Genomic DNA, 115343 nt, shown 5'->3' on the forward strand with positions numbered 1-115343 from the left:
CAGGACCTCAAGGAACCAGCCCAGGAAGCCATGGAAAACGTCAAGGCCACCGCCACCGACGCCGCCCAGAACGTCAAAACCGAAGGCCAGCACGCCGCCACCGACGTCAAAGACCACGCCACCGACGCCGCAGGCCACGTCAAAAACACCTAGGAGCACCTAGGAATATCCAGGCAACAGGCCGGCTCCGTTTGGAGCCGGCCTGTTGCCGTTAACGCTGTTATTCCTGCTTGTGCGGCACGCGCTGGCTTTAGCCGCCATAAAGCATGGGAACTAAGCCGACAGCACCAAGCGTCCGGCACTAAATGTCCGGGCACGAACCAGCTAGCGTTTGCCCTTCTTCCGTGAGCCCTTGCCCCGCCCCTTGTCCGGGTTCGGGGCGTACCGTTGGGCAACCTTGGGCGCCTTCTTGGCTCCGGTGCCCCGGCGGTCCGGTTTGGGTTCCTTTTTGGTTTTCACCGGCTGGGCCGAGGGCTGCCGGGAGCTCTGCGCCGTCCGTCCGCGGACAATCCCGATGAACTCCTCAATTACTTCATCAGTTGAATCCGAGGCCCACGCCACGGCGATTTCCGTGCCCGGAGCGCCGGTGAGCCGCCGCGCCACCGTGTCCTTGACGTTGAAGTGCCGGGCAACGGACATGGGGAGGATGGCCAGCCCGGCGCCCGTGGCCACCACCTGCAGGGCGGCCTCCGGGCCTCCGAGTGCAGCCACGTCGAGGAAGGATTCCTGTTCCAGGTCCGCCAGGGCCACCTCCTCGAATACGGAAATCTCGTGCCCCTTGGGTGCCACCACCACCGGCTGCTCGTCGTACAGCGGAATGACGCTGAGGCCTTCGCGCTCCACGGGGAGCCGGACGAAGCTGAGGTCCGCGGAACCCTCGCGGAGCACCGCAACCTGGGCGCCGTCGTCGGACATGAACGCCTGCAACGGAACGTCCGGCATCCGCTCTTCCCACCGCCGGATCCATTTGCCCGGGGTTACCCCGGCCACATACGCGATGCGGAGCGTGCGGGGCGCGGCGTCGTCCGCCTGCCCGGCAGGCTGGTCCTGGTCACCGGGACTGGTTGTCTGGGGGATGTCGTGGGAGGGCACGTCTTCACAGTACCGTCCGCCCGGATACCCTTGAAGCATGACCTCTGCAAACTCCCAGTCCATGAAGCCGGCCACTGTTGCCAAGAAACTTGGCATCTACCTGCCCGCAACACCCCAGGAGTTCCAGGATTCAACCATCACCCGCGCCGAGTTCGCCGAACTGCAGGCCAACCCGCCGGAGTGGCTTGCCGAGCTCCGCCACAACGGCCCGCACCCCCGCCCGGTGGTGGCCCAGAAACTGAACGTTTCCATCAGCGGCCTGGCGCGCGGCGGCGTGGAGGAAGCGCTGACGACGGCGGAGATCACCGCGCTGCTGCAGGCGCCCCCGCAGTGGCTGGTCACTGAGCGGGCAACGCACGCCGCCGTCCGGGCCGAGGCGCAGCGCGTCAAGGAAGAATCCGCGAAGAAGGACGCCAAGAAGGCCCGCGCCAAAGCCGAGTAGGCCCGACCCGGTCTCATCAGGGGCTTGTTCGCGGACCCCTCAGTCCTGGTGCAGCTGGATGAAGTTGCCGCAGCCGTCGTCGAACACCGCGCTGATCCCGGACGGGTCCTCAGCCGGTTCGCCCTTGAAACTGACCCCCGCCGCTACCAGCCGCTCGTACTCCGCGCGCACGTCCGGCACGCCGAAGACGATAGCCGGGAGGCCGGCGTCGTGCACGGCGTTCATGTAGGCGGCGCCGATCGGGTTGTCGCTGGGCTCCAGGAGCAGCCCCACTGAACCGGCGTCCGAGCCCGGGTCCTTGATGATGTACAGGTTGTGCTCGGGCATGGCCATCAGCGTCTCGAAGCCCAGGGTTCCTGTGTAGAAGGCGTGGGCGGCGGCGGGGTCCTTGACGTGGATGCTGCACATTTTGAGTCTCATGGACCCCAACATACCCCCCTCAACTCACCAGGACCTGGGTTGCGGATTCCTTGAGCTTCCCGTTGGCCCACTTCATCTGCCGGAGGTTCTGCGGATGGCAGCGCTGGGCCACCTCCAGCAGGTCCGTGTGCTTGATCCCCTGAGCCGCCTGCGCCAGCAGTTCCCAGTCCGCGGACACTCCGCAGGCTTTGATGTACACCTCGCGCAGGTCCCGCAGGAGTACCAGCCCGGCCTCGCCTTCCCGGCCGATCAGTCGGCTGCCCTTTTCCCGGAGCCGCTCCGTCAACGTGTTTTCGCTCCGCGGCTCGGGGTCAAGATCCTGGCCATACCGGGTGGCGATGGCGGCGATCTCACGGACGTGCTGCTGAGACCACTTCGCCAGGTCGCGGCCCAGGTGGTAGATCTCGTGGTCCACCTTGTGCCGTTCGGAGATGTGGAAGAGCTCCTGCGCCAGGTCGTTTTCGTCCCGGTGCAGCTGTCCGAGTACCAGTCCGATCTTCATCGCGGTTCCTCCCCTGCGGTGGTGTCTTCCTCGGCAAACGCTGTCGGGATGCCCCTGGTCCCTGCGCCGGGAAGTTCGACGGCGGGTGCGGACGCCGTGTTCGTCGGCGCCGGCGCCGGTCCCTTGCCTGCGCCCACGCGGCGGATGCGGGCTGCGGCGGTCTTGAAGATGGGCTGCTTGGACGCGGCGTCCCAGTCGGTCATGGTCAACTCGTTGGCGGCGCGGCCCATGTCACTTGGTTCGTGCCCGGCGCCGGTGTCCCAGTACCCGTAGTGGAAGGGCAGGAACAGCACACCCTCGAGGATGCCGCCGACACGCACCTGCGCGCGTACCGACCCCCGTGGAGTCTCCACCTCCGCAACGTCACCTTCGGCAATCCCGTACGTGCCGGCGTCGTGCGCCGACATCTCAACCCACACCTCCGGGGCCGCCGCCTGCAGTTCCGGCGCGCGAGCGGTCTTGGTGCGGGTATGGAAGTGGAAGAGGGTGCGGCCGGTGATGAGCTGCAGCGGGAACTTCTGGCTGGGCAGCTCGTGGGGCGGGACATACTCAGCGGCCTTGATGATGGCCCGCCCGTCCGGGTTCAGGGCCTTGTACTCCTCCGGTTCCACGGGAGCGCCGGTGACCAGGTCGCGGCCGTACGTTTCGCAATACTCGGGATGCGCCCAGAACTTCCCGTCCACATAGATGCGTTCCGTGCCGTCCGGGTTTTCGTCGTTGCACGGCCACTGGATGCCGGAACCGCCGCGGAGCTTGGCGTAGGTGATGCCGGTGTAGTCGCAGGGGCGGCCGCGGCTGCATTCCTTCCAGGCCTCGAAGGCGGACTCGGCGTCGTGCCACTTGATCAGCGGCTGGCCGTCCTTGTCCTTCAGGTCCATCCGGTGGGCGTAATCGAGAAAGATGTCCAGGTCCGGGCGGGCTTCGCCGGGCGGCTCCACCGCCTTTTCGGACAGGTGCACCGTGCGGTCCACGTTGGTGAACGTCCCCGTTTTCTCGCCCCAGGTGGCGGCGGGCAGGACGACGTCGGCCAGCTGGGCGGTCTCGGACAGGAAGATGTCCTGCACCACCAGGAAGAGGCGGTCCTGCTTCAGGATGGAGCGCACGCGGGCCAGTTCCGGCAGCGATACAGCCGGGTTGGTGCCGCTGACCCACAGCATCCTGATGGAACCCTCCTCCACATACCGGATCATCTGCATGACGTGGGTGGGCGGCGAGTAGTGCGGGATGGACATGGGATCGATGTTCCACACCCGGGCCAGGTCCTGGACGTGGGCGTCGTTGGACCAGTTCCGGAAAGCCGCGAGGTCCCCGTCGGCGCCGCACTCCCGCGTGTTCTCCGCCGTCGGCTGGCCGTTCATCTGCAGGATCCCGCAGCCGGGCTTGCCCAGCATGCCCCGGATGATGTTGATGTTGTTGACCTGCACCGCGGCGGCCGTGGCCTGGTTCGACTGGTAGAAGCCCTGCAGAACGGTGGACAGCAGCCGCTCGGCCTGGCCGATGATCCGGGCTGCCTCCTGGATCTTCTCTGCCGGGACCCCACAGATTTCGGCGACGAGCGCCGGCGGGTACTTCTTGACTTCCTTCTCCAGCTCCTCGAGCCCCACCGTGTGGGCCTTGACGTAGTCTTGGTCCACCCAGCCGTTGGCGATGATCTCGTGCAGGAGCGCATTCATCAGGGCAACGTTCGTACCTGGCCGCGGGGCGAGGTGGACCGTTGCAGCCTTGGCCACCGGAGTAAGTCTCGGGTCCACGCAGATGAGCCTGGGCGGGTTGGGCCCGGCCAGCCGGTCCAGCATGCGGCTCCAGAGGACGGTCTGGGTTTCGGCGACATTGTGCCCGTAGAGTGCGATCACGTCGGCGTGGTCCACGTCCGTGTAGGAGCCGGGCTGACCGTCGCAGCCAAAGGATTCTTTGAGGGCCTCCGCCGCGGTGGCGGTGCACAACCGCGTGTTGCCATCCACGTGGTTGGTGCCGATACCGCCGTGGGCGATGGTGCCCAGCGTGTAGTACTCCTCGGCGAACAGCTGTCCCGTGGTGTAGAAGCCGATGCCGCTGGCGCCTTGCTTCGCCAGCACCGCCCTGGACTGCGCCACAACCCTGCCCATGGCGGTATCCCAGTCGGTCTCGACCAGTTTCCCGTTTTCGCGGACCAGGGGCCTGGTCAGCCGGTCCGGGGAGGCATTGGCCTGCCAGCCGTAAAGGTCCTTGGGCCCCAGCCGGCCGTGGTTGACGCGGTCTTCCGCCCGCCCGCGTACACCCACAATCCGGTTGTCCTTCACGGCGATATCCATGGCATCGCCGTTGGAGTGGAGGATGGAGGCCGTTTGCACCCATCGGTCAACATCATCCGGCACGACGCCTTCGGCCAGATGCGAGTCAACCCGCACCGGCCACATTCCTCCGCTGGGATACGGGGTCCTGCTGCCCCAGGGTTCGGCGATCCGGTCTATCCGAGCCATCAGTCCATCTCCTGTCCCGAAATCGGGCACGGCAGCGGCGCCGGTCCCCGTACGGCAAACCTACCCGCCTGCCACCTGCCGAAACAGGACCTGACCGGGAGTTACTGTCCCCCACCGCGGCGGAGCCATTGACCCGCTCCCGGGAACGGGGTGGAATGGAATGACCAGCCCGGGATTCCGCGGCCCGGGCATGCGCTGGAAGTAGGGTGTCCGCCATGGGGGAAGGATTCTTCGAAGGACTGGTCCAGGGAGCCTGGGCCCTGCTGCTCTGCGGCCCGGTGCTGGTTGCCAGCGTTGCGGCCACCATCTTCGTGGTCCGGCGGCGCGCGCTTGCCGGCGGGAGCGGCCCGACAGGGCGTTCAGACCAGCTGTTCTGGGACCTGTTCCTGGGGTCAGCCGTTGCTGTTCCCGCCCTGCTCATTCCCACCCTGATCTCGCCGTGGACGGGCCTGTTCCTGGGAGGCGCGGGCGTTGCCGCCGGCATGGCCGCCTACCTCTGGACGCCGAAATATCTCGCGCGGCGTACTGCGCGGCATGACTTCCGGGCGCTGGAGTCCGCCCACCTTGCAGCGCAGGCGCGGCATGACGAACTGATCGCCCGGTGGCGGCGCTATGAGCTGGATCCGGCCTGCTCCATTGACTATCCGGCGCTGACGGATGTCCGGACCCCCGAAACCTCAGCCCTCATCAAGGCCATGAGGCAGGCTGACGAGCTGCGTGGCGCGCCCCACCAGGGATATCCCGACGCCGTCACCAGCCTGGGTACCACCCTTGCCGCTGCCGAGCGGGCAGCAGGCGTCCCGGCGGAGCAGGCCTAGACGTTACCCGCTGTTTCGCCTGCCATGGAAAAGGGAACCCTGCGGAGATAGCATCCAACGATGGATCCCCAGGAGTTGCCAACCCATGACCAGTTCGGCCGGAGGCTTGAGGACCGCGGCGTCTGGCGGCAGGCCACCACCCTGGCTGCGGCCGGAGAACTGACCGCCCGCTGGCTGGAAGGGGCGAGCCAGTACCAGCCTGGAACCTTCGCCCCCGGCTTTGACAGTGAAACCAGGCCACTCGCGGCCTCCCTAGCGGAGTTGAACCGTCACGGTCTCTTCACCAAGGAGTCCCAGCCCGGCCTCCGCCTGGGCCCGGCGGCACAACGGCAGTACGTGACGGGGTTTTGCTCCGCGGCCGCTGCCTCAGCCCTTATCGGCTTGTCCGCCCGCACGGAACTGGTCACGGTGGTCCACGCCCCCGGCGAGGCCAGCAGCGCCGCAATCCCGGTGACGCTGGCAGGAACCGAAGTCACCACGGTGCTGGGCTCCAGCGAAAACCCGGTGGATGAGGAACAGATCCGCGATTGGGCGGACGAAACCAACGAGTCCCTGGCGCTGCTGCTCGCCGACTCCTGGTATGTGGAGGTCTTCGACCCCGTCTGGGGCCGGAACGAGATGCTGCTGCCGGAGGTCCTGGCCGCCCTCTCAGCGGTGGAACCCGGATAACGGCACAACGCCAAGGGCGGGGCGGCCTCAGCCGCCCCGCCCCTGCACTTCCATCCGGCCGGCAGACCCTACAGGTCCACCGTGCCGCTCTCGCCGACGCTCATCCGGCTGTTGGTGACCTTGGACTTGACCCACTGGAGCACCGTGGCAGCGGTACCGCCGGGGCTGGTCCAGTATTCCGCCGAGTCCGAGTCGATGCGGAGCAGGCACACCTCGGGGGTATCCGGCCCATCCGGGAACCAGGCTTCAACCGCCTGGTTCCACATCTCGCGGATCTTGTCCCGGTCCGTGACAACCTGCGCCGTTCCAGCGACGGAAACCCATTCGGTGTTCTTGCCGAAGGAGACGTTCACGCGGGGGTCCGCCCGGACATGGGCCACCTGTGAGGTGCCAAGGCCCGTGAAGAACCACATGTCGCCGTCGTCCTTTACCTCCTGGACAGCCAGCGGCCGGCTCACGAGGGCGCCTTCTTCGTTGATGGTGGTCAACATTCCGATGCGGGAATCATTGATGATGTCCGTAACCTTGCTGATGCTCTCAGTGTCAGTCATATCTCACCTCGTTGGTCTGCTTGCGGGGAAACTCCCCTCCGGCCAGCCTATTGGTAAGCATGCTTATTTTCCAGCCCGAGACGTCCTGTCCGCCGTGCGCTGAAACCCGCTCAGGCTCCGGCAGGGACAGCAACACGCGCCACTTCCATGATCCGGGCCGCGGTGTGCCGGCCCATCCGGATGGCGCCGTCAACGTGCTGGTAGCCTTCGGCGGCCAGATCCGATGAGGACCAGTAGATGGGGCCCACCGGGGCGTGCTGGTCCTTGCCGTAGCGGTGCAGGCCGCCGAGGTCGTAACTGGAGGCATACGCACCGCGGGTCCATTCCTCCGAACCCCAGTCCGACTCGTAGTAGACCTCGGGCTCCAGTGCCTCGGCACCCAGGAACCCGGCGATGGACTCCAGGATGGCGCGCTTGCGTTCCTCGGCACCCAACTCGAAGACGGCGTCGGCCTTTTCATCCGAGACGAACCCCACCAGGGTGCCCCTGGCGTCCCCGAAGTTGGTGTTGTCGTACACCTCCTGGACCAGGGATCCGGCACCGAAGCAGGTGCCGGACAGTCCGGAGTTCCGCCAGAACGGGCGGCTGTAGACGGCGTGGACCTTAATGACCAGGCCCAGTGACTGGTGCTGGTGCATCTGGTGCTGGCGGCGCGGCAGCGGCGGGTTGAAGGAGACGCGTGAGTAGAGGTTGGGAGGCACGGCCATAATCACGTAGCGTGCGTTGACGGTTGCCCCGTCCGAGACCACGGTGACGCGGTGCCCTTCGGCATCCGGCTCCCAGTTGATGGTGCGCACCGGGGAATTAAGGACGACGTCGTCGCCCAGCTCCTGCGCGAGCAGCAGGGACACCTGCTGCATTCCGCCCACCACGCGCCGGTCCAGGATGAAGTCCTCGTCCGTGAGGTGGGTGAAGGACCCCGCCGAGGCCGCCATCAGCACGGCCTGCAGGGCGGAAAAAGCGTGGGCCGGCTTGGTGAGCATGCCGCCGGCAATGAAGAGGCCGATGTTGTTGCACGCTTCCTCGTTGGACGAGTACTGCCGCAGCCAGTGGTGGAAGGAGATAGTGTCCAGCTCACGCGCCTTCGGGTGCGCCCACGGCTCGGTGGCGCCGATTTCTGCTGCCAGCCCGTCCAGCAGTGCGGTCAGCTTATCCATTTCGGCCTGCGTATCAGGGTCCACGGGGAACGAATCTCCGGCGTAGCGCACAGGGACCCCGTCCGCGCCGATGTACATAGACTCACCCTCGCGGTACCTGGGGTACGTCTGGAGGCCCAATTCGTCCAGGAGTTCCAGGAGCACGGTTTGATCCGGCGAGACCCACTGGCCGCCGATCTCCAGCATTGCACCGTCAACCGTGCCGGTCCAGGTGCGGCCGCCCACGCGGTCCCGCGCCTCAAGCACGGCAACGGTGAGGCCGGCCTTCTTCAGTTCACGGGCTGCGGTGAGCCCGGACGGCCCGGCTCCGACGACCACGACGTCGCGGTTCAGGTTCTGCATGATGTCCTCTCTTTGGTCCTGCCAAGTGACGGGACCACTAAATGAACGGCATTCATTTATTAGAACTATAGCCGGTCCTGGCAGGGACGGGAAGGCCCCGGTGGAATAATGCTGGAGACCACCAACGAAAGGGCAGGCATGCCGGCAGTATCAGCCACTCAGGGGCGCCCCTCGGGGAGTGCCGGCACCCAGAGGCGGAGGGCCGGCAGGCCGTCCGCCGCCGTCCTGGACAAGGCCGGCATCACGGCGGCGGCACTGGAGCTGATCAACCGCAAGGGGTATGACGGCCTCACCATGGCCGCGCTGGCCAGGGAACTGGACGTGGCGCCGTCGGCCCTTTACAACCACGTAGCCTCCAAGCAGGATGTGCTGCTCCTGGTGGAGGACCACCTGATGTCCCTGGTTGACGTCTCAGGATTCGGCTCCGGAGCCTGGGAAGCCGGGGTCCGCACGTGGGCCTGGAGCTACCGGGACGTCTTTGCCGCCCACACGCCACTGATTCCAGTCATCGCTGTCCTGCCCGTCACTGATGCGCCCCAGACCCTGGCCATGTACGAGACCGTAAGCAAGGGATTCGCCGACGCCGGGTTCCCGCAGGAGCACATCATTCCCGCCATCGTGGCGCTGGAGTCCTTCATCTTCGGCTCCGCTTACGACGTCACCGCCCCGGAGGACATCTTCGAATCCGGATCAATGGCGGAGTCCACCCCCTACTTCACGGCTGCCGTGCGGAGCTCGGCGTCGCGCCGGGACGCGCCGGCCGGGCAGGAACGGGGCCGCCCGGCCGATACCGCGTTCCATCGCGGACTCGAGGCCCTGATCACGGGATTCGGGGCGATCAGGAAGTAGCGTCCGCCCCAGGAATCAGGCGGACTGGTCCACTGCCACAACAATCTTGCCGCGGGTATGCCCCTCCATGTTGAGCCGGAATGCATCCGCCGCCTGGGCCAGGGGGAACACCTTGGCAACCTCCACCCGCATCTTCCTCTCGTCCACCAAGTCGGCAAGCTCCTGCAGCTGGGCGCCGACGGGGCTTACCCACATCCAGGCGCCGCCATGTTCCTCAACGTCACTGTCGGCAATGGAGGCATGCCTGCCGCCTTCTGCAAGGACCGCCAGGGTGGCCTCAAGGTTCCCGCCAACAAAATCGGCAACCACCTCCACCCCGCCCGGGCGGAGCGACCTGACCCGGCCGGCAAGGCCCTCGCCGTAGGCGATGGGATGCGCGCCCAGGGAGCGAAGGAATTCGTGGTTCTTTTCCGACGCCGTCGCAATGACGTCGGCGCCCAGGGCCATGGCAATCTGGATGCCCAGGGATCCCACACCGCCGGCTCCGCCGTGGATCAGCACGGTTTCGCCGGACGCGAGGCCCAGGCGGTTCAGGACCTGGTAGGCGGTCAAACCCGCCAAGGGAAGCCCCGCCGACTCGTGCCATTCAAGGGTTGCCGGCTTTCGCGCCAGGAGCCTCTCCGGAAGGGCAATGTATTCGGCAAAGCTGCCGCCATGGACATAATCTTTGCGTCCGTAGGAGATCACTTCGTCTCCGGGCTTGAACTGCCGGGAATCAATTCCCACGGATTCCACCACGCCAGCCACATCCCACCCCGGGATCGCCGGGAACTGCAGGTCCATTGCCGCATCCAGGTAGCCCGCCATGATTTTCCAGTCGACCGGGTTGACCGACGCCGCCTTCACCTTGACCAGGACCATTCCAGGCCCCACTTTCGGCATGGGTTGCTCGGTAAGCCCAAGAACGTCGGGGCTGCCATATTCGCTGTAAGTGATTGCCTTCATTCCTGCGTCAACAGCGTCCCGGCCCGCCGCTATTCCTGCCGCGTGCCGGGAGTGGCCGATCACACGGAGACAGTATGGCACTTGTAATACAAGTGCCATACTTATATCCTAAGAGGGCGGGCGAAGGAGCCCGGCCCCGCCCGAAGGAGAACCCGTGAGTACCGTCGACCTGATCCGGCACGTCAAGCTGTCCACCGCCCGCCTGCCCCTCCCTGTTCCCATCAGCGACGCGAAAGTCTTCACGGGACGCCAGAGGCCCATGACCGAGGTCATCTTCCTCTTCGCTGAAATCACCACGGAACTTGGGCACACGGGCGTCGGCTTCAGCTACTCCAAGCGCGCCGGCGGTCCGGCGCAGTACGCACACGCCAAGGAAGTCGCCGCGGGCATCATTGGCGAGGATCCCAACGACATCGCGAAGATCTACACCAAACTGCTGTGGGCAGGCGCGTCGGTGGGCCGCTCCGGAGTGGCCACCCAGGCCTTGGCGGCGATTGATATTGCCCTCTACGACCTCAAAGCCAAGCGTGCCGGCCTGCCGCTGGCCAAGTTCCTGGGCACGTACCGCGACTCCGTGCAGACCTATAACACCTCGGGCGGTTTCCTCAACGCCAGCCTTGAGGAGGTCAAGGCCCGCGCCACGCAGTCGCTTGAGGAGGGCATCGGCGGCATTAAGATCAAGGTCGGCCTGCCGGACAGCAAGGAGGACCTCCGCCGTGTCGCCGGGGTTCGCGAGCATATTGGCTGGGACGTTCCGCTGATGGTGGACGCCAACCAGCAATGGGACCGGGCCACCGCCCTTCGGATGGGACGCCAGCTCGAAGAGTTCAACCTGATCTGGATTGAAGAACCCCTCGACGCCTACGACTTCGAGGGCCACGCGCACCTGGCGCAGGTCCTGGACACTCCCATTGCCACCGGCGAAATGCTCGCCTCCGTCGCTGAACACAAGGGCCTGATCAACGCCAACAGCTGCGACATCATCCAGCCGGACGCGCCCCGGGTGGGCGGCATTACCCAGTTCCTCCGCCTCGCCGCCCTGGCGGACGAGCGCGGGCTGGGCCTGGCCCCGCATTTCGCCATGGAGATCCACCTGCACCTGGCCGCTGCCTACCCGCGCGAACCCTGGGTTGAGCACTTCGACTGGCTGGATCCGCTGTTCAACGAACGCCTCGAGACCAAAAACGGCCGGATGATCGTGCCGGACCGCCCCGGCCTCGGCATCACCCTGAGCGACCAGGCGCGCGCGTGGACCACCGAATCAGTGGAGTTCGGCGCGTAACCTAGTTGCCATGACCCGGAACCTCACCGCGGACCTCGCCGCCGACCTTCGCACGCGCATTGTGGACGGCGTCATCCAGCCGGGCGAGAAGCTTCCCAGTGAAAACACCCTGATCAGCGACTTTGGCGTCAGCCGTACCGTCGTGCGGGCCGCACTGACCCGGCTCCAGGCCGAGGGACTGGTGGAAACCGAACGGGGGCGGGGAAGCTTTGCCCTGACACCGCCGTCGGACGGGCCCTCCCCCGGGCCGGGGGCGCGCCCGGTAGCCACGATGGAGGACCGGCTGCATCTGCTGGAGTTCCGCATGGGCGTGGAGACGGAAGCCGCTGCGCTGGCAGCGCGCAACCACACTGAGCGGCAACTGCGGGCCGTCACCACAGCCCTTGAGGAGTTCACCGCCAGTGCGGGGCACCCGGCGCACGCCATGAAGTCGGACTTTGAGTTCCACCGGGCTGTGGCCGCCGCCTCCGGCAACCCCTATTACTCCGACTGCCTTGCAGCGCTGGGCCAGACGATGATCGCGATGCCGCGCACCCGGCTGATGACCGGCGTCGAACACTACGCCCGGGACCACTTTGACCAGGTGGTGCAGGAGCACCGGTCCATCTCGGAGGCGATCGCGGACGGGGACGAGGCCGCCGCCGCGGCCGCAATGCGCAGCCACCTGGCAAATTCACGACGCCGGTTCAAGGCTTCCGCGCGCCCCTAGCGGGCGGGAATATCGCCGCCGCATTGGCACCAACCGGCTCCCGTCGTCGAACCAGGCCTTGAGGCACCCGGGTTTGGACATAACACCCGGAAACCCCGGGGTGAAAAGTCCAAACAGCGGTGCAATCGGCTTTACGTAAACCCAGTGAACGCAGAAGAGCCCCGGTCCTAAGACCGGGGCTCTTCCAATTGCGTGCGCGAGGGGGGATTTGAACCCCCACACCCTTTCGGATACTGGCACCTGAAGCCAGCGCGTCTGCCGTTCCGCCACTCGCGCGCAACTTCTTCCACTCAGCAGGGCCCCGTTTCCAGGATCCGCAACCTTGTAAAAGCAGCGAGATCAAGCATAACGGACACTGCACGGAAATTACCAATTGGGGTCCGCACGCCTGCCCGGGCCCGGCGGAACCAGCACATTCGCGCCCCCGTCCAGGCAGGGAACTGCTGCCGGATCCGGCCTTCCCGCGGCAGGGAAGCGAACTTTTGCAGGCGGCGGGCCGTTGTGGATTAAGGTCATTCACAGGCCTGCCCAGTAGTATCGGATGTAGGAGTGGCTGCCGCACGCGCGCACGCTCCTGAGTTGTGAACTGCACGGCGGGTGAAGTTCCGGAACGGAAGCAGCCCCGCAGCCGGGGGGAAAGGAGAAGGATCATGGGTCTGCTGGACAAGGTTGAACGCGGCATTGAAAAGGCTGTCCGAGGCGTCTTCTCCACCGGCTCACGGGCCCAGGTTGAACCCGTGGAAATCGCCAGTAGGCTCCGCCGCGAGGTGGACCACAAGGCCCTGACAGTATCGGCCGGCCGCACCCTGGCACCCAATGTTTTCGACGTCCAGCTCAGTGACGACGACTTCAAGAGGGCCCAGGAATGGGGCACTCCGCTGGCGGAAGAATTGTGCGATGTGGTGATCAACCACGTTCGCAGCCAGGGCTATACGCTTCAGGGTTCAGTGCGGATTTCCTTCCGCCGGGACAGCGAATTGCGGGCCGGCGACTTTGAAATCATCTCCTCCACCGAGAAGTCCCAGGGTTCCCCCACCGGCGCCCCGGCGCGGTCCAACGTGCCGGCCGCTCCCAGCCGCCAGCCGGTCCGGCTCCAGCCCGTCCTGGACATCGACGGGCAGCGGTACTCCCTGAACGCGCCCTCGATTGTGCTGGGCAGGTCGTCGGATGCCGACATCCATGTCGAGGACACCGGGGTTTCGCGCCGCCACCTGGAAATCCGCACGGCCAACGGAGTCACCAGCGCCGTGGACATGGGTTCCACCAACGGCAGCTACGTCAACGGGCAGAAGGTGTCAGGGAGCACCGAACTCACTGACGGCTCCACCATCACTATGGGACGGACAAAAATCATCTTCCGCCTTCTGCCTGCCGGCCCTGGCGGCCGCGCATGAGCGACCTGACCATCACGGCCCTGCGCTTTGGCTTCCTCCTGCTCCTTTGGGTGCTGATTTTCAGCATCGTCTCGGCGATGAGGCGGGACCTCATGGTGGGACGCAAGGCAGCTTCCGGAGCCCCGACCCAGCGCCAGGTCCGCAAGAATCCTGATCTGGCGGAAGCCGCACCGCAGCCGGTGAAGCAGCAGGCCCACCAGCTTGTTGTCATCGAGGGGCCGCTCAAGGGAACCACCCTTCCGCTGGCCGCCAGCCCCATCCTCCTGGGTCGGGCCCAGGAGGCCACGCTGGTCCTGGAGGACGACTACGCCTCGGGCCGCCATGCCAGGCTTTTCCCCCAAGGAAGCCGCTGGTTCATCGAGGATCTCGGCTCAACGAACGGAACGTACCTGGCGGACCAGCAACTTACCCGTGCCCTGCCGGTTGAGCCAGGGGTACCCGTGAGAATCGGCAAGACGGTCATCGAATTGAGGCCATAGCCGTGGCCGCAATGCAGTCCCCCGCAAACGGGCACCAGCCCCCGCAGCGGCCCCTCATCATGCGCTTTGCCGCGCGCTCCGACGTCGGCCGCATCCGCTCCAAGAATGACGATTCCGCCTACGCGGGCCGGCACCTAGCCGTTGTCGCGGACGGTATGGGCGGCCATGCCGGCGGCGATGTCGCCTCCGCCGCCACCGTCCTGGACATGATCCACCTGGACCGCGGCGGCTACGACGGTGACGCAGGCACTGTCCTTGCCGACGAAATCCAGACTGCCAACTCGCTGCTGTCCGAACTGGTACACCAGAACCCCAAGCTGGCGGGAATGGGCACCACGGTCACGGCACTCCTGCTGGCGGAGGGAAAGCTCCACTTCGCACACATCGGTGATTCCCGGGCCTACCGCCTGCGCAAGGGCGAATTCAAGCAGGTGAGCGTGGACCACACGTTCGTCCAGCGGCTCATTGACGAAGGCAGGCTCCGCCCGGAAGAGGCGGAAAGCCACCCGCACAAGAATGTCCTGATGCGGGTCCTGGGAGACGTCGACGCCAGTCCCGAACTTGATCTCGACACCCTGGACGTACTGCCGGGAGACCGCTGGCTGCTTTGCTCCGACGGGCTGAACTACGTTGCCGGCCACGCCGTGGAACGGACAGTGCGGGAAACCAAGGACCTCCGCGAATGCGTGGAAACCCTGGTGGACCTGACCCTGGAAGCCGGTTCCCCGGACAACGTCACGGTCATCATGGTGGAAATCGTCGAAGAAACGCCCGACGACGTCAGTACAGCCGCCGTCGAAGTCATTCCTTCCACAGGTGCAGCCTTGGCCGCTGCCGCGGCAGCGCGGAAAAGCACCCCACCGGAGGGCAGCACCACCCCCGCCGGGAACGGGGACCCTGACTCCGAGGAAGCGAAAGACGCGGCGGGCGGCAAGGACACCAGCGCTGCGCCGTCCGTGCAGGAGGGCTCCACCGATCCGCACCTGGGCGAGCACCTTTCAGCAGAAGTACTCAGGGAGGAACTTGCCTCCCGGCCTCACGAACTTGTGGGTGCTGCAGCTGCGGCGGCGGAGTCCGGCTCCATCCCAACTATTGCCGGACGTACTGTGGCGCGCCGGGCAGCGACCCTCCTCACCCACAGGGCCGAACAGCCGGGCAACGACCCGGAGGACAACCTGGTCCCGCTCAAGCCGCGCCGGTGGGTTACGTGGGCGGTTTCCGCCGTGGTGCTGGTTGCCCTGACCGCAGGGCTGTGGCTGGGTTATGCCTGGACACAGACCCGGTATTACGTAGGTGAGCATGATTCCCGGGTTGCGATCTTCAACGGGGTTTCGCAGCGCCTTGGACCCATCGGACTGTCCAGCCTGGAGACCGTTACGGAGATCCGGATGGATTCGCTGCCGCCCTTTTCACAGCAGCGCGTCCGCCAGACCGTGCCCGCCAATGACCTCTACGACGCGCAGCGGATCGTGAAGAACCTTGAGCTCACCGGGACAACGTCTCCTGAGCAGGACTGCGTACCGCCCTCACCTTCGCCGGCTGCGACCAGCCCGTCCCCGGCTCCCACGGAGTCTCCAACTCCAGCCCCGGAGGCAGCTCCCGCGCCAGCCGGCCCGTCGCCGTCACCCAGCCCCTCCGTCACCTGTGAGGCGGTCCAATGAGCCAGCCCAGCACCATGCCCAAACCACGCCGCAACGTCGAACTGGTGCTGCTCCTGCTCGCCCTCGCCGTGGGCATCGGTGCCAGCATGCTGGTGGGGATCGACCGGGAAAACGCCTTCGATTCTGACTTCTGGTTCCAGTCCGGGCTCCTGGCCGTCGCTGCCCTGGTGTTCCACGGGGTCCTGCGCTTCCGCGCAAAGTATGCTGATCCAGTAATACTTCCTCTCGTGGTGGCACTAAACGGGCTCGGGCTCGCCATGATCCACCGGCTGGACGCACCCGGTGATGACACCGGAAACAACCAGCTGCGCTGGACCCTGATCGCCATGGCTGTTGCCATTGCGGTCATCTGGTTCCTCAAGGACCACCGGGTCCTTCGCCGTTTCACCTTCATCTCCCTGGCTGCCAGCGCGCTGCTCCTCATCCTGCCCCTGGTTCCGGGCATCACGGCCGGCGAGATCCTTGGTGCGAGGGTCTGGATCCGCCTTGGCCCCATGACCTTCCAGCCTGGTGAGGTCGCCAAGATCACCCTGGCCATATTCTTCGCTGGTTATCTTTCCTCCAACCGCGACCTGATCCTGCTGGCGGGCCGGAAGGTGGGGCCGCTGCAGTTCCCGCGGTTCAAGGACATGGGCCCGATGATCACCGCCTGGCTGGTCAGCATCGGCGTCTTGATTTTCCAGCGGGACCTTGGATCCTCGATCCTGTTCTTCGGCCTGTTCATTGTGATGATCTACGTGGCCACCAGCCGGATCAGCTGGGTAGTCATAGGCCTGGCGCTCATCGCCGGCGGCGGATTCCTGGCGGCCCAGGTGTTCTCCCACGTGCAGCTCCGCATCGACGGCTGGCTCAATGCCTTCACACCCGAGGTCTACGACCGGTTTCCTGGTGGAAGCCGGCAAATCATCCAGGGGCTCTTCGGCATGGCCAATGGCGGCCTGGTGGGCACCGGACTTGGCCAGGGGCGCCCCGACCTGGTTCCCTTCGCCAACAGCGACATGATCATCGCTTCCCTGGGCGAGGAGTTGGGGCTCATTGGCCTGTTCGCCATCGTCCTGATGTACCTGCTGCTGTTCACCCGTGGCTTCCGCGCCGCCCTGGGCACACGTGACGCTTTCGGAAAGCTGCTTGCCTGCGGTTTGTCCTTCGCCGTGGCACTGCAGTGCTTTGTGGTGATCGGTGGCGTGACCCGCCTGATCCCGCTGACGGGCCTGACCACGCCTTTCCTGGCGGCCGGCGGCTCGTCCCTGCTGGCTAACTGGATCATTGTTGGCCTGCTCCTGATGATCTCGCATACGGCACGCGGCCCCGTAGACACCACTCCCCTGCCGCCGGGCAAAGGCTCGGAAGCACCCGGCATTGATACTCCTACCGAGGCGGTGAAGCACCTGTGAACCAGGCAATACGGCATTCATGGGTGGCGGCCATCGCCATGTTCGCTCTGATCTTCGGTGCCATCAGCTACGTCCAGGTGATCGGGGCGGACGAACTCAAGGCCAACCCCTGGAACCAGCGCGCTGTCCTGCAAAGCTTCTGCAACGATCGTGGCGCCATCATCGTGGACGGAACACCCGTGGCGGAGTCCGTGGAGACCGGTTCGGAGACCTGTGCCTTCCAGCGCACGTACCCGCAGCCGGAACTCTATGCAGGAATTACCGGCTACTTCTCACAGAACTTTGGCGCCACCGCCCTGGAGCAGTCCATGGGAGCCGAGCTGGCCGGCAACTCGGACCAGCTGTTCCTGGACCGGGTGGGCCAGCTGTTCCTCGGCAACCAGCCCAAGGGGGCGTCCGTGGAACTCACCATCGATCCTGAAATCCAGCAGCTTGCCTACAGCCTGATCCCAGACGGCCAGCGTGGCTCCATTGTGGTTACCAACCCCAAGACGGGAGCCATCCTGGCCATGGTCTCCAAACCCTCCTATGACCCGAACCTGGTAGCTACCCAGGACCTCGCCGCGGCAGATGCCAGCATGAACGAGCTGGTCAAGGTGCCCGGGATCAACCTGAACCCCAACGTGAGCGGACCCACCGGGGAGCTCCTGGCCCCTGGCTCCGTGTTCAAGCTGGTGGATACCGCAGCGGCTCTGGCATCCGGGAAGTACAACAAGGACAGTGAACTCCCCAACCCCGCGGAGCTGCCGTTCGAGGGCATCCAGTACCGCCTGCCCAACTACGCGGGCGGCAACTGCTACACGCGGGACACAGCCAGCTTCGCCTTCGCGCTCCAGCAGTCCTGCAACACCCCCTTCGCCAGCATCGCCCTTGACCTTGGCCGCGACGCCATTGCCGAACAGGCCAATAAGTTTGGTTTCGGCCAGGACATGGGCGACCAGCTCAAGCTTGACTACGCCAGCGGAAACACCTTCCCTGACGACCTCGACGGCCCCGGCCTGGCGCAGTCCGTCATCGGGCAGAAGGACGTCAGGGCCACGCCCTTGCAGGTGGCGCTGATGACCGCCGCAATCGCGAATGACGGCGTCCAGATGCAGCCCACGCTCATCAAAACCCTGCGCTCCCCGGACCTCAGGGTGATTGATGAACCGCAGCCAAAGCCGCTGCGGACCTCCACCACCCCGGAGATCGCCAACCAGATTACGGAGTGGATGGTGAGTGCGGTCAGCGAGGGCATCGCCAATCGGGCGGCGGTTCCCGGCGTCCAGGTGGCAGGAAAAACAGGAACGGCCGAGCTCGGCAACGGAGCCAACAACTCGTGGTTCACCGGTTTTGCCCCCGCAAACAACCCGCAGGTTGGTGTCACGATCGTCATGGAAGGCGTGGACATCACCACCGGAGCACAGCTGACCAGTCCGAACGCGAAGAGAATTTTTGAGGCGGTGTTGAATAAGTGAGGCCTACAACCGGAATCACCCTCGGCGGGCGGTTCCAGCTGACCACGCGGATCGCGATTGGTGGCATGGGCGAGGTGTGGAAGGCCAAAGACCTCGTCCTGGGCCGCATCGTCGCGATCAAGGTGCTGAAAGAGGAGTACACGGGCGATCCCGGATTCCTCCAGCGTTTCCGCGCTGAGGCCCGCCACACCGCGCTCCTGAACCACGTGGGCATCGCCAACGTCTTCGACTACGGCGAGGAGGAAGGTTCCGCCTACCTGGTCATGGAACTGGTGCCAGGCCAGCCGCTGAGCAGCATCATCGAACACGAGCAGGTCCTCTCGCCGGACCGTACGCTGTCCATCATCGCCCAGACCGCCCGTGCCCTCTCCGTTGCCCACACCCAGGGCCTGGTGCACCGCGACGTGAAACCGGGCAACCTCCTGATCACCCCTGACGGACGGGTCAAAGTCACGGACTTCGGCATTGCCCGCCTCGCCAACCAGGTGCCGCTCACCCAGACCGGCCAGGTGATGGGCACCGCGCAATACCTGGCACCCGAGCAGGCCACGGGCCAGACGGCCACCGGGTCGTCGGACATCTACGCTCTCGGCGTCATCGGCTATGAGTGCCTGACCGGCCACCGCCCCTTCTCCGGCGAATCCCAGATCGCGATTGCCCTCGCCCAGGTCAATGATGCTCCGCCGCCCCTTCCGGAATCACTGCCCACCCCGGTACGCGCCCTCCTGATGTCCATGCTGGCCAAGGACCCCAAGGACCGGCCGGAGAACGCCATCAAGCTGGCCGAGGCAGCCGAAGCCATCCGCAACGGTGACATCAGCGCCGCCCGCGCAGCCGTCCCTGGGATGCTCCTCTTTGACGCTGACACCGGTCCCATCACGGCTCCGGTGGACACCGCCACGGCGCCCACCGGGGTCATCGGCGCGCAGCGGGATGATTCCCCAAGCCGGACGTCCGCATTGCCGGTGCTCGGCGCGGGTGCTGCGGGTGCAGCCGCGGGAGCGGCCGCCGGCGCCGCCGGTGCAGCCGCCGATGCCGACGCCCCCCAGGGGACGCTGGCCCGGGCCAACGCCCTCGCCGCGGAGCGCAAGTGGGTTCCGGAAGAGACAACGTACGACGACGAGCCCGCCGATGAGCCCCAGCGCAAGGGCCGCAGCCCCTGGACCTGGCCCCTGATCGCCCTGATCCTTCTGCTTCTGTTTGCCCTTGTTGGGTTCTTCCTCAGCCAGCGGGGAATCCTCTTCCCCTCCGAGGACCCCACGTCCGCGGTGACCACAAGCAGCGCGGCGCCGAGCAGCGCCAGCCCCACCCGGACAAGCCAGTCCGCCACCCCCACGCAGACCCGCTCGACGCCCACGGCGACTCAAGAACCCACGCCGGAACTGGTCAACGTGATACCGGCCGCTTATCTTGGCAAGGACTACCGGCAGGTGCAGGCGGATCTTGCTGCCTTGGGCCTCGCAGTAACCGTTGTGCCGCAGGAAAGCACCGACGACGCCCCGGGGAGGGTCATCGAACTGAACCCGACGGGAGCAGTGCCGGAGGGCACCGCAATCACCGTCGTCTACGCCGTGGCACCCGAGCCGGAACCCACAACATCCGCCCCAGCTCCAGCTCCACCTTCGGCTCCTACGGCGGCACCCACCACCTCGGCGGTGGCGGCGCCCACCGTCGAGTCAGCACTGCCCGACTGCACGGACGGCCAGCAGCCGGGCACGCCCCCAACCTGCAACCCGTAGCCGCCAGGACATCCCATGAATGAGTCACCGCGCACCCCGTTGCACCGTGAGGACAGCCTCCCGGTGGATAACCGCCGTGTCCTTAGCGGCCGCTACGAGCTGGGCGGCCTGATCGGGCGCGGCGGCATGGCGGACGTGTACCGCGGTGTGGATACCCGCCTGGGGCGGACGGTGGCCATCAAGCTGCTGCGGCCGGACCTGGCCCGTGATCCGCAGTTCCAGGCCAGGTTCAAGCGCGAGGCACAGGCGGTGGCGGCGCTCAACCACTCCTCCATCGTCGCCATATACGACACCGGGGAGCACCTCGTCCACGATGGCTCCGAGGACGTCCGGGTGCCCTACATCGTGATGGAGTTCGTGGAAGGAAAGACCCTCCGCGAACTGATCCGCGGCCACGACGTCACCATCGGCCAGGCCATCGACTACTGCATGGGCGTCCTGGGCGCGCTCGAATACAGCCATAAGGCCGGGATCGTCCACCGGGACATCAAACCGGCCAACGTGATGTACTGCGAAAGCACCAACTCGGTCAAGGTGATGGACTTCGGGATAGCCCGCGCCATCGCGGATTCTTCGGCCACCATGACCCAGACACAAGCCGTGGTGGGCACTGCCCAGTACCTGTCTCCCGAGCAGGCCCGCGGCGAAGCCGTTGACGCGCGGAGCGACCTCTACTCCGCTGCCTGCCTGCTGTACGAAATGCTCACGTCACGTCCGCCGTTCGTCGGTGACAGCCCCGTCTCGGTGGCCTACCAGCATGTCCGCGAAATACCGGAGCCGGCCAGTACCCTCAATCCGGACGTCACTCCGGCCCTGGACAGTGTGCTGTCCAAGGCCCTGCAAAAGAACCGCGACGACAGGTTCCAGGACGCCGCAGCCTTCCGCCGTGCCCTCCGCGCTGCCCGGTCGGGGGTGCCGGTACCGGCGCTGCCGGCCTCCGAAGCGCCGACCGATCCAAATGACCACGTCCCCGTTCCGTCTGCTCCGGCCACCGAAGCTTTCGGTGTCACAGGCGCCGGGTTCCTGGACGATGCTCCCACCGGCAGGCTGGCCGCAACGCACGCCTCTTCCGGTGGAAGCGGCGCCAACATTCCCCTCGCAGCCGTTGCAGATGACCATAACGAGGCCGGGGTGCTGCCGCTTGGCCTCCCGCCGGAACGTGAGCCGAGCCCCCGGCAGAAGTCCCGCCGTCGTGCGTGGATCGCGACCCTTGTGGTCTTCACGTTGCTGGTCCTCGCAGGCGGCGCGCTGTGGCTGTACACCACCGTCAACCGGCCTGCCCCGGAAGTGCCCAAAGTCCAGATTCCGGTGGTGGCTGCCATGACCGAGTCAGCGGCGCTGCAGGAACTGTACAACGCGGACCTCAAGCCCAGGATTGTCCGCTCGCAGCACGATTCCGTTCCCAAGGGCACGGCGATCGGCACCGAGCCGGAGTCCGGCGCATCCATGGATCCGGGCGCGGAGGTAGTCCTGAACATCTCCGAGGGCCCCAGCGCCGTCATGATTCCCGAAAGCCTGCCAGGGAAGACAGAAGCAGCGGCCAGGGATATCCTGCGTCAAAGCGGCCTGGCTGGAGCCCCCTCAACCACCACGGCCAACAGCGCCACGGTTCCTGCCGGAATCGTGATCACCACCAGCCCCGCGCCCGGCCAGATGGTGGGCGTGGGAACCAGCGTGGAGCTGATTGTGTCCACCGGCAAGGTGGCGCTTCCGGAACTGCGGGGACGTACCCGCGAAGAGGCTGAGGCTGCGCTGAAGGAGCTGAGCCTGGTTCCTGCGGTGATCGAGGTGGAGAATGCCCAGGTGGAGGCTGGCAGGGTGACGGATCAGAGCGATCCGGTCAACGCGACGGTGGAGCAGGGCAAGACCGTCACGATCGTGGTGGCCAAGGCCCCGCCGCCGCCCCCGCCAAGCCCCGAGCCCACGCCAACTCCCACTCCCAAGCCGACCTCCACCAAGGATGACGACTGACCGGGGCAGCAGGCAGGTCAGTGCTGGATCAGCGGGCTTAATTTGGCTGCCCGGGCGGCCGCGCCCTTCATTCCCAGCGACTCCAGCCAGTTGCCCAGCATCTGGTAGCCGCCCTCGGTGAGCACCGATTCCGGGTGGAACTGCACGCCGCACAGCGGCGCAGTGCGGTGCTGGAGCCCCATCACCACGCCTGAGGCGGTCTCTGCGGTGACTTCCAGGACGTCGGGGATTGATTCGCGGACGGCTGCCAGCGAGTGGTAGCGCGTGGCGGTGACGGGGGAGGGGAGTCCGGAAAAGACGCTGGTGCCAATGTGCTGGACCAGGGACGTCTTGCCGTGCATCAACTCCGGGGCGTGGGTGACCTTCCCCCCGAAGGCCTCGGCGAGGGCCTGGTGCCCCAGGCATACGCCGAACATGGGCACGCTGTTCTCGCCGCACCACTTGATCAGTTCAATGCATACCCCGGCTTCAGCGGGGTTGCCGGGGCCGGGTGAAATGAGCACACCGTCCCGGGTGCTGGCCAGTTCAATGGCCTCTGCCAGGGTTACATCGTCATTGCGGACAACCGTGGTCTCGGCGCCGAGTTCCTGGAGGTAGCCCACCAGGGTGTAGACGAAGCTGTCGTAGTTATCCACCACGAGGATTTTGGTTGTGGTCACTGGCTTGTTGAACCAATCGTTGAGTCGGTGAATTGGGTGTATTCGGACATCCAGGGGAAAAGGAACTGAACCATCAATACCAGTGCCGCCGCAATGAGCACCAACGAGGTGAAGATCCGCAGCCAGAGGGGTCCGGGAAGATGCCGGAAGATCCAGCCGTACATAGTCAGCCCTTTCCGATCGCTGCAGCCACCTGGTCCGCGATTTCAGCGGGAGGCCCTGCCGAGGCGGGGCGCCAACTGTCCAGGAGCGAGTAGGCAATGATGCGCTCTTCCGCCCCAAAGCGGGGGTTGCAGCTTGTCATGGTCAGGTATCTTTCGGTGGGGACAGTGCCCGGGAGGGTGGGCACCGGTTCCAGGACGTCGGTGCGCGATGGCATGACGATCTGGTTGTTGCGGAAGACATAGACGTAATAACCGTCCTTGGTCTGGACATAGATCTTGTCCCCGGGTACCAGGGTGTGGATGTTGTCCAGGACGGCGCCGTGGGTCTGGCGGTGCCCGGCAACGGCGAAATTTCCCACCGCTCCGGGCATGGCAGTGGTTCCGTAGTGCCCCAGCCCCAGGGTGTCCAGCACATCGCTGGTGGTGCCCTCCACGATGGGCCGGGTGTAGTTCGCTCCGAACCGCGGGATATACATAATGCCGATAGTGCCGGCGTGGCCGGGAGCGGCGGACACCACCGGCTCACCGAAGTCTTCCCCGGCGGCAGGTGCAGAAGCATCCGGGGCTGCCGGCGCGGCCGGGGCAGCGCCGCCAAGATCCTGCGCGAATTCCTTGATCACTTCGCTTTGCCTGGCGTCCGATTCGACGTTGGTCCACCACAGCTGCCAGGCAACGAACAACAGGAGGACGATGCCGGCGGTGATGAGCAGCTCGCCAACCACCTGGACTGCTCCACGCAGAATTACGACGCCGGCAGGCGCCGCAGCGGCTCGGCCCGCCTTTTCCTGCAACACCACGCGTTCTCCTTGGGGCGGTCCGTCGGGCACCGGCGGCCCATGAACTACGGCTAGAATTGGCTGCTAGTAAGAATCCAGATTTGACCAAGATCGCGCAGACCGCTGGCAATTTCCTTCTTGCAGGATATCAAGCCCGGAACGCCGAGCTTGCCTCAGCCCGCCAAGGAGAGCCAGTGCCCGAGTCAAAGCCGCGCAAGAAAACTGCCAGCAGCGCCCCACAGGCTTCGTCCCAGACGTACAAGCCGAACCCGGTGTGGTTCAAGCCCGTGATGTTCGGCCTCATGATCATCGGCCTGTTCTGGATCATCACGTTCTACATCAGCGAAGGACGCTTTCCCGTCCAGGCATGGGAGTCGTGGAACATCGTGGCTGGCTTCGGTATCGCCATCGTCGGATTCCTGATGACCACCCGCTGGCGCTCATAGGTTTTTTGGACGGCTGTGAGGCCGGAACTTACCCCCGGGGAAACGCATGCCTCCTGACGATCACGCCGTCCTGCTGGGCAGCGATGGCTTGGCCCGGCCTGCATGGGCGTCCTCGGACCCGCTGTTGCGGGAGTACTACGACCATGAATGGGGCATGCCCGTCAGGGATGAGCAGGGCCTCTACGAGCGCATATGCCTGGAGGGGTTCCAGGCCGGGCTCTCCTGGGCCACCATCCTCCGCAAGCGCCCAGCGTTCCGGGCTGCTTTTGCCGGCTTCAACCCCGACGCCGTCGCACAATTTACGGAGGCCGACGTCGAGCGGCTGCTGCAGGACGCGGGGATCGTCCGGAACCGGCTGAAGATACGTGCCGCGGTCACCAATGCCCACGCGACCCTGTCGTTGCGGCAGGACGGCGGCCTGGCGGATTTTGTGTGGCAGTTCCAGCCCGGGTCAACCCCCCGCCCCCGGACCCATGCGGACATCCCCACCCAGTCCGCGGAATCCGTCGCCCTTTCCAAGGCCCTCCGCAAAAGGGGCTTCGCCTTCGTAGGTCCCACCACCATGTTCGCCCTCATGGAAGCCATCGGAATGGTGGACACCCATTTGCTGGGAAGCCACCGTCGGGGATCCTCGGGAATCTGGCCGGACGCAAGGTAGGACGGAGACGCCGGGGGCCGGGCAGACGGGCCCAGGAAGTGCGCCGCTGGCCGCACAGCGAGCCCATGGCAAGGGCCAGCGCCCCCGCGTGGCGCCCTCCGCGGTTTCCCCAACTGTTGGCAACCTTATCCACAGCCAAGGGCCCTTCACCGGCTGCCGGGCGTGCAGATCCCTGCCGGGGAGGCGCAGGAGGCTAAACCTGCATTCTGGAAGCAGTTATTAACAGTGTGGAATACCTGTGGATAACGTACGTGGATAGGCCTCGTCCGGGCTCAGCGCTCTTTGCGGACCGGGTGGTGGCTGGTGATCGACACCCGGTTGAAGGCGTTCATGGCAATCGCCAGCCAGCTGACCACGGAGAATTCCTCCTCTGTCAGGTGTTCCCTGGCAAAGGCCTCCTCCTGCTCCTGCGAGTGGTGGCCGGGCAGTGCCGTGATGCTCTCAGCCAATGACAGGGCGGCACGCTCCTTCTCGGTGAACAGTGAGGTATCCCGCCACGCCGGCAGGACGGCCAGCCGCTGGGGAGACTCTCCTGCCTGCATCGCATCCCGCACATGGAGGTCAAGGCAGTAGGCACAGCCGTTGAGCTGTGAGATCCGCACATGCAGGAGCTCCATCGTCCTGGGCTCCATCCCCGCTTCCTGCGCCGCCTCCTTGACCTTGAGACCAAGGCCATTAAGCGCCCGCCACACACCGGGATGCTGCTTGTCGAGGAATATGTGCTTGGTGGTCGCGGTCATGGACCCTCCTGTCGAAAAAGTGACGTCAAAGCAAGGGTAGGCGCTCGTTGCTTATCCACTTACCAACAAGACGATACCCACAAGTTATCCACAGTTGTGGATACTGCGTGCGCAACCCTGGACCGCAGAGGCCCGCACGCTGCGAAGCGGGCACATGCGGGCAGGGGAACTACAGACGTGTTGTTTATTAACAGTGTGAATAACTGTGTTGATAGACGCGTGCTTGAAGGCGATACGAGGCGCGTAGGAAGAGAATTTTCCACAGTTATCCACAAAACAACCTCGGGAGGCCGGTTTGTCCACTTAAGCACATCCATATCCCCAGAGGTTATCCACAGCTGTGGAGAAAAACGCCTAAGTTCTGGGGAAAACCGCCGCAAATCAGGGGTGTGGGAGGGTCTTGGGGATGAACTACAAGGCTGTAAGTTACCAACAGTGTGGATAAGGGCTGTGGAAAACAAAAAGATCCCGCCGTCCTGCAGGACGGCGGGATTTCTGGATAATGCGATTGATCTCCCCGCTGGCGGAGGCGCTTAGAGGGAAATCCTCACCCAGCTGACGGCTATCAGCAGGGCCAGCACTGCTGCCAGTCCTACCGCCTGAAGGAGCCGCTGCCGCGGACCGCGGGGGGTGTAGGCCAGCACGGCCGCGCAGAGTCCGCCGGTGATGAGTCCGCCAAGGTGCGCCTGCCAGGCAATCTGGGGGATGAGGAAACCGATCACTCCGTTGATGGCGATCAGTACCCAGAGCTGCCGGGTCTCGCCGCCGCGGTGGCGCTGCACCAGCAGCATGGCCCCGAAGACGCCGAAGATGGCGCCGGATGCACCCACCACGCCCACCAGTCCCTGGCCCGGAACAAGGACCGGGTTGAGGAGGAGGTATCCCACGGAACCGCCCACGGCGGAAATCAAATAAAGCGCCAGGAAGCGGGCGCGGCCCAGGAGGGGCTCCAATGCCTGGCCAAAGATCCACAGCGTGTACATGTTGAGGATGATGTGCAGGAGCGAGTCCGGCGAGTGCAGGAACGCAGCGGTAAGCATGCGCCACGGTTCGAACGCTCCGTACCGGGGTGTGGCGAACACGTTGTTGTAGGCGAACTGTTCGTAGACCACCTGGCCTGGAATCAGCCACTGCAGGGCATATACAAGGACGCACACGGCGATGATTCCGAACGTCACCCGTGGTTTGCCCGCAGCTACGGCGCCGCCATAGACGGTACGAACCTCCGGCGTCGTACGTTTTGTTTCGTTGACGCAGTCAACGCATTGGAATCCGACGGCGGCCGCCCGCTGGCAGTCGGGGCAGGCCGGGCGTCCGCAGCGCTGGCAGCGGACATAGGAGGGCCGGTCCGGGTGCCGCGGGCACACCGGAACCTGGGCGGACGGCTCAGCCGCCGGAATTCCGTAACTCATGGTGCGGTATTACAGCTGTTCGATGTCGATGCTGTTGATGGTGACGTCCTCTACCGGACGGTCGCCCATTCCGGTGCGAACACCTTCGATGGCGTCAACGACCTTCTTGGAGTCGTCGTCCGCCACCTCGCCGAAGATGGTGTGCTTGCCCTGCAGCCAGTCCGTGGGGATGGTGGTGATGAAGAATTGCGAGCCGTTGGTACCCTTGCCCATCTGGATGCCGGCGTTGGCCATGGCCAGCTTGTAAGGCTGGTTGAAGCTGAGTTCGGGGTGGATCTCGTCATCGAAACGGTAACCGGGTCCGCCCGTTCCGCGGCCCAGCGGATCGCCGGCCTGGATCATGAAGTCCTTGATGATGCGGTGGAAGATGGTGCCGTTGTACAGCGGCGTCCCGTTCTTCTCTTCGCCTGTCTCCGGGTGGGTCCATGCCTGCTCACCCGTGGCGAGGCCAACGAAGTTCTTGACCGTCTTGGGGGCGTGGTTGCCGAAGAGGTTGACGACGATGTCGCCGAGGCTGGTGTGGATGGTTGCTTTTGCAGTTGCGATGGCAGTCATAGGGCCTATTCTTCCACGGCGGTCTATGGAGGGAACGGCTGCCGCCGCAGTTCCGCGCTGGGTGAAATCCTCCTAAAATCCGCTGGGGGAATAGCAGGTGAACACCAAGCCACGTAGGCTAACCACAGAACCGTCACATTAATCGGGAGGTAGTTGTGAAGAAGTCGGACCGTATTGCCCGTGACCTTGAACTGTCAGTCACCAGCGCAATGGAGAATGCCAAGGATTGGGCAACCCCCCGTGTGGAAGCAGCCATTGACCGCCTCCAGCATGGCCTGGACACCGCGTCCCCGAAGGTCCAGGAGGGCCTGAAGTCCGCGGCCTACAACCTGGCCGATGGTGTTGCCACGGTGACCCCGCGCATCCAGGACGGCCTGGCCCAGCTGGCTCCGAAGATCAACGACGCCGTGGACAGTGCGTCGCCCCGGCTGCACGAGGCGCTGGACAAGGCCACCCCGGTGATCCTCAATGCCCGTGACCGTGTGGTTGTGGAATACCTGCCGCGCCTTTCGGACCAGATCGGCTCCGCATCCGTGGCCGTGCACCGCACCCTGGAAAATGCTCCGGCACGGGTCGATGCCGTGGCCCACAAACTCGGCGACGTGGGAATCATCCATGCCATCCAGGAGCAGGCACAGACCACCGGCACGCAGCTGAAGGCAGCCGCAACCGAGGCCGGCCGCACGGTGGGCATCCAGCTTGCACAGCCGGAACCCCCCAAGAAGAAGCGCGGCTGGCTGGTTTTTGGTGTGATCGCTGCCGCGGTCGCCGCCGGCGTCGCAGCCTGGAAGGCCTCCAAGCCGGTCGAAGACCCCTGGAAGACTCCTTCACCGGTAACACCCACGCCCGCACCCGTACCGGCCACCACGGTCAACGAGGTCCAGGAGGCACCGGCTACGGTCACGCCTGCCGCGGCAGCTCCGGCAACCGCCGGGTCCGCCACCGAGGACAAGGCTGAGGAGACCGGCGAGAAGGCAAAGCACGTTGCCGAGGACGCTGAGGACAGCGCAACGAAGACCGCCACGGACGCGAAGACCGCCACCAAGAACATCGCCTCCAACATGGGCAACGGTGACAAGGGCGCTTCGCAGTCCTGATTCAGTAGTCCTGATGTGACCGGTCCGCGTTTGGGGGGCCGGAGCAGCAGCCGGAAAGGGCTCCGCCGCAAGGCGGGGCCCTTTTCCTGTCTCCGATGGCTACTGTGTCCGGGGCAGGGCACCGGTTCGGTGCTAGATTTGAACCGATGCCAGCCGAACAATCCTCTGGGGATGCCTTGAACGACGCAGCAGACCTGCCCCGCGTGTCCATTGTCATTCCGGCGTACAACGAGGAAAGCGTCATCCGGCAATGCCTCATAGCCGCTATCTACCAGTCCGTCCCGGCCCACGAGATCCTGGTTGTGGACAACCTGTCCAAGGATCGCACGGCCCGCATTGTGCAGCAGATGCAGCTTGAATACCCGGAAAGCCCCATTATCCTGCTCAGCCAGGACAAGGAGCAGGGGCTCATCCCCACCCGGAACTTCGGGCTGGATCACGCCACCGGGGACGTCCTGGGCAGGATCGACGCCGATTCGGTGGTGGAGCCGGACTGGGTGGAGCAGGTGCAGAAGGCTTTCCTCGACCAGTCCGTCCAGGCAGCCACCGGCCCGGTGGTGTACTACGACATGCCGATGCGCCGGTTCGGGCTCAAAGCAGACGACAAGATGCGCCAGCTCATGTTGAAACTGGCCAAGCACCAGTACCACTTCCTCTTCGGCTCCAACATGGCCCTGCGTTCCACGGCGTGGCAAATCATCCGGGCCGAAACCTGCCGCGACGAGAGGGACGAGATGCACGAGGACATCGACTTGTCCCTGCATCTGGCCGAGAACGATCTCAAGATCCAGTACTGCCCGCAGATGGTGTCCGGGATGTCTGCCCGCAGGCTTGAGGATTCACCGCGGGACTACCGCTACTACGTCACCCGCTTTGACCGGACCTACAAAGCGCACAACGTCAAGAAGATGGCGCTGAAGGCTCCCATGGTGGTGTTCTTTTCGGTGTATTTCCCGGCCAAGCTCCTCCGCGCTATCCACACCGTGAATACCGCCCAGCCTGTACGCCGCGGCGGCCAGTAAAGGGCCCCCGGGGCGGCGTCAGTCAGTCCCGAGCTCAGCGAGCGGACGCTCCGACGGCGGTTCCTCCCGCCCGCCTGCTGCTCCCCTTCCACGGCGCGCGGTTTTCCCGGACCGCTGGCCCAGCACCACCACGGCAAGTCCCGCCAGAATGAGGCCGAGGCCGGCGTAGGTACCGGCGGGTAGGGTTTCGTGGAGGAAGACCGCGGCAAGCACTGCGGCGCCCGGGATCTCCAGGAGGATGATCATTGAGACCAGGAGCGGACTCATGGTGGCCAGCAGGTGGTTGAACGCGGTATGTCCCACCAGTTGCGCGCAGACCGTGATGGCCAGGATCCCCAGCCAGCCTGCGGCTTCAAAGCCCACTAGGGGTTGCCCGCCCAGGACCGCGAGGACGGCGACCAGGGCTGCGCACATGCCGTAGCAGAGCGTGGTGTAGGTGCCCGTGGTCATGCTTTGCCGGGCCTTTCCTCCTGCCAGGGTGTAGAGGCCGGCCAGCGCCCCGCCGGCGACAGCCAGCAGGTCACCCAGCAGGGCATCCGGCGACGACCCCATGTCGAATCCGGTGATGGCAACCACGCCGCCGAAGGCGATGCCCAGTCCAGCCAGCACCTGCCACCGGTGGCGGGTGCCGCGGAAGAGCTGGAAGACAGCTATCCAAGCCGACTGCAGGCAGACCAGGGCTGTAGCGGCAGCAACAGAGGTCAGCTGCAGGGAGGTGATAAAGCAGGCGAAGTGCAGGGCCAGCGCGACGGCGGCCAGCAGGCACCAGCGGAACTCGCCACGGCTGATCCTGCCAAACTGCCGGGGCTCGCGGATGAGGGTGGGGGAGGCCATCACGGCGGCGCCGATGGCGTTACGCCAGAAGGCTATGGCCAGGGCACTGACGGTTGTGGCCCCAAGGGTGGCAGCAATCAGCGGGCCGGATGAGGCGACACCCAACACGCCGACGGCCGCGAGAAAGAAGTTCACTGGACTACCCTAATGCGCAGCCGGCCCGGACATTTCCGCAGTCCGGCTGCGAAAGCAAAAGTCCCGGCCAGCGTTTCCGCTGACCGGGACTTTCCTATGGTGGAGGCACGGGGACTCGAACCCCGAACCCCCTGCTTGCAAAGCAGGTGCGCTACCAATTGCGCCATGCCCCCATAAGAAGCAACCCGTCAATCATACCCTAGAACCGAGGAGCCTTTGACCAGCTCCGGTCCGGGCACCGGGGCTAGTCCACCGTGTCGGTTGACTTGCTCCAGACATCTTTCCGGGCCTCGGATTCCTGTGCTTTCCGGTAGACCAGGACGCCTGCGATTGCCGCTGCCAGTACAAGCAACTTCTTCACATGCTCCCCGTTCCGGTCCGGCTGCGGGTTGCGCAATCCGAACCTACACTTGAACCTGCACAGGTTCCGTGGGCGTACCAGGACTTGAACCTGGGACCTCTTCGTTATCAGCGAAGCGCTCTAACCGCCTGAGCTATACGCCCCGATGCCTCATCGGGCCGAGACATGACTTTACAGCACATCCCGGCCCGATCTCAAATCGGGCCTTTCCGCAGCTGTCAGGCCTGCGGAAACTGGACCTTAGTCGTCCGTGAGGGTAACGCCAATGCCGCCCACCAGGGTGGCAGAGATGTTGTAAAGAACAGCGGAAAGCATGGAAAGCGCGGTCAGCAGGACCACGTTCACCACAGCGATGATGGTGGCGAACGATGCCACCTGGCCCAGGGAAGCGACCTTCTTCAGCTCGAAGCCGCCGCCCTCGGAGCCGGCCAGGGTGCCCAGCAGGCTGTCCACCTGGTCGAAGATGCCCGTCAGGTCAAGGACGGTCCACAGGACGATGGCCGCCACGACCGTAACGATTCCCAGCGCCACGGACAGCAGGAAGGCCATCTTCAGGACAGACCACGGGTCCACCTTGCTGATGAGCAGCCGGGCGCGCCGTACCTTAGCTTTCGGAGCAGGCTTCACAAGGCCTGGATTTCCCTGCCCCGGAGCACCCGCAGGACGCTGGCCGGCTGCCGCGGGCCTCTGGCCGGGCTGTCCCTGGACCGGGCGCTGGCCGGGCTGGCCTGCCGGACGTTCGTTCTGTCCCTGCCCGGGACGCTGGCCGGGAACGGCGGGGCGCTGCCCGGGGGCGGCGGCGGGCGCGGCCGGGCGCTGCTGCGGACGAACGGGGGCGTTTACCCGGGGTGCGGCCGAGGGCCGGTTGCCGTCGGGAACGGTACTGTTCGACTTGGGAAATGAGTCGGGATTACTCACTCGTTACCTCCGTGTAGTCTTCGTTCGGCTCAGCGTCGCCCGAGGCGTCCTCTGACTCAACGGCCGGTGATTCTTCTGCCACTGCTGGGCTGGTGGAATCCTCGGGGGATCCGCCATCTTCAGCCAACGTTACGTCATCCTCCAGCGATTCCTCGCCCTCAAGACCCCGTTCGCTGTTGCGTGCCACCTCGATAATCCGGTCATTTTTGTCCGGCTTGGCGAAGATGACGCCCATGGTGTCACGTCCCTTGGCGGGGACTCCGGCAACCGAGGAGCGGACCACCTTGCCGCCCTCCATGACCACCAGGACCTCGTCCTCCTCTTGGACAATCAGTGCCCCCACCAGGTCACCGCGTTCTTCGGCGAGCTTGGCTACCTTGATGCCCAGCCCGCCACGGCCCTGGAGCCGGTATTCCTCCACAGCCGTCCGCTTGGCGTAACCGCCCTCGGTGACGATGAAGACGTAGGAGCCGTCGGTCACCACGTTGGCGGCCAGCAGTTCATCCTCTTCACGGAATTTCATGCCGGTGACGCCGGAGGTTGCCCGTCCCATGGGGCGCAGCGCATCCTCCGTTGCGGTGAAGCGGATGGACTGGCCCTTGCGGGACACCAGCAGGAGGTCGTCCGTTTCGGACACCAGCTGCGCGGACACCAGTTCGTCCCCGTCGCGGAGGTTGATGGCAATAACGCCCGCGGAGCGGTTGGTGTCGTAATCCTCCAGCCGGGTCTTCTTGACCAGCCCGCGCTTGGTTGCAAGCACCAGGTAGGGAGCCTGCTGGTAGTCCTTCAGGTCCAGGATCTGGGCGATGTGCTCGTCCGGCTGGAATGCCATCAGGTTTGCCACATGCTGGCCCTTGGCGTCGCGGCCGGCTTCCATCAGTTCGTACGCCTTGGCCCGGTACACCCGGCCCAGGTTCGTGAAGAAGAGGAGCCAGTGGTGCGTTGTGGTGACGAAGAAGTGCTCCACAACATCATCACCACGGAGCTGGGCACCCTTGATGCCCTTGCCACCGCGCTGCTGGGACCGGTAGTTGTCGCTGCGGGTGCGCTTGACGTAGCCGCCCCGGGTGATGGTGACCACCATTTCCTCTTCGGGAATGAGGTCCTCCATGGACATGTCGCCGTCAAAGCCCATCAGGATCTTGGTGCGGCGGTCATCCCCGTGCTTGTCCACGATCTCGCCCAGCTCGGTGCTGATGATCTCGCGCTGGCGCTGCTCCGAGCCAAGGATCTGGTTGTACTCGGCGATCAGGGCTTCGAGTTCGGCGTGCCGGTCCTGGATCTTCTGGCGTTCAAGGGCTGCAAGGCGGCGCAGCTGCATGTCCAGGATGGCCCGGGCCTGCAGCTCGTCGATGTCCAGCAGCTCCATCAGACCGTCCCGCGCGGCTTCGGTGGTGTTGGACGCCCGGATGAGGGCGATCACTTCATCCAGCATGTCCAGTGCCTTCAGGAGTGCCCGCAGGATGTGGGCTTCTTCCTCGGCCTTGCGCAGCCGGTACCGGGTGCGGCGCGCGATGACGTCCAGCTGGTGGGTGACCCAGTGCCGGATAAAGGCGTCCAGGCTCAGCGTCCGGGGAACTCCGTCAACGATGGCAAGCATGTTCGCGGAGAAGTTGCTCTGCAGCTCTGTGTGCTTGTAGAGGTTGTTCAGTACCACCTTGGGCACGGCGTCGCGCTTCAGCACGATCACCAGCCGCTGCCCGGTGCGGCCGGAGGTTTCGTCCCGGAGGTCGGCAATGCCTTGGATCTTGCCGTCCTTGACAAGTTCGGCGATCTTGATGGCCAGGTTGTCCGGGTTGGCCTGGTACGGGAGCTCAGTGACCACCAGGCAGGTGCGGCCCTGGAGTTCCTCCACGTTCACCACAGCGCGCATGGTGACCGAACCGCGGCCGGTCCGGTAGGCGTCCTCAATGCCCTTGTGGCCCAGAATGGTGGCGCCGGTGGGGAAATCGGGGCCTTTGACCCGCAGCAGGAGTTCCTCCAGCAGTTCCTCACGGCTGGCCGTGGGGTTGGACAGGTACCACTGCACGCCGTCGGCTACTTCGCGGAGGTTGTGCGGCGGGATGTTGGTGGCCATGCCGACGGCGATGCCTGAGGAGCCGTTCACCAGGAGGTTGGGGAAACGGGCGGGCAGGATGGTGGGTTCCTGGTTCTTGCCGTCGTAGTTGTCCTGGAAGTCGACGGTTTCCTCGTCGATGTCACGGACCATCTCCATGGCCAGCGGAGCCATCTTTGTTTCGGTGTACCGCGGGGCGGCAGCGCCGTCGTTGCCCGGGGAGCCGAAGTTGCCCTGGCCCAGCGCCAGGGGGTAGCGCATGGTCCAGTCCTGGATGAGACGGACCAGTGCATCGTAGATCGCTGTGTCGCCGTGGGGGTGGTACTGGCCCATGACCTCGCCCACCACGCGGGCGCACTTGTTGAAGGAGCGGTCCGGACGGTATCCGCCGTCGAACATTGCGTAAAGGACCCGGCGGTGCACGGGCTTCAGTCCGTCGCGGACATCGGGAAGGGCACGGCCAACAATGACGGCCATTGCATAGTCCAGGTAGGACCGCTGCATTTCAGTCTGCAGGTCCACCTGCTCCACGCGGTCTATCAGCACATCGCCTTCAAGAACGGTGTCCGGAATGCCGTCCTCGGAGGCCGGGTTCTCGGGTGTTTCGTCGCTCATATTAAATTCCGTTTCAGGTATATGTCAGTAACCGAATATCTGGCGGACCCTGTCCTAGATATCGAGGAACCTGACGTCCTTGGCGTTCTGCTGGATGAAGTTGCGGCGTGATTCGACGTCCTCGCCCATCAGGACAGAGAAAATCTGGTCGGCCGCGAGGGCGTCGTCCATCGTCACCTGCAGCAGCGTGCGGTGGTCCGGGTCCATGGTGGTGTCCCACAGCTCGGTGTAATCCATTTCGCCGAGGCCCTTGTAGCGCTGGATGCCGTTGTCCTTGGGGATGCGGCGCCCGGCGGCTTGGCCGGCCACGAGCTTGGCGTCGCGTTCGCGGTCGCTGTAGACGTAATCGTGCGCGGCGTTGGACCACTTGATGCGGTACAACGGCGGCTGGGCCAGGTAGACGTAGCCATTTTCGATCAGGGGCCGCATGTAGCGGAACAGCAGGGTCATCAGCAGGGTTGTGATGTGCTGGCCGTCCACGTCCGCATCGGCCATCAGGACGATCTTGTGGTACCGCAGCTTGGAGAGGTCGAAGTCCTCGCCGATACCCGTGCCGAAGGCAGTGATCATGGACTGGACTTCGGCGTTTCCCAGTGCCTTGTCCAGGCGTGCGCGTTCCACGTTCAGGATTTTGCCCCGGAGGGGAAGGATGGCCTGGGTCTCCGGATTGCGGCCGCGCTTGGCGGAACCGCCTGCGGAGTCGCCCTCCACAATGTAGACCTCGCATTTCTCCGGGTTCTTCGAGGAGCAGTCGGAGAGCTTGCCGGGCATGCCGAAGGATTCCAGGGGGCTCTTGCGGCGCGCATTGTCCCTGGCCTTGCGTGCGGCCATGCGGGCTTGCGCTGCGGAGATCGCCTTCCGGATGACATCGCGGGCAGGGCCAGGGTTGCGCTCCAGCCAGTCGCCCAGGCCGTCAGTGACCACGCGCTGCACAAAGCCCTTGACCTCAGAGTTGCCGAGCTTGGTTTTGGTCTGGCCTTCGAACTGGGGTTCGGCAAGTTTCACGGAGATGACAGCAGTGAGGCCTTCACGGATGTCATCACCGGTCAGGTTGTCGTCCTTTTCCTTGATGATTCCCTTTTCGCGCGCGTAGCGGTTGATCAGGGACGTCATCGCGGCCCGGAAGCCCTCTTCGTGGGTTCCGCCCTCGTGGGTGTTGATGGTGTTGGCGTACGTGTGCACGCTCTCCGAGTATGCATTGGTCCACTGCATGGCCATTTCGAGGGCGATCTTCCGATCCTTGTCCTCGGTTTCAAAGGCGATGACGTCCTCATGGACCACATCCACCTTCTTGCCCGAGTTCAGGTGCTTGACGTAGTCGAGCAGGCCGTCGTCGTACTGGTACACCACGGTGCGATGCTCCGCGCTGACCTCGCCCTCTGTCGCCACGGCGTCCAGGTCAAGGTCGGCGTCGCCGTCAGCTTCGGCGGAGGTGCGCTCGTCCGTGAGCGTGATGCGGAGTCCCTTGTTGAGGAAGGCCATCTGCTGGAAGCGGGCGCGGAGCGTCTCGAAGTCGAACTCGGTGATTTCGAAGATGGCGGGATCCGGGTAGAACGTCTGGGTGGTGCCGGTGCGGTCTGTCTCCTCGCCCTTGACCAGGCTGCCCTGCGGCTTGCCGCCCTCCGCAAAGGACATGCGCCAGACGTGCCCCTGGCGCCGTACTTCAGTATCCACGCGGCTGGACAGGGCATTCACTACGGAAATGCCGACGCCGTGGAGCCCGCCGGAGACGGCGTATCCGCCGCCGCCGAACTTTCCGCCGGCGTGCAGGATGGTCATGACCACTTCAACCGTGGGCTTGTGTTCCGTGGGGTGCATGTCCACGGGGATACCGCGGCCGTCGTCCACAACCTTCACGCCGCCGTCGGCCTGAAGGAAAACCTCGATATGCGTGCAGTAGCCGGCCAGGGCCTCGTCAACGGAGTTGTCAACAACTTCATAGACAAGGTGGTGGAGTCCGCGCGGTCCCGTGGAGCCGATGTACATGCCTGGCCGTTTCCGGACGGCTTCCAGGCCTTCAAGGACAGTGATGTCGCTGGCGCCGTATTCACGCTGCGTCCCTGGAGCGGCCGGGGTGTCAGGCGTGCGGGCATCCTCGACTGCGGGTTCAGCTGCCAGAATATCTGTATTGTCGTTAGCCACAGGCGCTGTCGACTCCTCTGTTCTCGATGATGGCCGGCCGACTCCTTCCCCGGTCACCGCAGGAAGTCATCCGCCAACAGGCACAAACTTGTAGCGCCGATGTATGGCTGACGGTTGACCCGCGTTCCGCGGGCTTAAAACACGCGGAAAACGGACCCAGTCAACGTTCACCCGCGCCCAGTTATCTACAACGATTCTACCGTGCTGACGGCTATTTCCCCGCATTCCGGGGCCTTCCGCGGGCAGTGGTGTGCCTGCGGGAGGCCGTTGGCCACGCCTAGGGCGCGCTGGCGGGACGGCCTCCGGGTGCCTATACACCCTCCTGCCCTTTCAGGGCTCTACACGCCGCTACGTCGATTTTCAAGACTCCGCCGCCGGCGCTACCCGTAGGTGTCGCGGGGACCCCGTCCGTTGACGGACCGGCCGCCCTTGCGCCAGCTCGGTGCGGAGGGGCCCAAAACCTGGATCTTCGTCACCACTCCGTCGCCCAGCTCCACCCGGAACTTCTCCAGCAGGCTGGTGCTGAGGAGCCGGAGCTGGGTGGCCCAGGCGGTTGAGTCGCAGCGGACGTGGAGGGTGGTGTCGGTAAAGCTTTCGGGCGTGCAGTGGGCCGAGATTTCGGGGCCAACCAACGTGGCCCATTCCGCCATGACGGATCCCACTGCCACGGGCGAGGTCCAGCCGCGTTCGGCCACAAGCCGCCCCACCACCTTGCCCAATCCGAGGGGGTCGCGGCCGCTGGCGTGGAACTGGCTGAAGCCGCGGGTGTCCCGGATGCCCTTCTTGGCTTTGGCGGAACCCGGGCGGGATGCCGTCCTGCGGATCTCGCCCCGCGCCGCGGCGGCGTCCCGCATCCTGTTCAGGGCAACCTGGGGAGCATCGATGTTGTCGGGGTCGCGGCCGGGCTGGAGCCCGCCGCCTTTTTCACTGTCCCTGCTCATCAATACCTCCCGGGATGACTTTCACCCGCCGTCCGGAGAGCTCTTCCGGGATGTCGGCGTCGACGGCGGCGGTCACCAGGACCTGTTCCGCGCCGGAGACTATTGCGGCCAGTTTACGCCGGCGCTGGACGTCCAGCTCGGCAAAAACGTCGTCCAGGATCAGGATGGGAGCAGACCCTCCCGTCCTGGTGTCATCCAGCATCACGTAATAGGAGGCGAGCCGAAGGGACAGGCACATGGACCAGGTTTCGCCGTGGGATGCGTAGCCCTTGGCCGGGGCCTGGCCCAGGATGAGTTCCAGTTCGTCACGGTGCGGACCCACCAGCGAAATGCCCCGCTCTATCTCCTTGCGGCGCGATTCTGCGAAGGCCTTGATGTACCGGTCAGCGAGCTGTTCCACAGAGAACTGCCGCAGGTCCTCCATGTCAGCCGAAGTACCCCCGGCACTGGTGCCGGCGGCACTTCGCTGCGGGGCGCCGTCGTCGTCCATCTGGTTCTGGAGGCTGGAACGGTAGACGGCGTCGGCCGGTTTTGACGCATCAGTCAGCTGCGCATACGCGCGGCCCAGGTGCGGCCGCAGGCGTTCAACCAGCTCAAGGCGCGCGTGGAGCAGTTCGGCCCCGGCCTTGGCCATGTGCTGGTCCCACACATCCAGGGTTGCCTCATGGGCATGCGTGAATTTGCCGGCGCGGGCGGATTTCAGCAGGGCGTTGCGCTGCTTCAGGACGCGGTCGTAATCGCTGCGGGTGGCCGCGTGGTGTGGAATGAGGCTGGCCAACAGCTCGTCGAGGAAACGGCGGCGGTTGGAAGGATCGCCCTTGACCAGCGCCAGGTCCTCCGGCGCGAATAAAACTGTCTGGCAAATCCCCAGGAGATCGCGTGCCCGCACCGGGTTGCTGCGGTTGATGCGTCCGCGGTTGGCCCGCCCCGCGTTGATTTCCAGTTCCAGGACAGTGATCTGTTCCCCGCGGACCAGCCTTGCCCTGACCAGCGCGCGCTCCGTCCCAAACCGCAGGAGCGGAGCGTCCGAGCTGACGCGGTGTGAGCTGAGGGTGGCCAGGTAGCCGATGGCTTCCATCAGGTTGGTTTTGCCGATGCCGTTGTATCCGACCAGGACGGTGACACCCGGCCCCAGGGCAAGGTCAACCTGGGCATAACTGCGGAAGTCAGTCAGGGAGAGGTGTTCTAGGTACACGCGGCTTTTCGGCAATTCCGGGAACTCGCGGTTCCCTGCTGGGCATTACTTGGCGGGACGGGTGGCGTGGCCGCCGAACTGGTGGCGCAGCGCGGACACCATCTTCATGGCCGGAGAACTGTCCTCGCGGGACTCGAACCGGGCGAACAGCGCCGCAGTGATGGCCGGAGCCGGAATGGCGTTGGCAATGGCTTCTTCCACTGTCCACCTGCCCTCACCGGAATCCTCGACGTAGTCGTCGATGTTCTGCAGGCCCGGATCCTCATCGAGGGCCTTGACCAGGAGGTCCAGCAGCCAGGACCGGACCACGGTGCCCTTTTGCCAGGCACGGAACGTTCCGGGCAGGTCACTGATGATGTCCTTGGACGCCAGCAGCTGGTAGCCCTCGGCATATGCCTGCATCAGGCCGTATTCGATCCCGTTGTGGACCATCTTGGCGTAGTGGCCCGCGCCGATTCCGCCCACGTGGACAAAGCTGTCCGCGCGGTCCCCCTCGGGGCGCAGGGCGTCGAAGACAGGAAGTGCCCGCTCAATGTCCGCGGCGTCTCCGCCAGCCATGAGACCGTAGCCGTTTTGCAGTCCCCAGACTCCGCCGGAAACTCCGCAGTCCGCGAAATGGATCCCCTTGGCGGCCAGGAGTTCACCGTGCTTCTGGTCTTCGGTGAAGCGGGAGTTGCCGCCGTCAATCACAAGGTCGCCCTCGCTGAGCTTCTCGCCCAACTCCTTGATGACGGCATCGGTGATGTCGCCGGCGGGAACCATGACCCAGATGAGCCGCGGAGTGGGAACTGCCGCCAGGAGCTCATCGATGGAGCCGGCGTCGGTCACCTCCGGGTTGCGGTCGTATCCGGTGACCTCAACCCCGCCCTTGCGCAGCCGTTCGCGCATGTTGAATCCCATTTTGCCAAGGCCAATCAGTCCAATGTGCATGGTGGCACTCTTTTCTGCGCTAGGGGGTGGGAACAATTCGTGGGCAGCCCAACTGTGTGGGGCCCCCGCCGCCAGGGTTCCCTGGCCGATGGGGACTTGCGAGGCGAGGGTGGCGGTGGGGATTAGTTGGGCAGGCGGACGGGCATCACCAGGTAACGGTAGTCATCCTGGTCCTCGCCGTCGGCGTCAGCCTGGGCCGTGATCATGGCGGGCTTGGGAGCGGTGGTGAAGGAGAACCGGACGAACTTGGTTTCGATCACGCTCAGTCCCTCCACCAGGTAATGGGGGTTGAAGGCCACCGTGATGTCCTCACCGGAAAGCTGGGCTTCCAGCTCTTCGGAGGCCTGGGCGTCCTCTCCCGTGCCGGCATCCAGGTTCAGCTGGCCCTGGGTGAAGGCCAGGCGGACCGGTGTGTTGCGTTCTGCCACGAGGGAGACGCGCCGGACTGCTTCCACGAGTTCCTGGGTCTGCACGGTGGCGTGAATAGGGGTGGAGTCCGGGAAGAGTGAGCGGATCTTGGGGTAGTCGCCATCAACCAGCAGCGAGGTGGTGGTGCGTCCGCCGCTTTCGAATCCGATCAGCCGGCTTTCGTCATCGGCCAGGGCGAGGTGGATGTCGCCGCTGTTGCCGAGGGTTTTGGCCACTTCGTTCAGGGTTTTGGCCTTGACCAGTGCACTGGTCGAGATGCCGGGAGTCACCGGCTTCCACGGAACTTCGCGCATGGCCAGCCGGTAGCGGTCGGTGGCGAGGAGCGTAATGAGGTCGTCCTCGATTTCCATCCGCACCCCGGTGAGGATGGGCAGGGTGTCGTCCTTGCTTGCGGCGATGATCACCTGCGATACCGCCTGGGCGAAAGCATCGCCGGGAACGGTGCCGCTGATGGGCGGAAGTGCGGGAAGCGGCGGGTACTCGGCCTCGGGCATGGTGGCCAGGTGGAAGCTGCTGCGTCGGCAGGTCAGGGTCACCTTGTTGCCGTCGGTTTCAACGTCGACTGGAGCAGAGGGCAGGCTGCGGCAGATGTCGGCCAGGAGCCGGCCGGAAACTAGGATGGTGCCCTCGTCCCTGATGTCCGCTGCGATTTCCAGCCGGGCAGAGGTCTCGTAGTCAAAGCTCGAGAGGCTCACGGTGCCGGCTTCGGCCTTCAACAGCAATCCGGACAGGACCGGTACGGGCGGCCGCGGAGACAACGAGCGGGCTGTCCAGGTGACGGCTTCTGCCAGGACGTCCCGATCGACTCTGAACTTCACGGAAGGGTGCCGCCTTTCATTGCTGCTGCGTTGATGTTCCCGAAACGTCCCGCCGGGAGTTCCGAAGAGTTGTTGCCCCGCCCGTGTTGGTGCATGGTCCGTGCTGCGGGAACCACACAAAAACCCGGGGATGGGAGCGCTGCTGACAGCTTAGCCGGAAGATCCGGGATTAACCCATCCCCCAAGTCGGCCAGGCCCCCTTTGGGCCGCTTGGCCTGGAGAGGTTCGGGAGGGTGGACGGGTCTTGTTGTTTGAGGGATTTCAATTTCTTGGGATTAGTAGTGTTAATAACTGCTGTGGAAACTGTGGATAACTCCCGCTCACCGCAAGATCCGGCGGTTAAGCCCTGTTCATGGACTGTGGGTGGCGGGGGTTTTAAACAGGGTGTGGATGGGGACAACATTTTTCGCGATTTTTCGAATCCACAGGCGCCTTAAGGGTTTTAAGCCCATTAACCGCGGTTGTCCCCTTAAGTATCCACAGGCTTATCCACATGCACCTGTTAATAAGGTATAGATGCGGGGGCTACGAGTCGCGCTGCTGCTGCTTGATGCGGTTGGTCAGCTCGGTCACCTGGTTGTAGATCACACGGCGCTCGGCCATCAGCTCGCGGATCTTCCTGTCGGCATGGATCACCGTGGTGTGGTCGCGGCCGCCAAGTTCCTGGCCAATCTTCGGCAGGGACATGTCCGTGAGCTCACGGCAGAGGTACATGGCGATCTGTCGTGCAGTCACCAGGGTCCGGGTGCGCGATTTGCTGCACAGCTCTTCCATGCTCAGCTTGAAGTACTCGGCGGTCTGCTGCAGGATCTGGCTGGATGTGATCTCCTGGGCGCCGTCGTCGGTGATGAGGTCCTTGAGGACCATCTCGGCAAGGGCCACATCAACGGGCTGGCGGTTGAGGCTGGCGAACGCGGTGACGCGGATCAGCGCGCCCTCGAGCTCCCGGATGTTGCTGGAAATCTTGGAGGCGATGTACTCGAGGGCGTCGTCCGGTGCGGACAGGCCTTCGCTCAGTGCCTTCTTGCGGAGGATGGCAATTCGGGTTTCAAGTTCAGGCGGCTGGATATCGGTGAGCAGGCCCCACTCGAACCGTGACTTCATGCGGTCCTCGAACCCTGCTAGCAGCTTGGGCGGCTGGTCCGAGGTGATCACCACCTGCTTGTTGTTGTTGTGCAGCGAGTTGAACGTGTGGAAGAACTCCTCCAGCGTCCGGTCCTTGCCCGCGAGGAACTGGATGTCGTCGATGAGCAGTACGTCGACGTTGCGGTAGGTGGTCTTGAAGCTGGCGCCTTCATCGTCACGGATGGAGTTGATGAAGTCGTTGGTGAACTCTTCCGAGTTCACGTAGCGGACACGGATGCCGCTGTAGAGCCGGCGGGCATAGTGGCCGATTGCGTGCAGGAGGTGTGTCTTCCCCAGTCCCGAATCGCCGTAGATGAAGAGCGGGTTGTACGCCTTCGCGGGCGCTTCAGCCACTGCGACGGCGGCGGCGTGCGCAAAGCGGTTGGACGAACCAATGACGAAGGTATCGAACACATACTTCGGGTTCAGCCGGCCGAACTCGTGCGACGTGCTGGGCAGCATGGGCTGCGGCTTCTGCTCAATGAGCTGGTCCGGGGAGAAGGACGGCTCGACGACGACGGGTTCAGGCTCCGTGTGGATAGGAACCAGGTCGGTATCGACGTCGATGGCGCAGCGGATGTCCTCGGAGAAAACGTTGTGCAACGCATCGTCCAGGGCGTCCTTGACCTGGGTCTGGAGAACTTCGCGGGTGAGTTCGTTCGGGACGGCCACCAGGAGCGTGGAACCGATCAGGCCTTGGGCCTGGGCAAGGATGACAAAGCCCCGCTGCCGTGGTGAAACGCGGTGGTCCTGCTCCAGCAGGCTGATGACGCGCCGCCAGGAACTTCCGACAGTATTGGCGTGGTTGGCTTCGTCTACTGTCATCAATCGGTTCCCTCAAAACTTGCTTTGCCTGCATTGCCTGCAGCCGCGAGTCATGAACCAGGATGGATTCAGCTTCATCCACAGGGTTATGCACAGTCCGTGGATAATCGGCTACTGGGCCACTCTAGGGGATGAAAAGCCTAGAAGATAGCTGGCAAGTAGCTTGTGGATAATTACACCGGTGTGGTTCGGAAAACGGGTCTGTGAGCCACTTCATCCACAGGCTGCGGGGGCAGGTTAGGCACAGCTGGGGATAGCCGCCCAGGGCGCTCCCGGTTTGACTCCGGCCCTTGAATTGCCCTAACGTTGTGAAGTCCTTTGTGTCCGCTTTTTGGCCCCATCTGAATCTCTTAGGCGCAGTGCGCTTGAGCAGCCGGGGGAAGCGTGCATATACAAAACTTAGCGTCGGCCAGTTCTTCCCCATACTGATCGGGTGGGCGCACCTTTGATCCACTGGAGTAACTAACGTGAGCAAGCGGACTTTTCAGCCGAATAACCGCCGTCGAGCCAAGAAGCACGGCTTCCGCCTTCGTATGCGTACCCGTGCCGGCCGTGCCATCCTGGCAGCCCGTCGTGGCAAGGGTCGCACCGAGCTGTCGGCCTAAATACTGACTCGTCGGTAGACATTTCTTTGCGAGTTTAAGGTGCTGGCCACCCGTAACCGTTTGAGGACTGCAACCGATTTTTCAACAACTGTACGTTCCGGTGTCCGCAATGGACGCCGGAACGTAGTGTTATATACGGCAGCCATTGCTGCTGACGAACCCAGCCGGATCGGGTTCATCGTTTCCAAGAGTGTAGGGAACGCTGTGGTCAGGAACCTCGTTAAGAGGAGACTGAGAGAAGCAGGTGCTGCCTCGCTGCGCGAGTACGGTACCGGGTTTGCCATAGTGGTCCGGGCGCTTCCGGCGTCCGCAACTGCCAGCTGGGACCAGCTGCTGTCGGATTACAATGCCGCATTGGAATCGACGATGGTCCGGTTGGCCAGCCGCCCGGCAAGGGCTGCTGCCAAGGATTCGGCCGGTACAACACAGGAGGGGACACCGCGTGCGTAACGCCACCGCCGTCGTCGTTACTTCTCTCCAACGTGGTGCCGCAGCCGTGGGGCTGTTCCTCTGGAACCTGCCCCGGAACCTTCTCATTCTTTTTCTCACGGCCTACCGCAAGGTGATTTCACCCTTGTACGGCCAGGTGTGCCGGTTTTTCCCCTCCTGCTCGGCCTATGCGCTGGAAGCTGTCACCGTCCATGGCGCCGTCAAGGGAAGCTGGCTCGCTGTCCGGCGCCTCAGCCGCTGCCACCCTTGGAATGCCGGCGGTGTGGACCACGTCCCCGCCGGCCACCGGGAATGGCCGGAACACCAGACCCCCACAATTGTTGTGCTGAACAACCCGGACAAGTACCTGGCTGCTCGGACTGATGGAGAAGGCCGCAGTGCGGCCTGACGAATAGGGATAAGTATGGACTTCTTTGAAACAATCATGTTTCCGTTCAAATGGCTTGTGTCCATCATCATGGTGGGATTCCATGAGGGACTGACTGCCATTGGCCTGCCGGAAGCCTCCGGCTGGACGTGGACGCTGTCCATCATCGGCCTGGTGCTGGTGATCCGTGCCGCCCTGATTCCCGTGTTCGTCAAGCAGATCAAGGCCCAGCGCGGCATGCAGCTGCTGCAGCCGGACCTGAAGAAGCTTCAGGACAAGTACAAGGGCAAGACGGACCAGCTGTCCCGCCAGGCAATGGCGCAGGAACAGATGGCCATGTACAAGAAGCACGGGACCAACCCGTTCTCGGCCTGCCTTCCCATGCTGATCCAGATGCCGTTCTTCTTCGCACTGTTCACCGTGTTGTCGGGCATCTCGACGGCGAGCCGCGAGGGCGAGGGCATCGGCGCGATGAGCCACGAGCAGGTGGTGCAGTTCGATCAGTCCACAATCTTCGGTGCTCCGCTTTCCGCGACCTTGCTTCACGGCACGCCCCCTGGCGGCAACGTCGTCGCCGTTTGGATCCTCTCCATCCTCATGATCCTCGCCATGACGGCTTCGCAGTTCATCACGCAGAAGCAGATCATGGCCAAGAACATGTCCGAAGAAGCCATGGCCAGCCCGTTCATGCGCCAGCAGAAGATGATGCTCTACATCCTGCCGATTGTCTTCGGCGTGGGCGGTATCAACTTCCCCATCGGCGTCCTCATCTACTGGACCACCACCAACCTGTGGACCATGGGCCAGCAGTTCTTTGTGATCCGCCGCATGCCGACGCCGGGATCCCCCGCTGCAAAGGCCCTCGCCGAACGCCGGGCTGCCAAGGGCCTTCCGGCGCTCCCCATCCTGGGCGGCAAGAAGGACGAGGCCGCCGAGGACGCTGCTGCCGCCGCGGCCGTGGCCCAGGCAAAGGGCCAGCGCATCCAGCCACAACGCAAGAACAGGAAGAAGAAGTAATGTCTGCCGAGAGTACCGAACACGCCCTGTCCGAGGAGATCATCGATGATCAGGACGCGTCCGAGAACGGGGAGGCTTCCCTGCCCCGGGCCTCATCAGCCAGCCGCCTGGAGGAAGAGGGGGACGTTGCAGCGGACTACCTCGAGGAGCTCCTGGACATCGCCGACATCGATGGCGACATTGACATTGAGGTCCGTAACGGACGCACGTACATTTCCATCGTGACCGAAGAAGAGTCCGATGCCCTGGACAGCCTGGTGGGTGAGGACGGCGAAGTCCTCGAAGCCCTTCAGGAACTCACGCGCCTGTCAGTGCTGTCCGCAACGGAGAACCGCTCCCGGCTGGTGCTTGATATCAACGGTTACCGCCAGGAGCGTACCGGCCACCTGCAGAAGATTGCCGAGGACGCCGCAGCTTCAGTGAAGGAAAGCGGCCAGCCGGTGGCACTGGAACCGATGAGCGCCTACGAGCGGAAAATCGTCCATGATGCTGTCGCCGACCTGGGACTGGTCAGCGAGTCCGAGGGCGAAGGCGCTGGACGCCACATCGTAGTATCCGCCGAGTAGAGAATGGCTGATCCGCTAATCATGGTTGACATCACGCCGGCTGAACTTGCCGCTGCTGAGAAGATCTTCGGCGACCGTTTGGACCTGGCTAAGCGCTATGTGGAACACCTGGCCACCTCCGGCACGGAGCGGGGCCTGATCGGTCCGCGTGAGATCCCCCGCTTGTGGAGCCGGCATGTCCTTAACTGCGCCGTCATTGAAAGTGAGATCCCTGAGGGGAGCCATGTTGCCGACGTCGGGAGCGGTGCCGGTCTGCCCGGGCTGTGTCTCGCGATTGCGCGGCCCGACCTGGAGCTGACCCTCATCGAACCACTGGAACGCAGGGTGATTTGGCTCCAGGAAGTGGTTGACGACCTCGGGCTGGACAATGTGACGGTTATGCGGACCCGGGCTGAGCTGGCTGTGGGCCACGTGGAGGCGGATGTGGTGACGGCAAGGGCCGTATCCGCCCTTAGCAACCTCGCCGGCCTGACGATTCCCCTGCTTGCCGGCAAGGGTGAAGTGGTGGCCATCAAGGGCCGCAGTGCCGCAGAGGAGATCGAGAAAGCCGCCAAGACCATCCGTAAGCTTGGCGGCGTCGAGACATCAGTTCTCACTGTTGGTGAGAACCTCCTGGAGGAACCCACCACCGTGGTCCGTATCGTTGTAAACAAGTCCCAAAAGAAGGCCTAGTTCGGGCCCGGTGGCCCAACTCTGCCGGGTCCAGCAGTTAGGCTAGACATCGGCAGCAAATTTGGCTGAACGAGAGTGAGTGTGCCCCAGTGACAAGTAGCGAACCCTCCACACAACGGATACCCCCGTTTGTGTCTTTGGGGTCAGCACGTTCTGTCGCTGGTCCTCTCGCGGCGCCGGGCAGGGGTGGAATTCACCCGCAGAAGGTTTCGAACGCTTCCAAGTCAGCAGCCGTTTCACGTGAAACAACCGCTGGCGGACGATCAAATGTAATCGATGCGATTGATGATTCAAGCCCCATAGCCCGGGAGCTTGCGCACGAAACGAAACGTCGTGAGCGGTTGGTAGGCCGCCAGCTGCCGCGGCCGGAGAACACCCGTGTCTTCACGGTCTCCAACCAGAAGGGTGGGGTGGGGAAGACCACCACCACTGTCAACATTGCCGCGGCCCTTGCGGCCGCCGGCCTTAACGTCCTGGTCATCGACATTGACCCCCAGGGCAATGCATCCACCGCCCTGGGGATCGAACACCACGCGGACGTGGACAGCATTTACGATGTCCTGATCAACGATGTCCCTCTCGCGGATGTGGTGGCACCATGCCCGGACATCGGGAACCTGATCTGCGCACCCGCAACCATCCACCTGGCAGGCGCGGAAATTGAGCTGGTCTCCCTGGTGGCCCGCGAGCAGCGGCTCCGGCGGGCGATTGACGTTTATGCCAAAACACGCGAGAAGAACGGCGAGCAGCGGCTCGACTACATCTTCATTGACTGCCCGCCGAGCCTTGGCCTGCTGACCGTTAACGCTTTCTGCGCAGCCAACGAGGTACTCATCCCCATCCAGTGCGAGTACTACGCACTGGAAGGACTAAGCCAGCTGCTCAAGAACATTGAGATGATCCAGAAGCACTTGAACGCTGACCTGGTTGTTTCGACGATCCTTTTGACCATGTACGACGGCCGCACCAATCTTGCAGCCCAAGTTGCGGCCGAGGTACGCCAGCACTTCCCGGACCAGGTCCTGTCTGCTGTCGTTCCGCGCTCGGTCCGCATATCTGAGGCGCCAAGCTACCAGCAGACGGTGATGACGTACGACCCTTCCTCCAGTGGAGCCCTGTCTTATCTGGAAGCCGCTGCTGAAATAGCAGAGCGCTAAAATCTTCAAACTGCAACGACAGGAGCCTGGCGATGCCCGGCTCTACCACTGGAGGGATTACCAATGAGCGAGAAACGACGCGGCCTGGGCCGCGGTCTGGGTGCGCTGATTCCAAGTTCCGCCGCCGCCAACGGGTCGGGCAATGCTGCAACCGTCTCGCGTCCGGTAGATCTCTTTTTTCCTGAGGGACGCAAGAAGACCGAGCCTCTGGATGAGGCAGCCGATACCCTGCCGTCGAAGCCGGCGGAAGAGAAGCGTGCTGCGGCTGCGTCCTCCAAATCCTCCTCAGCCAAACCTTCAGCCAAGTCTGCTGCAACCAAGGGGCCGCAAGCCGGTACGACGGCACCGAAGGCGAATGCTGCCGCTAAGGCCGAGACGGAAGCGCCGGCTACACCGGCAGACAGCGTCGACGATGCTGACAAAGCAGGGCAGGAGCAGGCGGGCACGCCGGAGGAGGCTGCTTCGGCAGGTACCACCGGTGGGCGCAATGAAACCCCCGCATGGAACGACAATGGCGTTGATCTGGTGGAAGTGCCGGGTGTCCGCTTTGCAGAGATTCCGGTCTCTGACATCCATCCCAACCGCAAACAGCCGCGGTCTGTCTTTGATGAAGACGACATGGCTGAGCTCGTTCACTCGGTACGTGAAATTGGCGTCCTCCAGCCAATTGTCGTGCGGAAGTCAACCGAAGAAGGTAGCGAGCCATTTGAGCTCGTTATGGGTGAGCGCAGATGGAGGGCAGTTCAGGCCGCTGGCCTCGAAACCATCCCTGCAATCGTCCGGGACACCACCGACGACGACCTGCTTCGGGATGCACTGCTGGAAAACCTGCACCGCAGCCAGCTCAACCCCCTGGAAGAAGCTGCGGCCTACCAGCAGCTCCTGGAAGATTTTGGGACCACGCACGAACAGCTGGCCGACCGCATCGGCCGTTCGCGTCCGCAGGTGTCGAACACCCTGCGGCTCCTCAAGCTGCCCCCGCTGGTACAGCGCCGTGTAGCGGCCGGTGTTCTGTCTGCAGGCCACGCTCGCGCCCTCCTGGCCCTTCCTGACGCTGCTGCCATGGAGCGCCTGGCTCAGAAGATCGTTGCGGAGGGAATGTCGGTCCGCGCAACGGAAGAGGCTGTGACGCTGTACCAGGATCCGGCGAAACCCACGAAGAACAACATTCCCCGTCCTGGAGCCCGCCATGAGCGGCTCGACTATTTGGCATCCTCGCTTTCCGACCGGCTTGATACCAACGTCAAGATCTCCCTTGGCGTCCGTAAGGGAAAAGTGAGCATTGAATTTGCGAGTGTCGAAGACCTTAACCGCATTATGGAGGTCTTGGCTCCCGGCCAGAGTAATTAACTAATTTTCTTCGGGTAGGGCCCGGTTCACATCGAATCGGGCCCTACTTGTTTCTTGGGGGCGTCGCTATTGGGGACCATACGCAGTAGCTACCGGGTTCTATATTGGGAGGACCTGCAACCGTTGTAGGGCTGGCACAATTGGGGGCTCACGTGGTCACGCTGAGCGCAACCGCGTGGCCCATCGCTGTTTGCGAAGCCCGTCACCTCCGTTACCTGCATCTATTGCGCAGTATCTGGGCGGAAGCGCTTAGGCCTGGGTACGTACTAGTCAACCTCAGGCCCGAAACTGAAACCTCACCATAGCAGCTGTAAGTGTTTCTGCAGGCCTAAGACGACTGCGTAACGGCTCCAGACACGATTGTGCGTGCTCCGCCAAGCGTAGTGATGTTTCACGTGAAACTCCCTCGCCGGGCGGCACGGTTCGGAGTTTCCCTACTGTTCCTTCGCCAGACTGGCACTTAAGGGGTAGCGACGGGCCGCGAGGTAGGGGGCAGGGGGCTGGCTGGCGGAAACGAGGCCTATGTACCAGCCGGCCATTGGGGTAACCGCTATAAGGGCGAAGGTGGTCGCTCTTGGCAGCACGCATCGTCCTTCCACATGGAGATGGAGCCACGCACTATGCAATTGGACCACGATAAATCAATGGGGCTGTTGTAAGGCACGGCTGTGTACGGACCTTGAACCGTCCGATGAACACTTGTCCCCCAGCTGCAGCGGATTGTTTCGATGTTTCACGTGGAACATGCGGTGGTATGGACACGTCCGTGCCTTCCACCCCTAGTTCCGCTGGCTCCTCTTGCGCAGACCCAGTATGGCCCCGCGGTGTTGGGTCCTTTTCGTCGCTAGTAGAGGAAGCGAAGCAAGAGAGCTATAGTCCCCCTTGCCGCAGGTGGCCCGAGCAAAACTATGGCTGCGGCAGGTGGAGTGCAGTCTCTAAGGTTGCCTTGTCCAGCTTGGTGCCGGCGGTGTCCTCTGGTTAGGTTTTGGTGATCGCACGTGTGTTCCAATGGCAATTCTTCTCCTCGGTCCCAGGAGTCTGTCCAAACGCATTGCGTTTAAGGCCGGCAACCGGTGCCCGAAGTTGCTCGTCTGCGGTTCGGAGTAGTAAACCCCCCGCTCATGCCTGGATGAGGACGGAACTATGTCGGTCTTTTGTCCGAGCGGTCCCGCGGTCAACGTCTGGTGTATGCCTCGTTTCACGTGAATCAGGGGCGCGTCGGTAGAGCCGAACCGGATCCTACCTAGTCAGAACGAGAGTCTAAGTCAGGGTCCATGCCGGAGTTAGCTTGGAAGCCCCTTCCAAGGTTTGGGTCCGCGACCTCACGACCTCGCGTGCGGTGGGCGTGGGCAGAGTCCGAGCGGAAGGAGGGGGCGCAGCGTAACTGCTTCAGCATGGGTCGCACTGTAATCGAACAGCGGCGCAGGCCCGCTGATCGGCTGGTACTTTCTCTGAGCTGGGAGCCTACAAATCCCGCTATTTCATGGGACCTGATACATCGACGGGTCGTCTGGCGCCTATTACTGCACATCCAATGTTGCCATGCCGGGATCGGTCTGGCTTCCCTCGTGTTTGGACCGGGGACGCGCGGTGCACATCATTTACGTGCCGCTCGAAGCTCGGTTTCGTCAGCCAGTGACTCGCGTCCAGGGTGCCCTCCCCTGCTCGGAGCTACCGTAGTCCTCGTTAACTCCTGCGCGGCCTTGGTGACTCCGACAATGACTGTGTCCCGGAACATGGCCCTTGTCCGCATCCAGGGATGCGACATGCGCTGCAAGGGTTCAACGACGTGTACCAGCGCGGCAAAGCATGCGGAGCTTGTCGCTAGTTGTTTCCGGTCTTTCACCTCTCTAATGTACGTGTAAGGCAACGGCCTCTCCTCCTATCGTTTTCTACCTCGAATCACTTTTGGCAGGTATTGCAGGTCGTGGATAAAGCTGTGGATAACTATGTGGATGGGAAGCTGCAGGGGAGGAGAGTTTAGGGCCTTCCTGCTGTGCCGGGTCACAGGATTGACGGCACGGTGTTGGGACTCGCCTACGACCGGCAGTTGGTTCGCTGGTGTTTCACGTGAAACACCCGGCTCTCAGTCATGTTGGCAGCTCGCAAAAGGACGATAAACAGCTCACGTACTGCTATTTTCAGCAAAGTTCGGGCGTCGGAAGAGCTTCACGACTCGAGAGCCCAGAGTCGCGAACTGTAACACCGTTCGGAGTCAGTGACTGGCAGACATTCACCGGTCGGTGTCCGTCAAGTAGATAGTGCTGCCGAAGTTGCTCCGCCCTGTGGATATTGCTGTGAATACTCGCCGGTAGCTCTGTGGAAAACGCTGTGGATATCGTTCATGGTCCAGAACACCTGTCGGCTCTCTGGCGCTGTAGAAAGGTTAACGTTGGTCATCATCGGCGTCGATGCCTCAGGCCCTTCGCTTCTTTTGACGCGGGTGTGGCTTCCAAGTCAACGCCTATCCTCAACGCTGCGCTCAGCAGTTGGGCCGGTGAGCTGAAACTGCACGTTTCCCCGGAAATGCCTGGATTCTTTCCTTTCGTACTCCTGCTGATGTCGTGTACACGGTTGGGGTCAGCAACTCTGCGTGCGCCTTTGCTGGGATCGGCCAGAGAAAGGGGCGGTCCTTTTGAGCAGCGCGCCAGGTCGTGCGCGATGAGAACACATTGCACACAAGCCCCTTCTACGCGTCCCTAGCGCAGGCGAGAGGATCACGCTACGCAGAGCTGGCCCATACATCGCTAGCGACATTGGGCTAGCATCGGCGATTCTTCAGCTCACGTTTTCTCAGCAGATTCGTACTGCCGGGGTGCGGCACCGTGTCTTTAAGGCAAGCATCGCGGTTCGAGTCATACGGACCACCGGACGCGCGTTCTGTTTCACGTGAAACATCGCCGCCTCCGTCTGGCCACGCGCGAAGGTCGGAACTGCTGCGTGAACGCCGGGCCTGACTCCCAAGGGTCGGAAAGCGCACTCTTGTCCTGGCCTTCCAAGGATGGGGTCCGCGGCATTGAGCGACTCCTGCCGCGACACACAAAGTATTCGCACTACTGCAGGTCAACAGCAGCTCTCCCCTGGGCCTGAGCTCGCTTGAAGTCCATGGGTCCTCTGATGCCCGCACGGAGCGTGGTGCACGTACGGGAAAAAGTGGGAGATGGCCCGGTGACCGCTAGCGTGGACAAGGGACTCAGTTCTGCAGCCGAGGGGCGACTGACCGTACGGGGAACGTGCGTCTGTAAGTGACTTGGTTGGCTGAAGCCGTGGCACGCTGGGGCCGCGGCCGGCCTTCCAAGTCTGGTGAACGGCTCCCCTGTGCTTCTGACGCATGCGGCAGGGTGCACTGGGCATGCAGCCGAACCCAAAAAGGTGCGCAGCCCGCTAACTCTGCCAGTGACAATGGGCATCACGCTCTCGCCACCCATTTTCCCAGGGGCAGGGGCCGGGTACGCTAGCGCTGGCGGCTTCCTATCCGTACCAACGTGCAAGCAAACGGTAACAGACCAAGGCAATTGTTCTAGCTTGTTCCTGTGGGCTCTGAGAAGAAGACAACATGTGATTGGGCCCGAGCTCTGCGTGTCAGTTGCTCAGCGGACACCATGTTTCACGTGAAACGCGACACGGTCCGGCAGTGGCGACCGCGTTCTCTATACCACCGCAGAAGCTACCCCGGGGTCTACTTCGTTTACCTCGCTAGAATTCCTCCGGAGGACGATGGGCAGCCGGTTCCGCCTACGGGAGTCTATTCCGTCCAAGCAAGCGCTCTTGCTTGCTGTCGCTTCTGAAGTGAGCGTATATGTGGCCCAATACGTGGCCCAGTGTCTTAGGGACTCGTAGCGCTATAGATCATCGTGTAAAGCGACTGGTTCCCCAGATGGCATCTGGTGAATGTTTTTGCTGATTTTCAGGACGTGCACCGAGGGCATGGAAGCCCACCGCTAGTTGTGAGGGCACACTACGCTTGGGCATCAGAATTGAGCCGAGAAGCGCGTAGCATTTGTGCTCGAGCCGCGAGCAGGCGAACCCAGAGTCATGTTTCACGTGAAACAGGCACCACCGTTACTCAGTGAAGGCCCTGCAGCGGGCATGACATGGCTACGTTGCAGGCAATGTGGGGACAAAAAAGTGGCCACCGCTGTGCAGTGGCCACTATTCTGTTCAATTCAGGCGAAATGAAATTCTTAGGACAGTACGTCTGCGAATTCCTTTTCGAAGAACTGCTTGGGCTTGGCGCCGATGACTGTGCTCTTCACTTCCCCACCCTGGAAGAGGTAAACAGCGGGGATTGAGGTGATGCCGTATTCCGCAGCGATAGCCGGGTTATCGTCGACGTTTACCTTGACCACGTCCACCTTTTCGCTGTACTCGACGGAGATCTCATCGAGGATCGGGCCCAGTTTGCGGCAGGGACCGCACCACTCAGCCCAGAAATCAACGATTACCGGCTTTTCTGAGGACAGTACGTCCGTGCTGAAGCTGGCGTCTGTTACGTCTTTGGCGTTACTCATTAGCCTGATCTCTCTCTTCGGATATCGTGACGGTACTTACGCGGGCAAGTCTGCGAGGTAGTGCTCAACGTCGATCGCCGCAACACAGCCGGAGCCTGAAGCAGTGATCGCCTGGCGGTAGGTGGGATCCACCACGTCGCCGGCAGCAAAGACGCCGGGAATGCTGGTCCTGGAGCTGCGGCCTTCCACGGCGATGGTGCCCTCCGGGGTGAGGTCCAAGACATCCTTGACTAAATCGGTTCGGGGGTCGTTGCCGATCGCTACGAACACGCCCGTAACTGCAAGATCTGAAATGCTTCCGTCAAGAAGATTTTTCACCTTCAAACCGGTGACCTTTTGGTCGCCAATGACGTCATCCACTGTACTGTTCCAGACGAAGCTGATCTTCTCGTGGGCAAGGGCGCGGTCAGCCATGATCTTCGAAGCCTTCAGGGAGTCCCTGCGGTGAACGACGGTTACCGACCTGGCGAACTTGGTGAGGAACAGGGCCTCCTCCATCGCGGAGTCACCGCCGCCGATCACGGCAATGTCCTGATCCTTGAAAAAGAAACCGTCGCAGGTTGCACACCAGCTAACACCATGCCCGGACAGGCGCTTCTCGTTCGGGAGGCCCAACTCACGGTATGCCGAGCCTGTTGAGAGGATAACCGCCTTCGCCTTGAAGCTTTCGCCCGTTGCAATGGTGACCGTCTTCACGGGGCCTTCAAGGTCAAGGCTGGTGACATCCTCGAACTGGATCTCTGTGCCAAAGCGGACAGCCTGCTTTTCGAAGTTTTCCATCAGGTCGGGGCCCATGATCCCCTCCGGGAAGCCCGGATAGTTCTCAACATCCGTTGTGTTCATGAGTTCACCGCCGGCAGTGACGGAGCCGGCCAGCAGCAGCGGCTTCAGGTTGGCGCGGGCCGTGTAGACAGCTGCCGTGTAGCCAGCCGGGCCGGAGCCGACAATAATGACATCACGTACATCGGACGCGGTGTTTTCTGCAATGGTCACTGAACGGTGAACCTCTTCCTTGGTTGACGCGCCCCTCGTGGAGGCCGGCCACATGGCACAACTGCTACTTGTTGCTGATTATTCCGGCGCCCGGACACGGTGGCATACCGGCAGACAGCAGGAAGCCGTCACCGCAGGCGCTCTTTCAAGGTTACCGCCCCCGCCGCAGCACGACTTGGTTCCTCCGGTCCCGGCCTTAGCCCCCTGGGTAGTTCCGGCGGGCATGAGGGCCAAACCTTTGACCGGAGGAAGCTGCTTACTGGACCTTGATCTCCGCCAGCCTGATCCCGAATCCGTAGCGCGTCTTCGGAGCAGCCAGCCGGGGCAGGGAGTTGATGGAGACGATGACGTACTCGGCTTCTACCGGCTCCGCCAACGGCATGGTGAGGTCTGTCGAGGTGAAGCTGTTGGTGCCAACTGCTTTGGCGCCATCGAGTGAAGGACGGTCGTTGGTGTACACGGTGATGTTGCCACCGGAGCCGCCCAGCTGCGAAAGGGTGATGGAGGATACCTGGGCGGGCTGCTCGAGCTTCACCACGAGGGGGACGCCCTGTGGGGCCAGTCCGCCCCAGTTCTCGGTGGCAAACTCCATATCGGACCAGAAGCTCGCGGCGTTCCCGTCGTATGCCCTCACGAGGTCCCCATCAAAGGTGGCAGCAAAGTCGAAGTTGCCCTGCCTGGTGATGCTCTCGATGGCTGGCGGCACAGCGGGAGGGGCGGTTGTGGGCGCCTGCGTGGCAGCTGCCGTGTCTTCGGGGGCGCTGCTGTTGGTGCTGGCTGCCGTGGGCCCTGCCTGTGGCTGGGTGGAAAACAGGCTGCCCAGGTTGGTCACGGCAAACACAAGCCCGGCAATAAGCACTACGGCCAGCAGTCCGCCAACCAACCAGCGCATGGACCGGGGCTCGCGGGCAGGCTCGTCACGGTCGTCGTCGTCATAGCGGCCCTGATCGGGGAAGGACGCACCAGCGGCAGCGGCCGGCGCAGCCGAACGCGCAAAAACGGAAGACTTCTTCTTTGCCGGTCCAGGATTGTCGTCGGTGGACGGGCCAGCCGGGGAATGCTCTTCAGCATTCGCATAATCGTCGTCGGACCACAGGGACACTTTCGGCTTCCCGCCAGGCGAGCCGGGAGATCCTTGCGCAGGTCCTACAGCGGGACGGGGCGCAGTCTGGTGATCCTCCGGGTGTCCGGATCGATCGGAACCGGAGCCTGTGGCGGCACCGGCCGCCAGAGCTCCCCCTGCTGCAGCTGCCCTGCCAACCGGGGACGCCCCGTTGGACGTCCGGCCGGTGGACGGCGCGCCAGCAGGACGGACTGGCGGTTTCGGCGGTACAGCCGGTGCTGCGCGGTAGGGATCGACCTGGCTGGGGTGGTTGTCCGAGTAGTTGATGTAGCCGGCTTCTACATGGTCCTCATCGTCGTAGGGTTCCGGCTCGTTCGAGCGTGGCTGCCCAAAGATTTCGCTTCCCAGGGTGTCCGTGAAGAACGGTTCCACATAGGGAGGGTTGGAGGCCACCACCAGGTCCAGCAAATCCGCTGCCGAGGTGTGGTTGGTGATGAGGTACGTGGCCGCCTCGCTCATGCCGAGGTCCAGGACCTGGACGGTGCCGGGGCGTTCGCCGGTGGCTACTTCCCGGGCACTCTGGGCAACCTGTTCGGTGTTGCCGGGGCCGGCCACCAATATGCTGACGGGACGGTTCAGGACCTGATCCACACCGTCCAGCACCAGATCGTGGTCGTGCGAGGCCAGTACCGTGGCAGTGACCTTGTAGCGGCCGCCCAGTACTGATCCGACATCGATCGGGTTGGACACGTGTTCCTCCTAGACTGTCCGGGATTGCCGGCTTGAATGATGCAACCATCGTCCAGGAGCAGGCGGGCGCCTGACCCCTGGATGCAACTACCCTGTACCTTTTCGATCCTAGCGGATTGAGCCCCTTCCACCTTGGACAAAGGCGGCCGGGAACCGCTGGAACATCACTTTTTCCGGGGGTGCCTTGACTTGAAATGTGGGTTCTCGCCGGGCTTCCCCTGGAAGGTGCGGCGCCCTGGCAGGGGGATCTGCTCCCGCAGCAATCCTCCCCGCGCGGTGCTGGGCTGGTCCTCCCCGGGGAGGTAGCCGCCGTCGGGCCTTGGCGTGCCATCACCGTCGAGGGGCTCCTTCCGCTCCCCGTGCTCCGGTGCCCCCTGCTCCGGAGCCGGTCCGGCCCGGAAGGAGACAGCATCGAACTCGCCGGAAATCCTTGGGATGAGGCCCGTGTCCACGGAGGTGGTGGCGCGCTCCGGGTCTGGACGCCCCCGCGAGCCGGACGGCGCATCAGAAGGCGAACCGGATGGGGAGTCCGACGGCGTGGTCCCTCCTCCGGCGGGAGGCGCGGCCGGTCCGCCGCGCCCCAGGCGGCCGAGGAGGGGCCGGAGCAGGTCGCGCAGCTCGGAGACACGGAACAACTTGAGCAGGAAGAAATAGACGACCAGCATCACCGGGCCCACCACGATGAGGGTGATAAGGGCTGTGAGCCTGTCGCGCCAGGCAAACCCGTCAGGACTGTAGCTCCCCAGCAGCCAGAGGGCGCCGGCTCCGGCGATGGCTGAACCCAGCGCTGCATACGCCATGCGGATATAGGAGTTGGCGATCCGTGGCCCGTCCAAATGCCCCAGGAGGCGCCGCAGGAACCAGGCGCTGATGACCACCGAAAGGATGTTGCCCACCATGTAGAGGACCGCGATGGCGTAAATGATCTGGGTGACGGGCAGGAACTGGATGGCAAAGGCACCTGCCACATAGACAATTGCCAGGAGCAGCTGGACGTAGAAGGGCGTGCGGGCGTCCTCGTTCGCGTAGAACACCCGGGACATCATGAAGTTCGCGCTCATGAACGGCGTGCTCAGCGCCAGGATGGTGAGCGTCTGGGCCAGCATCACGCCGTCCTGCCGGAGCCCGCCCGAGAAGAACATTCCCAAGGGACCCGCCAAGGCGAAGAGCGCCAGGGCACCAAACACGGTTGCCACCGCCATGGTCCGCAGGCCGTGCGAGAGGGCATCGCGCAGCTCGTCGCGGTTGCCGTCCTGGGAAGCCCGGGTCATGCGGTTGAACAGCACCGTGGCCAGCGACAGGGCAATGATGGAGTGCGGCAACAGGTAGAGCTGGCTGGCCACCTCCAGCACGGCGTTGCCGGGCAGCATGTAAGCCGCGGGGTCCCCCGCCTGCTGCAGCTTGATGCGTTCAGCGCCGGGAATGGTGGCGATACGCATGACGTACAGGAAGGCGAGTTGGCCTACGGCGGCGGTCAGCAGGGTCCAGACGCTCAGCCTGGCTGCCTGGCCCAGTCCCACCCCGCGCCAGCCGAAGCGCGGCCGGATGCCCAGCTTGAGCCGCATCACGGGGATCATCAGGATGGCTGTCTGGGAGATGACGCCGATGGTGGAGAACCCGGCTACCAGCAGGGTCTGGGTCTCGCCCCAGTTGTCCAGGGTGTGCGGATTCAGTTCGTTGGCACCGAAAATCCAGATGAACATTCCCAGCCCGGCAATGGCCACCAGGTTGTTAAGGATGGGCGCCCACATGGCGGGCCCGAAGGCTCCGTTGGCGTTCAGGACCTGGGTCAGGAGGGCGTAGAGGCCGTAGAAGAAGATCTGCGGCAAGCACCAGAAGGCGAAGGCCACGGCCAGCGCTTTCTGCTGCGGCGTGTAGCCCTGGGTGGTCAGTTCAATGACCCAGGGGGCAGCCAGCGTCACCAGCGCCGTCAGACCCAACAGGAGCAGCACAGCCAGCGTCAGCAGCCGGCTGATGTAGTCCGCTCCCCTGTCCGGAGCCTTGCTTGCCTTGATGATCTGCGGCACCAGGACGGCGTTGAATACCCCGCCTGCTACCAGCAGGAAGATCAGGTTGGGCAGGTTGTTGGCGTTGATGAACGTGTCATTGACGGTGGAACCCAGGCCGAGCGCCGTACCCAGCATCCAGGTCTTGCCAAAGCCCAGGAACCGGGACACGAGCGTCCCGGCGGCCATGACGGCGCTGGACCGGGTTTCACTGGCAGCCACAGCGCCAGGGCTGCTGTCCGCGGCGGCCGGTTCGGGGGGAACGCCGGCCGGGACGGAATTGCCGGGCCGGCCGGCTTTATCGGAAGGAAAGTTGGTTGCTGACATCGACTTCATCGTCTCACCCGAAGGCGGTTAAAGCCGCAACGCCGGCACCCTGCGCCCGGATACCAGCAGTCCTACAGGTGCTCCGGCAGGACCTCGCGGGCGAGGTCGGCGATCCGGCGCTCATTGGGGAAGGACAGCTTCCGGGCCAGCTCCTGGATGGGAACCCATGCCACGTCCACGGCTTCCTGGTCCGGATCGTTCTCGATGGTCAGTTCGCCGCCCGTTGCGCGCAGTAGGTAATGGTGGACCGTTTTGTGGACCCGGTGGCCGCTGACCGTAAACCAGTAGTCAATGCTTCCGAGGGGCGCGAGGATGTCCCCCTCGATGCCGGTTTCCTCGGCGATTTCCCTTACCGCAGCCTGCTCGTTGTTTTCCTTGCCCTCCGGATGGCCCTTGGGCAGGCACCATTCCAAACGTCCGCCGCGGTTAAGGCGGGCAATAATCGCAACCCTCATCCCGGCATCGGACGTGTCCACTACAACGCCGCCGGCTGAGACTTCCTCAACCGTAGGCAGCGATGCCGGTGCCGCATGCTGGGCGGGCGCAACGTGCGCACCGATTGCCGAGGGCAATGGTGCGTTCGTCCTCCTGCCTGGAGCGCTCGGTACTGGTTGGGCCATGGAGTCCACTCTAACGACTGTTGCCCGCTCGTGATGACCGGAACATGACACCAACATGGACTGCATATGACGCACTTTGCCGGCGGTGGAGTGATTCCGCACGATCTTGACCGTATTTTGGCCTGCCGACGCGCTGGTTTCTGACAAGCTTAAGTAACTATGGCTCACGCACATCACAAGACTGATTCCCAGACCGTCGATTTCCAGGTGGACCCGGTGGTCCTGGAGCTCGGCCAGCGCTTCGTGGACGCCGGCCACGAGCTGTCGCTGGTGGGCGGGCCGGTGCGCGACCTCTTCCTGGGCCGGACCTCCCCCGACCTGGACTTCACCACCGACGCCACCCCGGACCAGACGGTGGCCCTCATCAAGAAGTGGGCGGACAACTACTGGGAGATCGGCCGCGCCTTCGGCACCATCGGCATGCGCAAGGCAGGCTTCCAGATCGAAATCACCACCTACCGGGCAGAGGCGTACGATCCCGATTCCCGCAAGCCCGTGGTGGCCTTCGGTTCCTCCTTGACTGATGACCTGCTCCGGCGGGACTTCACCATCAACGCCATGGCCCTGAAACTGCCCTCCCTGGAACTGGTGGATCCCTTCGGAGGCGTACGCGACCTGCATGCCTCCGTGCTGGCTACCCCCGGGGCACCGGAAGCCTCCTTCTCGGATGATCCGCTGCGGATGATGCGCGCGGCGCGCTTCGCTGCCCAGCTGGGTGTTTCCGTCCACGACGACGTCCGGCAGGCCATGACGCAGATGGCCGAGCGGATCACCATCATTTCCGCCGAACGGGTACGGGACGAACTGGTCAAGCTCATCTGCGGCGCCCGTCCGCGGGTCGGCGTGGATCTGCTCGTGGACACGGGCCTCGCCGAGTTCGTGCTGCCGGAGGTTTCCGCCCTGCGGCTGGAATCGGACGAGCACCACCGGCACAAGGACGTCTACCAGCATTCCCTCCAGGTACTGGAACAGGCAGCGGAGCTGGAGACGGACAGCGAGGGCCCGGTGCCCGGTCCGGACTTTGTCCTGCGCTTCGCAGCATTGATGCACGACGTCGGGAAGCCGGCAACGCGCCGCTTCGAACCGGGCGGCGCGGTGAGCTTCCGGCACCACGACATGGTGGGAGCAAAGCTCACCTCCAAACGCATGAAGGCGCTGCGTTTCGATAACGACACCACCAAAGCCGTGGCCCGCCTCGTGGAACTCCACATGCGCTTCTACGGCTACGGGGATGCAGGCTGGAGCGACTCTGCAGTCCGCCGCTACGTGACCGATGCCGGGCCCCTGCTGGAACGGCTGCACCGGCTCACCCGATCGGACGTCACCACCCGCAACCAGCGGAAAGCCGAACGCCTCGCCTTCGCCTATGACGACCTCGAAGCCCGCATCGCCGCCCTTCGGGAGCAGGAATCGCTGGATGCCGTGCGCCCGGATCTTGACGGCGCCCGGATCATGGCCCTGCTGGGCATCAAACCCGGTCCGGTAGTGGGCCGTGCCTACAAGTTCCTGCTGAATGAGCGGATGGAGAACGGTCCCCTGCCGGCGGAGGAAGCGGAAGCACGGCTGCTCCGCTGGTGGGCAGGGCAGCCGGAATCGGCGCCTGCCGAACCCACACCTCCTGCGCCTGACGCTGGAACGTCCCCCGCCGCCGTCGAGCCGTCCCCTTCTGAGGAGTCCAAGTGACCATTCCTGCCCTTGCCCCCCGGCCCCAGCTCTGGATACTGCGCCACGGCGAGACCGAATGGTCCAAGAGCGGCCAGTACACCGGGCTTACGGATCTTCCACTGACCGTCGAGGGTGAACAGCAGGCCGTGGAGGCCCGGAAGGTGTTGGACCCCGTGGACTTCGACCTCGTGCTCACCTCGCCGTTGAGGCGCGCACGGCGTACGGCCGAGCTTGCCGGCTTTCCCGACGCCCAGCACGAACCCTTGGCGGTGGAGTGGAACTACGGCGATTACGAAGGGATCAGCTCGGACCTGATCCGCAAAGACAATCCCGACTACCTCATCTGGACCCACGGCGTTCCCAACGGCGAAACGCTGGATGAAGTTGCGGCCAGGGCGGACAAAATTATCGGCCGCGTGCTCGAGTCCGGCATGGACAATGTGCTGATTGTGGCCCACGGCCACTTTTCACGGATCCTTACCTCGCGCTGGCTGGAATTGCCGCCTGCCGAGGGCCGCCATTTCATTCTGGGTACTGCAAAGGTGTGCACACTCGGGTGGGATAAAAAGACGCCCGCGATCGTCCGCTGGGGCCTTTAGCAGCGAAAACCAAAAATTAATTGGATAAATTCCAGCTATCTAGTAGCGAATCATCCAACCAGTAGTGTAATTTTATTCCTGTTCCCAGGGCGTCCTGCCGGGATCACGGCGCACGCTGCCCGGGCCTTAGCCCCAGCCGCGGCAGAGCAGAAAAGGAGGTTGGGACAATGATTACTTTGACTAGCGGACGGAAGCTGACCATCACCGCTGCCCCGGCCACTGATGCTTTTGTGCGCCCCCTCTGGGATTACGCCGGCTCCTAGCCGCTACTCCCGCCTGGATCTCCGGGCAGCAGCGTCCTTTCCCCGGGCCTTGGATCGGCAGGGCACCAACCTGCGCATTGCAGGTGCGGCCACTGTGACCGATTTTCCCGGAACACGGAATCTTCCTGCCTATTCTTTTGCCTATTGCCCTGATCATCGGCAGCTTTAGTGCCCATTTTCGGGTAATTGGCGTCTAATTCTTTCTGCCAATATTCGCACCGCCATAATTCCCTGCCTCAATTTTATCCGGCTAGGAGGGGCCTAATTGCCGTGCCCAAATGTAGGCGCACGCCCTCAACTGAAGGAGGTGATTGCCATGAAGAAGTTCAGAAAACTCCTGCTTCCCGCCCAAGGACGGCGCAGCATCCGGAGGAAGTTCAATGAGACGCTGCTGGAAAAGCAACGCGAGGACGTGTTCGTCCTGATGCACCAGCAGATCGGCGGAACCCGCTAAGGAACCTGCGGGGGCGGTCCGGGACAGCTGCGAAAAGAACTGCCTCAGCCAGGAGCTGCCGTGGATATCAGCGAACCTGTGGCCGGAGCCCACGCGGCGGCGCGTGGGCTCCCCGCCCGGGCGTCCAAACGGCTTCGGGGTGCGGCGGTAAGCTCGAAGACATGGAGGACACCCAGCCGCCCGAGCATCGAGGAAGGCTGCGCCTTGTTGTTCCAAGCCGCAGCGATGTCCTGCTGAGGAACTTCACGGAAGTGGTGGGCGGACCCCTCGGATCCCGGACCGCTCCAGGGATCGTTTCCCCCGGCGTCTTCAGCGTGGAACGGGTACTTGTCCTGCTGACCGTCCTGGCGGCACTGGCGGGCATCCTGCTGAAGGGATACTGCCGCGCCAACGGGTGGGAATCCCCCACCCAGTTTTACGCCACCTGCTACTCCGACTTCCCTGAACTGTTCCGCAACCGCGGACTGGCAGACGGCAACTTCCCCATCCTGGGAACAGGGAGCCAGTTTGAATACCCTGTCCTGACGGCCCTTATCGCCGGGGTTACGGCGTGGCTGGTCCCCGGCACCGGAACCCCGGATGCCCGGATACTTGCCTACTTCGATATCAATGCCGCTCTTCTGGCCGCCGCCGCGGCGGTCACGGTGCTAACCACCGCCCGGATGAGCGCCCGCCGGCCCTGGGACGCGGCCATGGTGGCTTTGGCGCCGGGCATCATCCTGGCCGGCACAATCAACTGGGACCTCTGGGCGGTGGCCCTCCTTGCCGTGGGCATGTACTTCTTCTCCCGCGAGCGACTGGTGCTGGCCGGCGTCTTTATCGGCCTTGCCACGGCAGCAAAGCTGTATCCGCTGCTTATTCTGGGCGCCATCCTCCTGCTCGCCATCCGGACCGGACGCTTCCAGCCCTTCCTCAAGACCACAGGGGCTGCCGCTGCCTCGTGGGCCCTTGTCAACCTCCCCTTCGCCGTCACAAATTTCCCTGGCTGGGCCTACTTCTTCCAGTTCTCGGCGGACCGCGGCGCCGGATACAGCTCACCCTGGTTCGCCTACAACCTGGTGCTGGGCAGGCTGAGGGGGCAGGAGCTCAGCGGTGCAGCCGTAGACCTGCTGTCCCTCGGCCTGTTCGTGGTGGGGTGCGCCCTCATCGCCGTGATTGCCCTGACCGCGCCGCGCCGCCCGCGCCTGGCCCAGCTTGTCTTCCTGGTTGTGGCGGCCTTCATCCTGACGAACAAGGTCTACTCGCCGCAGTTTGTCGTGTGGCTGATTCCTCTCCTGGCGCTGGCCAGGCCGCGGTGGCGCGATTTCGTGGTCTGGCAGGGCATCGAAGGCCTGCACTGGGCCGCAGTATGGATGTACCTTGGACAGGTGACCAGCGCCGGCTCCTCGCAGCACAACCTGGATATGCCCTACTACGTCCTTGCCGTGGCAGCGCACATGCTGGCCGTCGCCTACCTGATGGCACGGGTTGTCTGGGACATCTACGACCCCACCTACGATCCCATCCGCCGGCACCACCTCGACGATCCGCATGGCGGGCCGTTCACCGGCGCGCCGGACCGGTTCCGGCTGAACCTGCGCCGCCGGACAGGCACCACGCTCCCGCGGAAGGCAGCATCAGATGCCTGACGTAACGGTGGTGGGCGCAGGACCCAACGGGCTGGCCGCCGCGGCAGTGATGGCAAGGGCAGGGCTTGCCGTGGAGGTCTTCGAAGCCGCGCCTGTGGTCGGCGGCGGAACCCGCACTGCCGAACTTATGCAGCCGGGCCATTTCCATGACGTCTGCTCCGCGGTTCATCCAATGGCCTTGGCCTCGCCCTTCTTCCGGGCTTTCGAGCTCTCACAGCGGATGGAACTTGTTACTCCCGAGCTTTCCTTTGGATCACCGCTGGACGGCGGCCGGTCAGCCCTCGCCTACCGGTCGCTGGACCGGACAGCGGCTGGACTCGGCAGGGACGGCGCGGCGTACCGGCGGCTGATGGGCCCCATCGTGCGGAATATCGACGACGTCATGGACTTCACGCAGAACCAGCTCTTCCGCCTTCCCCGCAATCCTGTGGCCGCGGGCATTTTCGGCCTGCGGACCCTGGAGCAAGGTTCGGGACTCTGGAATGCCCGGTTCCGGGAGGAAGCCGCTCCTGCGCTCCTCAGCGGTGTTGCGGCCCACGCCGTGTCCCACCTTCCGTCGCTGGCTGCCTCCGGGGCAGGGCTGATGCTCGGAGCGCTGGGCCACGCGGAAGGGTGGCCCATTCCCCTGGGTGGTTCTGCCGCCATCGCCGCCGCCCTGGCAACGGACATAGAGGCGCATGGTGGCATCCTCCATACCAACACCCCCATAAACCGGTTGGCCGACCTTCCGCCCGCCCGTGCCACCCTCCTTGATGTTGCGCCGCGCGGACTGGTGGACATGGCCGGCGACTCCCTTCCCGGGCGCTACCGCAGAGCCCTGGAAGCCTTCCGCTACGGGAACGGCTCGTGCAAGGTGGACTTCATCCTCTCCGGCCCCGTGCCGTGGGAGGCTGCGGAACTGGCTGACGCCGGAACAGTCCACGTTGGCGGGACCAGGGCGGAACTCGCGCACGCGGAAAACGAGGTCAGCATGGGCCGGCACCCCGAACGCCCTTACGTACTGGTGGCCCAGCCTTCCCGTTTCGACCCGCAGCGTGCTCCCGCCGGGCGCCACACCCTGTGGACCTACTGCCACGTGCCGGCCGGTTCAACCAGGGACATGGTTGAAGCCATCACCGCACAGCTGGAGAGATTCGCCCCCGGTTTCAGGGACCTCGTGGTGGACACCAACGTGGTGACCGCGGCCCAGCTGGCAGAGTACAACCGGAACTACATCGGCGGGGACTTCAGCGCGGGCACCATGGACCTCCGCGGGCTGGTCCAGCGGCCTGTAGTGTCCCGGCACCCTTGGCGCACCCCAATGCGCGGCGTCTACCTTTGTTCCTCCTCCACGCCGCCCGGTCCCGGGGTCACGGGCATGCCCGGGCTGCACGCGGCAACCCATGCGCTGAAGGACATCTTCCAGCTGCCCGTTCCGGCGTTGGGCCTGGATGCGTCGTAGCCAAAACGCAACACTTCCAAGCCCTCCCAGTGGCCAATTCCACTTGCTGCGCGGGGTGATAATGGCCGGATGGGGAAATCAACAAAACTTTCTGTTGCCGTAGCTGCGCTCATCCTGGGAACCTCGCTGGTGGCCTGCGACGACGGCAGGAGCGGCGCAGAAGCCGCAGCAGAGCAATTTGCCACAGCAGTTTCTGGACTCGACGTGGCGGGGGTTGCCTTCGACGGCAAGGACGCCGCTGCTGCCAACGATCAACTGCGCGGCGTCTTCAAAGCACTGGATCCGCAGAAGCCCGAGGTTGAAGCAGGCGCTGTCACCCTGGACGGGGACAACGCCTCGGCTCCCTTGAACTACACCTGGAAATTCGGTGAAGCCGAGTGGAAATACACCGTCCCGGCCAACTTCAAGAAGTCCGGCGACAAATGGCTTACGGTCTGGAACCCGGCAACCCTGGCACCCGGCCTCGCGGACAGCGAGATCCTGGCCAAGGGGTCCCAGTCCCCGCCGCGTGCGGACATCCTTGGGGCCGGGGACGTCCCCCTGGTCACCTACCGTCCGGTGGTGAACGTCGGCATAGACAAACCGCAGCTGGGCGCTGCCGATCCCGCGGACTCCGCCACCAGGCTTGCTTCCCTTGTGGGGGTCGACCCCGCCGGCTACGTCCAGCAGGTGAAAGCCTCCGGCGACGAAGCCTTTGTTTCCGCCATTACCCTCCGGGAAGAAGGCCGGACCATCACCAATGATCAGATCGCAGCCATCCCCGGTGCCCGTGCCATACCTGCTTCTGTGCCGCTGGCACCCAGCCGGACCTTCGCCCGCGCCGTGCTCGGCATCGTGGGAGAGGCCACTGCTGAGCAGATCGAAGCGTCGGAAGGTGCCCTGGCGGCGGGCGATGTCACCGGCATCGGTGGGCTGCAGCAGCAGTATGACGAACAGCTCAGGGGGACGGACGCCGTCGTGATCCGCGCGCAGCGGGCCGACCTGACGCGCGAACAGATCCAGTCAGCGGCAACGGATCCCCGGCGGGTGCTCTTTGAAGTGGCGCCGGAGCCCGGCACCCCGCTGAAGATAACCATCGACCCGGCGCTGCAGGCACTGGCGGAGACCACCCTGGAGGACGTGGGACCGGCATCGGCAATCGTGGCGCTGCGCCCTTCCAGCGGTGCCGTGCTGGCCGTGGCATCGGGTCCCGGCAGCAACGGCTACAACACGGCCATGCTGGGCCAGTACGCGCCGGGGTCGATCTTTAAGATGGTGGATTCCCTAGCCATGTTCCGCAACGGGCTGACTCCCGATTCCAAGGTTGAGTGCACGCCGACCCTCACGGTGGACGGGCGTACCTTCAAGAATGCCGACGGTTATCCCGAGGGCTCCCTGGGTTCCGTCAGCCTCCGGGACGCTTTTGCACATTCCTGCAACACGGCGTTCATCGCCGCCCGGGACACCGTGTCACAGGGACAGCTCGAGGCCGCCGCCCTGGCCATGGGCATCGCTGTCGAAGCACCTTCGCTGGGCGCCGACGCGTTCCTCGGATCGGTCCCCGGCGAGGCGGCCGGGACGGAGCATGCCGCCTCCATGATCGGGCAGGGCAAGGTGCTGCTTTCTCCCTTGGCGGCGGCCATGATGGCCGGTTCCGTGGCCAAGGGCGCACCGGTGTCACCACAGCTGGTCCTGAATCCCGACGGCGGTGCTGCCGCGGCCGGCACGACGAGCGGTTCCACGGCACCGGCAGCCCAGCCTTCCGCGTCCGCTACGGCGGAACCGCCGTCGACGGCGTCGGGCGAGCCGATTACCGCTGCCGAGGCCACTGCCCTCGGTGACATGATGCGCGCCGTGGTCACCTCCGGCCACGCAGGATTCCTTTCGAGCGTTCCCGGGGCACCCGTGGGGGCAAAGACCGGCACCGCTGAATACGGCAAAGAAAACCCGCCGAAGACGCATGCCTGGATCGTGGCTGTCCACGGCGACCTGGCAGTCGCCGTGTTCGTGGAGGACGGCGGACTGGGAGCGACGACGTCCGGGCCGCTGCTGAAGGAGTTCCTCACCGCAGCCGGGTAGTTTTTGTCCATGTATGGCGACTTCGCTGCCGGCAAAGTCGCCATAAGTGGACAAAAACTCTCCGTCGTGGCCGTGGGAAGATGGAGTACGTGGCCCATATTGACGTTTCCGGCATAGATTACTTCCTCTCCGACGGCACCCAGCTGCTCAACGGGGTGACCTTCAAGGTCCCGGACGGCACCAAGACTGCCCTGATCGGCCCCAACGGCACCGGGAAGACCACCCTTTTCCGCATCATCGCCGGTGACCTGGTGCCGGATGAAGGCGTGATCGGGCGTTCGGGGAACATGGGCATCATGCGGCAGTTCGTGGGCCAGGTCCGGGACGATTCCACGGTCCGGGACCTGCTGGTATCCGCTGCCCCGCCTGCGCTGGCGGCAGCGGCGCGTGAGGTGGACGACGCCGAGCTGGCCATGGTGGAGCACGACGACGAGCCAAGCCAGATGCGGTACGCCCAGGCCATCGTGGACTGGGGAGACGCAGGGGGCTACGACGTCGAAACCGTCTGGGACGAGGTGTGCATGGCCGCGCTGGGACTTCCCTTTGACCGCGCGCAGCACCGCCCGGCGTCGAGCCTTTCCGGAGGTGAGCAGAAGCGGCTGGTTCTCGAAGCGCTTTTTGCCGGACCGGACGACCTCCTGTTGCTGGACGAACCTGACAACTACCTTGACGTTCCGGGCAAGCGGTGGCTTGAGGAGAAGCTGAACGAGTCCAGGAAAACAGTCTTCTTCATCAGCCACGATCGTGAGCTGCTGAACAACGCCGCAGGGCGCATCGTCACGCTGGAACCAGGCATCAACGGTGCCGGCGCCTGGATCCACGGCGGCGGGTTTGGCTCCTACGTGGAGGCGCGGGCAGAACGGAACGCCCGTTTCGAGGAACTGCGGAAGCGGTGGGACGAGGAGCACGTCAAGCTCAAGGAACTCGTCAACATGTACAAAAACAAGGCTGCATTCCGCTCGGACATGGCCAACCGGTACCACGCTGCCCAGACCCGCCTGGCGAAGTTCCTGGAAATTGGGCCCCCAGAGGCCCTGCCCATCGAGCAGAATGTGCAGATGCGCCTCAAGGGCGGGCGCACCGCCAAGCGTGCCATCGTGGCGGAGAAACTGGAACTGACCGGTCTTATGAAGCCCTTCTCCACCGAAGTATGGTTCGGTGACCGCGTGGGCGTCCTGGGCTCCAACGGCTCGGGCAAGTCGCACTTTCTCCGGCTGCTGGCGACGGGAGGGACCGATCCTGAGCGGGAGCACCTGCCCGTTTCCGACGTCGAAATCGCCGAAGTGCCGCACGAGGGCACGGTGAAACTTGGCGCCAGGATCCGTCCCGGGTTCTTTGCCCAGACCCACGTCCGGCCTGACCTCCTTGGCAAGACCCTGCTGGAAATCCTGCACCGTGGTGATGAGCACCGTTCAGGACTCGGCCGGGAGGCCGCGGCCGGGGCACTGGACGGCTATGGACTGGCGGGGCAGTCGGAGCAGAAGTATGAGTCCCTTTCCGGCGGGCAGCAGGCGCGGTTCCAGATCCTGCTGCTGCAGCTGAGCGGTGCCACTTTGCTGCTCCTTGACGAGCCGACGGACAACCTGGACCTTCACTCGGCCGAGGCACTTGAGAAGGCCATTGACCATTTCGAAGGCACCGTCCTCGCGGTGACCCACGACCGCTGGTTCGCGCGCACTTTCGACCGCTTCCTGGTGTTCGGATCCGACGGCAAGGTGTACGAATCCGCCGAGCCGGTATGGGACGAAAAGCGCGTGGAGCGCGTCCGCTAACCCAGGATTATCAAATGATCAGAAATTGCTATCATTTGATCATGAAGACTGACGAGCGGCACCGCGCTATTGCCGGGCTGCTCCGCAAGCGCCATGAGGTGACCGTGGAGGAGCTGACGGTGGCCTGCGACGCCTCGGGCGCCACCATCCGGCGGGACCTCGAGGTCCTGGCAGCGAACGGCGTCCTCCGCCGCGTCCACGGCGGGGCGCGGAGCCTGATCGGCCGCGGCGAAAATCCGGGCTACGGCCAGCGCGAGCTGGAGGACCAGGACGCCAAACGGCGGATCGCGGCTGCGGTGGCAGGACTATTGGCGGACCGTGAACACGTCTGGCTGGACAGCGGCAGCACAGCTGCGGAGGTGGCGCGCGCGTTGGGCGGCAGGGACCTGACCGTCATGCCGATATCCCTCAGGTCGCTGACCATCCTCGCGGGCGAAGAACCCACCGCGGGCACCCGTCCTGCCCTGCTGCTGCCGGGCGGCAGCCTTGTCCCCGGCGAGCTGAGCTTCCGCGGCCCGCTCGCTGAATCCAACATCCGGTCCCTGCGCTTCGATACAGCCGTTGTTACACCGTGCTCCGTAGACCTCAACGCCGGCCTCCTGGCCCACGACATCGATGATGCGGCAGTGAAACGTGCCGGACTGGAATCCGCCGGCCGCGTCGTGGTGGCAGCCGCCGCCTCCAAATGGGACGCACAGGCCCGGGCACTGGTTGCCGGGCTGGAACGGGTGGACGTCCTGGTGACGGATAAGACCTTCAGCGCCCAAGACCGCGCGCAACTCGACAAATACTCCCTGGAAGTAGTGACTGTATGAGCATCAACACCGGAACAGAGCAGCACGCTGGACTGAACGCCGCTGCCGCAGCCACCTTTGTGGTATTTGGCATCAACGGCCTGGTCTTTGCCAGCTGGGCCGCGAGGATTCCCGCCGTCACCGAGACCCTGGAGATCACCTCCGGCCAGATGGGCACGCTGCTGCTGTGCACCGCCGTGGGTTCGCTTCTCGCCCTCCCCACTGCGGGCCTCGTGGTGGGCAGGATCGGGACCGCCAACACCGCACGTTTCGGCGGCAGCCTGGCGGCCCTTGCGGGGGTAGGAATCGCGGCGTCGCTCTCTGTTGCCTCCATTCCGGGGACGGCGGTTTCCCTGTTCTTCTTCGGGATAGCCATCGGCCTCTGGGACGTAGCCCAAAACATCGAAGGCGCCGACGTGGAACACAAGCTGCGGCGCACCATCATGCCCCAGTTCCACGCAGCCTTCAGCGGCGGTGCCTTCGTCGGCGCTCTGATCGGCGCCGGACTCTCGAACCTGGGCGTCGGCCTTCCCCTGCACCTGCTGGTCATCGCCGGCGTGGTGGTACTGGTAATGCTGACCGCCCCGCGCTACTTCCTCCCGCACATCTCCAACGCCACACCTGATGGAGAACCAAAGGCAGCAAAAGGCCCGTCAGCCTGGCGCGACAGCCGCACCCTGCTCATCGGCATCGTGGTCCTGGGGGCAACACTGACGGAAGGGGCGGGCAATGACTGGATCGCCAAAGCCTCCGTAGACGGCCTGGGCACCTCAGAATCCACCGGCGCCCTGATGTTCGCGCTCTTCGTCCTTGCCATGACGGCAATGCGCTTCCTTGGCGGCCGCGTCATCGACAAGTACGGCCGCGTTGCCGTCCTGCGGGCAAGCATGGCTGCCGCAGCGGCCGGGCTCTGCCTCTTCGTGCTGGCAGGAAACGTGTGGCTTGCCGCCGTTGGAGCTGCCTTGTGGGGAGTTGGCGCAGCGCTGGCCTTCCCCATGGGCATGTCCGCCGCTGCGGACGATCCCAGGCATGCCGCGGCAAGGGTGTCTGTTGTATCCACGCTGGGTTATATATCGTTCCTCGCGGGGCCTCCGCTCCTGGGATACCTGGGCGACCTCACCGGAATCCACCTGGCCCTCCTGGCCATCCTCGCCCCCATCCTCTTGGCGCTCCTGCTCGCAGGAGTGGCAAAACCCCTCAAAGCCGGGTAACGCCGCGCACGGGCTGTTCCGCAAGACCGGAAAATTCGCTTTCCGTGCGCGGTAGGGTGATGGAATGCAGAGCAAATGGCGCCGAATCCATCGCTGGATCAGCCGCCTGGACAGATACCTTGTGCGGCATGTCTCGGATCTCCCGGGAGGTAACCATGATGCGTTCTTCCGCCAGCTCTCCGCCTCCGCCAACCACGGCAAGCTCTGGATGGCCGCTGCTGCAGCGATGGCTGCCTTTCCGGGACGGCCCCGCCGTGCGGCCCTGCACGGCCTCATCGCCCAGGCAGTGGCTTCAGCCGTCACGAACGTTGTCTTCAAAACCCTGCTCCCGCGCACGCGGCCGCTGCCGGAACATCTTCCGGTCTTCCGGTTCGTCCACCCCCAGCCGACGAGTTCCTCCATGCCATCCGGCCACTCCGCGTCCGCCGTCGCCTTCGCGGTGGGAACAGGACTCGTCCAGCCCGGGATCGGGGCCGCGTTGGCACCTGTGGCCGCGGGGGTCGCCTACTCACGCGTCCACACCGGTGCGCACTGGCCTTCAGATGTGTTGTTTGGCTCCGCCTTGGGCGCCGGCGCTGCCCTCCTGACGCGGAAGTGGTGGCCGGTACGCCCTCCTTTTCCCCAGGTGGCGCGCAGCAGGACGCCGGCGCCCGAACTCCCCGGCGGCACAGGTCTGAGCATCGTGGTCAACACCCTCGGCGGATCTTTCACGGAGGAAACGGCCGCGGCCCTGCAGGAAGTATTCCCAAACGCCCATATTAATTCCGTCCATCCCGACCAGGAGCTGCTGCAGGAAATCCGGCTTACCGCGGAACATCCCGGCACCCGTGCGCTCGGGGTATGGGGCGGTGACGGTACGGTCGGCGCTGCGGCCGCCGCGGCCGTCGAGCATTCCCTTCCCCTCCTGGTACTCCCCGGCGGCACCCTGAACCACTTTGCCCGGGACGCCGGCACCGGAAGCCTCAAGGAGGCTGTGGCCGCCGCATCCAGGGGAGAAGCGGCGCTGGCGGACCTGGGGATCGTCACGGTGGAGCGCGGACTGGCTGGCAGCCCGGAAAAGGCACAGTTGACCATGCTGAACACCTCCAGCGTTGGCCTGTACCCGAATTTCGTGCGCCGCAGGGAACAACTGCAGCCTGCGCTGGGAAAGCCCTTGGCCGGCGTAGTGGCGATGCTCCGCACGTTCGCGGCAGGAACCCCGCTCACCCTCACTGTCGACGGCAGGCGGCACAAAGTGTGGATCGCATACGTTGGAAGGGGCCGGTTCTACCCGCGCGACCACGCGCCCTTGTTCCGGCCCGTCATGGACGACGGCGTGCTCGACGTCCGCATGATCACGGCCGACGAATCCTTCGCCCGGATGCGGCTTCTGTGGTCCGTGGTGACGGGCACGGTGTCCACCTCGCGGATTACCCACCTCTCAGAGGCAACACGGGTGCGGATCGATGCCGGCGGGTCACCGATGGCTTTGGCAGTGGACGGTGAGGCACTGGCCGGCGTCCGCAGCGTTGAGTACACAGTGCGCCGCCGGGCCCTTTCCTACTACTCACCGCAGCCCCAGTGACTTCCCGGTCATCCAAGGGGACTACCCTGAGCTGTCCCTGAATCATCCCTGAGACCGGCGCAATCCATCCCGGCCGTGGGTAGCGTGGTGCGTACCAGTCTTCTGCAGGACATCCCGCAGTCCACAGCTTTCGTTCGAAGGAACATTCCATGATTGAGGCAACAGGGCTGACCAAGGTCTACGGCGATAAAACCGCCGTGGACGGGGTCAGTTTCACCGTCCAGGCAGGCCGCGTCACCGGTTTCCTGGGACCCAACGGCGCAGGAAAATCCACCACCATGAGGATGATCATGGGACTGGACCGGCCGACGTCAGGTTCGGTCACCGTGAACGGGGTGCCGTTTGCGCAGCATGCCGCACCCCTGCGTGAAGTGGGCTCCCTCCTCGATGCCAAGGCCGTCCACACCGGCCGCACGGCGTACAACCATCTCCTGGCCATGGCCGCGACCCACAGTATTCCAAGGAAACGGGTCCAGGAGGTCATCGAGATGACCGGACTGGGGGAAGTGGCGAAAAACAAGGTGAAGGGGTTCTCCCTTGGCATGGGACAGCGGCTGGGCATTGCCGCCGCACTGCTGGGCGACCCGCAGGCCATCATCCTCGACGAACCGGTCAACGGCCTGGACCCGGAGGGCGTGGTCTGGGTGCGGAACCTGGTGAAGTACCTGGCCTCGGAAGGGCGGACAGTATTCCTGTCCAGCCACCTGATGAGCGAGATGGCCATGACCGCAGACCACCTGATTGTTATTGGCCGGGGCAGGATCATTGCCGATGCCCCCATTGGTGAAATCATCACCGGCAAAGGCCAGTCCCGCGCCCGGGTCCGGACAGACCAGCCGGAGCAGCTCATGCGCCTGCTGGCGGCCGACGGCGTCTCCGTGGAAATCCAGGACCACGAACTCCTTGAGGTTGCCGGCCTGCCCGCCAGGGACATCGCCCGGACAGCGCTGGACAACCGGATCATGGTCTACGAGCTCACGCCGCTCCAGGCAAGCCTCGAAGAGGCGTACATGGAACTGACCAAGGACGAGGTGGAGTACCACTCCCTCATCACCACGGGAGCTGCGGCGCCCACCCAGACCGGAGGACAGCAATGAGCACAGCAGCACTTCAATCCCGCCGGCAGCAGGGCACGCCCGGGCCCGGTTTCCTGCGCGTCCTCAACTCGGAGTTCATCAAGTTCCGGACCCTGCTCTCCACGCTGATCCTGGTGGCATCCACCGTGCTGGTGATGGTGGGCTTTGCGGCCCTGAACGCGTGGGGCATCGGACAGTTTTCGGAGGCAGCCCGGAACGACCCCCAGGCAGCCGCCGCCTTCGCTGCCCAGGGCGGCGACCTTACGGCGGGAATCCCCACATCTGGCATCGCCTTCGCCCAGCTCATCATCGGATCGCTGGCGGTTCTGCTCATGAGCTCGGAATTCACCACCGGGATGGCACGGTCCACCTTCACGGCGGTTCCCAAACGTACGCCGGCCTTCATTGCGAAGCTGATGGTGGTGACGGCGTGCGCATTCGTGGTGACCGTGGTGTCATCCCTCCTGGCCTACGTGGCGGCAACCCCCATCCTGGACAACTACGGCTTTGACATAGACCTGGGCTCCGAACACTCCCGCCGCCTCCTGCTGGTCAGCGGCCTGTATGTGGCTGCAGTAGCGGCAATCGGCCTGTCCCTTGGAACTCTCCTGCGCAACTCAGCAGGAGGCATCATGTCCCTGGTGGGGCTGTTCTTCGTCGTCCCCATCGCCTTCCAGCTCATCCCCGGGGAGTTCTTCGAGGAAGCGCGGAAGTACCTGCCGGACAGCCTTTTCGAGCGGATCGTGACAGCTGCCCCCGCTGAGGACGCCCTGCAGGTCTGGCAGGCCTGGACATGGCTGGGCGTGTGGGTGGTTGTTCCGGTGGCGGCAGCCATGATCGTGCTGAAGAAGCGCGACGTCTAGCACCCCCACGAAACGCGCAGCCTCAGATATGAACCAAACGGCATATACAAGGGACGCGCCGGCCGGGCAGGCCGACGCGTCCTTTGCCGAACTCACGGCGAGGCGCAAAGGGCGGCTTCGCCGATACCTGCAGGGGCGCCCGCTGGTCATGGATTCAGTTGTGGCTGCCAGCTACAGCCTGCTGGTGGCACCCACCGCGGTGGATGCCGCCTCCTCGGGCAACTGGCCCGCAGCCGGCCTGTTGGTCCTGGTGGCCGGATCGCTGTTCCTGCGCCGGTTCTACCCCGTAGGACTGGTGGCCTTCGTCGCGGTGGCGGAAGTGGCAGTCACCCTGCTGCACCCCTGGGGCTCCAACGTGTCCGCGGGGCTGTGGTTCTCGCTGTATGCCGTGGCCGTGGCGCACACCCGCCGCTTCGCCCTCATCACCATGGCCGCCGGCACCGCTCCGCTGGCGTTGCTCTACCTCCTGGCAGCCGTGGGACCCATGGAAAACTCCTTCGTCCACGATCCCGGAGTCAACCCGGGCGACTTCCACCTCCTGACCAGCATCGCCACCGGCGCCACGATAACCCTGTCCAACATCGTGGCCACGGGCATTGGAATCGGCGTCCGCCAACGCCGTGAGCATGAGCAGGAAGTCGCCGCCTGGGCCGCCCGGGCCGCAAGTCTCGCCTCCGTCAACGAGCGGAACCGGATCGCGCGCGAAATGCACGACGTCGTGGCCCACTCGCTGACGGTAATGATCAGCCTGTCCGACGGTGCCGCCGTCGTGGTCCGGAAAAGCCCGGAGCGCGCCGGCGAGGTACTCGGCGAATTGTCCAGGACGGGACGGACCGCCCTCGCTGACATGCGCCGGGTCCTCGGCGTGCTCCGCGATGACACCGGAACAGCCGCCCCCAGGCTGCCCCTTACGGCGGGGGACAGCCTGGCCAGCCTGCTGGAAGGCTTCCGCATAGCGGGCCTGCCGCTGCACTACTCCCACACCGGGCCGGCCTTGCCCGATGATGCGGCGTTCCAGCTCACGGTGTACCGGATCGTGCAGGAATCGCTCACCAACGTGCTCCGCTACGGCCGCGCCCTCACCCGGGTGGACGTCACCGTTGTCCGCTCCGGCTCCACCGTCACCATCGACGTGCTCGACGACGGTGCCGGGGTGGCCGGACATCCCGCCACGGAGGGGGCTGCTTCTCCGCCCGGCGCTGGCGGTTCCCATGGGTCCGGCCAGGGGCTCGCGGGGATGGCCGAGCGGTCCAGGATCTACTCCGGCTCGGTGGAAGCTGGGCCCAGCGGCCGGGGCTGGCGCGTGCACGCTGTACTGTCCTGGCCCGGCGAGGAGTCCGCTGGATCGATCCGCCCCTACGAACTGCAAGGCAACCCATGACCGGCAACGCACCCATCAACGTCCTGCTGGCCGATGACCAGCCGCTGCTGCGGATGGGATTCCGCCTGATCCTGGAGGGCGAAGAGGACCTGAGGATTGTTGGCGAAGCCTCGGACGGAGCCGACGCCGTGCACCAGGTCCGGGAGCTCAACCCGGACGTGGTGCTGATGGACGTCCGCATGCCCGTGCTGGACGGCATCGAGGCCACCCGGGCCATCACCGCGGCCGGTTCCTGTGCCCGGATCATCATCCTGACCACCTTCGACGTGGACGAGTATGCCTTTGCCGGCCTCCAGGCAGGGGCCTCGGCCTTCCTCCTAAAGGACGTGGCGCCGTCGGAACTGGTCAGCGCCGTCCGGGTGGTGGCCAGCGGCGACGCCGTGGTGGCGCCGCGCGTAACGCAGCGCCTGCTGGAAACGTATGTCCGCGGTGCCGCCCGGCCGGCCCCGGCCGTTCCCGCGCCGGACCCCCTGCTGGCTGACCTGACCCCGCGGGAAACGGAGATGCTGGAGGCGATGGCCGAAGGGCTGTCCAATGCCGAAATCGCCCACCGGTACTACCTCTCGGAAGCGACCGTGAAGACCCACGTGCGCCGCATCCTCACCAAGCTCCACCTCCGGGACCGGGTCCAGGCCGTTGTCTACGCCTACGAAACCGGCCTGGTGGTGCCGAGCAACCCGGACTACTGAGCCCGCGGCCCAACGCCGTCTAGACTCGAGACCATGCCTTCCCTTGCCTCCGCCGCAGACCACATCCAGGACCTTGGCGCCTACGTCAGCGCCTCGCCGTCGAGCTTCCACGCCGTGCACGAAGCAGCGCGGCTGCTGGAAGACGCGGGCTTTGTGCGCCTGGACGAACTGCAGCCCTGGGAAGGCGGGCCGGGCCGGTTCTTCATCATCCGGGACGGGGCGCTGATCGCGTGGGTCGTTCCCGAAGGGGCGGGGCCGGCCACGGGCTTCAACATCCTGGGCGCGCACACCGATTCGCCCACCTTCAAGCTCAAGCCCAAGCCCACCACGGGTGCCCACGGCTGGCTCCAGGCCGGTGTGGAGGTGTACGGCGGGCCGCTGCTGAACTCGTGGCTTGACCGGGAACTGCAGCTGGCCGGCCGCCTGGTCATGCTGGACGGCACCGAGCACCTGACCGCCACGGGGCCAATGCTCCGTTTCCCGCAGCTTGCCATCCACCTGGACCGCGCTGTCAACGACGGCCTGGCCCTGGACAAGCAGCGCCACATGAATCCGGTGTGGGGGCTCGGCAATCCTGCCGATGCCGACCTGCTGGCCGTGCTGGCCTCCCACGTTTCCGGGGCTTCCGTGGACCCTGCCAAAATTGGCGGGTACGACGTCGTCCTTGCGGACACGCAGGCACCTTCGGTTTTTGGGGGCAACAGCGAATTCTTTGCCTCCGGACGGCTGGACAACCTGTCCTCGACCCATGCGGGGCTGGCGGCCCTGATCGCGCACGCCTCCGGTGCTGTGTCCGGTGCTGTTTCCGGTACCGGCAGCCCGATCGCCGTCCTGGCGGCGTTCGACCATGAGGAGATCGGCTCCAACTCCCGCTCGGGTGCCTGCGGACCCATCCTCGAGGATGTCCTGGTGCGGATCTCTGACGGCCTCGGCGCCACGGTCAGCCAGCGGCGCCAGGCGCTGGCGGCGTCATTCTGTGTTTCCGCCGACGCAGGCCACGCAGTACACCCCAACTACGCGGAGCGGCACGACCCCGCCAACCATCCGGTGCTGAACGGCGGCCCGCTGTTGAAGATCAACGCAAACCAGCGCTACGCCACTGACGCCCCCGGCGCGGCTCTGTGGGCCCGGCTGTGTGCCGATGCCGGCGTGCCGTACCAGGAGTTCGTGTCCAACAACGCGATTCCGTGTGGCTCCACCATCGGTCCGCTGACCGCCACCCGCCTGGGAATCCGGACGGTGGACGTGGGTGTTCCGCTGCTCTCCATGCATTCCGCGCGGGAGTTGTGCGGGGTGGAGGACCCCTGGCGGTTGGCCGCGGTGGCCGGGCTGTTCTTCCGCACTGCCGCCTAGCGGGACGGTTCCTTTCCGAAGGCGAACAGGTGCTGGTCGATTTCGTGGGCGGGGACTCCAACCCACGTTTCTCCGGCGGGCACGTTACTGAGGACGGCAGCACCCATGCCCACCGTGGCATAGTCACCCACCGACGTCCTGTCCCGGACACTCGAATTCATGCCGAGGTAGGCAGCCTTCCCTACCCGGACGCCGCCGCCCAACGACACGCCGGCGCCGAACGTCGCAAAGTCCGCCACGTCGTCGTCATGCGTGAAAGTCACCGAGGGCATCGCCACCACATGCGAGCCCAGTGTGACGGCGGCTGTCAGGGTGACATTGCGCAACAGGATGCTTCCCCGCCCAATCCGGCAGCCCTCGGGATACTGGACCGAGGGGTCCACTGCTGTTGCATACCGCGATTCATGGATGCCCAGCGACGTGAGCCGGTCCACCACGGCCTCCCGTGCCTTCCCTGACCCCAGGCACACCAGCAGGAATGCGTGGGTGTAGTTGGCGGCATCATCGATGCTTCCCAGGACAGGCGCACCGTCAACGGTGACCCCCGCCATCTCCTTGTCGTCGTCCAGCAGGCCCACGACGTCGTACTGGCCACTGCTTCGCACCATCGCCAGGACTTCACGGGCAAGGCCGCTCACTGAAATAAGGATCAGTTCACTCACGTGCCCACCGGGTGCGCTGCGTTCCGGATCGCATTGATGACGCGGTTGATGCTGGACGAGTCGATCTCGTGGAAGACAGGGAGGACCAGGGTGCGGTCGCTCAGCCGCTCCGTGGATTGCAGCCTGGCGTTGCCGTTGTCGCGCCAGCGGTACGCCGGCTGGCGGTGCGCGGCATACGCCCCGCGCCGTGCGGTGATGCCGGCCTCGGCCAGCCTTTCCAGCAGCGCTTCGCGGGTCATGGGGAATCCCGGGAGGACTTCCAGCCACAGGGATTGGTAGTTCGTGGTGCCATAGGGGGGATCGGACACGATCCTCAGCCCTTTGAGGCTTTTGAGGGCCTCCACGTACAGGCCCGCGATGTTCCGCCGCCGTTCCACCATCTGCGGCAGTCGCCGCAGCTGGATGATTCCGACGGCGGCCTGCAGGTCGGTCATGCGGTAGTCGAAGCCAACTTCAAGGCAGACCTCCCGGGGGGAGAGGAACAGTTCTTCCCGGTTGAGGGCTGCCAGGCTGCTTGAATGTTCCCTCAGGGCCCGGGCTCGGGCCGCCCAGTCCGCCCGACGGGTTGTGAGCATGCCCCCTTCGCCGGTGGTGAGGATGTGGTTGGGATGAAAGGACCACACGGTGATGTGGGCGCCGGCGCCCACCGGCTTGCCCTTGTACCGCGAACCAACTGCACAGGCTGCGTCTTCGATGACCGTGAGTTCGTGGCGGTCGCAAAGATCGCGGATGGGGTCCAGGTCCACGGGCACCCCGCCCTGGTCCACCACTATCACCGCCCGGGTGTCCAAGGTCAGGGCGGCGTGGATCGTCTCCGCGGTGACGTTGCCGGTGGCAGGATCCACATCGCAGAAGACGGGGCGCGCTCCGACGTACGTCACGGCGTTGGCCGTGGCGATATAGGACAGGGAAGGCACAATAACGTCGTCGCCGGGACCGATTCCCGCCACCACGAGGGCCAGATGCAGCGCGGTGGTGCCGCTCGACGTCGCCACGGCGAACCGGGCCCCCTGTGCGGCTGCGAAGTCGGCCTCGAATTCCTTGACTTTCGGACCTTGGGTAACGCATCCGGAGAAGACCACCTCGGCCAGCGCGTGGGCTTCCTCCTGCCCCAGCCAGGGCTTCATTACTTCGATGCGTGCAACAGCTGATTCGGTGGCCACGAGGCACCATCTTTCCTAGGAGGAACGGAACGAAGACGGGCAGCTTGTCTCACCTGGACCACAGGACGCTTTCAAGCCACGATCCTGCGGCATACTGCTGGTAATCCTCGGGCCCTGGTACCTGGATGCTTGACGCTTGGCCTTCAAGGCCCCTGCTGCGGGTGACGGCCTCCAGCATGCCGAGTACCCGCAGGCCGGATGTGTTGGTGGACGGTGCCCTCTGCTGGCCGCGCGCCCGGCGCGCAAACTCGGCAGCCGCACGGTTCCGCGCCTCCTGGCCGAAGGCGGTCACCGGTCCATCTTCGGCCGGCACCTGAAGTGCGCCCGGCTCCGCCCAGTATGGGGACCGCCGCCGCTGCTGGGTGGATGAATCAGAGTCGAAGATGCCCAGTTGCTCCTCTTGCAGCATGGCATCCCACACCAGGACGAGCTGTGAACCTGCGATGACCAGCTGGTTGCTCTTCACGCGGCTCAGGTTGTTGACATGCAGGTGCACGGTAGCGTCGTTGGGAAGCCTGAAGTTCACGTGGCCAACACAGTCGCGGCCGGTACCCAGCGGGTCCCCGCCGAGGGCCGAAACACCCTGGGGATTGAGGCGCCCGGCAAAAACAAAGTCAAGGAGGGCGAGGCTGTCGGGGGCAAGGTCCCAGAAAACGTCCCGGTCAGTCCGGGACAGGTTGCTTTCGGTGCGCACGGCTTCGACGAAGAGGATATCGCCCAGGGACCCGCTGGCCACCAGCTTCCGCATCTTTTGCACAGCCGGCTCAAAACACTGGGCCTTGTTTGCCATCAGGACAACGTCCCTGGCGTCCGCCTCCGCCGCCATCTCCTGCCCGAGTTCCAGGCTGTCCGCCAGCGGCTGTTCCACCAGAACGTGCTTGCCCGCCCGCAGCGCAGTCATTCCTGTTCCGAACAGGGCCCGGAGGGGGGTGGCGATTGCCACCGCATCCACCTCCACACTGTCCAGCAATTCGTCGATGGCCTCAAACCAGGGCGTACCGCCAAGTTTTTCCGAGACCTTGGCGGCCCGGCGGGAGTCCACGTCGCAAATGGCCGCCAGGTCCCAGTCCGGGCTGTCCTGGAGGGTTTCGGCCATGCCCGCTCCCCGGGAACCTGCGCCAACCACAGCGATACGCAACCTGTCCGCGTTCACGCCGTCCCTGCCGTGGCCGGAGTCCTTAGCGAAAGCTTCCATTCTCATCCTCTTTGTCAGTAGGCGCTGTCAGTAGGCGCCGGAAGGCTGGATAACGGCACGGAAAGTCCGCCACAAGATCAGCAGGTCACCTGGGATGGACCAGTTTTCGACGTAGTAGAGGTCCAGGCGCACGGCCTCGTCCCAGGACAGGTCCGAGCGCCCGTTGATCTGCCACAGGCCAGTGAGGCCCGGCTTGATGAGGAGGCGCCGGTGGGTATGCCGTTCGTATCCGCTGACCTCGCGGGCAAGCGGAGGGCGTGGCCCCACCATGCTCATATCGCCAAGCACCACATTCCAGAGCTGCGGGAGTTCGTCCAGCGAGTACTTCCGCATCCACCGCCCGCAGCGGGTGACCCTGGGATCATTGCGCATCTTGAACAGGACACCGGCGCCTTCATTGGTATCGTGCAGCACGGCCTGGCGCTCCTCCGCATCGACCACCATGGAGCGGAACTTGTACATGCCGAACGTCTGGCCACCCTTGCCGATGCGGTCCTGGCGGAACAGGATGGGCCCCGGGCTGTCCATCCGGACGATGACGGCGAGGAGCAGCAGCAGGGGTGAAAGCACCGTCAGCGCGGCACCCGCAAGCGTCACATCCATGACCCGCTTGAGGATGTGCTTGCCGCCGGAGTACTGGGGAATGTCCACGTGCATCAGCGGAAGCCCTTCCACCGGACGCCAGTGAATACGGGGTCCCGCGACGTTCGTGAGGGTGGCTGCCAGCACCATTTCGGCAGAGCACTCCTCCAGTCTCCACCCCAGTTCACGGATGAACTTGTTGCCGCCCGGGAGGGGTCCGGCAATGATCACGGAATCTGCCTGGGAGAGGCGTGCCGTCCGGGCAATGTCATCCGTGGAAGAAAGCACGGGCACCAGCTGCTCGCCCACGCGGAGCCTGGCCCCGCGGCGGGAACCGGGGAGGCATACGCCGAGGATCTTGTAGACGGGGCCGGACTTTTTTTCGATCTGCTGGACGACGTAGCGGACATCCTCGGGCTCACCGACGACGATGGCCCGTGACAGGTGCCGCCCCTTGGCCTTTTCCGTCGCCAGCCGGCGGCGGAAAAGCCAGCGGTTCGCGGTCAATGAGAGGATGCCCACCGGCAATGAAACGGCAAACATGGTGGCGCCGCTCTCGATGGAGAACACGACCGACGCAATTGCAATGAATCCGAAGAGACGGAAGGTGGCCGATATGACCCGCTTGTATTCGTCAGCGCCGACCCCAAGGACTTTCGGATCGCGTGTCTTGTAGATTTCCAGTGCAGCGATCCAGATCAGTGCCAGCGCAACGCTGGCCGCGATGCCCGCGGCCGTTGATGTCCTGTCCAGAAGTCCTGGACTCGAGCGGTGGTAGCCAAGAGCTACTGCCCCGGCGATCAGCAGCGAGTCGGTGACACGCAACAGGTTGATGTGGACTGAAATCCAGTCGGCGGAGGACGCCTTGCGTCCCAGCGCTGAAGGAACCAGGCTGACGGCCGGCCGGTAGCCGGGAGCTGCCGCCGGGACGGGACCGTCGCCCGCCAGGGCAGGACGCTCACCTGCCAGGCCGCCGGTGAGCGCTGAGCGTTTGGTCCCGTAAAGCATGGGACGCCGCTGTCCGGTGACGGGTGCTTCTGCCATGGTGACCCCTTCCGGTATGTCCGCTTGTGCTCTGGCCGTGAAGCAAAACTAGTCACGGAAAGCCCGCTGCGGAGGATTTGGGCGGGCCCTTTGTGGGTCCCGCGAAGGAATTTTGTGGATAATGCGGGTAGCTGCAGCAGCAGCGGTTGGCGCTAAAGGACCGGCAGGATGTACGGCTCCGGAGCTGCCTTTTCCTTGCTGGCCGCCAGGGCAGTCAGCTGGGCGCGTGACTCAACCCCAAGCTTGCGGTAGATGGCCGTCAGCCTCACTTCCACGGTCCTCACGGAGACGAAGAGTGTTGAAGCGATTTCCTTATTGCGCATCCCCCGGGCAACCATCCTCGCCAGGACGCGTTCGTGGTCAGCGAGCAGCAGCATGGCCGGGTTTCCCTGCGGGCCTGGTGCTTCCACCCGTTCGTCCAGCAGGAGTGCGTCCACGTGCTGGATCCACGCGTTGGCGCCCACTTCGTCGAACATGACCTTGGCCCGCAGGAGACCGTCGCGGGCGTCCCGCAGCCGGCCGAGTGCCTTCAGCCTTTCTGCGTAGCACAGCATGGTCCTTGCCCGTTCAAGCAACGAATCCCGCGAGTTCCTGCTGTCCAGGGCCTGGCCGAACAACTGCAGCGACTGCTCGCCGTCCGCCAGGATGGCACGGCTGCGCGCAACTGCCATCATCAGCCACGGTGAGCGCAATCCCACCGAACGGCTCTCCAGGCTGAGGAGGGCCTGGGTGGCTTCCCGGTGGCGTCCCAGCCGGACCAGTACCTCCACGAGGTCCGCATCGCACCGCAGCAACGTGGGATTGGTGAAACCAGTGCCAATTTCAGCGGCACGTGAGAGCTGGGCCAGGGATTCTGCAAGGTCACCCCGAAGCAGTGCAAAGTGGCCTTGCCACGCAGCAAGCTGCGCAGTGATCGCCGGGTGGCTTTCAGCGCCTGCAAACCGTTGTGCCTCGGCCGCGTAGCTGTGGGCGAGGGCTTCATCCCCCAGTGCATGGGCACGCCAGACCCTGAAAACGTGGCGGAGGCCGCGGTGGTACTTAAACTCGGGTTCAAAAAGCTCAAGGTCGTCCATGAGCTTGCTAGCCGTCCGGACGTTTCCTGCCCTGATCTCGTTGTCCACAGCCAGGAACAGGGCAGTTTCCCGCCAGTTCACGTGGGCGTCCCGTGTGGAGGTCCGCACCATGGCAAAGAGCTCCTGCGCCTGGTCATAGCGCTCCGCGTAGCTGTAGGCGCGGCCCTGGATCAGGAGGCCGGCCACGGATCCGCCCTCAAGGCTGTACTTGCGTCCGGGCTGCACTCCGTCGCCGCTGGTGGACTCCGTGAGCAGCCGGGCACGTTCCATGAGCTCAAGGCACTCGGCCGATGCGGATTCCTGGAACTTGCCGGCGTACTGGAGAAGCTCGCACGCATCCTGGAATTCCCAGCGTTCCGCGTAGTACACGGCGGCGACGGCAAGGAGGTTGGCGGCGAAGCCAGGATCATGCTGGCCGAATTCCTTCACCAGGCGCAGCACCATGCTGGAACGGACTGCTCCGCCCTGGATGAAGTCGATTTCGAAGGAGAGCCCCGTCAACCGGAGGATCAAGGCAGGATTCCGGGTCACCCGCTGCGCCCACTCCAGGTAGCGCCTGGCGTAGACGAATTCACCCCGGTTGAACAGGAGTTCAGCGATTGCCGCCAGGCGTGCGGCGGTTTCCGCTTCCCATGGATTGATAGTCAGGGCGCGTTCGACGTACTCCACCGCGAAGGACAGTTCGCCGCCCCGGATCAGGTCCACTGCATGGCGGAGCAGGCCGAAGGGGGTCTGCCGTTCCAGCGCGGTGAAGCTCAGGTGCCATCTGCGGGCGTAAGGGTCGGTGTCCTGGCAGGCTTCCGCCAGCGCCCGGTGGTTGGCGGTGCGGACCGCAGGGGTCATGGCACCAAAAACATAGCCGCGAAGCAGCTGGTCCCGGATTGCAAGATGCGGGCCTGTGCGGTGGACGATTCCGCAGGCCAGCAGCTCGTCCACCCCGGTCCATACGTCCTTGCTGATCTTTTCCAGCGTGTTGATGTCGCTTCGGCACGAGAGGGACAGCAGATCCAGGACATTCCGTGCGGGCACGGTCAGGCCGCCCACCACCAAGGCGAACTCCGCCTCGAAGCTGCCGTTGCCGGGAAGGGGAACCGGGAGGGCGAACTTTCCCTCCGCCTGCCGTTCCAGCAGCCGGCCGTAGAGTTCGACGGCGGCAAGCGGGTTTCCGCGGGTAGCTGCGGCAACTGCGTGGGCAGCCGCCGTCGTGGTTTGCCTTGCGGGGATCGCCTCAAGCATCCGCACCGTGTCGCTGTAGCTCAGCGTTTGCAGGTGCAGCACGGCCAGGCCGCTGAACGGGCTCTCAGGCATCTCGTCACGGAGGCAGACAAACATGGCAATGTCGGTCCCGGACAGGCGGCGGGCCAGGAAGCCAATGACGGCCTGGCTGCTCGGGTCCAGCTGGTCTGCGTCGTCAATGACGATGACCGTCCGGGAGGATGCGCGCTGGTGAAGGCCGTTGAGGAGCATTGAGGAGATGGCCGGCACGTCCAGGGATCCTGCAGTATCGCGCAGGAGCTCGTCAGCGATCCTGTTGAGGACGGGATCATCCATCGCGTTGAGGAGGGCCGTGACGCCGGACAACGGCCAGTCCGATTCGAACGCGCTTGCTCCGAGGAAGACGGTCTTGTAGTCGGAAAGTGTGGGGATCTCTGAGAGCAAGGCCGACTTTCCAACCCCGTGGCCGCCGATCACCGCCAGGGCCGTGTCCTTGGGACCGCGGATCACAGAAAGAAGCCTGTCCAGCTCCTTGTTTCGCCCTAACAATGACATGGGTCCCCAATCCTCGAAGAAGGAGACCACATTCTTTCGTTAGTAGTTGTTCCAATAATTGCACGCCGCCATCAGGTTACGGATAACCATTAGGTCGGCAGGCTGTCGGTTTGCACCTCCAGCACGGTTCCCAGCCGTTAAGCGAATATAGCCCTGAATTTATGCAAAGCGCCATATATAGTTCACTTAGTATTGGCTCAAGATCACCCCTGCTTTTCCTCAAGGAGGCAGCGGAAGCCCTACCTACCTAATCGCCCGCAGTCCACCTCCTCCCCTACCTAATGACCGCAGCGGCCAGCCGGCTACCTATGCCCGACGGAGGCAGCAGCAGGATGCCCTTTACCTACGTACTACAGGGAGCCAAGTCGGAAAAATGTGAGTACCCACTACTCGTGCCACCCCATTAGGTAGGGGGTAGGCTCTCGGGACTGCCATCGGATCAGCGGTGCCTGCCGGCGTGCGGCGGGCAGGCGCGGCTGAAATTCCAACCTATCAAGAAGTGGTGAGCGAATTGCCGAATTCCCCCCAACTTCCGGTTTCCTATTCCGGGCCGGAATTTGCCAGAGAATATGCAAGCGGCAAAAACGCGGGTGCAATTCCAGAGGTTAATTCGGTGCTGATTACCGTGTTCCGGGAGCTCGACAAGTCCGGGGTGCCGTGGGTTCTATTGAGGGGTGAGGATGACCTGGTCCGCCCGGCGGGGGATGTTGACCTGCTCGTTTCTGCCGAGCTGGTGCCGGGACTGGACCGCCTTGTTGCCGGCGTGGGATTCCGCCGCGTCGTAGCACTGGGCCATGGGAGCCACCGCTTCTACTTCCGCTACCTCTCGGAAGAGGATCTTTGGATCAAACTGGACGTGGTTTCGGATATCAGCTTCGGGCAGTTCCAGGAGCTTGGGACTGCCCTCGCAGCCGGTTGCCTGCGGCGGCGCGTGGCCGTGGGGCCGTTGTGGCTGCCGGAAGCCCAGGACCAGGCCTGGCTGCACATCCTGCACCTGGTGCTGGACAAGGGTGAAATTACTCCGGCCAAGGTCCCCGCAGCCCGTTCCGCAGCTGCCGTGGCGACGGTGGAAAATCCAGTAGCCCTGTTCCTGGACCGGAAGTTCGGGGCCGGAACAGCCGGGAAGCTCCTCAACCTGCTGCAGTCCGGAACTTTCGATGACATCCCTGAAACCGCGGCAGGGCTGAAAAGCCGTTGGACGGGCACCCGGGTTCCGCCCCGGGTCACCAGTTTGGCCAACAGGGTGCTGAGGCGGGTGGGTCCAAAGCTCAAGGGCAGGGGGCCGGTTGCCGGAGTGCTGGCCCCTGACGGCGCGGGCAAGACCACCCTGCTCCACGGCCTCCGCTCCACCTGCCCCCTGCCTTCTGCCTACGTCTACATGGGCCTGTGGAGCGCCAGCCCCATGGACCGGTGGCTCCAGAAGATCCGCGGCGGGTTCCTGGCCAGGAAGGTCTTCAGGATATTCCGGGCCGGACTTGCCGCCAGGTACTACTCCCTCCGGGGCCGCGTGGTGCTGATGGACCGCCTCGCCTTCGATGTCCTCCTCCCCGGCTCGCGGACGGAAAGCCGTTTGGCTGCGTTGACGGATGCGCTGGCCCTCCGGTTCCAGCCGCGCCCTGACCTCGTCCTGGTGCTTGATGTCCCCGGCGAGGTCATGTTTGCCAGGAAAGGCGAACACACTCCCCAAAAACTTGAGGAATGGCGCAAAGCGTATCTGGAGCTGGCCGAAGAAATTCCCTCGGCGCACGTCCTGGATGCCAGCCAGACAGAGTCCGAGGTCCGGGTGAAGGCCAGCAGGCTCTTGTGGAATGTCGCCGCACCCAAGGGGATGGACGTGGGTGGTGCCGCGGAACCTCTTCCCCTGCACCTGTGGATGCTGCTGGACTGGCGTTTCCTGCTTCCCGTAAGCCAGCCCGAACAACTTGGGTATGGCGGCCGGCTCAGCAGTGATGCGGTGGCGGCGATCAGCCTGCTGGACCCGTCCGCCCGCCGTATAGAGCCGTCTTCCGGACCCGTTCCGGAGAATGAATTCGACGTCGTCCTGCTCTCTGAACCGGACGCACGGCTGTTTACCGGTGCTGCCGCTTCCCTCCGGCCGGGGGGCTGGATCTGCCTGCAGGTGCGGCGCTCCCTCGGTTCCCGTCCTGGCCCGCAGACCCTCGCAGGGTGGAAGCGCACGCTGGAGCGGTCAGGCTTCGATGATGTGGCGGTCTATTGGCATGTGCCATCCCTTGAACGGCCGGCCCGTTTTGTACCCACGGCGTCGAGGACCGCGGTACTCGATACCTTGTCGCATTATTCGGGCGTACGCTTTGGAAAAGCCAAGGCTGCAATCGGGAGGCTGGCACTGAACCTGGGCATGTTCAATGTGGCCGCTGCAGAAGGCACCGTGGTTGGCCGGCGGTCACTGGAAGCCGGCCGGCAGGAGTCGCTGTGAAATATATCGACCAGATCCTCCGCGATAACTACCGGGCGCTCGAGCTCAGGAAGTACGGCCTCACCGGCCAGTGGGACACGCTTCTGCTGACGCCGCAGTTTGTCACCTCGCGCCACGTGGTTGCCCTCATTTTCTCCACGGACGCCCAAGTTCCCCGGCTTGTGGTGAAGATCCCCCGCCAGCCTGGAGACAACGACAGCGTGCGCAAGGAAGCCGATGTACTGCTGCAACTCAAGTCGCTCGGGGTGGGGTCCGAACAGGGTGCTCCTGAGGTTGTGGGAGTGCTGGACGTCGGGGGCCAGACAATACTGATTGAGACTGCCGTGGTGGGCAGCCTGCTGGAGCCCCACCTCGTGGTGCAGGACTTCCCCCGCGCCCTGGACGCCGGCCTGAACTTCGTCGCGGCGCTGCCCTGCACCAGGCCGGTGCCGGAAAATGCGGACTGGTACCAGCGGACCATCACCAGCCCTTTGGCCGAGCTGGCCTCGTTGTTGCCGGCTGACACGGAAGTGGCCCGGCTGATCGAGCGCACCCACAAGGTATTGGCGCCAATGAGCACCGAGCAGCTTCCGGCAGTGGTGGAACACGGAGACCTCAGCTACCAGAACCTCTTCCTCCAGCCAAACGGACGCCTCCAGGTGGTGGACTGGGAACGTTCGCGCATCGATGGCCTGCCTGCCCATGACCTCATCTTCTACCTGCAGTACATCGGCCAGTCCCAGGAGGATGCGTTGTCTTCCCGCCGGCTGCAGCTTCGCGCCTTCGAGAACGCCTTCAGTCCCGGGGGATGGGCCCTGGCGCCCCTGGCACAACACCTGCGGCTGCGCAACGTGGAGCCGGAACTGCTTCCCTACCTGGTGATCGCAACCTGGGCGCGGTCTGCGGCAACAATGGCCTACCGGCTGGCCGGCCAGTCCGTGCATGACGGGGACACCGGCCACGTCCAGGCCGCCGTAACGGCGGACCGCGACTTCTGGCTCTGGCGCCATGCGGTCACCACCTGGGCAGCGGTTCCTGCCTAGGGCTGTGACAGCCGCCTAATTGCCTGCAAGTTCGACAGTCTGGGGAGAAGATGTACACCAAGGAAACGGCCTCCGGGTTCTCGCCCAGGCTGGACATCGTCCCTTTTCTGCTGTTCGGCGGCGGGCTGGTGCTCATCACCATCGCCGCCGGCCTCGGTTCGATGGCGATCCTTGCGGCAGTGGCGGCAGTCGTCTTTTTCTCCGTCATAGCGCAATTGATTCACCGCCTGGCTGAGCGCAAGGCCGAGATTTCGTTTTTCCTCATAATTCCCACAATCATGTCAGCGACGCAGAACGTCTATCTGACGACCGTTGCGGGTGCCCTGGACAGCGGACGGCTTCAATTTGCCATCATCCTGAACTTCCTTTTCTCGGTTGCGCTGTATGTGGTCCTGATCGCGACCAGGAAGCCAACTTCCGGGCCTGCCCTTCGGAAGCTGATCAAAGCCGTGACAACCTGCCTGGCCATCCTTGTTGTCTACGGGGCTGCGACCGTTGTCTTGTTCCAGCATGACCTGGTGGCGGCAGCGGCCTCCTCCAGGAACATCGTGGCTCCCTTCCTGTTCCTCCTCATCGGGCTGCATGCCAGCGTTTGGGCCAGGCATGCCGTCTACCTCCGCTACCTGGTAATGCTGGGTTTCGTGGCGGTTGTCTTCGGCTTCATTGAAGCGAATACGCCTGATTTCTGGCAGTCCCTCGACCTCCGGACCCTGTGGGAGAAAAAGGGAATCTCTGTCCAGCAAGACTCCGGCCTGCCTAAAAACTTCTTTGCTTCAGAGCAGGTGGTTCCCGGAGAGTTCCTGCGGCGCATGGCAGGCCCCTTCGCGGACCCGGTAAATTTTGGCACCTTCCTCTTCGCCGTGTTCATGGCGGCGTGGTATCTCCGCGGGCTGTTATGCCAGATCGCAACCGTGGCAGCGATGGTCCTGGCCGTCAGCAAGGGTGCACTTCTTGGCCTGATCGTTTTTTTCGCCTTCTGGACCCGCTACTATGCATCGAGAACCAGCCACCTTATTGCCCTGGTGCTGCTGGCTGCCGGTGCATATAACTTCTATTTGTTTACCGTTTCCAGTTCAACAGGCAGTACTGCGGCACACATCGGCGGGTTCACCGCGGCCTTTGTTGAGTTCCCGCAGCATCCCCTCGGGCGCGGACTGGGCAGCTCCGGAGTCCTTGCCGGCCTGTTTTCGGAAGGGTCCGAGTCCACGTCGGCCGTGACAGAGAGCGGACTGGGCATGGTGATCGGCCAACTCGGAATAGTGGGCCTGGCCGTGTACCTGGTGTTCTTTTTCCAGTTGTCGAAATACGTCCTGCAGATCAAAAACCTGCGCGACAAGACTTTGGCGGCAGGCCTCCTGGGCGGTTTCCTCCTGAATGCCGCCTTCAATGAGGTAGCGCTCAGTCCCAACTCGGCAGCGCCGTATTTCATCATCCTGGGCCTGGTCATCGGCTCAGACCTGGCGGCGAAAGAGGAACTGGACGCCATACCTTCCCTCCAGTTCGAGGAGGACGCCCCCTCTCTACGGGACCTGGGCCGGGAAGGGCCCCTCCGGACCAAGCAGGCTTAGGCGGGCAGGTGCAGGCCGGCGGGCCTGCGCCCTTCCTGGGGGGACCGCCGTCGTGCTCTGCGCTCCTGTATCAGCGCCGGCGATGAGGTAGGTGACCGGGCCTGGCCGGCGTTTCAGCTGAACCAGCGGCTCTTCGCGGATCCCCTGTCCCGCGAACCTTCATCCAGCTGCCGACAGGGCTGCCAGTGGGCAATGCCGGCAAGCCATATCCCGATGGGAAAGGACCCGACCGCCTGTCCCCCTGCTGTCCGCCTGGTGGTGGTGGCGTGTCGCAACACTTCTATTCGGCGGTGGCATCCTGCCGGCGGCGGACGAGGTGTAGCAGCTCATTGTGCAGCGTTGGGAATCCAAACCGGAGGACGCCGTACACGGCCGCTATGGCGGTCACAAAGACCAGCGCCGCTGTGAGGGGAGCCCCCAAATAGAGTTGCAGGAAGATGATGGATCCGGCCCCGGCCACGGCGAGACTGCAGGCAAAGGCCGGCAGAACAGCACGCAGCATTGCCTTTGGTCCGATGTGGAGCACCCTGGCAGCTACCGTTTGCATCCCGACGGCGAAGAGCAGCGCTGTTGCCATCTGGGCGCACGCGACGGCAATGATCCCCCACTGGGCCGCCACCAGCAGGACGGGCACCAGCACGGCCAGCCGAATGAGCGAGAACGTGATGGAGATGCCGGGGCGGCCTATCGCCTTATAGACGTCGTTTGCGCCTGCGCCAAGGGACCGTGCTGCCGCATACAGGGCCAGGAACACGAGCGGAATGACAGACTCGGACCATTGGCCGCCAAAGACCAGCGGGACGAGGATCGGTGCCAGCACTGCCAGCCCAACGCCGGCCGTCATGCCGTAAAGGGACTGCACGCGGACACCCTTCAGGTAGCCGTCGCGCAACCGTTCGGGCTGGTGCTGCACCTGGGTGTACAGCGGGAACAGGACCGTGGAGAGCACAAAAAAGACGTTGATGATCAGGGCTTCGGGAAGCCTGAAGGCCAGCGTGTAATAGCCCAGGGCCTGGGCCCCAAGGATTACGCCGATGATCACATAGTCGATGTCGAAGATGAGCCGCGCAAGGAGGTTGCTGCCTGCCACCGGAACGCCGAACTTGAGGTTTGCCCGGAGGGCGTCCTTGGCCACGCGCCAGATCTGCCAGGGAGCGCCCTTGCGGACAAGCCACCAGCACGTCGCTGCGTACGCAACCGCCCCTGCCGCGGTACCCGCCGCGAGCGAGAAAGCACCATACCCAGCGAAGGCGAGGACCAGGCTGAGTACTCCTGTGACGAGCGCCCGGATAATCGGGGCCACAGCCAGTCTCCTGAACAGCAGGTCCCGCCGCAGCAGGGCTTCCGGAACCGCGCCCAGTGACGTTGCCAGTACGGCAATGGACAGCACCTGCACCAGGGGGCCCACGTCCGGCAGCTGGAAAAGCCCGGCGATCCATGGCGCCGAAAAGAACGTCAAGAGTGAAAGGGATGTGCCAAGGAGCGCGGAAACCAGCAGCGCCGAGCGGGCCGCGACGCCGGAGGCAGGCAGATAGACCAGCGCCTGCGCGACGCCGGCATCGGCCACGGTTTCAACGTAGGCCATGAGGACCAGCGCCGCGGCCACAAGGCCGTACTGTTCAGGCGACAGGAGGCGTGCGAGCACGATGGTGGTGATGAGGACGATCGCCTTCCCGCCCACCAGGGCAAGCCCCTGCCACACCGCGCCCCGGAAGCCGACACGGGCAAGTCCACCAGCAACGTTTGTCATGGGTTGGAGCCTTCCTGTGGCCTCATTAAAAAAGTTTACTGTCTGGGTGTGGCCCATTGGGAGGAAATAACAGTAATTGAGCAGTTATTGAGCTAAATGCTGTTCCGCGGCGTCGGAAGCCTCAAGCTTTGCGTCATTCCGGCTGCCCATGGCTGGAAAACGAATTGTTTGCTCAATTTCCAGGTTCTTATCACGGCTGCTGGTGCATACTGTTGTCAAGGCCGGACGAATCCATTATGTGGGGATGTACGGCCCGATTTTTCGTCCCTCTGGTGCAAAAGCGGAGTAACGTGGCAAATTCAGACGCAGTTCCTGTTCCTAATACTTCTCCGATTCCCGCAACGCTGATTCTGGTGGCACCCCGTGTGGGTTCCGGGGGAGTCGGCGACTATGCGGAAGAGTTCATCGCCGCGGCCGTGCCCAGCTTCGCCGGCTTCCGGGAAATCAGGACAGCGGGACCGGGCAACGTGGGGCTCCTTGATGTGTTACGTGACCGGCGAAGGCTCTCCAGGGCAGTAAAGGAAGCCCTCGCTGAGGGCCAGGTGGTTGTTCACTTTGAGTTGTCAGCGGCGTCACTGGGACCATTTTGGCTGCTTGCCGGCCGACCCCGGGAGATAGCCACAACGGCTACCGTGCATGACCCGCCGCTGGCCGCGTGGTGGCCTTTCCGCTTCAAATGGGTGGCCAGAAGCAAGCTGTTCCACCACGGCATCCATCTTCCGCTGCGGCCGTTCAGCGCCTGGCTGGAACGGCGGCTGTTGCGGGACACCACCTTGTTTGCACTCAGTGAAGTCGGCGCGGCAGCGCTTCGGGAGAGCTTTCCCGCCTGCAAAGTGCTGAGCACCTGGCACTTTGTGCCGCCCAGGCCTGCCCTGAAGCCTGCCTCCCAGCGCCCGGTGGCAGTAGGACTTTACGGTCACGCATCCAAAGGCAAAGGATTCGACAGGCTCGTCGAGCTCCGCCGCGAACTCCCGCCGGAGGTCGAAATCCGGGTCGCGGGCAGGGGAACCGAACAGCTGCCGCCGATACCCGGAGTCACCATCCTGGGTGCAGTCGAAGGGCGGCAGGAGGATGAATTCTTTGAGTCGGTGAGGGCCATCCTCCTGCCCTACGACAAGACGAGCCGCTTCTACGGCAACATTTTGCCTGCCTCCGGGGTAGCCTCCCGGGCCTTCGCCTACCGTACGCCCGTGATCGGATTTGACTCCGGAACCTTGGGGGAAGCCTCCAGGGCCGGCGGGCTGATCGTAGTCCCCGCTTCCGTCCGCGAACTGGCAGGGGTTGCCCACAGGACAATCACCGCGACATCCGAGCTTGAGCGCCTCGATAGTCAGATAACGGAACTGCAGAACGGGCGGACAGTCGCATTGGCCGCCGCGCCGTTCCTGGCTTACTGGAAGGACGCGGTCAGCAGGTTCGTGACGATCTGACGTCGTTCAGGGGGTTGCAGGCAGCTTTAGGCCCGCGGTTTGGTGTGGGTTCCCACAAACTCCGGACATTGCCCTTGTTGCGGGATGTTGGCCCGCCTAGCGTGGGGAGGGACGGATGCCGTCACGCCGTAGTGCATCGCATACTGCGGGTGTAGGCAGCCTGACCGGATGATTCCGGTGCTTGACCCGGCATTGCAGCGATTCTGGAGGCGTTGCAGCAATCTCGAGAGGGACGACCAACTCGTGCTACTGCCCTTCGTTGTTACCGCTTCCGCCGTCATCAGCCTGGTGCTGATCCTGGGGCGCTCCTACCACGTACTAATCCTGCTGGTCATTGCGGCCGGCTGGTCGCAGGCGCCGCTCATCACCCTCACCCGGTCTGATGCGTTCCAGTACCTGGATGACGTGCCTGCTGCGGTTCTTGTTGCAGCCGCCGTCATCAGGGCATTCAGCTCCCAGGACAAGCGCCTGCACAAGGCACTTGGGCTGATGGTGATCCTGGTGATCCTGGTGGGTATCGGCTTTATCCGCTCACCGGATATGGACATCGGCATTGCCCAGGCACGGCAGGTACTCATGCCGCTTGGCCTGGTGTTCGCCGGTTTCGTCTTCCGGGATGACATCAAATGGCGAAAGGTCAGCACCTACCTGCTTCTGCTGGCCGCGCTGACCGTGGCATGGGCCCTGGCCGAGGAAATCATGCAGGCGCCCCTCCTGGACCCGGCCTGGTACCACGTGAACGTTGTTGGCGGAAACCCGCGCAGCATGCGCATGGGACTGCCGCCCGCCTACTTCGCTGACGGGGTGTCCGACGGCGAACTCACCTTCCGTCCCGGCGGCCCCTTTATGAACCCCCCGGTCATGGGCTTCCTGTTGGGCCTCGGAGCCTTTGCTGCCGTTGCCAGGCTGCGGAGCTTCGCGCGGCTGGGGATGCTTGCCGCCATCGGCCTGACCCTCTACTTCGCCTACGCCCGGGCGGGCATCCTGCTCTTCCTGATGGTCACGGTGATCTATTTCATCTGGACCAAGGTGGGGAAGTATGCCGGCATACTTGTAGCCCTTGGCCTTGGCGGCTACCTGTTTACCACCTTCATTGAGCAGGGCAACACCGCCAGCCATTCGGATGGCCTTTTCTCCGGGTTCATGCTTGGCCTCCAGTCGCCCGCAGGCCTGGGCTTCGGCACAACCGGATATCAGGCGGCGCTTGAAGGAGCGTCCACCGGTGTGGGCAGCGAGAGCCTGCTGGGGCTGTATTTCGCGTGGATCGGCTGGCCCATGATTGCTGCCGCCCTTGTGCTCCTGGTGCACCTCGTAAAACTCCTGCGCCGTGTTCCGAGGTCCCGGAGCCTGCCCGTGTGGCTGGCCGTGGGCTTCGTGCTCACTGTCGCTTCATCAGAGTCCGCCTCCTCCATGGCATCCACCCCGGTCCTATGGTTGACGTTGGGGTCCGTAGTTGCCATGACGGTGCCCCTGAAGCTGCAGGCCGGGCCCGTGCCGGCGGCTACGAGCTTACACTTCCCGCAACGGCCGATGTTGCAGCGGTCCACCCCGCGCCGGTGAAGCCGGCGGGGCTGGGTCACGCCAGGCGGCACCTGGCCCTGGGGCCCGGCAGCGCAGGGGCGCGCGCGAGGAGAGTCCAACCCTCCGTTTGAGGGGGACCGGGTTTGGCCGGGGTCAGCTGTCCGGATCGTACTGGAACTGCCGGACCTCTTGCGGGCACCGGCAGGCGACGGCGATCTTGGCAGCCCACCCTAGTGCTGCTTCCCTGGAGGGCAGCTCCAGAACCGTATAGCCGCCGTCGGGCACTGTATGGCCTGGATAAGTCCCCTCGGTAACGGTGCCGTCAGCGGCCACAAGTACCGGGTCCACGTCCTCATCGATTCCCCCGCCGAACACATAAACCCCCGCTGCCTTGGCCTCAGCTATAACGGCGTGCGCGGCTTCGACCACCGCATTGAACTCCCCGGCGGGGACCACCATGGCGTCACTGGGGAACGAAATGAGGAACTTCGTCATGCGAGGGCTCTCCTGGGCTTGGACCTTTTGAGACCGGATCAGCCCTTGGGAAGACGGGCGGATCCCTGGGCCAGCATGCTGCGGCCGAACAGGCGCCAGCTCTCGGACGCCTCCTCATGGAAGAGTTTGGCAGCGAGGACTGTTTCGGTTCTTCCTTGGCCCATCGCATACTCGATGGCCGATACCCACGCCCCGACCTCCTGGCCGGGCAGCGCGTGGTCAGCTGCGACCAAGAGCCGTGATTGCGGTCCGTACAGCTTCTCAAGGCTCGTCCCGATGCGCCCGACGATCGGAACTCCATGCTCAAGCGCGCGCATGGCTATGCCGCTTTGGTAGAAGCGCTTATAGGGGATGACTATGGTGTCGCTTGAGACGATCAGCTCCTCCAGCTCATCCTCCGGGACAAAGCGGGCATCCACATGCCACCCCTCCACGGACGGCCAGCCACGGCCCACGATATCGAGGTCGAACTTCGTGCCAAGCCTGTTGGCCAATGACTTCAGGAGGTCGAGATCCCTGTCGGCTTTGTACTGTCCCAGCACCCGAATCCGCGGCCTTTTACCGCATTGTCCGCTGAGATGGGGGTCCTTGGCAGCGCCGGCAGGGGGCAGCATTGGATGCGGCACCTGCGCCAGGCCCTCCGCCAGCCCGACGGCGGCCATGGCTTGGGCAGCTTCGTCGCTGTGCACCAGGGTTCCGGGCCGCTTCTTCATGCGTCCGGCAAAGCGCGCCACCAGGGGGCTGCTGCCCACGGACCGGACGAGGGGTTGCGGATCGTGGTAAATAACGACTGTCGAATTTCCACAAAGGACTTTCACCATTAGAAGGTCCAGGAAACCCAATACCGGCCAGGTGAGGAGCACCCTTTCAAATGAATTCGGCTTTCGCGTCCGTTGTCCGACTGAATAAAGCATTGCGGTATATTCGCCGAGCCATTTAAGGCGGCTTTTACCTGATTGCGAAGGTTCGGTGATGGAAAGCAATTCTGCTTCTATTCCTACGTCCGCAAATTGACGCAGAAGTGCCCCGCTGTAATGGCGTAATGCCACGCCAAGGGGATTCACTACCAGTATGCGGGGGGTTCCGCCGCGATCCTGCGCTGCCGAATCGGGCGGGTTGGTGCGCAATCCAAAAGTCATTGCCGCACCCCCGTGCCTACTCTGGCGGCTTTGTCCCCCAGGACAGCCTCCTGAAGAGTCAGTTCGTACCTCCGGCACACATCTTCCCAGTCGTAATGGGTAGCTGCGCGCGCCCTGTTTGCCGCCCGCGCTTTCGCCCGCAGGTCGTGGTCAGTCAGCATGCGGCGCAAAGCACTCTCGATAGCCAGCGGATCAGGGGCCACAAGGTGCTCATCCGCCCGCAGGACCTCCGCGTTGTATGGCGTCTGCCGGGCAACCACAGGTGCTCCACAGGCCATCGCCTGGACCAGGGCCGGGTTGGTCCCGCCCACGCTGTGGCCGTGGAAGTATGCGCCGGCATGATGCCAGAGTGAGAGGAGCTTCTTGTCATCACTGACATGGCCGAGCCATTGGACGTTCGGATGTTCAGCCAACCGCTGCGCGGCCTCGTCCAACGGCCCCCCATAGCCGCTGGATCCGACGATCACCACTGGATGTTGCTCCGCCAGGCGTTCAGCTGCCTGGAAAAACTCTGAGACCGTGTTCTCGGGAACGAACCGGGCCACCATGAGTACATAAGACTGAGGCTGGAGTCCGGGGACAACCTCACTGGGGCTGGCAAGGTTGGCGCCGTACGGAATGAAGACACTCTTGCGCCCAAAGTCCCGTTTCCAGCGCCGCTGGATCTCAAGGGAGTCGCTGATCAGGATGGTGCCGTAGCGGGCCGTGAGCCGCGCACCCAGCCGGAAGACGAACTTGGCGAACCGGTTCCACTTTGCGCGTTCCCACTCGATCCCGTCCACGTTCACCACGGTTGGTATTCCGCGGAGCTTCAGCAGCGGCAGGAAGAAACCGTTGGCAACATTCATGACGAGCGCCACCTGGGGCTTATGCCACAGCGCGTGAAGCACGGAAGTCAGCCCGAAAGAGAGGGTGCTCAGTGACTTGCTCTCAAGCCCGACCGTGTTGGTGGTTCGGATGCGCGGGTCGCGTGCTTCGTCGTCATCCTTGGTTTGGCCTGCCCGGCAGTAGACGTTGACGTCCCAGCCGGCGTCGGCCAGGAATGGGGCGAGGCGCCGGACTGCAGTCTCAAAGCCGCCGTAGTAACTTGGGTAGCCGCGTGTCCCGATGACGACGACAGACTTGGACATGGGTTCTCCTAGATGAGTTTGTGGCCACGTGCGCCGCTGCCCGGATTGGCCCGGTTGCGGCGCACGTGGCAGCTGCAGGCGTTGATGCCTAGAAGGACGTGACGCTCCGTGAGGTCTGTTCCCTGCTGGAACCTCGGAATGCAGGGGGGCTTTCGGGCTCAACCACTGCCGGTGAGTCGTCCGCGTCCCCGGAGGGGTCGCTGTCCGCAGAGTCCGGATCCGAGGAGTAGTACGAGTAGCCGTCAAATTCCTTCGCCGGCACGCAGTTCAGAAGCGTGCCAAGAACGGCTCCGTGCACCTTCCGGATGTTTCCAAGCGACTTGGTCAGCTGGTCCTTGGTGGTCCGGCCAGCCCGGACAACCACAATGGCACCGTCCGCGATCCTGGCAAGCAGTACCGCGTCGGTCACCGGGAGCAACGGCGGGGCATCGATGATCACGATGCCTTTCTCGGACAGGGATTCGATCAGCTGCTTCATGGCGTGGGAGCCAAGGAGCTCCGTGGGATTGGGCGGGATCCGGCCGGAGCCCAGGATCGACAGGTTGGGCAGGTCGCTCCGCTGCTGGAGAACGTCATCCACCTCTGCTTTTCCGGTGAGGACGTCGGTGATGCCTATTCCGGGGATGACGTCGAAGATCTTGGCCATGCTGGGGTGCCGCAGGTCTCCGTCAACAACGATGACCTGTTCCCCTCCGGCCGACATCGCCGAGGCCAGGTTGGCCGCAATAGTCGATTTGCCTTCCCCGCTCACCGAGCTCGTCACGACGATGATCCGGGGAGGGTTGTCCACGTCAAGGAATGTCAGGTTGGTGCGGAGTTCCCGGAGCGCCTCGGCGAAGGCCGGGCTCTGTGCCCGCGACCCTGGCGTTGGAGCTGCGGGTACGCCGCCCAGCACCTTGTTCTCACCCGTGAGCCGGAGATCCACCGGAAGGGCGCCGATGACCGGTACGGAGAACAGGTGTTCCACTTCAGCTGCGTTGTGCAGGCGGCGGTCCAGCCGGTCCCGGAGGAGCGCGGAAGCATAGGCCAGGAGGAGGCCCAGTGCTGCCCCGTACAGAGCTGTCATTGCCACGCCGGGAGAGACGGGTTTTGTTGGCAAAGCCGCTGGATCCAGGGGTACCAGGGAGAGGGGTGGTGTAACGGCTTCGAGGGCCTCACCTGAAGCGGCGGTGGCGGCCCTCTCCCTGTCCTGGACCTGCTTGCTCAGCTCGACGATCCAGGCGTCTGCCACCCGCTGGGCAATGGTGGGATCCGGGGACTCGGCCGTTATCCGGATTTCAGCTGTGTCGCGGGGGACGGTCACGGAGATGGCGCCCAGCAGGGCATCACTGGACATGTTCAGTCCGGTGGACAGGCGCACGTTGTCGGCTACAAGCCGGGATTCAGCCAGCGACTTGTAGTTTTTTGCCCTTGCTTTGGCCAGGGTGTCGCCGGCCAGCAGGCTGCTGACGTTGTCGGTCCCCACCGCAATAACAACTGCGCTGGCTTCCGCTGCGTAGATACGGGGGCGGAAAATGCTCCACGCCGTGGCCAGCAGGGTGACGATCAGGGTCACAACCACAATGTGCTTCCAGTACGTCCTGGCGACCCGGGCGTAGTCCCTCAGTCCCATCCCTGAGGCTGAAGCCTCGCTGCCGCCAATATCCTGATTACTCAAGAATCCGATCCCTCCTGCAGGTATACGTGCTGAATGGGCAGGTCCGGCGGAAGGGCCTGGTGCGGCCGGGTCGTTTCGAAAGACCTTTTCTTCTGCCATGATTGCCCCTTTTCCGGCGGGTTTCCTGTGTCTCTGTGCCGCTTTGGCGTGTTGCAAAGCTAGTACGAGGCCGGACGCCGCGGTCCGATAAGCAGCGGGGCTTGTGGCTGCCCGGGGGTAAGAATGTGGAAATTGCGGTTACCTGCAGCCTGGCCTCCGCACCCTGACCTAGCGCAGGGTGAGGACCAGTTTGGGCGCGGTGGTGCTGCCGGCTTCCTTGGAGTTGAGGTCCAGGCCGTCGGTGCTCGTGGCGTCCAGGCCGAGGGAGAGCTGTTGGCCGAGCTCACCGGCGAGGCCCGTGATGGTGAGCGGGACGCTGTAGTTGTTGTTGGCTGTGGTGGGGCCGAGCGTGCCGAGGATGGTGCCGGGGGTGGGGCGGTTGGTGTAAGTGATGGTGCTTTCACTCCAACTGTCATCGGCCACGAGTTTGATGTTCTGCTTTCCTATTGACCCGCTGCCGGCGCTGCGCAGCTGCAGTGTTGCGCTTTCCAGCGTCCGGCCGGCGTAGGCCGAGAGGTCGAACTTCAGGTAGGTGATCTCAACCGGGCTGTTGTCAACGCTCAGGGTGGTGGAGGTGCCGTAGTTCGTGGCTGCCGCTCCGCCTGCTACCCAGCTGTCCGCGGTGGCGGTGAGGGTAACGGTCTCGGACGTGCCCCCGCCGCTTGCCGCCGCTGTGGTGAAGGTCCAGGCCTTGTCCGTTGCCAGCGCATTGCCGGCCACGTCCTTCGCTCCGGTGGAGCCGCCCTTGACTGTTGCCGTGTAGGTGGTGCCGGCCGTCAGGTCGGTACTTGGGTTGAGCGTCGCACTGTTACCGCTGCTGCTGTACGTCACGGCGGCCGGCACCGTCGTCGTCCCTGTGGTCAACGTGAACGTGTTGGACGTGATGGTCGTAGCGCTCATCGCTTCGGAGAACGTGGCCGTCACGTTTGCCGTGACAGCCACCCCGGTGGCACCAGCGGACGGGGACGTGGCTGTCACCGTCGGAGCCGCCGTATCACTGCTACCACCGCCGCTGCCGCTGGACAGGGTGAGGACGAGTTTGGGTGCGGTGGTGCTGCCGGCTTCCTTGGAGTTGAGGTCCAGGCCGTCGGTGCTGGTGGCGTCCAGGCCGAGGGAGAGCTGTTGGCCGAGCTCACCGGCGAGGCCCGTGATGGTGAGCGGGACGCTGTAGTTGTTGTTGGCTGTGGTGGGGCCGAGCGTGCCGAGGATGGTGCCGGGGGTGGGGCGGTTGGTGTAAGTGATGGTGCTTTCGCTCCAACTGTCATCGGCGACGAGTTTGATGTTCTGCTTGCCTGTCGACCCGCTGCCGGCGCTGCGCAGCTGCAGTGTTGCGCTTTCCAGCGTCCGGCCGGCGTAGGCCGAGAGGTCGAACTTCAGGTAGGTGGCCTCAACCGGGGTGTTGTCAACGCTGAGCGTGGTGGAGGTGCCGTAGTTCGTGGCTGCCGCTCCGCCTGCTACCCAGCTGTCCGCGGTGGCGGTGAGGGTAACGGTCTCGGACGTGCCCCCGCCGCTTGCCGCCGCTGTGGTGAAGGTCCAGGCCTTGTCCGTTGCCAGCGCATTGCCGGCCACGTCCTTCGCTCCAGTGGAGCCGCCCTTGACTGTTGCCGTATAGGTGGTGCCGGCCGTCAGGTCGGTACTTGGGTTGAGCGTCGCACTGTTACCGCTGCTGCTGTACGTCACGGCGGCCGGCACCGTCGTCGTCCCTGTGGTCAACGTGAACGTGCTGGACGTGATGGTCGTAGCGCTCATCGCTTCGGAGAACGTGGCCGTCACGTTTGCCGTGACAGCCACCCCGGTGGCACCAGCGGACGGGGACGTGGCTGTCACCGTCGGAGCCGCCGTATCACCCGGTGCGGGCGCTGTTCCAAGCGGCCGGTCCGAGAACCAGTAGCGCTGGGTGGCCTTGTTGCTGGCCATGACCACTACGCCCGTGGTGGCGTTGACGCCCTGTTTGGTGGTGGTGACGTCATTGATATTGGCAGATGCCCCGTCCTGGATCACCGGGGTGCCGCGGCCGCTGCTGAAGACCGGATTGTCCATGGAGGCAGTCTTCTCATAGATACTGCCTGGGACTCCTGAATAGGCACATCCCGAGGCCGATGTGGAGGGTGCGGTATGGAACGCCCTCACCACATTGTTGGTCGTGTCCAGCAGGATCTGGGGACGGGTCACGCAGTCGGCCAGAGTGGCGATGGTGGATCTGGTGAAGGAGCCGGTTCCCGGCCGGAAGACCAGCAGCTGCAACTGCGGAAGCGTCTTGTCGGTCGAAGAATCCAGGCTGGTCTTCACCGCCGCGTACACGCGCCCTGAAGGATCAGCCAGGAGCGCCTTGATGTTCAAATGGTCATCCGCCTGGCCTTTGCCCTGCACGGCGGGCTGGACTTTCCAGGATGATGCTGCGGACGGCGAGGTTCCGTCCGTGCGGGTGGCCCAGTACACGGTTCCTGCGGGAGCATCGCTCCACAGCACACCGATTTTATTGCTTCCATAGGACACGATCGCCGAGATGTCATCCGGTGCCGGGTTCGGATCGGCGACCGGCAGGACAAAGGGTGTCCCCCAGCTTGCCCCGCCCGCGGCGGAAGAGTTCACGTAGACGCTGCTGGTGTATCCGGAGGTTGAGCTTCCGGAAACCTGCGTCCAGGTTGCCCAGACGGCGCCCGTAGTGTCCTTGTCGATCGTCATGGACTCGCTGCTGTTGTTGTTGATGCTGGTGGGAAAACCGGCGTCGAGCGTGTACTTACCGGCAGCGTAGCTGTACCTGTACAACTTGGCGGGCTGACCCGGGACCGAAGCTTTTGTACTGGAGTCCCCCGACACCGTCACCACGTGCGAGGCGACATACAGCTTGTTGCCGTCCCACAAAGTGTCCGCCAATGTGTTGCTGCGGGAGTCGATCGAGACCCCCGTGTTCACCCAGGTCTTTGCAGCCCTGTCCAGCCGATAGATTTGCCAGCCGGTTCCCGTGGTCCACATATCAGCCCACCAGGACCCGTCATTCCACCACAGCTTGCTCTGCGGTTTGTCCGAGGTGGGGGTGTTGGCCACTCCCGTGTAGCTGATGCTTTGGTAACCGTAATTCTCTGCGGCCTGGGCTGTGCCGCCGGCAGCAACAAGGCCCAGGACAAGCGCTACGGCCAGGGCAAGGGCTTGCGGAACGAGATGGCGAACTTTTGCTCTTTGCATATTCAGGTCCTTGGTGGCGCAGGTAGTCCTTGACGGCGTACCGCTGCTCTGGCGTCCCCTGCTTGAGTGCGGGTGGAAGCCAATGTAGACCTCCAAAATTGCCGGGGGCAATGGGGGAAACGGGACTGAAGGCCACTAGGGGATACGGGGCCTGATGACTATTTCCTCCGCGTTTCCTTGTTGTCCTGCAGGCATCTTCTGATGCTGAGAGGTACTCTCACTTGGGCCATGGCCAAAATTCGCCAGCCCAAGGCTGTGCCGATGCACAGAGCTTCCGCTTCACAGCGCGAATTACAGTGAGAGCAAGATGTGACCGGCCCCACTGATTGGTGCGGTCCTCGATCTTTCCGGCAAGCTTCTGCCTGCCAATCCCATTTGCATAACCACCGAAGGACGGCGCTCCCATGCCCGCTGACCAGCAGTTAGCCAAGTCGCTTAAGCCGCGGCACCTTTCCATGATCGCGATTGCCGGCGTCATTGGTGCCGGCCTCTTTGTCGGCTCCGGCGCCGCCATCCAGCAGGCGGGCCCGGGAATCCTGCTGGCCTACATGGCTGCCGGCGTGGTGGTGATCCTGGTGATGCGGATGCTCGGTGAAATGGCCGCGGCCAACCCGGAGACCGGCTCCTTTTCCACGTATGCCGACAAGGCGCTGGGACGCTGGGCCGGATTCAGCATCGGCTGGCTCTATGCCTGGTTCTGGATCATCGTGCTGGGCATTGAGGCGACGGCCGGCGCAGCCATTATGCACCGCTGGGTTCCAGGCATCGACCAGTGGGTCTGGGCATTGATCCTCATGGTGCTTCTGACGCTGACCAACCTTGGTTCCGTGAAGTCCTACGGTGAATTCGAGTTCTGGTTCGCTTCCATCAAGGTCGCTGCCATCGTGCTGTTTCTGCTGTTCGGCGCGGCTGCCATCCTGGGCTTTGTCCCCGGCGTGCCCGCTCCGGGACTCAGCAACCTGATCGACAACGGCGGGTTCCTCCCGAACGGGCCTGGTGCAGTACTGGCCGGCATCCTGGTTGTGGTCTTCTCCTTCTTCGGAGCCGAGATCGCCACCATCGCCGCAGGCGAATCGGAGAACCCCGTGGACGCGGTCAAGAAGGCCGTCAAGTCCACTGTGTGGCGCATCCTGGTTTTCTACATCGGCTCCATCGCCATCGTCGTCACCCTGCTGCCCTGGAATGACGCCAGCGTTGCCAAGAGCCCCTATGTTGCGGTCATTGAACTGTTCGGTATTCCCGGCGCCGGCACCATCATGGACATCGTGGTCCTCACGTCCGTCCTGTCGTGCCTCAACTCCGGCCTGTACACCGCCAGCCGCATGCTCTTCTCGCTGTCCAAGCGGGGGGACGCCCCGGCGGCCTGGACCAGGATCTCCCGACGGGGCGTTCCCGCGGCGGCCGTGCTTGCCTCCACCGTGGTGGGCTTCGTGACAGTAGGACTGAACTACATTGCACCCGACACCGTGTTCCTCTTCCTGGTCAACACCTCCGGTGCCATTGCCCTGTTCGTATGGCTGGTTATCGCGTCCTCCGAGTTGATCCTGCGCAAGCGCATGGGTGCCGCAGGCAAGGACCTTGAACTGAAGATGTGGCTCTTCCCCTACCTGACGTGGCTCTCAATCGTCAGCATCGTGGCACTGCTGATCGGCATGGTCATCCTGGAGTCCACCCGCGAGTCCCTCCTGCTGTCCGTGGCCCTTGCCGCTGTCGTGGTTGGCGTCGGGGTGTGGCGCTACCGCAAGTCCGCTGGGCGCCCGGGTGGCGGGGAACTGCAGGCCGGCGAACGCCGTGAGGCTGCTGCGGAGGCAACTTCGGCGTCCTAATTCTCCAGGCTTTTCGCTTGGCAGAGAACCGCCCGTACCGGCAGCCGCACCTGGCGCGCCGGTGCGGGCGGTTCTCTCTTTGGGGCAGGACTCCGCGTGTGCGTTTTCCACATAGGAGCAGTTGGCGATGCAGTCCTCGCCAGCACGGCCGTAGCCTTGAGTCAAGCGCGAATCGCCTATCCGCTCCATATGCACTAAGATATTGAAGTCTGTGCTGCGTCCTGCCTCCCTTCCGGCGGCGGGGCCTTGCACGGCATCGCAAATGAACCTCCTGTTACGGAAATGCCGTAACCGCTTAGCCCAAAGGAGGTGGGTTCACATATGCGTCCTTACGAATTGATGGTAATCATCGACCCCGAGGTCGAAGAGCGTACCGTTGAGCCGTCGCTTCAGAAGTTCCTGAACGTCATCACAAACGATGGTGGAACCATCGAAAAGGTTGACATCTGGGGCCGTCGCCGTCTGGCTTACGACATCAAGAAGAAGTCTGAAGGTATCTACGCCGTGGTGAACTTCACCGCCAAGCCGGACACCGCCAAGGAACTTGACCGCCAGCTGTCTCTTAACGAGACCATCATGCGCACCAAGATCACCCGCCCCGAAGAGCAGAAGGTTGTTGCTGAGTAATTTCGGCACCGACTTTCATTCTTCACCGCAGGAACGCACTCTTCACCCAGGATCAACAAGGAGGCAGTAGATGGCAGGCGAGACCACCATTACGGTCATCGGTAATCTCACCAATGATCCGGAATTGCGGTTCACACCGTCCGGTTCAGCAGTAGCGAACTTCACCATCGCTTCCACCCCGCGTACCTTTGACCGCCAGTCCAACGAGTGGAAGGACGGGGAAACCCTGTTCCTCCGCGCCGCTGTCTGGCGTGAAGCAGCCGAGAACGTCGCCGAGTCCCTAACCAAGGGCATGCGCGTGATTGTGACCGGCCGCCTGAAGAGCCGTTCCTACGAAACCAAAGAAGGCGAAAAGCGCACCGTTATCGAGCTTGAGGTCGATGAAATCGGCCCCAGCCTGCGATACGCCAATGCCAAGGTCAACCGCACCCAGCGCTCCGGCGCTGGGGGTGCCGGAAGCGGCGCCCAGGGCGGCTTCGGCGGCGGCAACAGCGGCGGTGGCTTCGGAGGCGGCAACTCTGGTGGAAACCAGGGCGGCAACTCCGGTGGAGGCTGGGGCGGCGGCAACCAGCAGGCTGCGCAGGACGACCCCTGGGCAACGCCCGGCGTCTCCAACGCAGGCGGCTGGGGCAACGGCCCCGATTCCGAACCTCCCTTCTAAACACCCATTAAGGCCCGACGCCGGGACAGCCGAAAGTGCCTTCAGGCACCCAGGTGAATGCCGCCGTCGGACCACCACCATCCCGTGGATCAACATCCACGGGCTCCCTAGAATAGGAGCTCCACGATGGCTAAGGCTGAACTCCGTAAGCCCAAACCAAAGTCCAACCCCTTGAAGGCCGCTGACATCACTGTCATCGACTACAAGGACGTAGCATTGCTGCGCAAGTTCATCTCCGACCGCGGAAAGATCCGCGCCCGTCGCGTCACTGGCGTCACGGTGCAGGAACAGCGCAAGATCGCCCAGGCAATCAAGAACGCCCGCGAAGTTGCTCTGCTGCCTTACTCCGGCGCTGGCCGCGGCTAAGGAAGGGATTAACTAACATGGCAAAGCTCATTCTGACCCACGAAGTAACCGGTCTCGGTGCTGCTGGCGACGTTGTCGAGGTCAAGGACGGTTACGCACGTAACTACCTGCTGCCCCGCAACTTCGCCCTGACCTGGTCGAAGGGCGGCGAAAAGCAGGTTGAGTCCATCAAGGCTGCCCGCGCTGCCCGCGAGCACGCTTCCCTGGAAGATGCTCAGAAGCAGGCCGCCGCACTGTCCTCCAAGCCGGTCAAGCTTGTTGTCAAGGCTGGCGAGACCGGACGCCTGTTCGGCACCGTCAAGCAGGGCGACGTCGCCGACGCTGTTGAGGCCGCTGGCCTCGGCCGCATCGACAAGCGCAAGGTTGAACTGCCGACGCACATCAAGTCGGTTGGTTCTTACCAGGCCAACGTCCGTCTGCACGAGGATGTTGCCGCTGTCATCGAACTCGATGTAGTAGCTGGCAAGTAGTCCCTGACTGCTTAAAAGACCCCCGCTGCCGGATTCCGGCGGCGGGGGTCTTTTGCTTGATAGCTTCATACGGTGAACAGCACCGTACCTCCCACCCGCAGCCGCCCGTTCCACCAGGTTGATGTCTTCTCCCGCGAGGCTTACCGTGGAAACCCGCTCGCCGTCGTCGTTGACGCCGAGGGGCTGACGCCGAAGCAGATGCAGCAGTTCGCCAACTGGACCAACCTGTCGGAGACCACGTTCCTGCTGCCCCCTACCGATCCGCGTGCAGACTACCGGGTCCGCATCTTTACCGGCAGTGAGGAATTCCCCTTTGCCGGCCACCCCACGCTGGGTTCCGCCCACACCTGGCTCGAGTGCGGAGGAACTCCGCAGTCCGAGGGTTTCGTTGTCCAGGAGTGCGGCGCTGGCCTGATCCGTATCAAGCGCGACGACGGGAGGCTCGCCTTCGCAGCGCCGCCCATGTCCCGTTTTGGTCCGGTGGACGGGACGATCCGGAGCCGTATTGCGGCGGGGCTCCGCCTCGCCGAAGCCGACCTGCTGGATGCATCCTGGCTGGTGAATGGTCCCGAATGGATCGGTGTGCTGCTTGGTTCGGCGGAACAGGTCAGGGCCGTGGAGCCTGACTTCGCGGCGCTGGGCAACCTCAAGGTCGGGATTATCGCGCCAGGGTGGGGGGAGGGCGGCACAGACTTCGAGGTCCGCACATTCATCCCTGGCGACGCCATGATGGAGGATCCCGTCACTGGCAGCTTCAACGCGGCGGCTGCGCAATGGCTGATCGGCAGCAACAGGGCCCCTCAGGAGTACGTGGCGGCCCAGGGGGCGGCACTGGGCCGTGCGGGCCGCCTCCACATCAAAGCCGAAGACGGCCGCATCTGGGTGGGAGGACACTCCACCACCTGCATTCGGGGATCAGTTTTCCTCTAGCACCGGGAATACTCCGTAAGCCCGTGCCGTTCACAAGGTAGATGCATATGCATATATGCTGGAATGAACGAGCAACAGGAGAAATGCCATGGAGACCCGCCGCATTACAGTCCTTTCCGCCGGGCTTGGCGTACCGTCGTCGAGCAGGCTGCTGGCTGACCAGTTGTCTGCCGCAGCCGAGCGGCACCTGAACGGCGCTGGCTACAGTGTGCAGGTGGACGTCGTCGAACTCCGCGACCTCGCCGTGGACATCGCCAACAATTTTGTCACCGGCTACGCCGCGCCCCGGCTGGCCGAGGTGATAGCCGGCGTGGAAGCCTCTGACGGGATCATCGCGGTGACGCCGGTCTTCACTGCGTCCTACAGCGGCCTGTTCAAATCCTTCATCGACGTCCTCGACCCCAAATCACTGGACGGCAAGGCCGTCCTGCTGGGCGCTACCGGCGGCACGGACCGCCACCAGATGGTCCTGGATTACGCCCTGCGCCCGCTGTTGAGCTATTTGCGCACCAGGACCGCGCCTACGGGCGTCTTTGCCGGCCCCCAGGACTGGGGCACCACGGACGACGGCGGCTCCTCGCTTTCGGACCGGATCGACCGGGCGGCAGGGGAGTTCACGCGGCTCCTCGAGGGGCCGCAGCCGGGCCGGAAGCCCGCTCCGATGGAGTCCCTTCCCTTCGAGCAGCTGCTCGCCGGGATCTCCGGAAACGGCTGACCGCCCGCCGCACGGACCCGGCAGCGTCAATTTCCAAATTAGGGGTTGCAATTATGGTCTCCGCGGTTGACACTGAACGGGCGTGGGGACCGACGTTTAACTCCGGGGAGCGCACATGGGCGGACATGGGACAGGTCGGCGTATTCATGCTGTAAACCGGGGAGGTGACAGCCCGAGGGATGGCCGTCCGCGCCGGCCGCTGACCCCATTGCCCACCGCACTGCTTGCAGCGTTGATGCTCGTCCTGGGTTTTGTGGTGCTGCCCGTGGGGGCGTCTGCTGCCGAGGGTGACGTCGGGATCGAAGGCCCATCGCACTCGGGGACGGGAACGCCAACGGGTACTAAGCGCGCGACGAGTGCGTTGTGGTTCAACGATGGGCTCTGGTGGGGAAACCTTTGGGACACTGACAGCTCGGATTTCCATATCTTCCGGTTCAATGCCGCCAACAGCACGTGGTCAGATACCGGCGTCGCAACCGATACCCGGTCCAACACGCATCATGACGTGCTCTGGGACGGGGCGACGCTGTATGTGGCCAGCTACCGCTTCGTCAATGACGGACTGCCGGCGGAGCCCAACTTCCCTTCGACGATGCGGCGTTACAGCTACGATCCGGGGACAAAGACGTACTCGCTGCAAAGCTCCTCAAACATCAACAACTACCGCGTTGAGACCCTGTCCATCGACAAGGACTCGACCGGCCGGGTGTGGGCCACGTGGCAGCAGGGAAACCGCATCTACCTCAACGTCACAGCCACGGATGGTACGACCTGGGGGACGCCGTTCCCGCATCCTGCGTCGCTGAGCAACGTCTCTGTAGACGACTCGTCAGCGGTGATAGCGTTCGGGCCGGGCAAGATTGGTGTGATGTGGAGCCGGCAGGTCGATGATTCCTCCGACGGCATGTATTGGAGCTACCACGTCGACGGAGCGTCAAACACCGACTGGACCGCGGCCGTGCCGGCGGTCTCGGGGCAGCGCAGCGGTGATGACCACATGAACCTGAAATGGCTGGACTCCTCGGGTGGCCAGGTCTTCGCCGCCATCAAGACATCCTTCACATCGGCGGCCCAGCCGCTGATCCAGCTCTTGGCGTTGAACGGAACCACCTGGTCGGCGCACACGATCGCGACTGTGTCCGAGTGCCCGAACCGGGTGATCGTCCTGATCGACGAGAGCACCCAAAGGCTGCGTACTTTCGCTACCTACCCCAAGCCGGGCGGGACCACGAACGCCGGTAGCTGCACCAGTTCGGGCGGCGCAATCTACGAGAAGTCGACGCCACTGGACAACATCAGCTTCAGCACCGCTAAGACCGCCCGAATCGTCGATGCCGACCAGTATGTCCACAACGTGACGTCAACGAAGCAGAACCTCAACAGCGCGGCGCGCGGCACGGCGAGCAGCGGACTGCTGCTGCTCGCGGATGTGAACGCCACCAGCCGGTACTGGCACTTCTACGATTCGAGCAGCGGTGGTGGCGGCGGTGGCAGTGACACGATCGCTCCGACTGTGACGGGCACATCCCCGCTCGAGGATGCCACCGGGGTGGCGGTGACGGCGGACGTGGCTTCCACATTCTCTGAAGCCATGGACCCCTCGACCGTTGGGCCGGGCACGTTCACCCTAGAGGCAGGGACGACGGCGGTGACGGCCACGGTAAGCCTCGACAGCACAGGTAAAGTCGCGACGCTCAACCCTGGCGCCGACCTGGCGGCCAACACCACGTACACCGCGACGATCGAGGCCGGTTCCAGTGGCGTGAAGGACGTGGCCGGCAACGCCTTGGCATCGGACAAGACCTGGAGCTTCACCACAGCGGCGGCAGGTGGCGGCGGGACACCAGAAACCGTCACCCTGACGGCCACCGCGGACAGTTATGTGGCGGGCACAGCGACGGCGACGAACTATGGGTCGAGTACCCTGCTGGGTGTTGATAAGAGCCCGATTGAGATCACGTACCTGAAGTTCGACCTCTCGGCCTACGCCGGCCGGACCCTGGAGAGCGCGACACTGCAGCTGCGCAGCGCCGGCAGCGGCTCCAAGGGTACGCAGAACGTCAAGCTCGTTGCGGATGACAGCTGGACCGAGGGCGGAATCACCTACAATAACCGCCCCGCTCTGGGGGCCAGCGTCGCCACGCTCGGCCCCACAACAGCCAACACCAACTACAGCGTGCCGCTTACCGTGGCCAGCCTGGCCGGTGAGCTCGGCCAGGAGCTTTCGCTGGGGCTGGATTCCACCAACAGCGACGGCCTGGACCTCAGTTCCAAGGAAACAAGCAGCGCCGCCGCACCCAAGCTCGTCCTTACGCTCAGGTAGGCCGGTCAGGGGGGTGGGTCCGGCAGGGCTTACTCGTCCAGCAGCTCGATGAATTCCCGCGCCTGCTTCATGGAGATATCGGAGTGCCGCGTGAGCGCCGTTGCAGCAGCTTCTGTGTCACCGTTCCGGGCCAGGGTGCGTATCCGGCCATAGATTTCGTCATTGAGCATGTTGCTGCTGACCTCGCGAGTTACGTCGCCCTTGCTGGCGATGGCCCGGTAGCGGTACGGGAACCGCTGCGGCTCGTCATCGTCGTCTTCAACCTCGGCATGCGCCGCCTCCGCGCCCCGGTAGGGCTGCGGATGTGCTGCCAGCGCGCCCACGGCGTCGCGTGACGCGCGCAGGCCGTCGCCGCTGACTTCGTAGTACAGCTTGATCGCGGCCATGGCCTGGCCCTGCGCGATCAGGGCATAGAGCCGCCGGTGTTCGTCCTCGGAAAGTTTGGCGGCGGCAGTGCGGGCCAGATCGGCGGAGTTGGGTGCAGGCGCCGGCGGCTGGGCGGCGGCAGTGGCCTTTCGCCTGCTGATGGCGCGGGCAACCAGGATGACTCCGGCAGCCACGGCCAGGAGGATGAGGACAGGGACCACAAGCGATTCCATTTTTTCTAACGCCGTTCTGTGTACTTCCTGGCAGGGGCCAGATCTGAATGCATCGCCTGGGTGTTCTGACTGGGCCGCGTGATGGACTCCAGGCGTGCCCGGGCCGCCGTGGCAGCCTGGACCTGGGCCGCATAGTGCTGCGCTGAACGCTCGGCCAGGTCACGCTGGTACCTTTCGGCATCGGACAGGCCCGAATCACGCGGACTGAGGGCCGTGGCAAGCCCCCAAATGAGCGCCACCAACACAATTGCCGGCAGCAGAACCAGCAGCAGTTCGCCCATGTATAGAGCTTATGCCAGATCCGGTTTATCCACAGCAATATTCACCTCTGCGCATACCGCACGCATCTCACGCGACCTACTCCCTGACCCGGGCCTGCACCACCCGCGGCGGAGGCACATGAAGTGCGTCACTGCCACGGACGGGGCGGTTTTGCTCCGTGCACGCCATCAGAGGCTGTGGATGAAAATATCTGGAAAAAACATCTACTCCACAAGGTGTCAGCCACGTTTCCGCAGGTCAGACTGACATTTGGCGCGAAAGTTTTTTGCTGTCCACAGTCTTTCCCACAGGCTGTGCACAAGCTATGCCCCTTAGTGCACAGGTTTTCCACAGGGCCTGGTGCCCGTTGACTTTGCCGCTGGGGCACGGGGGACTAGCGTAGCGGGGTACCTGTTTTTCAGGGCTCCTGCGGTTCCGGACGGACGCCGATGACAGCAGCCGTAGAACCTCTGGAACCCTAAAAAGAGGCCCATTGTGGAAAACCTGTGGATACTGGGGATAACTCTCGAACTCCCCATCCGCAGCGCTGGATCCCCAGCATTGTCACACCCCGCTGGTACACCTGGACAGGTAGCGGAGCCCAGTTTTCGGGCAACGCCCTAGCAGGACGGTTAACCACCGGTGCCACCAAGGCGCCGGCTCACATGGAGGACGGCAGCTTTGTCAATCGCGCATCTGGATCCGGTCGAGACAACCCGCGGATCTGACGCCAGCCGCAAGCCGCCGCAGGACATCCCCGCCGAGCAATCGGTGCTGGGCGGCATGATGCTGTCCAAGGATGCCATCGCCGATGTCGTGGAAATCCTCCGCGGCCAGGACTTCTACCGCCCGGCACACGAAACCATCTATGAGGCAATCATCGACCTCTATGGCCGCGGCGAGCCCGCGGACGCCGTCACTGTCTCCGATGAGCTCACCAAGCGCGCAGAGATCAACAGGATCGGCGGCCCCGCCTACCTGCACGAGCTGATCCAGACCGTTCCCACCGCCGCCAACGCGGGGTACTACGCGGAAATCGTTGCTGAACGTGCCGTGCTCAGGCGCCTCGTAAACGCGGGCACCAAGATCGTCCAGCTCGGCTACGGTTCGGACGGCGAGGTGGAGGACCTGGTGAACCAGGCCCAGGCCGAGGTCTATGCCGTGGCAGAACGGCGTACCGCGGAGGACTACGTGGTCCTCAAAGACGTCATGGAGTCCACGGTGGACGAAATCGAGGCGTCCGGCCACCGCGGGGAGGGCATGACCGGCGTGCCCACCGGCTTCTACGAGCTGGATGAGCTCACCCACGGGCTCCACCCCGGCCAGATGATCGTCATCGCAGCCCGTCCGGCCGTGGGTAAGTCCACGTTCGCCCTGGACTTTGCCCGGTCCGCCGCCATCAAGAACAACCTGGCCACGGTCATGTTCTCGCTCGAAATGGGCAGGAACGAGATCGCCATGCGCCTCCTCTCCGCAGAGGCAACCATTGGACTGCAGGACCTCCGCAAGGGAACCATCAAGGACGAGCAATGGTCCAAAATCGCCACCACCATGGGCCGGATGAATGATGCCCCGCTGTTCATCGATGACAGCCCCAACATGTCGCTGATGGAGATCCGGGCAAAGTGCCGGCGCCTGAAGCAGCAGCACGATCTCAAACTGGTGATCCTGGACTACCTGCAGCTCATGAGCTCCGGCAAAAAAGTCGAGTCCCGCCAGCAGGAGGTCTCCGAGTTCTCTCGTGCACTGAAGCTCCTGGCCAAGGAACTCCAGGTCCCCGTGATCGCGCTGTCCCAGCTCAACCGCGGTTCCGAGCAGCGCCAGGACAAGCGGCCCATGGTTTCCGACCTCCGCGAATCGGGCTCCATCGAGCAGGACGCCGACATGGTGATCCTGCTCCACCGTGAGGACGTCTACGACAAAGAATCACCCCGCGCCGGAGAGGCTGACATCCTGGTGGCCAAACACCGTAACGGCCCCACCAAAGACATCGTGGTCGCCTTCCAGGGCCATTACTCCCGGTTCGCCAATATGGCGGCCGACGCCGGAGGCGGCGGCTTCTAGGACCTGCCGCCACCGGGACTCCGGACTTAGCCCTGCCCCAGCAGGTGGTTGGGCAGGCGGTTGCCCGGTGCCGTGCCCCTGATCTCAAGCAGCTCGCGGGCATGGGCGTGCAGCCTTCTGTCCTCTTCGCTGACCGGCACCCAAGGGGGTACGGGCACGGAGTTGCCATCGGCGTCGCGGGCCACCATCACTGTCAGGCAGTAGGTGGTCAGGTTCATCTCCCGGCTCTTCGGATCGCCCGAGCGGACGTGGACCGCAACGTGCATGCCCTTGGTCCCCGTGTAAACCAGCCGCGCTTCCACCTCCACCACGTGGCCAATGAGCAGCGGACGGTAGAAACGGACCCCGCCGGAGAAGACGGCGACGGTGTCCATGCCGCAATACCTGGAGGCGCATACGTAGGCCGCCTCGTCGATCCACTTCATGACAATTCCGCCGTGGACCTTGCCGCCCCAGTTCACGTCGGTGGGTGCTGCCATGAATCGCAGGGTCACCCGCTCGGCCGTTCCTGCATCCGTATATTCCTGCCGGTTCATGGCTTCGACGATCTGCTCGCGGACCTTGATCCGTGCCAGCGCATGGTCCCGCTGTTCGATCTCGTCGGCGGTGACGGGCTCGAACTGCTGCACCGGGACCGGTTTTCCACCCTCGCCCACCGCCACGAAAATCACCATGCACTGGCTTCGCATGGTGGCCGGACCGCCCTTGGGGTCCCCGGAGGAAACCACCGTGCGGATGTGCATGGAAGAGCGTCCGGTGTAGACGATGGTGGCCTCCACCTCCACCATGTCACCGCTGTTGACCGGATCGGCGAAGTGGATGTTTCCCACGTACGCGGTGACGCAGTAGGACTTCGACCACCCCACGGCTGCGGCATAGGCGGCCTTGTCCACCCACTCCAGGACGGTGCCAGCGTCCACGGAGCCGCTGTGGCCAACGTCTGTGGGAGCGGCCAGGAAACGGAGGGTCACTGAGTTGGAGGCACGGATCTCGGTCATGCTGCGATCATACTGACGCCGGGGGTTACCCACCGGTCGGGTCCCGCAACAAAGCTGTTGCGGGAACACCGCCGGCAAACGCGGCTGCCCCGCCCGCCAGGTTTGGCGGACGGGGCAGCGCACCTGCGGC

General features: G+C 64.1%; 95 protein-coding genes and 3 tRNA genes. 54 read left to right on the plus strand and 44 right to left on the minus strand.

The genetic code is table 11. The features are described 5' to 3' along the window. Nucleotides 1–324: 324 nt before the first annotated feature. Nucleotides 325–1131, minus strand: coding sequence for a LysR family substrate-binding domain-containing protein (locus ACIQF4_RS16935; protein ID WP_400517319.1), 807 nt, complete (start codon nt 1129–1131; stop codon nt 325–327). On the opposite strand from ACIQF4_RS16935, the gene ACIQF4_RS16940 reads away from it, so the two are divergent. Next, nucleotides 1130–1534 (plus strand): DUF5997 family protein, encoded by a 405-nt coding sequence (locus ACIQF4_RS16940; RefSeq protein ID WP_400517297.1) that lies wholly within the window; start codon nt 1130–1132, stop codon nt 1532–1534. The genes ACIQF4_RS16935 and ACIQF4_RS16940 overlap by 2 nt on opposite strands. Before the next feature lie 39 nt (nt 1535–1573). Here ACIQF4_RS16940 and ACIQF4_RS16945 read toward each other — a convergent pair whose 3' ends face one another. Genes ACIQF4_RS16945 through ACIQF4_RS16955 form a run of 3 tightly spaced genes read right to left on the minus strand, consistent with a single transcriptional unit; the run spans nt 1574 to nt 4915 of the window. After that, nucleotides 1574–1954, minus strand: a complete 381-nt coding sequence (locus tag ACIQF4_RS16945; protein ID WP_231457652.1) for a VOC family protein — start codon at nt 1952–1954, stop codon at nt 1574–1576. A gap of 19 nt (nt 1955–1973) precedes the next feature. After that, on the minus strand, nt 1974–2456 hold the full coding sequence (locus ACIQF4_RS16950) for a hypothetical protein (RefSeq protein WP_400517298.1): 483 nt from the start codon (nt 2454–2456) through the stop codon (nt 1974–1976). Then, nucleotides 2453–4915 carry a molybdopterin oxidoreductase family protein gene (locus ACIQF4_RS16955; protein ID WP_400517299.1) on the minus strand — a complete coding sequence of 821 codons (2463 nt, stop codon included), beginning with the start codon at nt 4913–4915 and terminating at the stop codon, nt 2453–2455. Before ACIQF4_RS16955 ends, ACIQF4_RS16950 begins: the two co-directional genes overlap by 4 nt. A gap of 215 nt (nt 4916–5130) precedes the next feature. Between ACIQF4_RS16955 and ACIQF4_RS16960 the strand changes: the two genes are divergently transcribed. Both ACIQF4_RS16960 and ACIQF4_RS16965 read left to right on the plus strand, forming a co-directional pair. Continuing rightward, nucleotides 5131–5733 carry a hypothetical protein gene (locus ACIQF4_RS16960; protein WP_400517300.1) on the plus strand — a complete coding sequence of 201 codons (603 nt, stop codon included), beginning with the start codon at nt 5131–5133 and terminating at the stop codon, nt 5731–5733. Nucleotides 5734–5793: 60 nt separating this feature from the next. After that, nucleotides 5794–6402 carry a DUF6919 domain-containing protein gene (locus tag ACIQF4_RS16965; protein ID WP_400517301.1) on the plus strand — a complete coding sequence of 203 codons (609 nt, stop codon included), beginning with the start codon at nt 5794–5796 and terminating at the stop codon, nt 6400–6402. Nucleotides 6403–6470: 68 nt separating this feature from the next. Here the strand turns inward: ACIQF4_RS16965 and ACIQF4_RS16970 are convergent, their stop codons facing one another. Both ACIQF4_RS16970 and ACIQF4_RS16975 read right to left on the minus strand, forming a co-directional pair. Beyond that, a complete protein-coding gene (locus ACIQF4_RS16970; RefSeq protein ID WP_350004160.1) occupies nt 6471–6953 on the minus strand; it encodes a pyridoxamine 5'-phosphate oxidase family protein in 483 nt (160 codons plus the stop codon). Between the two features lie 110 nt (nt 6954–7063). Further along, nucleotides 7064–8452 (minus strand): flavin monoamine oxidase family protein, encoded by a 1389-nt coding sequence (locus ACIQF4_RS16975; protein WP_400517302.1) that lies wholly within the window; start codon nt 8450–8452, stop codon nt 7064–7066. A gap of 138 nt (nt 8453–8590) precedes the next feature. Between ACIQF4_RS16975 and ACIQF4_RS16980 the strand changes: the two genes are divergently transcribed. Further along, a complete protein-coding gene (locus ACIQF4_RS16980; protein ID WP_350004158.1) occupies nt 8591–9301 on the plus strand; it encodes a TetR/AcrR family transcriptional regulator in 711 nt (236 codons plus the stop codon). A gap of 15 nt (nt 9302–9316) precedes the next feature. Here ACIQF4_RS16980 and ACIQF4_RS16985 read toward each other — a convergent pair whose 3' ends face one another. Further along, the gene (locus ACIQF4_RS16985; protein ID WP_350004246.1) at nt 9317–10246 is read right to left on the minus strand and encodes an NADP-dependent oxidoreductase; all 930 of its coding nucleotides are present in this window, start codon (nt 10244–10246) and stop codon (nt 9317–9319) included. Nucleotides 10247–10400: 154 nt separating this feature from the next. Between ACIQF4_RS16985 and ACIQF4_RS16990 the strand changes: the two genes are divergently transcribed. Both ACIQF4_RS16990 and ACIQF4_RS16995 read left to right on the plus strand, forming a co-directional pair. Beyond that, nucleotides 10401–11528, plus strand: coding sequence for a mandelate racemase/muconate lactonizing enzyme family protein (locus ACIQF4_RS16990; RefSeq protein ID WP_400517303.1), 1128 nt, complete (start codon nt 10401–10403; stop codon nt 11526–11528). 10 nt (nt 11529–11538) lie between these two features. Next, entirely contained in the window at nt 11539–12237 is a 699-nt protein-coding gene (locus ACIQF4_RS16995; RefSeq protein ID WP_400517304.1) for a FadR/GntR family transcriptional regulator, read from the plus strand. A gap of 193 nt (nt 12238–12430) precedes the next feature. Here the strand turns inward: ACIQF4_RS16995 and ACIQF4_RS17000 are convergent. After that, a tRNA-Leu gene (locus tag ACIQF4_RS17000) sits at nt 12431–12513 on the minus strand. Between the two features lie 374 nt (nt 12514–12887). Between ACIQF4_RS17000 and ACIQF4_RS17005 the strand changes: the two genes are divergently transcribed. Genes ACIQF4_RS17005 through pknB form a run of 7 tightly spaced genes read left to right on the plus strand, consistent with a single transcriptional unit; the run spans nt 12888 to nt 22332 of the window. Then, nucleotides 12888–13631, plus strand: a complete 744-nt coding sequence (locus tag ACIQF4_RS17005; RefSeq protein WP_350004156.1) for a DUF3662 and FHA domain-containing protein — start codon at nt 12888–12890, stop codon at nt 13629–13631. Next, complete coding sequence (locus ACIQF4_RS17010; RefSeq protein ID WP_350004155.1) at nt 13628–14110, plus strand: FHA domain-containing protein; 483 nt, start codon at nt 13628–13630, stop codon at nt 14108–14110. The genes ACIQF4_RS17005 and ACIQF4_RS17010 overlap by 4 nt, the downstream gene beginning before the upstream one ends. 11 nt (nt 14111–14121) lie before the next feature. Next, a complete protein-coding gene (locus ACIQF4_RS17015; RefSeq protein WP_400517320.1) occupies nt 14122–15771 on the plus strand; it encodes a PP2C family protein-serine/threonine phosphatase in 1650 nt (549 codons plus the stop codon). Then, on the plus strand, nt 15768–17165 hold the full coding sequence (locus tag ACIQF4_RS17020; protein ID WP_350004154.1) for an FtsW/RodA/SpoVE family cell cycle protein: 1398 nt from the start codon (nt 15768–15770) through the stop codon (nt 17163–17165). The genes ACIQF4_RS17015 and ACIQF4_RS17020 overlap by 4 nt, the downstream gene beginning before the upstream one ends. Then, nucleotides 17162–18622 (plus strand): penicillin-binding protein 2, encoded by a 1461-nt coding sequence (locus ACIQF4_RS17025; RefSeq protein WP_350004153.1) that lies wholly within the window; start codon nt 17162–17164, stop codon nt 18620–18622. Before ACIQF4_RS17020 ends, ACIQF4_RS17025 begins: the two co-directional genes overlap by 4 nt. Beyond that, entirely contained in the window at nt 18619–20361 is a 1743-nt protein-coding gene (locus tag ACIQF4_RS17030) for a protein kinase (RefSeq protein WP_400517305.1), read from the plus strand. The genes ACIQF4_RS17025 and ACIQF4_RS17030 overlap by 4 nt, the downstream gene beginning before the upstream one ends. Before the next feature lie 15 nt (nt 20362–20376). Further along, nucleotides 20377–22332: a Stk1 family PASTA domain-containing Ser/Thr kinase gene (gene pknB / locus ACIQF4_RS17035; RefSeq protein ID WP_400517306.1), complete on the plus strand. Its 1956-nt coding sequence runs from the start codon at nt 20377–20379 to the stop codon at nt 22330–22332. A gap of 17 nt (nt 22333–22349) precedes the next feature. Here the strand turns inward: pknB and ACIQF4_RS17040 are convergent, their stop codons facing one another. Beyond that, nucleotides 22350–22991: a glutamine amidotransferase-related protein gene (locus tag ACIQF4_RS17040; protein ID WP_350004150.1), complete on the minus strand. Its 642-nt coding sequence runs from the start codon at nt 22989–22991 to the stop codon at nt 22350–22352. Nucleotides 22992–23157: 166 nt separating this feature from the next. Continuing rightward, nucleotides 23158–23952 carry a class E sortase gene (locus ACIQF4_RS17045; RefSeq protein WP_350004149.1) on the minus strand — a complete coding sequence of 265 codons (795 nt, stop codon included), beginning with the start codon at nt 23950–23952 and terminating at the stop codon, nt 23158–23160. Between the two features lie 173 nt (nt 23953–24125). Between ACIQF4_RS17045 and ACIQF4_RS17050 the strand changes: the two genes are divergently transcribed. Together ACIQF4_RS17050 and ACIQF4_RS17055 are read left to right on the plus strand one after the other, a co-directional pair. Continuing rightward, nucleotides 24126–24377: a cell division protein CrgA gene (locus ACIQF4_RS17050; protein WP_350004148.1), complete on the plus strand. Its 252-nt coding sequence runs from the start codon at nt 24126–24128 to the stop codon at nt 24375–24377. A gap of 46 nt (nt 24378–24423) precedes the next feature. Beyond that, nucleotides 24424–25035 carry a DNA-3-methyladenine glycosylase I gene (locus ACIQF4_RS17055; RefSeq protein WP_400517307.1) on the plus strand — a complete coding sequence of 204 codons (612 nt, stop codon included), beginning with the start codon at nt 24424–24426 and terminating at the stop codon, nt 25033–25035. A gap of 272 nt (nt 25036–25307) precedes the next feature. On the opposite strand, the gene ACIQF4_RS17060 is transcribed toward ACIQF4_RS17055, so the two are convergent. The 3 genes from ACIQF4_RS17060 to ACIQF4_RS17070 all read right to left on the minus strand — a co-directional run bounded on the left by ACIQF4_RS17060 (nt 25308) and on the right by ACIQF4_RS17070 (nt 27742). After that, nucleotides 25308–25775: a carboxymuconolactone decarboxylase family protein gene (locus ACIQF4_RS17060; RefSeq protein WP_400517308.1), complete on the minus strand. Its 468-nt coding sequence runs from the start codon at nt 25773–25775 to the stop codon at nt 25308–25310. 533 nt (nt 25776–26308) lie between these two features. Next, on the minus strand, nt 26309–27187 hold the full coding sequence (locus tag ACIQF4_RS17065) for a rhomboid family intramembrane serine protease (RefSeq protein WP_400517309.1): 879 nt from the start codon (nt 27185–27187) through the stop codon (nt 26309–26311). A 9-nt stretch (nt 27188–27196) separates the two neighbouring features. Further along, nucleotides 27197–27742: a peptidylprolyl isomerase gene (locus tag ACIQF4_RS17070; protein WP_231454150.1), complete on the minus strand. Its 546-nt coding sequence runs from the start codon at nt 27740–27742 to the stop codon at nt 27197–27199. A gap of 155 nt (nt 27743–27897) precedes the next feature. Between ACIQF4_RS17070 and ACIQF4_RS17075 the strand changes: the two genes are divergently transcribed. Then, nucleotides 27898–28839, plus strand: a complete 942-nt coding sequence (locus ACIQF4_RS17075) for a hypothetical protein (protein WP_350004143.1) — start codon at nt 27898–27900, stop codon at nt 28837–28839. Between the two features lie 146 nt (nt 28840–28985). After that, a complete protein-coding gene (locus ACIQF4_RS17080) occupies nt 28986–29861 on the plus strand; it encodes a glycosyltransferase (protein WP_400517311.1) in 876 nt (291 codons plus the stop codon). A gap of 18 nt (nt 29862–29879) precedes the next feature. On the opposite strand, the gene ACIQF4_RS17085 is transcribed toward ACIQF4_RS17080, so the two are convergent. The 12 genes from ACIQF4_RS17085 to dnaA all read right to left on the minus strand — a co-directional run bounded on the left by ACIQF4_RS17085 (nt 29880) and on the right by dnaA (nt 43185). Beyond that, nucleotides 29880–30830, minus strand: a complete 951-nt coding sequence (locus tag ACIQF4_RS17085; protein ID WP_400517312.1) for a DMT family transporter — start codon at nt 30828–30830, stop codon at nt 29880–29882. A gap of 97 nt (nt 30831–30927) precedes the next feature. Beyond that, nucleotides 30928–31003 (minus strand) — tRNA-Ala (locus ACIQF4_RS17090). Nucleotides 31004–31074: 71 nt separating this feature from the next. Then, the gene (locus ACIQF4_RS17095) at nt 31075–31191 is read right to left on the minus strand and encodes a DLW-39 family protein (protein WP_217700331.1); all 117 of its coding nucleotides are present in this window, start codon (nt 31189–31191) and stop codon (nt 31075–31077) included. A 69-nt stretch (nt 31192–31260) separates the two neighbouring features. Beyond that, nucleotides 31261–31334, minus strand: a tRNA-Ile gene (locus ACIQF4_RS17100). A gap of 97 nt (nt 31335–31431) precedes the next feature. Continuing rightward, nucleotides 31432–32109: a DUF3566 domain-containing protein gene (locus ACIQF4_RS17105; RefSeq protein WP_350004140.1), complete on the minus strand. Its 678-nt coding sequence runs from the start codon at nt 32107–32109 to the stop codon at nt 31432–31434. Next, nucleotides 32102–34780: a DNA gyrase subunit A gene (gene gyrA / locus ACIQF4_RS17110; RefSeq protein WP_400517313.1), complete on the minus strand. Its 2679-nt coding sequence runs from the start codon at nt 34778–34780 to the stop codon at nt 32102–32104. The genes ACIQF4_RS17105 and gyrA overlap by 8 nt, the downstream gene beginning before the upstream one ends. A gap of 54 nt (nt 34781–34834) precedes the next feature. Next, nucleotides 34835–36922 (minus strand): DNA topoisomerase (ATP-hydrolyzing) subunit B, encoded by a 2088-nt coding sequence (gene gyrB / locus ACIQF4_RS17115; RefSeq protein WP_400517314.1) that lies wholly within the window; start codon nt 36920–36922, stop codon nt 34835–34837. Between the two features lie 380 nt (nt 36923–37302). Continuing rightward, nucleotides 37303–37863 (minus strand): DciA family protein, encoded by a 561-nt coding sequence (locus tag ACIQF4_RS17120; RefSeq protein WP_350004137.1) that lies wholly within the window; start codon nt 37861–37863, stop codon nt 37303–37305. Then, a complete protein-coding gene (recF, locus tag ACIQF4_RS17125; RefSeq protein WP_400517315.1) occupies nt 37847–39058 on the minus strand; it encodes a DNA replication/repair protein RecF in 1212 nt (403 codons plus the stop codon). Before recF ends, ACIQF4_RS17120 begins: the two co-directional genes overlap by 17 nt. Nucleotides 39059–39103: 45 nt before the next feature. Further along, nucleotides 39104–39988, minus strand: a complete 885-nt coding sequence (gene gnd / locus ACIQF4_RS17130; RefSeq protein WP_350004135.1) for a phosphogluconate dehydrogenase (NAD(+)-dependent, decarboxylating) — start codon at nt 39986–39988, stop codon at nt 39104–39106. A 122-nt stretch (nt 39989–40110) separates the two neighbouring features. Further along, nucleotides 40111–41235 (minus strand): DNA polymerase III subunit beta, encoded by a 1125-nt coding sequence (gene dnaN, locus ACIQF4_RS17135; RefSeq protein ID WP_350004134.1) that lies wholly within the window; start codon nt 41233–41235, stop codon nt 40111–40113. Between the two features lie 525 nt (nt 41236–41760). Further along, a complete protein-coding gene (gene dnaA / locus ACIQF4_RS17140) occupies nt 41761–43185 on the minus strand; it encodes a chromosomal replication initiator protein DnaA (protein ID WP_231454159.1) in 1425 nt (474 codons plus the stop codon). Between the two features lie 467 nt (nt 43186–43652). On the opposite strand from dnaA, the gene rpmH reads away from it, so the two are divergent. The 8 genes from rpmH (at nt 43653) to ACIQF4_RS17180 (ending at nt 49369) form a co-directional block, all read left to right on the plus strand. Next, on the plus strand, nt 43653–43790 hold the full coding sequence (gene rpmH / locus ACIQF4_RS17145; protein WP_003800212.1) for a 50S ribosomal protein L34: 138 nt from the start codon (nt 43653–43655) through the stop codon (nt 43788–43790). A 39-nt stretch (nt 43791–43829) separates the two neighbouring features. Beyond that, nucleotides 43830–44240 carry a ribonuclease P protein component gene (gene rnpA, locus ACIQF4_RS17150; RefSeq protein WP_350004133.1) on the plus strand — a complete coding sequence of 137 codons (411 nt, stop codon included), beginning with the start codon at nt 43830–43832 and terminating at the stop codon, nt 44238–44240. Continuing rightward, entirely contained in the window at nt 44233–44628 is a 396-nt protein-coding gene (yidD, locus tag ACIQF4_RS17155) for a membrane protein insertion efficiency factor YidD (RefSeq protein WP_350004132.1), read from the plus strand. The genes rnpA and yidD overlap by 8 nt, the downstream gene beginning before the upstream one ends. Before the next feature lie 15 nt (nt 44629–44643). Continuing rightward, nucleotides 44644–45624 (plus strand): membrane protein insertase YidC, encoded by a 981-nt coding sequence (gene yidC / locus ACIQF4_RS17160; RefSeq protein ID WP_400517316.1) that lies wholly within the window; start codon nt 44644–44646, stop codon nt 45622–45624. Further along, nucleotides 45624–46190, plus strand: coding sequence for a protein jag (locus tag ACIQF4_RS17165; RefSeq protein WP_400517317.1), 567 nt, complete (start codon nt 45624–45626; stop codon nt 46188–46190). The genes yidC and ACIQF4_RS17165 overlap by 1 nt, the downstream gene beginning before the upstream one ends. A 21-nt stretch (nt 46191–46211) precedes the next feature. Further along, on the plus strand, nt 46212–46862 hold the full coding sequence (rsmG, locus tag ACIQF4_RS17170; protein WP_400517321.1) for a 16S rRNA (guanine(527)-N(7))-methyltransferase RsmG: 651 nt from the start codon (nt 46212–46214) through the stop codon (nt 46860–46862). Between the two features lie 89 nt (nt 46863–46951). Next, complete coding sequence (locus ACIQF4_RS17175) at nt 46952–48019, plus strand: ParA family protein (RefSeq protein ID WP_350004129.1); 1068 nt, start codon at nt 46952–46954, stop codon at nt 48017–48019. A 63-nt stretch (nt 48020–48082) separates the two neighbouring features. Next, nucleotides 48083–49369, plus strand: a complete 1287-nt coding sequence (locus ACIQF4_RS17180; protein ID WP_400517318.1) for a ParB/RepB/Spo0J family partition protein — start codon at nt 48083–48085, stop codon at nt 49367–49369. Between the two features lie 4184 nt (nt 49370–53553). Here the strand turns inward: ACIQF4_RS17180 and trxA are convergent. The 5 genes from trxA to ACIQF4_RS17205 all read right to left on the minus strand — a co-directional run bounded on the left by trxA (nt 53554) and on the right by ACIQF4_RS17205 (nt 59591). Continuing rightward, nucleotides 53554–53880: a thioredoxin gene (gene trxA, locus ACIQF4_RS17185; protein WP_188810651.1), complete on the minus strand. Its 327-nt coding sequence runs from the start codon at nt 53878–53880 to the stop codon at nt 53554–53556. A 36-nt stretch (nt 53881–53916) separates the two neighbouring features. Continuing rightward, entirely contained in the window at nt 53917–54873 is a 957-nt protein-coding gene (trxB, locus tag ACIQF4_RS17190; RefSeq protein ID WP_400517864.1) for a thioredoxin-disulfide reductase, read from the minus strand. A 256-nt stretch (nt 54874–55129) separates the two neighbouring features. Further along, a complete protein-coding gene (locus ACIQF4_RS17195; protein WP_350004126.1) occupies nt 55130–56686 on the minus strand; it encodes an ABC transporter substrate-binding protein in 1557 nt (518 codons plus the stop codon). Nucleotides 56687–56850: 164 nt separating this feature from the next. Further along, nucleotides 56851–59019: a murein biosynthesis integral membrane protein MurJ gene (murJ, locus tag ACIQF4_RS17200; RefSeq protein WP_400517862.1), complete on the minus strand. Its 2169-nt coding sequence runs from the start codon at nt 59017–59019 to the stop codon at nt 56851–56853. 71 nt (nt 59020–59090) lie between these two features. Further along, nucleotides 59091–59591 carry an NUDIX hydrolase gene (locus tag ACIQF4_RS17205; RefSeq protein ID WP_400517861.1) on the minus strand — a complete coding sequence of 167 codons (501 nt, stop codon included), beginning with the start codon at nt 59589–59591 and terminating at the stop codon, nt 59091–59093. A gap of 207 nt (nt 59592–59798) precedes the next feature. Between ACIQF4_RS17205 and ACIQF4_RS17210 the strand changes: the two genes are divergently transcribed. The 15 genes from ACIQF4_RS17210 to ACIQF4_RS17280 all read left to right on the plus strand — a co-directional run bounded on the left by ACIQF4_RS17210 (nt 59799) and on the right by ACIQF4_RS17280 (nt 78450). Beyond that, nucleotides 59799–61322, plus strand: coding sequence for a CCA tRNA nucleotidyltransferase (locus ACIQF4_RS17210; RefSeq protein ID WP_400517860.1), 1524 nt, complete (start codon nt 59799–59801; stop codon nt 61320–61322). Next, nucleotides 61319–61903, plus strand: coding sequence for a histidine phosphatase family protein (locus ACIQF4_RS17215; RefSeq protein ID WP_400517859.1), 585 nt, complete (start codon nt 61319–61321; stop codon nt 61901–61903). The genes ACIQF4_RS17210 and ACIQF4_RS17215 overlap by 4 nt, the downstream gene beginning before the upstream one ends. Nucleotides 61904–62482: 579 nt before the next feature. Continuing rightward, complete coding sequence (locus tag ACIQF4_RS17220) at nt 62483–62620, plus strand: hypothetical protein (protein ID WP_350004122.1); 138 nt, start codon at nt 62483–62485, stop codon at nt 62618–62620. Between the two features lie 161 nt (nt 62621–62781). After that, nucleotides 62782–64248, plus strand: coding sequence for a glycosyltransferase family 87 protein (locus ACIQF4_RS17225; RefSeq protein WP_400517785.1), 1467 nt, complete (start codon nt 62782–62784; stop codon nt 64246–64248). Further along, nucleotides 64241–65689 (plus strand): phytoene desaturase family protein, encoded by a 1449-nt coding sequence (locus ACIQF4_RS17230; RefSeq protein WP_400517784.1) that lies wholly within the window; start codon nt 64241–64243, stop codon nt 65687–65689. Before ACIQF4_RS17225 ends, ACIQF4_RS17230 begins: the two co-directional genes overlap by 8 nt. 69 nt (nt 65690–65758) lie before the next feature. Further along, nucleotides 65759–67747: a penicillin-binding transpeptidase domain-containing protein gene (locus ACIQF4_RS17235; protein WP_400517783.1), complete on the plus strand. Its 1989-nt coding sequence runs from the start codon at nt 65759–65761 to the stop codon at nt 67745–67747. An 89-nt stretch (nt 67748–67836) separates the two neighbouring features. Continuing rightward, entirely contained in the window at nt 67837–69519 is a 1683-nt protein-coding gene (locus ACIQF4_RS17240) for an ABC-F family ATP-binding cassette domain-containing protein (RefSeq protein ID WP_400517782.1), read from the plus strand. Nucleotides 69520–69560: 41 nt separating this feature from the next. Beyond that, nucleotides 69561–70334, plus strand: coding sequence for a DeoR/GlpR family DNA-binding transcription regulator (locus tag ACIQF4_RS17245; RefSeq protein ID WP_400517781.1), 774 nt, complete (start codon nt 69561–69563; stop codon nt 70332–70334). Beyond that, nucleotides 70331–71524, plus strand: a complete 1194-nt coding sequence (locus tag ACIQF4_RS17250) for an MFS transporter (RefSeq protein WP_350003412.1) — start codon at nt 70331–70333, stop codon at nt 71522–71524. Before ACIQF4_RS17245 ends, ACIQF4_RS17250 begins: the two co-directional genes overlap by 4 nt. Nucleotides 71525–71588: 64 nt before the next feature. Continuing rightward, nucleotides 71589–73088, plus strand: coding sequence for a bifunctional phosphatase PAP2/diacylglycerol kinase family protein (locus ACIQF4_RS17255; RefSeq protein ID WP_400517780.1), 1500 nt, complete (start codon nt 71589–71591; stop codon nt 73086–73088). A gap of 149 nt (nt 73089–73237) precedes the next feature. Further along, nucleotides 73238–74185, plus strand: coding sequence for an ABC transporter ATP-binding protein (locus ACIQF4_RS17260; RefSeq protein ID WP_400517779.1), 948 nt, complete (start codon nt 73238–73240; stop codon nt 74183–74185). Further along, a complete protein-coding gene (locus tag ACIQF4_RS17265) occupies nt 74182–75027 on the plus strand; it encodes an ABC transporter permease (RefSeq protein ID WP_350003420.1) in 846 nt (281 codons plus the stop codon). The genes ACIQF4_RS17260 and ACIQF4_RS17265 overlap by 4 nt, the downstream gene beginning before the upstream one ends. A gap of 28 nt (nt 75028–75055) precedes the next feature. Further along, nucleotides 75056–76408 (plus strand): histidine kinase, encoded by a 1353-nt coding sequence (locus ACIQF4_RS17270; RefSeq protein ID WP_350003422.1) that lies wholly within the window; start codon nt 75056–75058, stop codon nt 76406–76408. Beyond that, a complete protein-coding gene (locus tag ACIQF4_RS17275; protein WP_400517778.1) occupies nt 76405–77097 on the plus strand; it encodes a response regulator in 693 nt (230 codons plus the stop codon). Before ACIQF4_RS17270 ends, ACIQF4_RS17275 begins: the two co-directional genes overlap by 4 nt. 33 nt (nt 77098–77130) lie before the next feature. Beyond that, nucleotides 77131–78450 carry a M18 family aminopeptidase gene (locus ACIQF4_RS17280; protein WP_400517777.1) on the plus strand — a complete coding sequence of 440 codons (1320 nt, stop codon included), beginning with the start codon at nt 77131–77133 and terminating at the stop codon, nt 78448–78450. Here ACIQF4_RS17280 and ACIQF4_RS17285 read toward each other — a convergent pair. The 5 genes from ACIQF4_RS17285 to ACIQF4_RS17305 all read right to left on the minus strand — a co-directional run bounded on the left by ACIQF4_RS17285 (nt 78447) and on the right by ACIQF4_RS17305 (nt 85939). After that, complete coding sequence (locus tag ACIQF4_RS17285) at nt 78447–79112, minus strand: NeuD/PglB/VioB family sugar acetyltransferase (RefSeq protein WP_350003427.1); 666 nt, start codon at nt 79110–79112, stop codon at nt 78447–78449. The two genes, ACIQF4_RS17280 and ACIQF4_RS17285, sit on opposite strands and share 4 nt — an antisense overlap. Continuing rightward, on the minus strand, nt 79109–80239 hold the full coding sequence (locus ACIQF4_RS17290) for a DegT/DnrJ/EryC1/StrS family aminotransferase (protein WP_400517786.1): 1131 nt from the start codon (nt 80237–80239) through the stop codon (nt 79109–79111). The genes ACIQF4_RS17285 and ACIQF4_RS17290 overlap by 4 nt, the downstream gene beginning before the upstream one ends. A gap of 85 nt (nt 80240–80324) precedes the next feature. Continuing rightward, nucleotides 80325–81470, minus strand: coding sequence for a Gfo/Idh/MocA family oxidoreductase (locus ACIQF4_RS17295; RefSeq protein WP_350003428.1), 1146 nt, complete (start codon nt 81468–81470; stop codon nt 80325–80327). Nucleotides 81471–81497: 27 nt separating this feature from the next. After that, nucleotides 81498–83060, minus strand: coding sequence for a sugar transferase (locus ACIQF4_RS17300; RefSeq protein ID WP_374152981.1), 1563 nt, complete (start codon nt 83058–83060; stop codon nt 81498–81500). 188 nt (nt 83061–83248) lie between these two features. Then, complete coding sequence (locus ACIQF4_RS17305; protein ID WP_400517776.1) at nt 83249–85939, minus strand: AAA family ATPase; 2691 nt, start codon at nt 85937–85939, stop codon at nt 83249–83251. Nucleotides 85940–86552: 613 nt separating this feature from the next. On the opposite strand from ACIQF4_RS17305, the gene ACIQF4_RS17310 reads away from it, so the two are divergent. The 3 genes from ACIQF4_RS17310 to ACIQF4_RS17320 are packed head-to-tail and all read left to right on the plus strand — an operon-like array spanning nt 86553 to nt 90966. Continuing rightward, complete coding sequence (locus ACIQF4_RS17310; RefSeq protein WP_400517600.1) at nt 86553–88376, plus strand: hypothetical protein; 1824 nt, start codon at nt 86553–86555, stop codon at nt 88374–88376. After that, nucleotides 88373–89398, plus strand: coding sequence for an aminoglycoside phosphotransferase family protein (locus ACIQF4_RS17315; protein WP_350003435.1), 1026 nt, complete (start codon nt 88373–88375; stop codon nt 89396–89398). The genes ACIQF4_RS17310 and ACIQF4_RS17315 overlap by 4 nt, the downstream gene beginning before the upstream one ends. A 50-nt stretch (nt 89399–89448) precedes the next feature. Next, nucleotides 89449–90966, plus strand: coding sequence for a hypothetical protein (locus ACIQF4_RS17320; protein WP_350003436.1), 1518 nt, complete (start codon nt 89449–89451; stop codon nt 90964–90966). A gap of 280 nt (nt 90967–91246) precedes the next feature. On the opposite strand, the gene ACIQF4_RS17325 is transcribed toward ACIQF4_RS17320, so the two are convergent. After that, a complete protein-coding gene (locus ACIQF4_RS17325; protein WP_400517599.1) occupies nt 91247–92716 on the minus strand; it encodes an oligosaccharide flippase family protein in 1470 nt (489 codons plus the stop codon). 353 nt (nt 92717–93069) lie between these two features. Between ACIQF4_RS17325 and ACIQF4_RS17330 the strand changes: the two genes are divergently transcribed. Continuing rightward, a complete protein-coding gene (locus ACIQF4_RS17330; protein ID WP_400517598.1) occupies nt 93070–94146 on the plus strand; it encodes a hypothetical protein in 1077 nt (358 codons plus the stop codon). A 243-nt stretch (nt 94147–94389) separates the two neighbouring features. Continuing rightward, complete coding sequence (locus ACIQF4_RS17335) at nt 94390–95706, plus strand: hypothetical protein (protein ID WP_400517597.1); 1317 nt, start codon at nt 94390–94392, stop codon at nt 95704–95706. A 114-nt stretch (nt 95707–95820) separates the two neighbouring features. Here the strand turns inward: ACIQF4_RS17335 and ACIQF4_RS17340 are convergent, their stop codons facing one another. The 5 genes from ACIQF4_RS17340 to ACIQF4_RS17360 form a co-directional block, all read right to left on the minus strand. Then, nucleotides 95821–96162 carry a YciI family protein gene (locus ACIQF4_RS17340; protein ID WP_400517596.1) on the minus strand — a complete coding sequence of 114 codons (342 nt, stop codon included), beginning with the start codon at nt 96160–96162 and terminating at the stop codon, nt 95821–95823. Between the two features lie 38 nt (nt 96163–96200). Further along, complete coding sequence (locus tag ACIQF4_RS17345) at nt 96201–97301, minus strand: hypothetical protein (protein WP_400517594.1); 1101 nt, start codon at nt 97299–97301, stop codon at nt 96201–96203. After that, entirely contained in the window at nt 97298–98431 is a 1134-nt protein-coding gene (locus ACIQF4_RS17350) for a glycosyltransferase (protein WP_400517593.1), read from the minus strand. The genes ACIQF4_RS17345 and ACIQF4_RS17350 overlap by 4 nt, the downstream gene beginning before the upstream one ends. Nucleotides 98432–98519: 88 nt before the next feature. Beyond that, nucleotides 98520–100088, minus strand: coding sequence for a polysaccharide biosynthesis tyrosine autokinase (locus ACIQF4_RS17355; RefSeq protein WP_400517592.1), 1569 nt, complete (start codon nt 100086–100088; stop codon nt 98520–98522). Between the two features lie 267 nt (nt 100089–100355). Beyond that, the gene (locus tag ACIQF4_RS17360) at nt 100356–103373 is read right to left on the minus strand and encodes an Ig-like domain-containing protein (RefSeq protein ID WP_400517591.1); all 3018 of its coding nucleotides are present in this window, start codon (nt 103371–103373) and stop codon (nt 100356–100358) included. A 404-nt stretch (nt 103374–103777) separates the two neighbouring features. Here ACIQF4_RS17360 and ACIQF4_RS17365 point away from each other — a divergent pair, with 404 nt between their 5' ends. From ACIQF4_RS17365 to ACIQF4_RS17400, 8 genes are all read left to right on the plus strand, one after another. Further along, complete coding sequence (locus tag ACIQF4_RS17365) at nt 103778–105199, plus strand: amino acid permease (RefSeq protein ID WP_400517590.1); 1422 nt, start codon at nt 103778–103780, stop codon at nt 105197–105199. A 321-nt stretch (nt 105200–105520) separates the two neighbouring features. Next, complete coding sequence (rpsF, locus tag ACIQF4_RS17370; protein WP_050683795.1) at nt 105521–105826, plus strand: 30S ribosomal protein S6; 306 nt, start codon at nt 105521–105523, stop codon at nt 105824–105826. A 70-nt stretch (nt 105827–105896) separates the two neighbouring features. Next, nucleotides 105897–106487 carry a single-stranded DNA-binding protein gene (locus ACIQF4_RS17375; protein WP_066272611.1) on the plus strand — a complete coding sequence of 197 codons (591 nt, stop codon included), beginning with the start codon at nt 105897–105899 and terminating at the stop codon, nt 106485–106487. Nucleotides 106488–106613: 126 nt separating this feature from the next. Continuing rightward, nucleotides 106614–106853, plus strand: coding sequence for a 30S ribosomal protein S18 (gene rpsR, locus ACIQF4_RS17380; RefSeq protein WP_003800144.1), 240 nt, complete (start codon nt 106614–106616; stop codon nt 106851–106853). A gap of 17 nt (nt 106854–106870) precedes the next feature. Beyond that, the gene (gene rplI, locus ACIQF4_RS17385) at nt 106871–107323 is read left to right on the plus strand and encodes a 50S ribosomal protein L9 (RefSeq protein WP_231454198.1); all 453 of its coding nucleotides are present in this window, start codon (nt 106871–106873) and stop codon (nt 107321–107323) included. A gap of 72 nt (nt 107324–107395) precedes the next feature. Further along, complete coding sequence (locus ACIQF4_RS17390) at nt 107396–108253, plus strand: PhzF family phenazine biosynthesis protein (protein ID WP_400517588.1); 858 nt, start codon at nt 107396–107398, stop codon at nt 108251–108253. A gap of 88 nt (nt 108254–108341) precedes the next feature. Next, nucleotides 108342–108968: an FMN reductase gene (locus ACIQF4_RS17395; RefSeq protein ID WP_400517586.1), complete on the plus strand. Its 627-nt coding sequence runs from the start codon at nt 108342–108344 to the stop codon at nt 108966–108968. A 208-nt stretch (nt 108969–109176) separates the two neighbouring features. Continuing rightward, the gene (locus tag ACIQF4_RS17400) at nt 109177–111291 is read left to right on the plus strand and encodes an Ig-like domain-containing protein (protein WP_400517585.1); all 2115 of its coding nucleotides are present in this window, start codon (nt 109177–109179) and stop codon (nt 111289–111291) included. A gap of 29 nt (nt 111292–111320) precedes the next feature. Here ACIQF4_RS17400 and ACIQF4_RS17405 read toward each other — a convergent pair whose 3' ends face one another. Further along, the gene (locus tag ACIQF4_RS17405) at nt 111321–111890 is read right to left on the minus strand and encodes a hypothetical protein (RefSeq protein ID WP_350003462.1); all 570 of its coding nucleotides are present in this window, start codon (nt 111888–111890) and stop codon (nt 111321–111323) included. Between the two features lie 5 nt (nt 111891–111895). Then, complete coding sequence (locus tag ACIQF4_RS17410; RefSeq protein ID WP_350003464.1) at nt 111896–112171, minus strand: hypothetical protein; 276 nt, start codon at nt 112169–112171, stop codon at nt 111896–111898. 661 nt (nt 112172–112832) lie between these two features. Here ACIQF4_RS17410 and dnaB point away from each other — a divergent pair. Then, nucleotides 112833–114215 (plus strand): replicative DNA helicase, encoded by a 1383-nt coding sequence (gene dnaB / locus ACIQF4_RS17415; protein WP_013602891.1) that lies wholly within the window; start codon nt 112833–112835, stop codon nt 114213–114215. A gap of 26 nt (nt 114216–114241) precedes the next feature. On the opposite strand, the gene ACIQF4_RS17420 is transcribed toward dnaB, so the two are convergent. Continuing rightward, nucleotides 114242–115213 (minus strand): acyl-CoA thioesterase, encoded by a 972-nt coding sequence (locus ACIQF4_RS17420; RefSeq protein WP_350003466.1) that lies wholly within the window; start codon nt 115211–115213, stop codon nt 114242–114244. Between the last annotated feature and the right edge of the window lie 130 nt (nt 115214–115343).

It is taken from the genome of Pseudarthrobacter sp. NPDC092202, from assembly GCF_044755505.1.
Lineage (GTDB): Bacteria > Actinomycetota > Actinomycetes > Actinomycetales > Micrococcaceae > Arthrobacter.

Coding starts and splice junctions, on each gene's coding strand:
- ACIQF4_RS16940 (WP_400517297.1), top strand. CDS start 1,130: ATGACCTCTGCAAACTCCCAGTCCATGAAGCCGGCCACTGTTGCCAAG.
- ACIQF4_RS16935 (WP_400517319.1), bottom strand. CDS start 1,131: ATGCTTCAAGGGTATCCGGGCGGACGGTACTGTGAAGACGTGCCCTCC.
- ACIQF4_RS16945 (WP_231457652.1), bottom strand. CDS start 1,954: ATGAGACTCAAAATGTGCAGCATCCACGTCAAGGACCCCGCCGCCGCC.
- ACIQF4_RS16950 (WP_400517298.1), bottom strand. CDS start 2,456: ATGAAGATCGGACTGGTACTCGGACAGCTGCACCGGGACGAAAACGAC.
- ACIQF4_RS16955 (WP_400517299.1), bottom strand. CDS start 4,915: ATGGCTCGGATAGACCGGATCGCCGAACCCTGGGGCAGCAGGACCCCG.
- ACIQF4_RS16960 (WP_400517300.1), top strand. CDS start 5,131: ATGGGGGAAGGATTCTTCGAAGGACTGGTCCAGGGAGCCTGGGCCCTG.
- ACIQF4_RS16965 (WP_400517301.1), top strand. CDS start 5,794: ATGGATCCCCAGGAGTTGCCAACCCATGACCAGTTCGGCCGGAGGCTT.
- ACIQF4_RS16970 (WP_350004160.1), bottom strand. CDS start 6,953: ATGACTGACACTGAGAGCATCAGCAAGGTTACGGACATCATCAATGAT.
- ACIQF4_RS16975 (WP_400517302.1), bottom strand. CDS start 8,452: ATGCAGAACCTGAACCGCGACGTCGTGGTCGTCGGAGCCGGGCCGTCC.
- ACIQF4_RS16980 (WP_350004158.1), top strand. CDS start 8,591: ATGCCGGCAGTATCAGCCACTCAGGGGCGCCCCTCGGGGAGTGCCGGC.
- ACIQF4_RS16985 (WP_350004246.1), bottom strand. CDS start 10,246: ATGAAGGCAATCACTTACAGCGAATATGGCAGCCCCGACGTTCTTGGG.
- ACIQF4_RS16995 (WP_400517304.1), top strand. CDS start 11,539: ATGACCCGGAACCTCACCGCGGACCTCGCCGCCGACCTTCGCACGCGC.
- ACIQF4_RS17005 (WP_350004156.1), top strand. CDS start 12,888: ATGGGTCTGCTGGACAAGGTTGAACGCGGCATTGAAAAGGCTGTCCGA.
- ACIQF4_RS17010 (WP_350004155.1), top strand. CDS start 13,628: ATGAGCGACCTGACCATCACGGCCCTGCGCTTTGGCTTCCTCCTGCTC.
- ACIQF4_RS17015 (WP_400517320.1), top strand. CDS start 14,122: ATGCAGTCCCCCGCAAACGGGCACCAGCCCCCGCAGCGGCCCCTCATC.
- ACIQF4_RS17020 (WP_350004154.1), top strand. CDS start 15,768: ATGAGCCAGCCCAGCACCATGCCCAAACCACGCCGCAACGTCGAACTG.
- pknB (WP_400517306.1), top strand. CDS start 20,377: ATGAATGAGTCACCGCGCACCCCGTTGCACCGTGAGGACAGCCTCCCG.
- ACIQF4_RS17055 (WP_400517307.1), top strand. CDS start 24,424: ATGCCTCCTGACGATCACGCCGTCCTGCTGGGCAGCGATGGCTTGGCC.
- ACIQF4_RS17060 (WP_400517308.1), bottom strand. CDS start 25,775: ATGACCGCGACCACCAAGCACATATTCCTCGACAAGCAGCATCCCGGT.
- ACIQF4_RS17065 (WP_400517309.1), bottom strand. CDS start 27,187: ATGAGTTACGGAATTCCGGCGGCTGAGCCGTCCGCCCAGGTTCCGGTG.
- ACIQF4_RS17070 (WP_231454150.1), bottom strand. CDS start 27,742: ATGACTGCCATCGCAACTGCAAAAGCAACCATCCACACCAGCCTCGGC.
- ACIQF4_RS17080 (WP_400517311.1), top strand. CDS start 28,986: ATGCCAGCCGAACAATCCTCTGGGGATGCCTTGAACGACGCAGCAGAC.
- gyrA (WP_400517313.1), bottom strand. CDS start 34,780: ATGAGCGACGAAACACCCGAGAACCCGGCCTCCGAGGACGGCATTCCG.
- ACIQF4_RS17120 (WP_350004137.1), bottom strand. CDS start 37,863: ATGAGCAGGGACAGTGAAAAAGGCGGCGGGCTCCAGCCCGGCCGCGAC.
- gnd (WP_350004135.1), bottom strand. CDS start 39,988: ATGCACATTGGACTGATTGGCCTTGGCAAAATGGGATTCAACATGCGC.
- dnaA (WP_231454159.1), bottom strand. CDS start 43,185: ATGACAGTAGACGAAGCCAACCACGCCAATACTGTCGGAAGTTCCTGG.
- yidC (WP_400517316.1), top strand. CDS start 44,644: ATGGACTTCTTTGAAACAATCATGTTTCCGTTCAAATGGCTTGTGTCC.
- ACIQF4_RS17165 (WP_400517317.1), top strand. CDS start 45,624: ATGTCTGCCGAGAGTACCGAACACGCCCTGTCCGAGGAGATCATCGAT.
- rsmG (WP_400517321.1), top strand. CDS start 46,212: ATGGTTGACATCACGCCGGCTGAACTTGCCGCTGCTGAGAAGATCTTC.
- ACIQF4_RS17180 (WP_400517318.1), top strand. CDS start 48,083: ATGAGCGAGAAACGACGCGGCCTGGGCCGCGGTCTGGGTGCGCTGATT.
- trxA (WP_188810651.1), bottom strand. CDS start 53,880: ATGAGTAACGCCAAAGACGTAACAGACGCCAGCTTCAGCACGGACGTA.
- murJ (WP_400517862.1), bottom strand. CDS start 59,019: ATGTCAGCAACCAACTTTCCTTCCGATAAAGCCGGCCGGCCCGGCAAT.
- ACIQF4_RS17210 (WP_400517860.1), top strand. CDS start 59,799: ATGGCTCACGCACATCACAAGACTGATTCCCAGACCGTCGATTTCCAG.
- ACIQF4_RS17220 (WP_350004122.1), top strand. CDS start 62,483: ATGAAGAAGTTCAGAAAACTCCTGCTTCCCGCCCAAGGACGGCGCAGC.
- ACIQF4_RS17225 (WP_400517785.1), top strand. CDS start 62,782: ATGGAGGACACCCAGCCGCCCGAGCATCGAGGAAGGCTGCGCCTTGTT.
- ACIQF4_RS17230 (WP_400517784.1), top strand. CDS start 64,241: ATGCCTGACGTAACGGTGGTGGGCGCAGGACCCAACGGGCTGGCCGCC.
- ACIQF4_RS17235 (WP_400517783.1), top strand. CDS start 65,759: ATGGGGAAATCAACAAAACTTTCTGTTGCCGTAGCTGCGCTCATCCTG.
- ACIQF4_RS17245 (WP_400517781.1), top strand. CDS start 69,561: ATGAAGACTGACGAGCGGCACCGCGCTATTGCCGGGCTGCTCCGCAAG.
- ACIQF4_RS17250 (WP_350003412.1), top strand. CDS start 70,331: ATGAGCATCAACACCGGAACAGAGCAGCACGCTGGACTGAACGCCGCT.
- ACIQF4_RS17255 (WP_400517780.1), top strand. CDS start 71,589: ATGCAGAGCAAATGGCGCCGAATCCATCGCTGGATCAGCCGCCTGGAC.
- ACIQF4_RS17260 (WP_400517779.1), top strand. CDS start 73,238: ATGATTGAGGCAACAGGGCTGACCAAGGTCTACGGCGATAAAACCGCC.
- ACIQF4_RS17265 (WP_350003420.1), top strand. CDS start 74,182: ATGAGCACAGCAGCACTTCAATCCCGCCGGCAGCAGGGCACGCCCGGG.
- ACIQF4_RS17270 (WP_350003422.1), top strand. CDS start 75,056: ATGAACCAAACGGCATATACAAGGGACGCGCCGGCCGGGCAGGCCGAC.
- ACIQF4_RS17275 (WP_400517778.1), top strand. CDS start 76,405: ATGACCGGCAACGCACCCATCAACGTCCTGCTGGCCGATGACCAGCCG.
- ACIQF4_RS17280 (WP_400517777.1), top strand. CDS start 77,131: ATGCCTTCCCTTGCCTCCGCCGCAGACCACATCCAGGACCTTGGCGCC.
- ACIQF4_RS17290 (WP_400517786.1), bottom strand. CDS start 80,239: ATGAAGCCCTGGCTGGGGCAGGAGGAAGCCCACGCGCTGGCCGAGGTG.
- ACIQF4_RS17295 (WP_350003428.1), bottom strand. CDS start 81,470: ATGGAAGCTTTCGCTAAGGACTCCGGCCACGGCAGGGACGGCGTGAAC.
- ACIQF4_RS17300 (WP_374152981.1), bottom strand. CDS start 83,060: ATGCTTTACGGGACCAAACGCTCAGCGCTCACCGGCGGCCTGGCAGGT.
- ACIQF4_RS17305 (WP_400517776.1), bottom strand. CDS start 85,939: ATGTCATTGTTAGGGCGAAACAAGGAGCTGGACAGGCTTCTTTCTGTG.
- ACIQF4_RS17320 (WP_350003436.1), top strand. CDS start 89,449: ATGTACACCAAGGAAACGGCCTCCGGGTTCTCGCCCAGGCTGGACATC.
- ACIQF4_RS17325 (WP_400517599.1), bottom strand. CDS start 92,716: ATGACAAACGTTGCTGGTGGACTTGCCCGTGTCGGCTTCCGGGGCGCG.
- ACIQF4_RS17340 (WP_400517596.1), bottom strand. CDS start 96,162: ATGACGAAGTTCCTCATTTCGTTCCCCAGTGACGCCATGGTGGTCCCC.
- ACIQF4_RS17345 (WP_400517594.1), bottom strand. CDS start 97,301: ATGACTTTTGGATTGCGCACCAACCCGCCCGATTCGGCAGCGCAGGAT.
- ACIQF4_RS17350 (WP_400517593.1), bottom strand. CDS start 98,431: ATGTCCAAGTCTGTCGTCGTCATCGGGACACGCGGCTACCCAAGTTAC.
- ACIQF4_RS17360 (WP_400517591.1), bottom strand. CDS start 103,373: ATGCAAAGAGCAAAAGTTCGCCATCTCGTTCCGCAAGCCCTTGCCCTG.
- ACIQF4_RS17365 (WP_400517590.1), top strand. CDS start 103,778: ATGCCCGCTGACCAGCAGTTAGCCAAGTCGCTTAAGCCGCGGCACCTT.
- rpsF (WP_050683795.1), top strand. CDS start 105,521: ATGCGTCCTTACGAATTGATGGTAATCATCGACCCCGAGGTCGAAGAG.
- ACIQF4_RS17375 (WP_066272611.1), top strand. CDS start 105,897: ATGGCAGGCGAGACCACCATTACGGTCATCGGTAATCTCACCAATGAT.
- rpsR (WP_003800144.1), top strand. CDS start 106,614: ATGGCTAAGGCTGAACTCCGTAAGCCCAAACCAAAGTCCAACCCCTTG.
- rplI (WP_231454198.1), top strand. CDS start 106,871: ATGGCAAAGCTCATTCTGACCCACGAAGTAACCGGTCTCGGTGCTGCT.
- ACIQF4_RS17395 (WP_400517586.1), top strand. CDS start 108,342: ATGGAGACCCGCCGCATTACAGTCCTTTCCGCCGGGCTTGGCGTACCG.
- ACIQF4_RS17405 (WP_350003462.1), bottom strand. CDS start 111,890: ATGGAATCGCTTGTGGTCCCTGTCCTCATCCTCCTGGCCGTGGCTGCC.
- ACIQF4_RS17410 (WP_350003464.1), bottom strand. CDS start 112,171: ATGGGCGAACTGCTGCTGGTTCTGCTGCCGGCAATTGTGTTGGTGGCG.
- ACIQF4_RS17420 (WP_350003466.1), bottom strand. CDS start 115,213: ATGACCGAGATCCGTGCCTCCAACTCAGTGACCCTCCGTTTCCTGGCC.